This window comes from Geomonas terrae, from assembly GCF_004791675.1.
In the GTDB taxonomy this organism is placed as follows: domain Bacteria; phylum Desulfobacterota; class Desulfuromonadia; order Geobacterales; family Geobacteraceae; genus Geomonas; species Geomonas edaphica.
The window spans coordinates 514,099-629,441 of record NZ_SRSC01000003.1; the positions used below are offsets into that span (position 1 = coordinate 514,099).

Here is a 115,343-nt window from a genome sequence, read left to right on the forward strand (position 1 = left end):
ATCGTCCGCGGAGAACTCGAAACCGGATGATGTTCACATGCCGCTTAACCTAGAAGCAACTGTAGTCGGGAGCGACCGGTGATGGGAAACGCCGACCCAAGAGGAGGGCGTCGTCCGCGCTCCGTCCTTTTTCCTTTCGCCTTTCTGCTTTTCACCTTCGTACTCGTACGGCTGGACCTCATCCCCTTTTCCATACTTTATTGCTACAGCGCCGTGAGCCTCACGACCTTTCTCGTCTACGCCGTCGACAAGCATGCGGCGCGCGGCAACCGGCGCAGGATCAGCGAGCGCACCCTGCACCTCGCTTCGCTATTCGGTGGGTGGCCCGGCGCCGCGCTGGCGCAGCGGGTCTTGCACCACAAGTCGCAGAAGGCGCCCTTTTTGCGCCTGTACCGTCTCACCGTGCTGGTTAATTGCGCCTGCCTTGCGCTTTTAGGCGTCTTGTGGGGGACGTGGCGCCTTCCGTAGGCAAGGTGCCAGAGTTTTACGTGCCGTAATGAAGTTGCCCACGTGGAGGGAGCATGCCGTTTTCACACCTGGATAACACCGAATACGGGATGTTCTCCTACCCGGCGGGTGGGGAGCACCGTTCCATGTACCAGGAGCTGGTCAGCGTGAACCGCACGCTGCAGCAGAAGGTCGAGGAGCTAAAGCGTGCGCAGAACCGTCTCATCGAGTACCGGAAGGCGTTCGAGTGCACCGGCGACATGATCTACGTCTTCGACCGCGACTACCGCTACCTGATGGCCAACCGGGCCTATCTGGAAGCGCGCGGCAGCGTTTTCTCAGAGGTGGTGGGAAGGACCATCCCCGAGGTGATCGGCAGCGCCACCTTCGAGCGGATCAGGGCCCAGCTCGAGGTATGCCTGGCCGGAGGAGAGGTGAGCTACGAGGACACCTACCACTACCCGGACAAGGGGTTGCGCAGCATTCTGGTCACCATGTCACCGATCCGCGACGATGCCGGGCGCGTCGACCGGGCGGCCTGCCTGATCAAGGACGTCACCGAGAACAAGCTCCTCGAGGAGCAGTTGAGGCAATCCCAGAAGATGGAGGCGATCGGCACCCTGGCAGGCGGCATCGCCCACGACTTCAACAACATCCTCACCGTCATTGCCGGGTACGCTTCGCTCATCCAGTTAAACGGCGCGGGTAGCGAAGCCGCCTCCATGGCCGGGGAGATCATGATTTCGGCCGAGCGCGCCGCCGAGATGACCAGGAGCCTCCTTGCCTTCAGCCGCAAGCAGGAGGTGCATCTCGACGCCATGGACGTGAACCTCGTGGTCGGCGACCTGCACAAGAGCCTCTCCCGGCTGATCACCGAGGAGATCGAGCTGGTGGTGCGTCTTTGCGAGGCGCCGCTTTGCATCTGTGCCGACCGCAGGCAGGTGGAGCAGGTTCTCATCAACCTCGCGGTGAACGCCCGAGACGCCATGCCCGGCGGCGGGGTGCTGAGCATCACGACGGCGACGATGGAGCTTGGGGACGATGACCTGCCGCCCGGGAGCTACGCCGTGATCGTGGTCGCCGACAACGGGACCGGGATGGACAAGGAGGTGCAGGCGCGAGTCTTCGAACCCTTCTTCACCACCAAGGAAGTGGGGAAGGGGACCGGCCTCGGCCTCTCCTCGAGCTACGGCATCATCAGGAAACACAACGGATTGATCCGGGTCAAAAGCGAGCCGGGCGCCGGCACCAGCTTCAGCATCTACCTCCCCCTTTGCGGTGCGCAAACGGAGCAGGGGACGGCGTCCGCCGCTTTTGCCAGGAGCACTGGGAGCGAGACCATCCTCCTCGTCGAGGACGACCGGACCGTCCGGGGCATGACGCAGATGCTCCTCGAGCAGCACGGCTACCGCGTGCTTGTGGCGAGGGAGGGTGAGGAGGCGCTGCGCGTGTTCGAGAAGGAGTCGGGCACGGTAAGGCTTCTGCTTACCGACGTGATCATGCCGCGGTTAAACGGCAGGCTGCTCGGCGAGAAGGTAAGGCAGCTCGCACCGGGGCTGCCGGTCATCTTCATGAGCGGCTACCCCGCCGACGTCATGTCGCAGAGCGGGCTTACCGGCAGCGGGACCTATCTCCCGAAGCCGGTCAAACCGGCCGAACTGCTCGGGACCATCCGGGAGACCCTGAACGGCTCATCCTTTCCCGCCTCCGCCTGACCCCCTCGGAAGATATCCCCTGCATGCGGCGCGCTCGCTTTCCGGCCCGCCGCCGTCAGGAAATTCGAAAACCGGTCCCTTTTCATAACGCTCCGCGCGAGCTGTCATGCTGTCACAGCCGCCAAAAGTACTGAATCCCGCCGCCTTGCTCTGTCATTGGGCGAATCACCTTCAAGTTTTTCTCTCACTGTTGCAACCTCAATAACAGAAGGTAAACTCATAACGTCTCAAGTTGCCGCTGTGACTACCGATAAAACTTTTTGGGTTAACTCCTTATTCACATCCCACCCAAAACAGAGGAAGCACAATGAACTTGAGAATGAAGGTTTACCTTACGGTAGTCATCGTCTTTGCCATTGCAACAACCGCCCTCGTGGCGGCCGCTTTCGTCAGTTCCGGCAACATCATGTCGCGCATGCTCGAGGACAAGATGGTCGTCCTCGCCAAGGACAACGCGGCTAACCTCAATATCTGGATCCAGGACAAACTCGCCGTGGTGGACGCCGGTGCGAAGGACCTGGCGCTTCATCACGGAAATCCCGCGTACGCAGCCAACGCAATCAAGACCCACAACGCCGCCGGCGGCTTCTCGAAGACGCACCCGGGCTTCGAGGACGGCAGCGTGATCTACTCGGACGACTGGAAGCCCCCCGCGGACTACGACCCGCGCAAGCGCCCCTGGTACGCCCAGGGGAAAACCGAGCAAAAAACCGGGGTCACCGACCCGTACATCGCGGCCTCCACCGGGAAGGCGATCATCACCTTCGTGAGCCCCATCCTCGATCAGGGTACCCCGGTCGGCGTCTACGGCTCCGACGTGAACCTCGACTTCGTCACCAAGACGGTGCTGGGTCTCAAGTTCGGCTCCTCCGGGTACGCCTTTTTGAGCGACGGCAAGGGGAAGATCCTCGCCCATCCCGATGCAGGGTTCGCGATGAAGAAGAAACTGCAGGAGCTCTCCCCCGACTTCGCCGGGATCGAGGGGCGCTTCTCCGGCGGTGAGACCGGGCAGTTGACCTACCGCTACCAGGGAACGCAGAGGATGATGTCGTACGCCCGCGTCCCCTCGACCGGGTGGTACCTCTGCGTCACCGCGGACCGGGACGAGGTCGCGGCCCCGGTGCGCCGCCAGTTTATTGTCCTTGCCATGATCGGTGCTGCCTTCCTGGTGGCCGGCCTTCTCGTGGTGGTCCTCGTGCTGAAAAGACTGCTCGCCCCGCTGGGCCTTTTGTGCGAGCGCGTGGCCGAGCTGGCCGACGGGGAAGGTGACCTGACCCGCACCATCGAGGTGGGAAGCCGCAGCGACGAGATCGGCGAGCTGGCGGGCAGGCTGAACCGGTTCATCGCCAGCATGCGCACCATCATCCTCGAGATCGCCGCTTCAGCCCACCGGCTTTCGGGGGGTGTTGAGCGCCTGAACGCCACTGCTGGTTCCATCTCCGGCGCCGCCGAGGCGGCCGCGGCCCAGACCGTCGGGGTCGCCACGGCGGCCGAGGAGATGGCTGCAACCGCGAGCGACATCGCACGTAACTGCCACCTGGCCGCGCAAAGCTCCAAGGTGGCCACCGTGACCGCCCAGGAGGGATTCACGGTGCTCACCGCGACGCTTGCCGGGATCAGGGAGCGCGGCGAACTGACCCGGAACAACGCCGGGGCGATTTCGTCCCTCGGGCAGAGAAGCGAGCAAATCGGCGCCATCGTCGCCACCATCGAGGACATCGCGGACCAGACGAACCTCCTCGCCTTGAACGCTGCCATCGAGGCGGCCCGGGCGGGAGAGCAGGGACGCGGCTTCGCCGTCGTCGCCGACGAGGTGCGGGCGCTCGCCGAGCGGACCACGCGCGCCACCAAGGAGATCGGCGAGATGATCCGGACCATGCAGGCGGAGACCCGCGAGGCGATCTCGTCGATGGAGCAGGGTGTGCAGCAGACCGAGCGCGGGGTCGATGAGGCCGCACGGCTCGAAGAGGCGCTGCACCGTATCCTGGGGCAGGTGGATGAAGTCACCGCCCAGGTGAACCAGATCGCCACGGCGGCCGAGGAGCAGACCGCGACCACCGGCGAGATTTCCTCCAGCATTCACCTCGTGACCAACGTGGTGCAGCAGACCGCCCACGGGGCGCACGAGAGCGCCGGAACCGCAGGGGAGCTGACCGAGGTCGCCCATGGTCTGGAGCGCATAGTGGGAAGGTTCAAGCTGTAAGGAAAATCCGGCAAAAATTGACTTTGGTCAAATATTTTCCCGACCAATTCGTGCATGAATACCTGCGCTTTCGTCTGGAGGCGCTGCAATGAGGTGTCTAGAGGGATCACTCCCCATAAACCCTGAAAAAGGAGGAAACATGCTCAAGAAGAATCTGGCTGTGACGGCGGCAGTAGCCGGAGCCATCGCGCTTCTGTCCATCCCCGCCCTGACCGTGGCTGCGAAGGGCAAACCGGTGCAGGTCGCCAACGACGGCAGGGCCAAGTGCTACGACTGTCACGACGAGGTGAAGGCGCTCAAGGAGGGGAGCAAGCACGCGAAGCTCTCCTGCAAGGTCTGTCATGACAAGCTCGACGCCCACATGAGCGACCCGGAAAAGAACAAGCCGGTCACCCTCATCGACGCCGCGCTCTGCGGCAAGTGCCACAAGAGTCAGTACGACAGCTTCTTCGAGGTGAACTACGAGGCTCCGGCGCGTAAGGAGAAGGGCACCCCCACCGGCCGCTCCCCGATGCAGGACAAGCTTCTCGCCGGGCACGGTTTCACCTTCGAGCATGACGAGCCGCGCGGCCACGCCTTCATGGTCATCGACCAGTTCGCCGTGGACCGCTTCCAGGGGGGACGCTTCCAGTTCAAGGAGGGGTGGAAAGGGGTCACCTCGACCGGCAAGACCTGGGACGTGTTGACCGACACCGGGAAGAAGCTCCCGGAGACCGCCATGGCGGGTAACGCCACCTGCATCCAGTGCAAGACCTCGGATCACCTCCTCAAGTGGAAGTTCATGGGAGACAAGGACCCGCGCGCCAAGTGGGACCGCAGCTCCAACGTCGTCGACGTGGCCAAGGACACCAACAACCCGCTCGGCTGCGTGCACTGCCACGACCCGCACGGCACCCAGCCGCGTGTGGTGCGCGACGCCCTGATCCAGGCGGTCGAGAAGGACCCGAAGGGTAACATCTTCGCGAAAAACGGCGCTACCGACCTGAAGGTGATTGACTTCCGCGGCTTCAGGAAGATCGGCGTGATGCAGAAAACCGACTCCAGGATGATGTGTGCGCAGTGCCACGTCGAGTACAACTGCAACGCGGGCACCCAGTGGAGCGACGGCAAGCCGGTTAAGTACGACGACATCCGCACCAACCACTTCCCGCTGAAGAACTCGCTGCAGTTGTTGAAGCACTACCAGGAGCTGAACTTCTTCGACTTCAAGCACGCCATCACCGGAGCGCGCCTGATCAAGTTCCAGCACCCCGAGACGGAGACCTACGCGGGGAGCGTGCACGACAAGGCGGGTGTGCAGTGCCACCAGTGCCACATGCCCAAGCACAAGGGCAAGGACGGCAAGATGTTCTCCACCCACGGCGTCATCCGTCCGAAGAACCACGTGAAGGAGGCATGCCTTGGCTGCCACCCGAAGGACAGCGTGGCGAAAAAGGCTTACGAGATCGACGCGGTGCAGAACTACGTGAAGGGCAAGATGCGCAAGGCCGAGTACTGGCTCGGTCAGCTGATCGACACCTACGCCGCGGCGCAGAGGATGGGGGTCTCCCCGGCGGTGCTCGACGAGGCGCGCGCGAAGCATGAGGAAGCGCACGTCCTTTGGGAATACTGGACCGCGGAGAACTCCGACGGCTTCCACAACCCCGACCTCGCCCGTGAGTCGCTCACCGGTTCCATCGCCGCCTCCAAGGCGGGCGTGAAGATCCTGAACGACGCCATGACCGTGGCGAAGAAGGACGAGCCGAAGAAGTAACCGAAGCTCGGCAGCTCAGACATGAAAAAGCCCCGTCTCCCTTGTGGAGGCGGGGCTTTTTTAGTCACTGTGGCCACGAAGCGTCGCAGATGGCGTTACGCTCCCCCCTTTGCGAAGGTTCATCCGTGAATCCCGGGGAAGAGGCATTTCAAAGAACCCGTGTCTTCTTTTGCTGAGAACGGTGCCCACGCGCCCCCCCCTTTGCGAAGGGGGGACGGGGGGGATTTGCTTTTGTCGTTATTCTTCATCCGTTCATTTCGGAATTTAGCGCAGCTCCAGCCATGGCTGCGGCAGCAGGAGCTTGTACGGTCCGACCAAGGCAAATCCCCTCTGTCCCCCCTTCGCAAAGGGGGGGACCTGATGCCAAGCTCACTGCTTCGAGAGTAAAGCACAGATGCGTCCCGGAATTTCCTGAAGACCTTTGCAAAGGGGGGCGCAAGAGGCGCCGGCATCCATCGTCACGCGTCGAGCGCCTCGCGCACCCGGCGGGCGAGCTCGGTCGCCTTGAACGGCTTGCCGATGAAGCGGACGTCGTCATCCATCACGCCGTGATGCCCGATGACGTCCGCCGTGTAACCGGACATGTAAAGGCACTTGATGCCCGGGCGCCGGGTGGCGAGCTCGCGCGCCAGGTCGCGCCCGTTCATCTGCTTCATGATCACGTCGGTCAAAAGCAGGTGAATCTCGCCTCCCCATTGCGCCGCCGCGGTAAGTGCCTCGACAGGCGAGTGCGCCGCCAGCACCCGGTACCCCTTCTGCTCGAGCAGATCCCGCGCCATGCCGAGGATGCTCGGCTCGTCCTCAACGAGGAGGATGGTCTCCGCCCCTCCCGCGTCGTGCCTGGCTGCTGCGGCGTGGGAAGCCTTCGCCTCCTCGCGGCACTTTGGCAGGTAGATGGTGAAGCGCGTCCCCCGTCCGGCGCTGCTCTCGACCTCGATGAAGCCGCCGTTTTGCCTCGTGATGCCGTACACCGTCGAGAGCCCGAGCCCGGTTCCCTTTCCCAGCTCCTTCGTGGTGAAGAAGGGCTCGAAGATCTGCCTGAGCGTTTCCTGGTCCATGCCGCAGCCGTTGTCGCGCACGGCAAGGTACACGTAGTCGCCGGGGAGGATATCCCGGTCGCCTCTTCCCGCGCCGACGGTCTCGGTCCCCGTTTCGATCCTGATCTCGCCGTAGTCGGTGATGGCGTCGCGCGCGTTGATGCACAGGTTGGCTATGATCTGGTCCGCCTGCGTCGGGTCGATCTTCACGCGGCACGGCTCCTCGGACTCGCGCCAGGTGAGGTGGATGTGTTCCCCGATGAGCCTTCTGAGCATCTTCATCATGTCCCGCACCGTCTCGTTCAGGTCGAGTACCCTCGGGGTGACCGGCTGCTGGCGCGCGAAGGCGAGGAGCTGATGGGTGAGGCCGGCGGAGCGCTCGGCCGCCCGGGCGATCTGCTGCAGCATGGGGTAAAGCGGGTCCGACGCATCGAGCGCCTCGAGCCCCATGTCGGCATATGCCATGATGACGGTGAGCTGGTTGTTGAAGTCATGGGCCACACCGCCGGCGAGCCTCCCCACCGATTCCATCTTCTGCGCCTGCTGCAGCCGCGCTTCCAGTTCCGCCTTCGCCGCTTCGGCAAGCTTCAGCTCGGTCACGTCGGTGACGAGGACGAAGAAGCCGCGCGTCGCTCCGTCGACCACGTCCGGGATGTAGTGGGCCCAGGTGTGGCCGACGCTGCCGTCGGTTCTGGTGAGCGTCCTCTCGAAATGCTGCACCTCCCCGGCGAGGGCACGCAGCATGTAGGGCTCGTTCTTTTTGAAAAGCTCCTCCCCTAAGAGCTCGTGAATGGTCATGCCGATCATCTCTTCTGAGCTTCTTCCGAACCATTGCAGGTACGCCTGGTTGGCGAAACGGCAGCGCAACTCCCGGTCCCAGTAGCCGACCATCCCGGGGATGTTGTCGGTGATGGCGCGCAGGAAGCGCTCGCTCGCGGTAAGGGCATCCTCTTTTTGCTTCCGCTCGGTGACGTCGCGGGCGACATGCACGCACGAGGTGACGCGCCCGGCGTCGTCGCGTATGGGAGAGGCGGTCACGCTGAAGGTGCGTTGCAGCCATTTTTCTTCGAATTCCGCCTGCTGCACCGTACCCAATGACATGGCCAGCGCCCCGGGGCAGCCGGGGGGGAGCGTGTCGGAGCCGTGCATCACCTCGTAGCACTTCTTCCCCACCAGGTCGCGCGGGTGGACACCGAGGAGAGCGCCGGTGGCGCGGTTCACCCGCTTGATGCAGTGGTCCTCACCGATGATGGTGATGAGGTCGGGGACGGCGTCGAAAGTCTGTTCCCAGTCTCGTTTCGCCCTCTCTACCACGGCGCAAAGCCGTTGCAATTCCTCGTGGTGTCCTGAGTTTTCCATGGTCTTCCTGTCTTGATGTGTGGGCCGCACAGATACTGTTCGGCAGTAGTCTCTATTAATTTAAGCTGAAAAACGCATGGCAGAAGGTTCTTGTTGTATTAGTTTAAAATAATGTCTTTGTGGTCAATAGGCGTATACAGTTGTGGCGCCGCTGGACCGATAGGTGTTTGCATGGGAGTTACAGAAGCCGTAGTTACGTCTTGTAATATGGAGCACAAATGGCATTCACCTTCTTCATGCGAGACCAGCCGACCCTCGAGCACGCCGCCGACCACATGATTCCCTACGCCTCCGGGCGGAGCCGAATCAAGATCTGGGACGCGGGGTGTGCACTCGGCCAGGAGACCTACACCGTCGCCATGATCTTCGCCGAGAAGATGAACTCCTTCGGCTTCAAGAACCTGCGCATCGACGCCACCGACTACGACAGCGCCAACCACTTCGGCGACATCGTCACCGCCGCCACCTATCCCTACGAAGAACTGCAACGCACCCCGGTCAACCTGTTCAACAAGTACTTCGAACCTGCAGACGAGGCCGGCCGGTACCGGGTTGTGCCGCTGCTGCGCGACCGGGTGAACTTCCAGTACCATGATCTCCTCTCGCTGAAAGCGCCCGGAGGCGACTACTGCCTGGTCGTGTGCAAGAACGTGCTGCTCCATTTCCAGTACCGCGAGCGCATTGAGGTCTTCAGGATGTTTTACGAAGCCCTGGCACCCGGCGGGTATCTCGCCACGGAAAACACACAGAAGCTCCCCCCCGAGGTGTCCCACCTGTTCGAGCAGGTGGTCCCCGATGCCCAGCTGTTCAAGAAGATCGGAGGGGAGTCTTGAAGATCGTTCCCCTGAAGAAGAGTCCCGCGACCTACAGTTGCTGCTCCTATCTGATCCTGGGGGACTGGAACCGCATCGACGATGTCAATACGCTCGTCGATCCGGGGGCGGACGACTACATACTCGACGAGATACGGGCGATTTCGACGGGGTTCGGGAAACAGCCGGTCGAGCAGGTGATTCTCACCCACAACCACTTCGACCACACGTCCGGGTTGCCTGCCGTCAGGTCGGCCTTCGGCTGCCGGGTGCTCGCCTACCGGCAGGGACCAGGGGTCGACGAGGTGCTGCACGATCGGCAGTTCATACGGGCCGGTGACGATTTCCTGCAGGTGCTGCATACCCCCGGGCATTCCAGTGATTCCATCTGTCTGTACGCTCCCGCGGCGGAGGCCCTTTTCTCCGGCGATACGCCGGTGCGGGTGAGAGGCGAGGGGGGGAGCTACACGGAAGAATACCGCGCCGCCCTGCAGAGGCTGTGCGGGCTCAAGATAAGGAAGATATTTTCGGGGCATGACGAGCCGGTACTCGATGGTGGGCTCGAGGTGCTCTTGAGGACGCTTGAGGTGGTACAGAGATCGGAAACAGCCTGAGTTAATTGCAATTTCGAGCCGATACGGATTCGGTTAGCGGTGTCTTGTCGGATAACGCACAGTCAAGGAGGTAGTCATGAAGTGGTTCTACGATTTGAAGCTGGGCACGAAACTGATGACGGGATTCATCACCATCGCCGTCATCGCTGGGTTGGTCGGGTATTTCGGCATCAGGGAGATTCATGGCATCGAGGCTGCCGACGCAAAGCTCTACGAAAGAATCACCATCCCCATAGCCCAGCTGCAGGACGTCTCCACTTCCTTCCAGCGCATCAGGGTCAACCTGAGGGACCTCCTCACCGCCAAGACGCCGCTGGAAGAGCAGGCGAAGATCGAGAGAATCAAAACGCTGCGCGGCGAACTGGACAAGGCGGCCGTGGACTTCGAGAAGACCATACTCACCGACGAGGGGCGCAAGCTCTTCCAGGAGTTCAAGCAGGCCCGTGCCGGGTATGATCCCATCATCGATCAGATCGTGCGGCTGGCCCAGACCGGCAGGGACGGCGAGGCCAGGATACTGATGGAGGGGGACGGCGCCAAGTTCTCCCGGATGGAGCAGGATTCCATCGACAAGCTGGTGGACGCCAAGCTGAAACAGGCGAAGCTTACCGCCGACGGCAACGCAGAAATGGCGAACACCGCCACCAAGATCATGCTGATCCTCATCGTGGTCGGTGTAGCGCTCGCAGTCGGCTTCGGACTTTTCATCACGAGAATCGTGCAACGTCAGCTCGGGGCCGACCCCAAAGAGGTGGGCGACGTTGCCAACCGCGTGGCGGTGGGGGACATGAGCGTCACCATCGACTTGAAGGACAAGCACGGCGACAGCGTGATGGTCGCCATGCAGAAGATGGTCGAGTCGATCAAAGCCCTCGTGGCGGACACGAACATGCTTTCCGATGCGGCCATCGCAGGGAAGCTCGCCACCCGCGCCGACGCATCCAGGCACCAGGGTGACTTCCAGAAGGTGGTGGCCGGCGTGAACGACACCCTTGACGCGGTGATCGGTCCCCTGAACGTGGCGGCCGAATACGTGGACCGCATCTCCAAGGGGGACATCCCCCCGAGGATCACGGACAGCTACAACGGCGACTTCAACGAGATCAAGAACAACCTGAACGTCTGTATCGACGCGGTGCATGCGCTCGTGGCCGATGCCGATATGCTGAGCCAGGCGGCCGTGGCCGGCAAACTCGCCACCCGCGCTGATGCCTCGAAACACCAGGGAGACTTCAGAAGGATCGTCTCCGGCGTGAACGACACCTTGGACGCGGTGATCGGACCCCTGAACGTGGCGGCGGAGTACGTGGACCGCATCTCCAAGGGGGACATCCCCCCGAGGATCACGGACAGCTACAACGGCGATTTCAACGAAATCAAGAACAACCTGAACGTCTGCATAGACACCCTGGCCGCCCTGATCGCCGACATGAACAACATGTCGAAACAGCATGACCTGGGCGACATCGAAGTTCAGATTGCCGCGGGCAACTACCAGGGGGTCTACCGCGAGATGGCGACGGGCGTCAACAACATGGTGAACGGTCACATCGCGGTGAAGAAGAAGGCGATGGCCTGCATTGCCGAGTTCGGGCGCGGCAACTTCGAAGCGGAGCTCGAGAAGTTCCCCGGGAAGAAGGCCTTCATCAACGAGACCATCGAGCAGGTGCGGACGAACCTCAAGGCGCTCATCGCCGATGCGAACGTGCTTGTCGAGGCGGCGGTGGCCGGCAAACTGGCAACCCGCGCCGACGCCTCCAGGCATGAGGGTGATTTCCGAAAGATCGTGCAGGGGGTGAACGACACCCTTGACGCGGTGATCGGGCCTTTGAACGTGGCGGCGGAGTACGTGGACCGCATCTCCAAGGGGGACATCCCCCCGAGGATCACGGACAACTACAACGGGGACTTCAACGAGATCAAACTGAACCTCAACAACTGTATCGACATCATGAATAACCTCCTCACCGAGGCGGACAAGGTGACCCGGGCCGCGGCCGAAGGGAAACTGGACGAGCGCGCCAACGTTGAACTCTTCGTCGGAGGGTGGAAAGAACTGGTCGTCGGGGTGAACAACATCGTCACCAACATCGTAAACCCGCTTATGGTGACCGCGGACTACGTGGACAAGGTGGCCAAGGGGGTCATCCCGCCGCAGATCGTCACCGAGTACAAGGGGCAGTACAACATAATCAAGGACAACCTGAACGCCGTGGTGAAGATGATGAACGAGCTCCTGGAGCAGACCGACATCATCATCCAGGCGGCTGCGGACGGCGAGCTGGACAAGCGTGCCGACGCAACGATTTTTGTCGGCGGCTGGAACAAGCTCGTGGCTGGCGTGAACGACACGGTGACCAACATCGTGAACCCGCTCATGGTGACCGCAGGCTACGTGGACCGCATCGCCAAAGGGGATATGCCCCCCGCCATCACCGCGGAGTACAAGGGGCAGTACAACCTGATCAAGAACAACCTGAACATGCTGGTAGACGCCATCAACAAGATCACCGAGGCGGCCAAGGAGGTCTCAGTGGGTAACCTCATGGTGAGCCTCAGGGAGAGAAGCGACAACGACGAGTTGATCCGCGCCCTCTCCGCCATGGTGGGCAAGATCACCGAGGTGGTGACCGAGGTGAAGATGGCGGCGGACAACGTCGCCTCCGGCAGCGTGCAACTCTCGGCGAACGCGCAGTCCATGTCCGAGGGGGCTTCGCAGCAGGCGGCGGCGGCCGAGGAGGCGTCCTCCTCCATGGAGGAGATGAGCGCCAACATAAAGCAGAACGCGGACAACGCCCAGCAGACCGAGAAGATCGCGGTGAAATCGGCGGAGGACGCCAAGGAGGGTGGCAAGGCGGTCTCCGAAACGGTGCAGGCGATGAAGGACATCGCGGGGAGGATCTCCATCATCGAGGAGATCGCGCGCCAGACCAACATGCTTGCCTTAAACGCCGCCATCGAGGCGGCCCGCGCCGGGGAGCACGGCAAGGGCTTCGCCGTTGTGGCAAGCGAGGTGAGAAAGCTCGCCGAGAGGAGCCAGGTGGCGGCGGGCGAGATCTCGGAGCTCTCCGTCTCCAGCGTCGAGGTGGCCGAGCGGGCGGGCGAGATGCTCTCCGCCATCCTCCCCGACATCCAGAAGACCGCCGAGCTCGTGCAGGAGATCAACGCCTCCAGCAAGGAGCAGGACACCGGCGCGCAGCAGATCAACAAGGCGATCCAGCAGCTCGACCAGGTGATTCAGCAGAACGCCTCGGCGAGCGAGGAGATGGCCTCCACCGCCGAGGAACTCTCCTCGCAGTCTGCCCAGCTGCAGTCGACCATCGCCTTCTTCAGGGTGGACGGCGCGGCACGCCAGTTGCCGGCGGCACCAAAGCCGCTCACCAAGTCCGCCGGCAAGGCGGAGGTGAAGGGGATCAAGAAAAACGGACTGCAGACCAAAAAGGCGATGGGGCACGACCTCATCATGAGTGACATGGACGGTGACAGCGACTTCGAGAGGTTCTAGACGAAGGGGAAGGGGAGCGGCCCATGACGGCGCCGCTCCCCGGCAATCGCCGCCGGTCAAGGAGGATGCGAGCATGGGCGCTCAGCTCGTGAAAATCACCAAAAAGAAGGACCGCACCCTGGTAGCGGTGCAAGGTGCGATGACGGTGGCGAACGCGGCCGAACTGAAGGAGCGTTTCCTTGAGGCGTTCGCGCCCGGCCGCGATGTAGAGCTTTCCTTGGCCGGGGTGACCGAGATCGACGCCACCGGCTTGCAGCTTTTGTGCAGTTGCCACCGTACCTCCGTGGAACGCGGTACGGGCTTTAAGATGAAACAGGAGAGCGAGTCGCTGGTCGAGGTGGCGCGGACCGCGGGGATGTACCGGCTCAAGGGGTGCGTAGTGGATGCCGAGGGAACCTGCATCTGGCTAGAGCAGAACGAGAGGGTGACCCGATGAGCGACGATTTTGCCCAGGCGTTCAAGGACGAGGCGCGGGAGCTTCTTGCCGATCTCGAAGAGGCGCTGCTGGAGATGGAAGAGAACCCGGAGGACCTGGCCATCGTCGGCCGCGTCTTCAGGACCATGCACACCATCAAGGGTTCGGGTGCCATGTTCGGTTTTGACGACATCGCCTCGTTCACCCACAACGTGGAGACGGTCTACGACCTGGTCAGGAACGGGGCGCTGGCGGTGAGCAGGGAACTCGTCGACCTGAGCCTCGCCGCGCGTGACCGCATCCTCGCCATGCTAGAGGCGTCGGAAAGCGGCGTTGCGGCCGACCCGGCGCTCAACGAGGAGGTTATCGCGCGCTTTCGGGCCATGGTCCCAGCGCCGGTCGAGAGCCAGGACGCGGACCCGGTCGAGGAGGATGGGGCGGAAGACCCGCCGGAAGCGCTCGTCACCTACCGGATCCGTTTCAAGCCGGAGGCGGAGATCTTCTCAACCGGCGGCAACCCGCTTGCACTGCTGCGCGAGCTGCAGGAACTCGGGCCGTGCAACATCGTGGCTCATACCTGCAACATGGAGAGCCTGGACCGCCTGGAGCCGGAGCGTTGCTACCTCTTCTGGGACATCATCCTCACCACAGCGGCGGGGCGTAACGCCATCGAGGACGTCTTCATCTTCGTGGAGGACTCCTGCGAGCTGAACATAACGGTGATCGACGACGGCACCAGGCAGGAACAGGGGACGTACAAGAAACTGGGTGAGATCCTCATCGAGCGTGGCGACCTCACCCCCGGGCAGATGGACGAGCTGCTCGGGAGACAAAAGCGGATCGGGGAGCTGGCGCTCGAGGCGGGGCTCGTCGACGCGGCCGCGATCAACTCTGCCCTGATCGAGCAGCAGCACGTGAAAGAGGTGCGCCAGGAGCGCCAGTCCCAGGTCCAGTCCCAGGAGGCCACCTCGAGCATCCGGGTAAGCGCTGAAAAGCTCGACGTCCTGGTGAACCTGGTCGGCGAGCTGGTCACGGTGCAGGCCCGTCTCTCCATGGTGGCCCAGGAACTGAAGAAGCACGCGGAGCTCGTCTCGGTGGCCGAGGAGGTGGAGCGGCTCACCAACGACCTGAGGGACAACGCGCTGGACATCAGGATGCTCCCCATAGGCGCCACCTTCTCGAAGTTCAAACGTCTGGTGCGCGATCTCTCCGGCGAACTCGGCAAGACGATCGAGATGACCACCGAGGGGGCCGACACCGAGCTGGACAAGACGGTGATCGAGAAGCTGAACGATCCGCTCGTGCACATCATCCGCAACAGCATCGACCACGGCGTGGAGACCCCGGCCGAGCGGGAGGCGAAGGGGAAGCCGAGGACCGGCAACATCCACCTCTCCGCGCTCCATTCCGGCGACAGCGTGCTCATCACCATCCGCGACGACGGCGCCGGACTGAACGTCGACGCGATCAGGGCGAAGGCGGTGGAGCGCAAGATCATCCCGGCGAACGCCGAGATGTCGGACCGGGAGATCTGGCAGCTCATCTTCGCTCCCGGCTTCTCTACGGCGAGCAAGGTCACCAGCGTCTCCGGGCGCGGCGTCGGCATGGACGTGGTGAAGCAGGCGATCGAGGGGCTGCGCGGCAGCATCGACGTGAAGAGCGATCCCGGACGCGGCACCTCGATCACCCTGAAGATCCCGCTCACCCTGGCCATCATCGAGAGCCTCTTGGTGCAGATAGGCAAGGACCGCTTCGTCATGCCGCTCTCCATGGTGGACGAGTGCATCCTCCTTACCGAAAAGGAGATGGAACAGAATCCCGGCCGGGACATACTGCTCGTGCGCGAGAGAATCGTCCCTTACGTCCCGCTCAGGCAGATGTTCCGCATCGAGGGGAAGGCACCGTCGATCCAGCAGGTGGTGATCTGCCAACTGGAGGGAAAAAGGGTCGGCCTGGTCGTCGACTGGGTGATTGGCGAACACCAGACGGTGATCAAGTCACTGGGGCGCATGTACCAGCAGGTGGTGGGGATGTCCGGAGCGACCATCCTGGGCGACGGCTCCGTCGCGCTCATCCTCGACGTCCCCGCCATCATGAAGGCCGCGGAAGAGGCAGGGTGAAATCAAGACCCAGCCGGGAAAACGAGCAAATGATTCTTCAGAGTCTTGGGGAACGCAAAGCGCAGCTGCCTACAAAGCACTGCATGAGCCCTAACGTCCCCCCCTTTGCGAAGGGGGAGCCTGCCCCCCGTAGCGTTCCGCGAAGGGGGGGCAGGGGGGATTTGCCTTAGGTCAGACCATCCAAGCTCTGCTGCCGCACCCATCGCACGCTGCCTTGAATAAATGACAGATGCAGAATAACGCGATGAAACGAGAAACGGGCGCCTTCAGCAGAAGACGCCCGTTTCTTTTCGGACCCGGAGTGGTGTCCTATTTCTGGTTTATCGCGCCGAGGCGCCAGGGGTTGTTGCCGACCGGCCTCGTGAAGGTCCAGTACTCCTCGAACTTCACCGGCTCCGTCTTGCTGCCGGCGACCACTGTGCCGTTTTCGTCGGTCGTGTAGTCGAGGAGGTTCGCGTAGATGAGGGCGGTGATGTAATCCTGACCCGCCTCCTGCCACACCTCGGCCACTTCCACGCTGCGCACCGCGATGTTTTCCAGCCGGTTCACACGCCCTTCGCGCAACAGCCGCTCGATGTCCTCCTTGAAGCCCCCCTGCATCTCAGGCGTCAAAAGCGGGGAGAGCGTCTGCAGGTCCCGGTTCATCCAGCCCCCCTGGATCCTGAAGAAGTTGTCCATGACAAGGTCCTTGAAGCGGTTCTCGTCGAAGCCCGCGTCCATCTGGCGCAGATGGGAGAGACCGGTCTGCACGTCGTCACGTGCCGGCTCCTCGACATGGTACGAGGCCGGGATGGCCTGCCCCCCGTACCCTTGCTGGCGATCGTACCCGTAACCGCCCGGCACGCTGGCAAGCGGCGTTTCGCTGCGGCGCCTTTTCACCATGCGGTAGATGAGGTAGGCGATACCGGCCAAAAGCACGATTTCGAAGAGGCCGATCCCGCCGCCGCCGAAACCCATGCCGCCGGCCCCGGCCATGCCCCTGAAGAGCATGCCGCCTAAAAGGCCGCCGGCGATGCCGCCCGCCATGCTGCGCAGAAAGCCTCCGCCTGCCGAAGGCTGCTGCATCCCGCCGGGCATGGGGGAGGGGGAGTACTGCTGCTGGGAAGGGGCGGACTGCCGGTACGAGGAAGCGGGCGCGGAATAGCTGCGGGAACCGCGGCTTCCCGTGGAACGCCCACCGCCGGCGCGGGCATGGGCGCTGGTCTCCAGCACCGTCGCGCTCAGCATGAGGACTGCGGCGAATACTGCGAAGGCTTTGGCGAATTGTCGTTTCATCTGGTGTTGTCTCCTTGGTGGTTGTTTCAGAAAGTGCAGTTCTAGTTCCCGGCGAGCACCAGGGCCGGGCGCGATCCCTTGTTCGTCGTGCCGGAGCGCCCGCGTCCCTTGGCGAGCCAGAAACCTATCGCCTCGCGCACGAGGTCGGACACGTTAAGGGACGTGGCCCTGGTAAGTCGCTCCAACAGCCGTTTCTCCTGATCGCTCACCCTGAGCGATACCACGTTTTTCAGGACCGGTGTACCCTTTTTCTGGGTCTCCTTCTTCTTTCTCATCGTTTTTCTTTTTGCTACCGTCGCGTATTGTTGTTTTTGTTCGAGGTGCATTTTTTTCACTCCTTACGGGTATTTGCCCGTTTCAAGAGGCGCCGCTACAGCACCGCTGCGCCGGTTCATGGTAAAAAAAAAGACCTTTACCCATGGCGATTGACTCGCTACAGGTAAAGGTCTTGCTGTTTTCTTGAAAGATTATCCTCAGGTCCGGGTGTTGCCACCGTCTTGACGAACCAGAGGTCGGCCATTTCTCCGGCCGATAGCTACTCCCCTTTACAGGCTCTGATAATAATAACGCCCCGCTTCCGTGTCAACCCATTTCTTCAATTTTCGTAAACGCGGTAGTCGCATTTGCGTGTCTTAATCTTTCCTTCTTTTGCTATACAATTGTCCCGGGCGCGAGCCCGTGCATCCAGACCACACTGCCTCACAGGGAGCCGGACATGACCAGAGCCGCCACCAGCGTGATGCGCTACGCGCGATTCTTCACCCTCGCCGGGGTCAGGAAGGTCCTCGATTACGGCGCGGGGCTTCTGCGTAACTCCATTTACCTCGCGGAGCAGGGGTTCCAGGTTTATGCCGCGGACCTCCCGGAACAGATCAAGGCGCTTTCTCTGCATCCCGGGTCGTCCAGGCTCGCGGGGCTTCTGTCCGTCAGGGACCTGCCGCAGACGGAACTCGGCGTGGATCTGGTACTCTCGACCTACGTCTTCAACATCATCGCGACCCGGGAGAAGAGGGGACAGTACCTGGAAAACGTGGTGCTCAACCTGAAACCCGGCGGGTTTTTCCTCATCGAGGTGAACAGAAGTAGCGACGAGACGCCCTGCACGTCCGTGCTGCGCCATTATCCTGGATGCGACGGCCAGAGGAAAAGCTACTGCAGCGACGACCTTGACCGGTTGCTCGTTCCTCTTAATTTCCGCAGGATCTGTCATTACTACAGCAGTCATGCCCTTGCCGCAGTATATCGACACGGATGATCACATGAACTTGGAGCGTGCAACGGCTATTTAGCTGCGCGCCATGAGGATATTTTGTCATTGCAAAGTGGAAATTGCTGTAGAAACATGCTAAATGAATGTGGCAGTTGATCATCAAGCGGGGGTGTGCATGGCTTTAAAGGACGTCAGGATACTTATCGTGGACGACGAGCTTTTTTTCCGTCAGGTGCTGCGCGCCGTGCTGGAGCAGATCGGCTTCACCGTGGTCGGAGAAGCGGCGACCGGTGACGAGGCGCTGCAGCAGTACAAAGCCCTGCGGCCGCACATCGTGATCATGGACATCTACATGCCAGACAAAAACGGTATCGATGCCACCAAGGAGCTGGTCGCCATAGACCCCAACGCCCGTGTGCTCGTCGCCAGCGCCTCCGACTTCGACAGCGATATACAGGCCGCCCTGGACGCGGGAGCGAAGGGGAACCTGATGAAGCCCTTCGTCCCCAAGGAAATCTACGAAACGATCCGCAAGGTGCTCACCGGAAAGTAGGGAGTGTGCGGAAGGGCCATGGGAGCGGCACCGCGAAAACCACGAGCTTTCGTAGCTTTTCGCGCCGCTGCAAAAATATTCTCGCGTGACGGATTTTTTGGGTTGACTGGGTAGGCCTGTTTTGCTATAAAACGGTCTCTCGTTGAGCGGGAATAACTCAGTGGTAGAGTGCAACCTTGCCAAGGTTGAAGTCGCGGGTTCGAACCCCGTTTCCCGCTCCAAAAATTTCAAACCCCGGTGGCCACGACGGCTTCCGGGGTTTTTTCGTTTCGCACCAAATCTCACGCTTCAAAAGGATTCCGATGACAACCCTGCCCAAATGTCCATCCTGCAGTTCCGCATACACCTATGAAGACGGCGCGCTATACGTTTGCCCCGAGTGCGGCAACGAATGGCCCCAGGCCGAGTCCGAGAGCGCGGAAAGCGACAGCGTGGTCCGTGACGCCTTCGGTAATGTGCTCCAGGATGGCGACTCGGTCACCGTGATCAAGGACCTGAAGATCAAGGGCTCCTCCTCCGTGGTTAAGGTCGGCACCAAGGTGCGCAACATCCGTCTCGTCGACGGCGACCACGACATAGACTGCAAGATCGACGGCATCGGCGCCATGCAGTTGAAGTCCGAGTACGTGAAGAAGGCCTGACCGCCGGCACGACTACAACCAAACTTGGCGTCCCACCTAAAGCCCCTGCTTACATGAACCTCATGCCGCCGGGGCTTTGTTTGTCCCCTCCTTGCCGAGGCCACGCGCCGTAGCGAGATCTCTAGATCTCGGTGTCTCTTATTAAAAATGCAGCGTCTTTTCAAACCTCAATCCCATCCCCGTGCTCGTCAACCTAACCACCTTCGCATTTATGCCGATGGTGGGAGTGTCGTTGATGGTGAGCGCGACCACGTCGTTTACGTGCATCTTGGACGCCGCCGTCACAAAGGCACCATCAACGCTGACATTCTCCACTTCCCCCTCAATATCGTGATTATCCCAATGGATGTATGCCTTCGCGCGAAAGGCAAGTCTGGCAGAAGATCTTTTCTCTATGTCCACGGCCGCCTCCTTCATTTGAGATGTACCTAAGGCATTAGAGTCAACTGATACTATTTTACGTGGAAAGTGTACGGCGGGGAAGATACTTTACAAGGTTCCATAGTGGTAACCGTTTGTGCAGCCAGTCCAGTCGGGAGGTCGGCACCAAGGTGCGCAACATCCGTCTCGTCGACGGCGACCACGACATAGACTGCAAGATCGACGGCATCGGCGCCATGCAGTTGAAGTCCGAGTGCGTCAAGAAAGCCTGATGTCACGACGCTTCATCGCAAGCCCCGGTTTCACCTTCAGCGTCTTCGGGGGGATCTTCACAGGTATACCCGAAGTAAAGCATCCCGTACGCCTCCTGGACTTCCTCCGCGGTCCGTTTCTTTCCTCCCCCGAGAGGGAGGGGCTTCCATGCTAGCAGTGAGCGCAGCTCCCGCGTCACGTCTTTGAGTGTCAATTCCCGTCGCTCTTCGCTGTAATCGAAGCAGTACCACTTTCTTGCCGGCCTTGTGGATACGATTGCACTGAATGGGAAGGGGGCAGACAACTCGTTGGTGCCGAAATCATACAACGCCGCTTTCTGTTTGATAGCTATCATGACGGTGTTCGTGGTCGGAGATACCCCGAGGATTCTGTGGTTCATCTTGAAAAAGAAGCAACCGGGCGATTCGGGGAATTCGGTGTAGTCGTCGAACTTGAAGTCCACCCTCTTCAGCATGTGACTGTAGAAGTAGTAGATGTGCCTGTTCTCTTCGTCGACCTCCCATATATCAGGTGTCATCCCCATGATGAAGTCGTAGGTAAGGTTTCTTGTGCAGATTCTCGTTTCGTCTGTTGCGCCTATGATGAACCTGTCCGGTGCGCTGGAAAGGCGCTTACTGTAGATCACGGGCTCGTCTTTTATCTGCACGGTGTCCGCCATGCCGTTTCTGCTCCTCACGCGCATCCGCCCCATTTTCCCTGGTCTCGAGCCGTCCTCGTACTTTATGTTGAGGTAGTAGTCGGTCTCTCTATCGCTGCTTAAGTAGATGTCGACAACGGTGGCCCCTTCTTCGAGCAAAAAGGCTTCTGAGACGTCGAACAGCGCCGTGATCGCCCATTTTGAAGCGGTGAGCTCGGCACGGACGACATAGTTTGTCTCAGTAATGCCTCTGAATAGGAAAATGCCCTTCGCGGGAAGCGCATCGACTAGATGTCCCCCGGTCAGGTAGATCGAATCGAATCTCGTGGCGCTCATCTCGTGCAGGTCGACGAGGATGAAATACTTCAATCCAGTCAAAAAGATGTGGCGGTCCGTGGATCCTCTGTAGGCGAGTGCCGGTTCCGACGTCAGGTCGACCGGCATATCGTTGGAAAAATTCAGAGTCAAGCCGCTCCTCTCGATCTTAAACAGTTCCCCGACTTCATCCTCCACCTTTTTCAGCGAAGTCTCGTCGGCTATGTGTTCACGCAGTAAAGAGGCCCTCCGTACGTTTCCGAACAGTCTGCACACCGCATATGCATTTACCAGCTCATCCCCGTCGGGTTCCGTCTCTAACAGGGACTGGCGTTCCCGCATTGTTTGTAGGTGTCCGTTTCGCTCCTCCTCGGGGAGAACCGACATCCTCTTTCTGATCCGGTTGAAGATAGTGCCGATCCGCACCGCGTCCGCATCTTCACTTTGCGCCTGTTCCAGTAGCAGTGCGATTTCGCTTCTCGCCGCTTCCTGTTCGCGCCCAAGCAGCATGCGGTACGGCTCCGCGAATTCAGGACAGTGCCCGAAGTAGTCCCTGATCTCCTCCATGATCACGAAACATCCTGCCTGTTCCCCCGTCTCAAACGCCGACTTTGCCTCCACGAACCTGAGCCAGGCCTCCCGCGCGCTCTTTCCGGGAACCTTCTGAAGTCGCCTGTTCTGGTGTAAGACCGAGAAATAAGGCGAGACGCCGCAGGCTTCGCGGTACGCTTCGGGGTGATCGTCCTGACGGGAGAGCCACTCGATGATGTCGTAGCATTCCTGCCATTTCCGCGTCTCAGCTTCCTTGCGGAGCGTTTCCAGCTTGCTCTCAACCTGGTACCTCTTTATGGCCGCTTTTTCCGCCGCGATCAAACCCGCGATCCTTTCTTGGGCCTTCGTATCATGTTCCTGCAGCGTTTCCAACAGCTCCAGCCTCTTCGGGCCGGGCTCGCTCATCTCCAACCGCCGCCAGAGCGCGGCCAGTTTCTCCGCCTCCCTTTTTGCGGCGGCCATGGCGATGATCTCGCGGGGCCTTTGCAGCGAGGGACACCGGCCTAGTGCCTCACGGCTCTGCGCCTCGGCCTGCTCCATGTCGTTCAGGGTCAGCGCCTCCTCGGCCCTTTGCACCCAGGGCTGCGCTTCCCGGCGCATCGCCGTCTCGACGCTGCTCATCAAGGCGGCGTGGTCGACGACGAAGCCTTCCTTTTCGTCCGCCTCTTTCAGAAGATGCCATGCGTGAGCGAGGTTGCCGTCCTTGAAGGAGATGTCGGCGTAGGCGCAAAGGGCATTCTTGCCGAGGTCGACGGCGTGGAGGCCGTCGAAGAGGGCACGGGCCTCCTGGGTCATGCCGTTACGGTGGTAGGCGAGGGCGATGAGTTCCCTTACCGCCGTGTCCCTCAACACAGCCCTGGGCTGCGCCAGCAGTGTCCGGATGGCGGCTGTGTAGGCCCCCATATCCTGCAACAGCATCGTCGCCGCCCTGAGGAGGGCGGGGAGGTGCCGGTTGTTCTCTATCCGGATGTCGCAAAGGAGCCTTTCCGCCTGCGAGTAGTCGAATTCATCGAGGAGTCGTTGCGCCTGCCTGACTACATCCATTGGGGAGGCGGGCGTCTCTGCCGTCACTTTATCTTTCCGGGGGGGCTTCGTCTGCGGTTTCGCTTCGGGGACGGCGACCGTACGCAGGGCGTTCTCAGAAAAGACACCCATTACCGCATGACAGGCGTCGATAGAAGGAAGGGTGTTGTGCTTTATCAGCACGATGTCCGGTGCGCAGGGGTGAGGGGCCAGGTGGAAGGCTTCTCCGTAATTTTCCAACAACAGATTCTGGAGTGCGTTCTTAAGGCGGTACCCTCGTTTCCGGTCCTCGTCATGAAGCTGAAGGCGGGTAGGGTTCACCCTCTTGATCAGGCTGATCAGTTCCGTTGACGAAGGTAAACGCGAAGATGAAAGCAGATTCTCGGCCTCTGCGACGTGCAGCTCCCAGGTCATGGCCCCCCCTTACGGTGCAAGATTAAAACTATTTTATTTTATTGTAAAAGGGGACTGGCTGCAAGTGGGAAGCAGCGATCGGCGGGGGGGAGGAGGCAGTTCAACTGTGTCGGGTTGAAATGTGAAGCTGTTAATGTAGTATGGTGTCCCCAGGGGATGCCGCCACCAACCAACCTCGAAGGAGGGCAAATATGACAGCAGCCATGTTAGCAAGTCTCGTCCTCAATTACGAACACCTGTCCGACCCCAAGTATCTGCTGAAAGTTGGGGTGATCATCCAAGCCACCAAAGGGAACCCGGAATTCGGGGTTTTCCCCGAGCACGGGTCGCCAGAAAAACTTGAGGAGAAATACAATCAACTCAAGATCGCCTTTGAGGGCGCCCGGGACAAAAGCCGTAGTATGATCAAGCTGCGTAATGCCACCCGGAAAGAGACCGATGGGATCCTCTACACCATGGGGCACCATATCCAATCTCATTGCCAGGGGAACGAAGAATCGTTAAGGAAAAGTGGGTATGAGCTGAGAATACCGCGGGGTGCCGGCTCCGCCCGTACCTTGCACCCCCCCGCGCAGCCTTCAGGTTGGCTGGTGGAGCAGGGGGCGTCGACGCAGCTCAAGTTCAAAGTGCCACCTACCAGAGGAGCGGTGTTCTGCGAGATCTGGTGCACCGAGGGGGACCCCTCAATTGAAGAGAACTGGCAGTACAAAGGCGGTTTCACCGAGTTCGAAGGGGTCCTCAACAGCTTCAAGAAGGGAGCCAGGTACTCCCTCAGAGCGAGATTAGTAGGTAAGGCGGGAGCCGGCGACTGGACGAACACCATCAGCATCGTGGTCGAGTAGCGTCGGGATCAGAACATCTGGCGTATCCCCAAAGTTCCCCCTCCCTTACCGGGAGGGGGAGAAAAGGTCTTTGTCCACTAACCTGCGTCTTTGTCCACCAACCCGCATCTTTGTCCACTAACCTGCGTCTTTGTCCACTAACCTGCATCTTTGTCCACTAACCTGCATCTTTGTCCACTAACCTGCGTCTTTGTCCACTAACCTGCATCTTTGTCCACTAACCTGCGTCTTTGTCCACTAACCTGCGTCTTTGTCCACTAACCTGCATCTTTGTCCACTAACCTGCATCTTTGTCCACTAACCTGCGTCTTTGTCCGCTGACTTCCGTCTTTATCATTAAAACAACGCTGGGGGCGGCTATCCACGTTCCTCGTTGAGCAGGCTGAAAAAGAGACGTTTACCTCGCCGAAATGCATCAAACTCTTGCCAAAGAGTAAAGAATCCTTTACCTTTGCGGCGCAATTAGACTCACGCGCGGCTTGTCCTTCTCAAGCATGGGGAAAATCATGGGCATATTTAGCAGGATGTTCGGAAACCAAGATAATAAGACCGCGACGAAAGTCGTCGATGCCAACTTCATCACCACGCTGGCGATGCACGTGCGCGGCGAGGTGGAGCCCGCGCTGGCTTCGTACCAGGCCATGACGGAAAGGGACGCGAACGACTTCCTGGCCCTTTTCTTCACGGCCGCCGCCAAGGCCGACAGCGGCGCAGTCGAAGAGGCCGTGCAGGGGCTGCGTGCCCTTAGCGCCCGCATCGCCGAGACCGGCGAGAGCATCTCCCGCATCATCGCCATGGAACTCGCCAACCTGCTGCACGAAGACGTCGTCACGGTGCGGGTGGGCGATGTCACCGCGCTGCTGGTCTCTTTCGGCGATCTCCTGAAAAGGGAGGGGTTCGTAAAGGAAAGCGCCGTGTGCTTCGAGATCGCCGTGGGCCTTGCGCCGGACAACGCGCACATGCTGCACAAGCTCGGTGACACGCTGCACGACCTGCGCATCTACGACTACGCCGAGGCGGTACTTAAAGAGGCCATCAAACACGCGCCGCACCACTTCGGTGCTCTCTACACCTACGCGGTCCTCTTGCAGGACCTCGGGCGCAACGACGAGGCCCTGCCACTTTACGAACAGGCGGTGAGGCTGGTTCCTTCCCACGTGAACTGCCATTGCAACTATGGTGCGGCACTGCTCCGTGCGGACCGTATCGACGAGGCCATGGAGCATCTGAACACCGCCCTCAGGCTCGACCCGGAGGCGCCGCTCGTGAAGGTGAACCTGGGCTATGTCTACCTGTTGAAGGACGAGTTGGAGACGGCGCGGAAGATGTTCTCGGACGCCCTCGCGCTGAACGACAGGCTCGCACCGGCCTACTACGGCCTCGCCTCTACGGAGCGGGCGCTCGGCAGCGACGTTACCGTGGTACGCGCGCTCTATGAGAAGGCGATCGAGGCCAACCCCTCCATCGCCGAAGCACATCTTGCCCTGGCGAACCTACTGGCGAGCCTTGGCGACGAGCAGGCGGTACAGCACTACGCGACCGCTCTGCAGCTGAACTCGACCCTGCCGAACCTGCGCCGTGATTTCGGGCAGGCCTGTTTGCAGCTGGGGCGCAGGGAAGAGGCGCTTGAGCTGCTTAAAATGGCGGTGATGCTGGACCCTGATGATGCAGTGGCGCGTGAGTTGCTCGCCCAGGCGGAGGCAACCCCGGCCCAAAACTAGGTCGTTAGGTAGCGAAAGACCATCGCGATCAATTTTTAATGTAATGATATCGAGGAGGTGTGTGATGTATCGCTTGCTGTTCGCGCTTGTGGCAGTATCTCTTCTGGTGCGCCCCGCGCTCGCTTCCGAGCCTGCGGCGGCGGAAACTCCCGCGGTGAAAGTGGCGTCGGTGGATGGTGCGACGCTTGCGCAGGAGCCGGCCAAGGAGGTCAAAGACGCAAGCAGTGTCCCCGTGGACGCGACGAGGGGGCAATACAAAATGTGTCTTGAGTCCGAAGCGAAGATCAAGGCGCTGCGCAAGGGGCTTGAGGAAGACATCGCGCGGAACAAGGCCCAGCTCGCGGAAGTATCGAAGCGCTCCGCATCACTTCAGGAACAGAGAAAAAAGCTGCTCGAGGCAAAGGATTCCAAGGTCGGCCCCTTCAACCGTCTGAGCATGGAGCACAACAAGCTGGTGCAGGCGGCCCGCAAGGATGTGGAAAAGCTGAAGGCGCAATGGGCCACCTTCAACACCACCGTCACCGAGCACAACAAGAGCTGCTCGACTATCATCATTACGGCCGAGGACCGCGACGAGGTAATGAAGGCGCGTTCCACCGTGGCAGGCCGCTAGTTTACCGGGAGGGAAGATCCCTCCCGGCGCTTTCCCCTAATGAGGCCTGACTCCACAAGGGTCTCCATCTTTAACGTGCTTCTATTGACTTTGGTCAATGCATGTCCCTGCTTCCTGCCACAAGCTGTACCGTTGACACTTTTCCGCGGCCGATGCGGGTGGCCGGATAGGAGGGGGGATGGACCATGCTCGGAGGCAGGCTCACTTCACGACACCTCAGCTGTTGACCATCTACACATGGGGACTCGCGGCCGGCTGGACCCTGGTCATCGCGGCCCTCCTGGTATTTAACTACCACCATGAAAGGTCGCAGGCCGCCGAAACGGCGCGCACCCAGGCCAGAAGCAACTTTCAGCGCGACCTGGTCTACCGGCACTGGAACGCCGCCTCCGGTGCGGTGTACGTGCCGGTTTGCGACCGTATCCAGCCGAACCCCTACCTTTCCGGGATCCCGGAGAGGGACGTGGTCACCACCTCCGGTCGCCACCTCACCCTGGTAAACCCCTCGTACATGAGCCGCCTGGTGTTCGATCTCGCCTCCGATTCGTTCGGCGTAAAGGGACACATCACCAGTCTCACCCCGCTTCGTCCTGAAAACCGCGCCGATGACTGGGAGCGGGGCGCGCTGCTTGCCTTCGAGCGCGGCTCCGAGGAAGAGAGCAGTGTGGTTCACATGGCGGGGGGGAGCTACCTGAGGCTGATGAGGCCGCTCAAGACCGAAAGGGCCTGCCTTAGATGCCATCAGAAACAGGGGTGCCGGTTGGGCGGGGTACGCGGCGGGCTGAGCGTCGCGGTTCCCATGACCCCCTTGTGGGACATCGCCAAAAAGACCTACCAACTGAACGCCGCGAGTTACCTGCTGCTGTGGGGCCTTGGCATGGTCGGCATCCACTTCGGGGCGAGTAGACTGCGTCTGGCCATCGCCGAGCGCGACCTGGCGCAGCGGCGCCTGATCGAAATGAACCGCGACCTCTCCTTCCGAAGCGGCGAACTGGCCGCCGCGAACCGCGATCTCGATGCCTTTTGTTCCACCGTTTCGCACGACCTGCGCTCTCCGCTTACCGCCGTGTCCGGGTATTGCCAGTTGTTGAAGGAGAGTTTTGCCGAAAACGCCCAAGAAGGGCGGGCCTACACCGACGTGATCCTCGCCTCGACGGCGAAAATGGAGGGGCTCATCACGTCGCTGCTCAGGTTCGCGCGCATCGCGCGGAACGAACTCGTCCCCGCCGACGTCGATCTCACCGCCATTGCCGCAGACATGGCGGCGGAGCTCAGGGCACGCGAGCCGCGGCGGCAGGCGGTTTTCGTCATCGCCGACGGGCTGATGGCGCGCGGCGATGCCGGACTTTTGCGGGTCGTCTTGCAGAACCTGATGGAGAACGCCTGGAAGTACACCGGGTTGTGTCCGGAGGCGAGGATCGAGGTCGGGCTCGAGCGGCGCGACGACGGCTCCTTTTTCTTTGTCAGGGACAACGGCATCGGTTTCGACGAGGCCGAGGCCGCGCTGGCATTCGAGGCGTTCCGGCGTCTTGAAAACGCGCAGCAGTTTGAGGGGACCGGCATCGGGCTCGCGACCGTCAAGCGGATCATAGAGCGCCACGGCGGCACGATCGACTGCAAGGCGAAGCCGGGTTTCGGTGCCACCTTCTATTTTTCACTTCCCTAGTTTGCCCTAACAAAAACGGTCGGCCCCCTGCGGAGCAGAAATCCCCATGATTTGACCTCGGTCAAGGCGCCGCTGCGCCACGAAGCTATTATCGCTGTTACCAAAAGGTAACAGGAGGCAGCGTGGCAGATGCAGCAGGGGGCACGGAGGGGATTTTCAGGGCGATCCTGACCAGCATGGGCGAGGGGATCGTCTTCGCCGACCACACCAACACGATCGTCTGCGTCAACGCGGCAGCCGAGCAGATCCGCGGCATCGACGCCGCGAACTTCCTCGGGCGCGACCTTCTTTCCATACACCCGCCACCCGCCCGTACCCGCATCGGCGTCATCCTGGCGAGCCTGAGAGCCGGTACCCTCGCCTACCACACGCGTCCCCTGGAGATCAAGGGGCGCATCTTCGAGAACAGCTACTATCCGATCCGGGACGGGGAGGACCGCTTCGTCGGGACCCTCATGGTGAGCCGCGACATCACCGAGCGTGAGCACCTGAAGGAGGAGAACTCGGAGCTGCGCGACCAGCTTTTGAGCGAGGTCTCCTTCGGGGGGCTCATCGGCCGCAGCGCGGTCATGCAGCCGGTCTTCCAGATGATCCGCTCCACGGCGCACATTGATTCCACCATCCTGATCACCGGCGAGAGCGGTACGGGAAAGGAGCTCGTCGCCCGCGAGCTGCATGCGAAAAGCAGGCGCAGCGGGGCGCCCCTGATCAAGGTGAACTGCGCAGCACTCCCGGAGAGCCTGATCGAGTCGGAACTCTTCGGCTACGAGAAGGGGGCCTTCACCGGTGCGCTCAGGGAGCGCAAGGGGAAGTTCGAGCAGGCGCACCGCGGCACCCTTTTCCTGGACGAGATCGGCGAGCTGCCGCTTGCCGCCCAGGCGAAGCTTTTGCGCGTCCTGCAGGAGAGGACGGTGGAGAGGGTAGGGGGGAGCCGGGAGATCCAGGTGGACGTGCGCATCGTGGCCGCCACGAACCGCGACCTGCGCCAGGACGTGGCGGATGGCAAGTTCCGTGAGGACCTCTTCTACCGCCTGAACGTGATCCCGGTCGAGCTCCCTCCGCTGCGCGACCGGCTCGAGGACATCCTCCCCCTGGCGGGGCTTTTCCTGAAACGTTTCGGCCGGGAGATGGGGCGCCCGGCGCTCAGGCTCTCCCGGGAGGCGAAGGAAGTCCTGCTTGCGCACCGCTACCCGGGCAATGTGAGGGAGCTGAAGAACGCCATGGAACGGGCCACCGCCCTTTGCGGCGGCGATACCCTCGGCGTCGACGACCTTCCTCCCGAGTTGAGGGGGAGTGCGGCGGCGGGAACTCAGCATCCATCCCGGGCGGAAAAGGGATCGCTGCTCGCCGAGCGCATGGACGATCGGGAGGCCGAGCTGATTGAGCAGGCGCTTGCGGCGGCGGGTGACAGCCGCACCGAGGCTGCCCGGCTTTTGGGGATCTCCCGCAAGACCCTCTGGAAGAAGATGAAGCGTTACCGTTAGGTAACGCCGCGTTACCCCCCCGCCACGCCCCGACCGGGGCCCTCGCCGCGCATCCAACGCTACATCCGTATGTTACGCGAACGTGCCGTTTGGCACGTTCGCTGCTCTTATCACCGTATCCGTTACCCTCCTGCGGCGGCGCTGCCGGGGGAAAATCACAACGACAGGAGAACGTAATGAAGATGCTGCGAGGATGTGTCGTCACGGCAGTTGCGGGACTGGCACTGGCCGGATTCGGCTGTTCAGCGAAGAAGGTCGACGTCACCGATGCACGCCCGGCGATCGCCGACGGCGCCGTCGATCCGGCCGAGTGGGGCAAGCTCTACCCGAAACAGTACCAGCTCTGGAAACAGACCTCCGAGCCGACCCCGGCAGGGAAGAGCAGGTACAAGAAGGGGTGGGACGTGGGGGAGGAGAACCCGGACAAGCTTGACGAGTACCCGTTCCTCGCGCTCCTTTACAACGGCTGGGCCTTTGGTTCCGAGTACAAGGAGCCGCGCGGCCATTATTACATGGTACAGGACCAGCTCGAGGTCGACCCGGGCCGCTACAAGGCGGGCGGCTCCTGCCTCACCTGCAAGACCCCCTACGCCCCGGCGCTCGCAGGGCAGCTCGGCAGGGATTACTTTGCGAAACCCTACCAGGAAATTCGCGGCAAGATCCCCAAGGAGAACCAGACCCTCGGCGTTTCCTGCATCGACTGTCACGACAACCGCACCATGACCCTCAAGATCTCCCGCGGCTTCACCCTCGGCAAGGGGCTTGAGAAGCTCGGTGTGGACCAGTCCAAGCTCACCCAGCAGGATCTGCGTACCCTGGCTTGCGCCCAGTGCCACGTCACCTACAGCATCCCGAAGGATGAGCACATGAAGTCGACCGACGTCTTCTTCCCCTGGGACGGGAGCAAGTGGGGCGGCATCACCATCGAGAACATCATCAAGAAGTTGAGGAGCAATAAGCCCAGCGGCGAGTGGACCCAGAGCGTCACCGGCTTCAAGCTCGCCTTCATCCGCCACCCCGAGTTCGAGCTCTTCTCCAACAACAGCGTGCACTGGCAGGCGGGTGTGACCTGCGCCGACTGTCACATGCCCTCGAGCGAGGTGAACGGGCAGAAGGTCTCCGACCACCGCATCATGAGCCCCCTGAAGAACGACCTGAAGGCCTGCAAGCAGTGCCACGAGGAGTCGCCAGAAAAGATGCGTGAGAAGGTCTACGCCATCCAGGACAAGGTCATGTCGCAGTACATCCGGGCAGGCTACGCCACCGCGACCGTGGCGAAACTCTTCGAGATGGCGAACAAGGCGCAGTCCTTCGGCAAGACCCCGGACAAGAACCTTTACGCCGAGGCGAAGGACCACTACGAGGAGGCGCTCTACCGCGTGATCTTCATCGGCGCAGAGAACTCGATCGGCTTCCACAACCCGTCCGAGGCGCAGCGTGTGCTGGCGGACGCCTCGACGCACGCGGCCGCCGCCGATAAGTTGTTGAGGGAGATGCTCGCGAAGGCCGGTGTGGACGTGCCGGCCAAGGTCGACCTGGAACTTACCAAGTACGTCAACAACCGTGGCGTGAAGAAGCTCATGTTCAAGCCCGAGAACGAGATCAAGGACCCTTTCGCGGGTAAATAACCCGCACTGCCCGGGGGCAGGGGGAAACCCCTGCCCCTTTTTTTATTCCCTTCAGGAGGAAAACATTTCATGAAACGACGCCTCTCGGTGGTGATGCGCCGAAACGTTGCCATCCGCAAGAGACTGGCAAGGGTCCCAAGGAGATGTCGCGCGCCGATCCGGGGCATCCGGGCGCCGATGACGCTGCGCTACGCCTTCTGGAGTTTCGTCAGCTCCTCCGCAGGGCTCTTGGCCATCGCCGAGGTGACGAGACTCCTCGGCCACCCGCTCCTCATCGGTTCGCTCGGTGCCTCGGCCGTACTCCTCTTCGGGGCCACCGAATCGCCGCTCGCGCAGCCGCGCAACCTGGTGGGGGGACATCTCCTCTCCGCGCTGGTTGCGGTGGGCGTGGTCGCCCTCTTGGGCTCGACACCGCTTACCATGGCGCTCGCGGTGGGGATCTCCATTTTCCTCATGAACCTCACCCACACGACGCACCCCCCCGGAGGCGCCACCGCACTCATCGGCGTGCAGGGCGCGGCCGGTTTCGGTTTCGTCATTCTCCCGGTGCTCACCGGGGTGTTGATCCTGCTCGCGGTCGCCTGTCTCACCAACAACGTCGTTTACCACCGCTCCTACCCGCGTCACTGGCTGTAGTGCGGTGACCGTCGGGGAGCCGTGGCGGCCTGTTTCAAAACTTCTTCAAATTATTCGAATTTTATGGTAGTAGGATTACCGACCATGTTTTAATGTGAATTCCGACAGTTGCCGCAGAGGAAGGAGAATCCGAAGTGATAGCTAAGATCGTGGTTCGTTATGCCGACGGCAGGCTGGCCAAGGGGACTACCGAGGACCTGGCCGCCAACAAGGAGCTTTTTCACCTGACCGAATCGGGAAGCGGGAAACGGCACGAAATCAACGTGGGGGCGCTGAAGGCGATCTTCTTCGTCAAGAGCTTCGAAGGGAAGTCGGAGTACCAGGAGCGGCTGGACGTGGAACGGGTCGGCATGGGGAAGAAGATTCGGGTCTCCTTCAAGGACGGCGAGACGCTCATCGGCTACACCCAGGGTTTTTCGCCGGCGCGGGCGACCTTCATCGTCTTTCCCTGCGATCCGGACAGCAACAACGAGAAGGTGTTCGTGATCACCCAGGCTGCCAGCAACATCGAGTTCATCTAAAGATCGCTCCCTTTTTTCAATCACGACTATGCCCGAAAAAAACGCCTGTCCCTTCTGCAGCCTCGACCCCGACGAGATCCTTCTCGAGAACGACCATGCCGTCGCCTTCTACGACCGTTTCCCGGTGACTCCGGGGCACGCCCTCGTCGTACCCAGACGGCATGTCGGCTCGTTTTTCGAGGTGACGGGGGAAGAGCAGGCGGCCCTTTGGGAGCTGCTTGGGCGGGTTCGCGAGCACCTGATCGCCAATCGGAGCCCGGATGCCTTCAACGTCGGCATCAACGACGGCGTCGCGGCCGGGCAGACCGTGATGCATCTGCACATCCACCTTATCCCGAGGTACCTCGGGGACACCGAGGACCCAAGGGGCGGGGTGCGCTGGATCATGCCGGTCAAGGCGCCCTACTGGAAGAAGGGGTGACCTAGCCTTTGGCGAGTTGCCGGTAGAACTCTTCTGGGTCGTTCGTGGGACGGCGGCAGCTACGGTTCTCGCATAGATACGCCACCGCCTGATCCCCTTGCGCCTTCTTTCCCTCCAGAAGCGGCACGAGCTGCGCCGCCCGCTCGAACTCTTCCCCCTCGCATACGACGATAGCCACCCGGTTCGGGACAAAGGCGCGCCTGAGCGCAGCCAGCAATGGGGCTGCGGCCTCGGGCCTTTCCCGCGGTGCCACGATCACGATTTCCTTGGGCGCTTGCCGCAGATAGTCCACGGCGAGCAGCATCTCGGAAAGGGCGGTCGGCGCATTCTCGAGCTGCGTCGCGAAGGCCTCCAACGCGCGGCGCGCCCCTTGGAGCAAGGCGTCGTTGCCGGTCATGGTGTGCAACCGCAGGAGGTTCATCACCATGACCGAGTTTCCCGAGGGGACGACCCCGTCGTACGCCGGTTTCTCCCTTGAGATGAGGGCCTCGTGGCGCGGGCCGGTCATGTAGAAGCCCCCGCGCTCCCTGTCCTCGAAATCCTCCCGCACCGTTGCCGTGAGCTCGAGCGCCTGCTCGATCCAGCGCGGGCTCCCCCCCGCTTCGAAGAGGTCGATGAGCGCCGCGATGAAAAAGGCGTAGTCGTCGAGGAACCCTTCACCTTTCGCCTCTCCTTCCTGATAGCTGTGGCTCAGCCGGCCGTTGCCGGTCATCCGCTCGAGTACGAACCCTGCCCCCTTTTCGGCGCTCCGGACCAGTTCCGGGGTATCCAGGAGCAGGCCGCCGCGCGCGAAGGCGGAGATTGCGAGCCCGTTCCAGGAGGCGAGGATCTTCTCGTCCCGCAGGGGGAGCGGCCGCTTGTTGCGTGCGCGGTAAAGCGCCTCCCGGCAATCGGCAAGCGTCAACGCGAGCTCCTTCTCGGGAATCTTCAACTCCCTGGCGAGTTCCGGGAGCTCCTTGTCCCGATGCAGGATGCTGCGCCCTTCGAAGTTCCCCCCCGCGGTCACCCCGAAGCAGTATGCAGCGAGGAGGGCGCGCTCTTCGCCCAGGCTTTCCTCCAGCTCGTCCGGGGTCCAGGTGAAATACGCCCCTTCCTCCCGGTGCCCGTCGGCGTTCAGACTGTCCGCGTCGGTCGCGCTGTAAAAGGCGCCGCCGGGGGCGAGCATGTCGCGTTCCAGGTAGTGCAGGATGTCCCGCGCCACGGCGGCGAAGGCGGCATCTCCGGTCGCCTGGTATCCCTCGAGGTAGCTTAAGGTAAGGAGGGCGTTGTCGTAGAGCATCTTCTCGAAGTGCGGCACCTGCCACGCCGTGTCCGTGGCGTAGCGGTGAAAGCCGCCGCCGGCCTGATCGCAGATGCCGCCGGCGGCCATGCGCTTCAAGGTCAGCTCGACCATGGCGAGAAAGCTTTTGTCGCCGCTGTTTCGATAGTGGCGCAGCAAAAGCCGCAGCGGCAGCGAGCTAGGGAACTTGGGGGCGCCGGTCAGCCCGCCGCTTCGTTCGTCGAAACGGTCCCGGTAGAGCGTCACCGCCCGCTCGAGGGATAGTTCCTGCCGGGAGGGCTCCCCTTCCGGGGGGGCGAGCATGTTCCTGATCGCCTCGGTGAGCTGGATGCCGGCGCGGGCGACCCGGTCCGGCGCGGCGTCGAAACTCTCCCTGATCCGGCGCAAGAGGGTCATAAAGCCGAGCCCGCCGGGGTAGTCGTCGGGGGGGAAGTAGGTGCCGCCGTAGAAGGGGCGGCGGTCGGGGGCCGTGAAGACGTTGAGCGGCCATCCCCCTTGCAGACCCATGGCGTGCACAGCGGTCATGTAAACCGTGTCCACGTCGGGGCGCTCCTCGCGGTCCACCTTGATGGCGATGAAGTTGCGGTTCAGGTATGCCGCAATGGCCTCGTCCTCGAAAGAGAGCTCTTCCATGACGTGGCACCAGTGACAGGTCGCATAGCCGATACTGACCAGCACCGGCCGGTTCAGCCGCCGCGCCAGTTCGAAGGGCTCGTCTCCCCAGGGAAACCAGTTGACCGGGTTGTGGGCGTGCTGCAAGAGGTAGGGACTCGTCTCCAGGAAGAGACGGTTCGTGTACCTCGCCCAGCCGCCGGGAAGCAGGTGACGGGTGCGCGGGCGGTACGATGTGGCCCGGCGCAGGCGCAGCAGTTCGATGGCCTCGAGCGGTGGGGTAGGGAGTTCCTCGGTTCCGGGAAGCGGCTGGTAATGATCGGCCAGGGTCGACATGATCTCTTCTCCGTGCTGAATAGGGCAATGAGTCTATGGATATCGCTACCGGTTGCGGCGCACCCCTTGACAAGGCCGCAAAGGGTTTAACTGTACCATGTTTTCACCCGGTGGCGGGGGGGCGCCGCAAAGAAGAAGAGCTCTCACGGCCCCGCGAGGCGATAGCGGCTTTCGCCGGAAGAAGAGAGCTTGACTTCGCTTTCGCACCGATGATATATGCGTGTATATGCACGCATGCGGTAAGTGCGGCAAGGAGAGAGCCATGAAAGAGAATAGACGTGCGAGTGACAGGGCGAGCGTCTGCAGCTGCGTCAACCTGCGCCGCGCCTCGCGCGCCATCACGAGGATCTACGACGATGCCCTGCAGCCTGCCGGGCTCAAGGTGACCCAGTATTCGGTACTGGCCAACCTGTCGCGCTCGGGTGCGGTGAGCGTGAGCGCCCTGGCCAGGATGCTCACGCTCGACAGGACCACGCTGGTCCGCAACCTCAAGGCGCTGGAACAGGCGGGCTTCGTCGAGGGGGCTCCTTCGCCGGACCCGAGGGAGCGCGGGGTGAGCCTCAGTGAAACCGGGCGTGCCGCGGTGGCCAAGGCTCAGCCGTACTGGCTGCAGGCGCAGCAACTGATCGAGGAAAAGCTCGGCGTCGAGGGGGTGCGGCAACTGGGCGCACTGGCGCTTGCTCTGGAGGGAAGTGCCGGGGACGATGCGGCAGGCGATGAGCCCGGCGAGGCCGGGTAGGGGGGAGATATGGCCGAAACGCGAAAATTTCACTACGCCTGGCTCATCATGGGGGTGACCTTCCTGACCCTGCTCGTCACGGCGGGGATCAGGTCCACGCCGGGGATCCTCATCGTCCCTCTCGAGCACGAGTTCGGCTGGTCAAGGGCGACCATCTCGCTGGCCGTCTCCGTGAACCTGCTTCTGTACGGGCTGATGGGACCCTTCGCCGCCGCCTTCTTTGACAGGATCGGGGTGCGCCGGACCATGGCCGTTGCCCTCTTTCTCCTCGCCGTCGGGGTGAGCGCCACGACGCTGATGACGCGCCCGTGGCACATGGTGCTGATCTGGGGCGTGCTGGTCGGGTGCGGGGCCGGGATGACCGCCTACAGCCTGAGCGCCACCGTGGTGAACCGTTGGTTTCACAAGTCCCAGGGGACGGTGCTCGGGGTGCTGACAGCGAGTTCCGCGACCGGACAGCTCCTCTTTCTGCCGCTTTTAGCTCGGCTGTCGCACCACCACGGCTGGCGTTCCGCGGCCTTTGCCACCGCCGCCGCGGCCCTCGTGGTCTTCCCCCTGGTGCTTTTCATCATGCGCAACCACCCGCACGAGGTAGGGGTCTCACGCTACGGCGCGGAGGAGGAGGCGGCTCCCGCGCAACACGACCCGGGGGAAAACCCGTTCCGGATAGCCATGGGAGGCTTGCAGCGCGGCATCCGCAGCACCGACTTCTGGCTCCTCGCCGGGAGTTTCTTCGTGTGCGGCGCGAGCACCAACGGCCTCATCGGCACGCACCTCGTTCCCGCCTGCGTCGACCACGGCATCCCTGAGGTCGCCGCCGCTGGACTCTTGGCCTTCATGGGGATACTGGACCTGTTCGGCACCACCCTTTCCGGGTGGCTCTCCGACCGCTACAACAGCCGCTACCTCCTCTGCTGGTACTACGGGTTGCGCGGACTCTCGCTTCTGGGGCTTCCCTTCGCGCTATCCGGGCCGCAGTGGAGCCTCTCCGCCTTTGCCATCTTTTACGGGCTTGACTGGATCGCCACCGTGCCGCCCACGGTGCGCCTCACCGCCGAATCCTTCGGCAGGGAGAACGTCGGGGTGATGTTCGGATGGATCTTCGCGAGCCACCAGGTGGGAGCCGCCCTCGCCGCTACCTTCGCCGGCACGGTGCGCACCTATCTGGGCGACTACATGGTTGCCTTCCTGCTGTCGGGGGTGATCTGCCTGATGGCGGCGGGGCTCGTCCTGAGGATCAACGGGAGGAGGCTGCCCCGGCTCGCTCCCGAGGCAGCCTGACCGTCAACCTATGCGGGAGGGCCTGCCGCTGTCCTGCATGGCGAAGAATAGCTGTGAGTGACGGTTGGGGGCGCGGTTGGGGAGCTCACCGCGCTGGTGGCTGCGTCGTTGAGGACGGGATGTCGCTGCCGCGTCGCTACGACATCCCCCTTTCAGGTACTCGGCGGTGATCACCCTGAATTCCCTGCGGGCGCCCACCAGCGCCGTTTCGAAAAGCCTGCACAGGCTGGGTTCCTTGAAGCATCGGCAGAAGGTGGCGTAAAGGTCAATGCTGAAGCGCTTGTCGAGCATGGCCTGGTGCAGGTGGTTGCCCGGCGTCGTCCCCCTTTCCGATATGGCGGCAAGGCATGACAGGGACACCCCCGGCTCATGTACCGTCGCCTCCGCCTCGGGAAGCTGCCTCAAGAGGGCCTCTATGCGCCGCGACTGTTCCTCCGCGAGCCGCTGGAAAAAGCTCCTGTGGCGATCCTCCATCGCCATGGCGCCTCTTCGATAAAGCGTCTCGCTCTTTCTTTCAACACCCACCACCAGCCTGACCGCCTCCGCCAGTAGTTCTCTCATCACTTTATCTCCCGCTGCGGCGTCATTGCACCGCCGGTAAAACTGCTCCTTTCTGCTAGATTGGCCGTTTTTAACCAGGGCAATGCTAGCCTCGCTGGCAACTGCAGTCAATCGGGTTAATATTAATGCGGAAGCGTGGCGGCACACATGAGAAGGCGAACCTTATCTAAGCGGTTATGGCATTTTGAGCGGGACTTGTGCTATGTTGTCGCCTTGTGTCGCAATTTTTGATTTGCAAGGGAAGTGCAGATGACGATTAGATGGTACCCCGGCCACATGAGCAAGGCGCTCGAACAGATCTCGGAACTGGTCCGCAAGATAGACCTGATCATAGAGGTGCTCGATGCCCGCCTCCCTTATTCCAGCTCGAACCACCTGCTGGAGCAGGTGCGCCGGAACAAGCCCTGTATCAAGGTGCTGAACAAGAACGACCTCGCCGACCCCGCCGTCACCAAGGCGTGGGTGCAGCATTTCCAGAAGAGCGCGGGCGTGCGCGCACTGCCGCTTGTCGCGAAGAACATCCCGGAGACGAAAAGCCTCGTCAAGCTGTGCAAGCAGCTCGTGCCGCACCGCGGCAACCCGGGCTACCCGATCCGCACCATGGTGGTCGGCATCCCGAACGTCGGCAAGTCGACCCTCATCAACACCCTGGCGGGGAGGAGCATCGCCAAGGTGGGTGACCGTCCGGCGGTGACCATGCGCCCGCAGCAGATCCCTCTCAATAACGGCATCCTCATCTTCGATACCCCGGGGCTGCTCTGGCCTGCGATGAACGACCAGGGGGGCGCCTACCGGTTGGCCGCCAGCGGAGCCATCGGCGCCAACGCCCTCGACTACACCAACGTCGGCGTCTTCGCCGCCGCGTACATGATGCGTCGTTACCCCGAGCTCGTGAAGGAGCGCTACAAGCTTGCCGAGCTCCCGGAGTCCCCTCACGAGGTGATCGAGGCGGTGGGGCGCTGCCTTGGCTGTATCATGAGCGGTGGCGTGGTGGACGTGCACCGTGCAGCCGAGACCTTCCTGCGCGAGCTGCGCGCCGGCAAGGCGGGAAGGATCAGCTTCGAGGAACCGGGAACCCCTGAGGATGTCGAGGCTGAACTGCTTCGTTTTGCGGGCATCGATACCGGGGAAGAGCACCAACAGGCACCCACCGTGCCGGAATGAGACCATGGAAAGACGTCCGCTTCGGACCAGCCGCTTGCGCGTCACACTAGGGCGACTGCTCTCCCCGCCTTTGCAGGGTAGTGGCCGCCTCCTCGCCCTTTTCGTCCTTTGTTTTCTGGCCGTCCCCACCGCACTCCTCGCGGCCGGGGCGGCCTCCGCCGCTCACACCCGCACCGTGGTGGTCGGCGGGGACCGCGATTACCCACCTTACGAGTTCATCGACCGTTCCGGTCAGCCCGCAGGCTACAACGTAGATCTGACCCGCGCCATCGCCGAGGTGATGGGGATGAAGGTTGAGTTCCGTCTCGGGGGATGGGCGGAGATGCGCGATGCACTCCAGACCGGACGTGTCGACGTACTGGAGGGGATGTCCTATTCCGAGGAGCGCTCCCGGGAAGTTGACTTCTCCGTCCCCCATGCCGTGGTGAACCACGCCATCTTCGGTCGCAGGGACAACGCCTCGGTGAACACCCTGGAGGAACTGAAGGGGAAGACCGTGGCGGTGCACCGCGGCGGGATCATGCACGACTACCTGACCCGCAAGGGGGTCGGGGCCCGGCTCACCCTGACCGAGACCCCGGCGGACGCCATGCGCCTCGTCGCGTCCGGGAAGATCGACTACGCCGTGGTTGCCATCGTCCCGGGGATGTACATGATCCGGGAGTTGAAGCTCACCAACCTGATCCCGGTGGTGCGTAACGTCGCCACGCAGCGCTACTGCTACGCCGTGGACAAGGGGAATGCCGAGCTGCTGTCGCGCTTCAACGAGGGGCTCGCCATCCTAAAGAAGACCGGTCAGTACGACGCCATTCATAATAAGTGGCTTGGGGTGGTCGATACGGTCCCCATTGACTGGTGGACCATAACGAAGTACGCCGCCGTCGTCGTCATCCCGCTCGTGCTGCTTCTGGGGGGCTTCGCCCTCTGGTCCCGGACGCTGCACCGGCAGGTGGCGCTGCGCACCGCCGACCTCACCCGCGAGGTCGCCGAGAGGCGCCAGGTGGAGGAGGAGCTGCGCCTGAACCAGCAGCAGCTCGTGCAGGCGGACAAGATGGCGGCGCTCGGCATCCTTGTTTCCGGCGTGGCGCACGAAATCAACAACCCGACCGGCATCATCCTGTTGGAAGCCCCGATTTTGAAACGCTTCCACACCGACGCCACCAAGATCCTCGAGCGCTACTACGAGGAAAACGGCGATTTCACCTGCGGCGGCCTGCCGTACTCCCGCATGCGCCAGGAGGTGCCAAAGTCCCTGGCGAAGATCCAGGACGCCGGCAAGCGCATCAAGAGGATCGTGGACGACCTCAAGGATTTCGCGCGGCGGGATACGGCGGGGGGCAACGACGTCATCGACCTTAACCAGGCGGCGCAGGCGGCGGTCCGCCTCGTGGAACCGACCATACGCAAGGCCACCCGCAATTTCAGCGTCGGCTACAGGAAAGGGCTCCCCAAGGTGCGCGGCAACCGGCAGCGCATCGAGCAGGTGCTCGTCAACCTGATCCTGAACGCCTGTCAGGCGCTGCCCGATTCCGAGCGCGGCATCGAACTCGTCACCTGGCACGACGCATTCCGCAACTCGGTGGTCCTCAAGCTGCGCGATGAGGGAACCGGCATCGCGCCCGAGCATCTGTCGCGCCTGACCGACCCGTTTTTTACCACGAAACAGGATAAGGGGGGGACCGGGCTCGGGCTCTCCGTTTCCGCCGGCATCGTCAAGGAGCACGGCGGAACCCTCGAGTTCCAGTCGGACGGCAGCGGAACCACGGTCACCCTGACCCTTCCCGCCTATCACAAGGAGGAAAACGCTTGAGCGAGACTCTCTACCCCGATTTCGGAGTCCTTTTAGTCGACGACGAGCCCGACTGGCTCGGCTCCTTGACGCTCACCCTGGAGACCGCGGGGGGGATCAGCAACATCACCACCTGCAGCGACAGCCGCCAGGTGCTTTCCATACTTGGAGAGAAGCGCATCGGGCTGGTGATGCTCGACCTCACCATGCCGCACCTCTCCGGCGAGGAGGTGCTGGCCCAGATCGCGGAGCACTATCCCGACACCGCGGTGATCATCCTGAGTGGTCTGAACCAGCTGGAGACGGCGGTGCGCTGCATGAGGCTTGGGGCTTTCGATTACTGCGTGAAGACCGACGAGGAGGAGCGCATCGTAGGGAGCGTTTTGCGCGCGATCCGGATGGTGGAGATGAAGGCAGAGTTCCAGGAGGTATCGAACCGCCTCATCACGCGCGAGCTCTCACACCCGGAGGCTTTTTCCGCCATCGTGACCGGCGACCGCTCCATGCTGGACGTTTTTTCCTACATCGAGGCGGTGGCGAAGAGTCCGCAGCCGCTGCTCATCACGGGCGAGAGCGGGGTAGGGAAGGAACTGATCGCCCAAGCGGTGCACCGGCTGAGCGGCTGCCGCGGCAAGCTCGTTACCGTGAACGTGGCGGGGCTCGACGATACCGTTTTCGCCGACACCCTTTTCGGCCATGTGCGCGGTGCCTTCACCGGCGCGGACCAGGCAAGGCGCGGCATGGTGGAGGAGGCGGCCGACGGTACGCTCTTTCTAGACGAGATCGGAGACCTGAGCATTGTTTCCCAGGTGAAGCTCCTAAGACTTTTACAAGAGCGTGAGTACTTTCCGCTCGGGTGCGACCTACCGAAGCGCCTGAGGGCGCGCGTCGTCGTTGCGACGCACCAGAACCTGCAGGCGAAGGAGGGGGAGGGGAAATTCCGCCGCGACCTCTACTACAGGCTGCGCACCCACCGGGTGCAGATACCGGCGCTCCGTGAGCGGCGCGGCGACATCCCGCTGCTGCTCGATCACTTCCTCGCCGAGGCCGCCGAGGCGCTCGGTAAGAAGAAGCCGACCCCTCCCAAGGGGCTTGCCCAGTTTCTCTCCACCTACGGCTTTCCCGGGAACGTGAGGGAGTTGAGGGCGATGGTCTACGATGCGGTGAGCGTGCACCGCGACCGGATGCTCTCCATGGACAGCTTCGTGAAGGCGGTCGAGTCCGCACAGTCCGAGGCAGGTCCCTCGACAGCGGCACCTCCCAAACAAAATCCCTTCAGCGGCTTCGATGAGCTCCCCACCTTCAGCGATGCCGCGGCCTTCCTCGTACAGGAGGCGCTCGCCCGCGCCAACGGCAACCAGACGCTCGCCGCGCGCCTTCTCGGCATCTCGCAGCCGGCCCTCAGTAAGCGGCTCAAGATGATGCATTCCTGAAACCGACGTGAATCGACTGTTGTGCGGCTGGGGGCTCTAATGAACCGGCATAACCTGCGGTTATAATGATGAAAAACGTTATCGTTTAGTATGTAGTTGAATTTCCACACATCTTTTTGCTGTAGTTGAAAATGCCATAGCCCCAGGTTATGGCATTTTTTGTTGTCCCGTCTCTCTGGGTGGCGTTTTTACTCTGTGATTACAGCGGTATAGGTAAAAGTTGGATTTTGGCATCAAGCCTGCTCTACCAGGGTTAGATAATGAACGCGGCGCCGGCGACGGCTTCGCGCAACAGCTAACCAGGTGCAACAAAGGAGGTTGTCATGGCAGCGATGTTTTGGATCCAATTCGTGCTCGTCCTCGGTGCGGTGCTCATAGGCATCCGCAAAGGCGGCGTGGCGCTCGGGCTGATCGGCGGTCTGGGCGTGTCGGTACTGGTGCTCGGTTTCCGTAGTGCCCCATCCGAGCCACCGATCGCCGTTATGCTCATCATCCTGGCCGTCGTGACCGCGTCGGCTACGCTCCAGGTGGCGGGGGGGCTCGACTACCTGGTACAGCTCACCGAGAAGCTGCTGCGTGCCCATCCGAAGTACGTCACCATCCTCGCCCCGCTCTGTACCTTCTTCCTGACCGTCTGCTGCGGCACCGGCCACGCCGTCTATGCCCTGCTTCCGGTCATCTCCGACGTCGCGATCAAGACGAAGATCCGCCCGGAACGCCCGATGGCGATTTCCAGCGTGGCCTCCCAGATGGGGATCACCGCGAGCCCCGTGGCCGCCGCGGTCACCTTCTTCCTCGGCTTCGCCGCCAAGGCAGGGCATCCGGTCACGCTCATAGACATCATCTCGGTCACCATGCCTGCCGGTATCATAGGCGTACTGGCCGCCGCAGCCTGGAGCTTCAACCGCGGGTTGGAGCTCGACAAGGACCAGGAATTCCAGGCGCGCCTTCAGGACCCCGAGTTCCGCAAGGGGCTTGACGCGGATGTCACCACGCTGGACAAGAAGATCTCCACCGTCGCCAAGGTTTCCGTTGCTCTCTTTTTCGCCGGCGTCGGCACCATCATCCTGATGGCGAGCTGTCCGTGGCTGCTGCCGTTGGCTGCCGACAAGAAGCCGATCCCGATGACCACCGTCGTCCAGTTCATCATGCTTGCCTACGGCGCCTTCATCCTCTTTGCCGCCAAGGTAAAAGCGAAAGATATCGCCCACTCCAGCGTCTTCATCGCGGGTATGATTGCAGTAGTTTCCATCTTCGGCATCGCCTGGATGAGCGATACCTTCATCACCGCAAACAAGAAGTACCTGATCGACAACATCGGCATCATGGTTAAATTGGCCCCCTGGACCTTCGCCATCGCGACCTTCTGCATTTCCGCGTTCGTGAAGAGCCAGGCCGCCACCCTTGCCATCACGCTTCCCTTGGGGCTCGCCCTTGGCCTACCGATTCCGCTGCTCCTCGGGCTTATGCCGGCAAGTTACGCCTACTTCTTCTTCGCCTTCTACCCGAGCGACCTCGCCGCCATCAACATGGACCGTACCGGCACCACCAGGATCGGGAAGTACCTTCTGAACCACAGCTTCATGATCCCGGGCTTGATCGGCGTAGGTGTCTCCACCGTGGTCGCCTACACCATCTCGCAGTTCATTTTCTAAGGCGATTAACAGGGATGAAGGGGATAAAAGGGATAACGGCAGGATAAAAGAAGAAGGTTTCGTGCTGTTACAGAAAAAGGGTCCTGGCGGAAATGCCGGGACCCTATTTGTTTCCAACGTAGAACTTAGAACGTAGAACGTAGAACGGTTTTTAAGCCAGCTCGAAGTTGTTCTGGTAGGCGGCGAGTGTGTTGATCATGAGTGCGGCGACGGTCATGCGTCCCACGCCGCCGGGGACCGGGGTGATCCACTCGCACTTCGGGGCGACCGCGTCGAAGGCGACGTCGCCGACGAGCTTGCCGTTCTCGAGACGGTTGATGCCGACGTCGATCAGGGTGACCCCGTCCCGCACCATGTCCGGGGTGATGAACCCGGGGATACCGACCGCCACGATGACGATATCGGCGCGGCGCGTCTCCTCGATGAGCAGTTCGCGTGGCGTCTCGATGTGGGTGAGGGTGACCGTCGCATTGCCGATTTCGAAGTCGTTGGAGAGCATGATGGAGATCGGTTTGCCGACGATGTTGGAGCGCCCGATCACCACGCAGTGTCTGCCTGCCACCGGCACCTGGTAGAACTGCAAAAGCTTGCAGATGCCGTAGGCGGTCGCGGGACGAAACGCCTTCTGCCCCAGGGCCATCCTGCCGAAGTTCGTGGGGTGAAAGCCGTCGATGTCCTTTTCAGGGGAGATGGCGTTGATCACGCGCTGCGCGTTTATCTGTTTGGGTAGCGGGAGCTGCACGATGACGCCGTCGGTGGAGTTGTCCTCGTTGATCTCGGCGATGAGGGCGAGGAGCTCCTTCTCGGTTACCGTCTCGGGGAGACGGATCAAGTTGCTGTCGAAGCCGGAGAGCGCGCAGGTCGTGATCTTCGATTTGACGTAGGATTCGCTCGGGGCGTGGTGGCCTACCAGGATCACGGTCATGTGCGGTTTTCTGAGCCCGGCGTCGACGTGACGCGCGACCTGCTTTGCTATTCCTGCGATCAGGCTGTCAGCGCATTTCTTGCCATCTAAAAGGTTCATGCTGTTTCCTCTGTCTGGAGTGTGACCGGCACAGGAGGGAAGGGTGCCGAATTACGATTAGTAGCACAAAAAAAGTGACGGCTCAACAGCTAGTTAGCGGGAACCGGTATACGTTAAAGGCGGCTTCGGCTGGGTTGGCCACAGGATTGCGCCCGTAACGCTGCCGCGGCGGAAAGTCCTTCTCTGTATACACAATGAGCGGCCTTTCAATCCTGTAAACCTCAGTTAAATCAGCAAATTCGTGAATCCTGAAAATTAATGAACCTTAAATGTTAAACAGGAAGTATACCATTACTAAACTTTTTGTTGACAAAATATGGGTAAGGCAATACATTGCCAAAATACAAAAGGTTTACTGTTACTAAACCGGGGAGGCTGCTTGAAAATCGGTGAGAGGTTGAAGAGGCTCAGGATGGCCAATTCGCTGACTCAGGAAGAGCTGGCCAGCCGAGCAGATCTGACCAAGGGCTTCATATCTCAGTTGGAGAACGACGCCACGTCGCCGTCCATCGCGACTCTCAAAGACATCGTGGATGTGTTCGGCATAAGCATGCAGGAGTTCTTCAGCGAGGAGCCGGATCAGGACATAGTGTTCGGTAAGGATGCTCGTGTACAGGCAACGGACGATGGCGACAGCGTTAAAGTCGAGCTCCTGGTGCCAGGGGCGCAGAACCGCGAGATGGACCCCGTGCTGGTGACGCTTGATCCCGGCGGAGAGATGGACGAACAGCCCATCCACGAGGGAGAGGAATTCGGTTTCGTCATCTCCGGCAAGGTGCAGTTGAGGCTGGACGACAAGCTGTACACGGTGGACAAGGGAGAATGCTTCTACTTCTCCTCGGACCGCAAACATGCTGTGAAGAATGTGGGAAAGAGCGCGGCAAAGCTGCTCTGGGTTGTGACACCCCCAACGTTTTACTATTGAACAGAGGAGAGTAAGTCAAATGAGCAAAGTATTGATTATCGGCGCAGGCGGCGTAGGTGGCGTAGTTACCCACAAGTGCGCTCAGGCAACCGGCGTGATCACCGCCATTACCCTCGCTTCCCGTACCGAATCCAAGTGCCGCGCCATTGCGGACCAGATAGAGTTTCCGGTCGCCACCGCCCAGGTTGATGCCGACAACGTGCCTGAACTGATCGAGCTGATCAAGCGCGAACAGCCCAAGCTCGTCATCAACGTGGCGCTGCCGTACCAGGACCTGACCATCATGGACGCCTGCCTCGCCACCGGCGTGGACTACCTGGATACCGCCAACTACGAGCCGCTCGACACCGCTAAGTTCGAGTACAGCTGGCAGTGGGCCTACCAGGACCGCTTCAAGGAGAAGGGGCTCATGGCGCTTCTCGGCTCCGGCTTCGACCCGGGCGTCACCAACGTCTACACCGCCCTCGCCGCCAAGAAGTACCTGGACGAGGTGCACGAGATCGACATCATCGACGCCAACGCCGGGAACCACGGCCAGCCCTTCGCCACCAACTTCAATCCGGAGATCAACATCCGCGAGGTCACCGCGGCCTGCCGTCACTGGGAGAACGGCGACTGGGTCGAGACCGCGCCGCTTAACACCAAGCGCGTCTTCGACTTTCCGGACGGCATCGGCCCGATGAACATCTACCGCATGTATCATGAGGAGATGGAATCGCTGGTGAAGCACATCCCGACCATCAAGAAGGCGCAGTTCTGGATGACCTTCTCGGACAACTACCTGAAGCACCTCGAGGTGCTGCAAAACGTCGGCATGACCCGCATCGACGAGGTGGAGTTCAACGGCCAGAAGATAGTGCCGCTGCAGTTCCTCAAAGCGGTTCTGCCGGACCCGGGGAGCCTCGGGCCGCTCACCAAGGGGCGCACCTGCATCGGCGTCATCGCCCGCGGCATCAAGGACGGCAAGAGGAAGCAGGTCTACATCTACAACATCTGCGACCACGAGGCGTGCTACCGCGAGGTGAAGAGCCAGGCCATCAGCTACACCACCGGCGTCCCCGCCGTTGTTGGCGCCATCATGATGCTGACCGGCAAGTGGCGCGGCGAGGGCGTGTTCAATATGGAACAGTTCGATCCGGAAGCGTTCATCGAGACTCTGGGCCCCATGGGCCTTCCCACCGTCGTAGTCGACGGCGGCGATTGGGCGGAACTGTAAGTGACCAAGCTGCACGTAGAAGAGATGACGCGGCTCGCCCCGTCGCCGGCCTTCGTGGTCGACCTGGGGCGGCTGCGCCACAACCTGACCATACTCGACGAGGTGCAAAAGCGCAGCGGCGCCAAGATCCTTCTGGCGCTGAAAGCGTTCTCCATGTGGAGCGTCTTCCCGGTCATCGCGCAGACGCTGCACGGGATCTGCGCAAGCTCCCCCTGGGAGGCGCGCCTTGGTCGCGAGGAGTTCGGCCGTGAGGTGCACAGCTTCTCCGCCGCCTTCAAGGAGAGCGACGTCGCGGAGCTCCTCACCACCTCGAACCACCTGGTTTTCAACTCCTTCAACCAGCTGGAGCGTTTCCGTCCCATGTGGGAAGAGTACGCCGGTCGTGTCTCGGTCGGGCTCAGGGTCAACCCGGGGCATTCCGAGGGGCACACCCCGATCTACGACCCGGCGGCACCGAAATCGCGTCTGGGGATCCTGCACTCGGAGTTCGAGGGGAAATCCCTGACCGGAGTCGAAGGCCTGCACTTTCATACCCTGTGCGAGCAGCTCTTCGAGCCGTTGGAGCGGACCTCCAAGGTCTTCGAGGAGAAGTTCGGCGCGTTCCTGCCGCAGATGAAGTGGCTGAACCTGGGGGGAGGGCACCACATCACGCGCGAGGGGTACGACATCGATGCCCTCGTCGAATTGGTGCGTTACTACCGTGAGAAATACGACCTCGAGGTCTACCTCGAACCGGGGGAAGCGATCGCCATCGGCACCGGCATCCTGGTCTCGGAGGTGCTCGACGTGGTGCACAACGAGGTGGACATAGCGGTCCTGGACGTCTCGGCCACCTGTCATATGCCCGACATCCTGGAGATGCCCTACCGTCCCGAGATCCAGGAGGGGTACCTACCCGGTGAGAAGGAGCATGACTACCGTCTGGGCGGTCCTTCGTGCCTTGCCGGCGACGTCATCGGCGACTGGTCCTTTGACCATAAGCTCGTCCCGGGTGAGAAACTCGCCTTCCTGGACATGTCGCACTACACGATGGTGAAGACCACCACTTTTAACGGCATCCAGTTGCCGCATATCTGCACCTATGAGCCGGAAACCGGTGAACTGCGCGTCGTGCGCAGCTTCGGCTATGAAGACTTCAAGAACCGCTTGTCGTGATGACTGTCAACACTCCACTTTGCTGCACATGGTGAACTGAAAATGGCTAAATGGACCATCAACGATTCCTCCAAGACCTACAACATCGATAACTGGGGCGCCGAGCTCTTCTCGGTCAACAAGAAGGGTAACGTCTGCGTGCACCCGACCCCCAATTCGAAATACTCGATCGATCTCAAGGTACTGGTCGACGACCTGATCAAGAGGAAGATCAAGCCGCCGATCCTTCTGCGCTTCATGAACATCCTGGAAGGGCGTATCGCCTCGATCAGCCGCGTGTTCAAAAACGCCATTCACGACAACAACTACCCGGCCAGGTACCAGACCTTCTATCCGATCAAGGTGAACCAGCAGCGCCAGGTGGTCGAGGCGATCGCGAACTTCGGCAAGAAGTACAACATTGGCCTTGAGGTCGGTTCCAAACCGGAGCTCGTCGCCGCCATCTCCATGGTGACCGGCAGCAACCTCCCAATCATCTGCAACGGTTACAAGGACACCGAGTTCATCGAGACGGTCCTCTTCGCCACCCGGGTAGGCTACGACATCACCATCGTGGTGGAGAAGCTCTTCGAACTGGAGAAGATCGTCGAGGTGGCGAAGCGCACCGGGATCACCCCGAAGCTCGGCATCCGCGTCAAGCTCTCCTCCAAGGGGATCGGCAAGTGGTCCACCTCCGGCGGCGAGGACGCGAAGTTCGGCCTGCGCATCTCCGAGATCATCGCCGCGATCGACATGCTCCGTGAAAACGACATGCTGAACACGGTGAAGCTGCTGCACTTCCACGTCGGGAGCCAGATCACCAAGATCGACAAGATCAAGAACGCCCTCATCGAGGGGACCAGGATCTACGCCGAAATGAGGAAGCTCGGCGTCGATCTCGAGTTCCTCGATATCGGTGGCGGCCTCGGGGTAGATTACGACGGGTCCAAATCGAGCTACTTCTCCAGCGTGAACTACTCGCTCGAGGAGTACGCGAACGACGTCATCTACCAGGTGAAGAACATCTGTGAAGATGCCGGTGTACCCTGCCCGAACATCATCTCCGAGTCAGGGCGCGCGACGGTCGCGCACTACTCGGTGCTGATCACTGACGTTTTGAACAACAACACACAGACGCTCATGCCGGATTTCGAGTTCATTCTGACCGAGACGGAGAAACTCTCTCCTACGGTCAAGAAGCTGGTCGACATCTACAAGAGCATCGATAAGCACTCCCTGCGCGAGGACTACCACGACACAATCCAGCTGATTCAGGAGTCGGTGAGCCTTTTCAACCTCGGCTATCTCAACATGGCCGAGCGGGCCAACGCGGAGTGGATCTACTCGAAGATCATCAGGAAGATCAACTCCATCGTCGAAAAGATGAAGCCGATTCCGGACGAGCTGCAGAACTTCCAGCTGAGCCTGAGGCAGACCTACTTCGCCAACTTCTCGCTGTTCCAGTCCATCCCGGACTCCTGGGCCATCGATCAGCTCTTCCCGATCGTGCCGATCCAGCGCCTGGACGAGAAGCCGGACGTCCTCGCGTCCATCGCGGATATCACCTGCGATTCCGACGGCGAGATCACCAGCTTCGTGGGCGAAAACGGCAGGACCAAGGCGCTGCCGCTGCATAAGATCAAGGGGGACGAGCAGTACTACATCGGCTTCTTCCTGATCGGCGCCTACCAGGAGATCCTGGGCGACATGCACAACCTGTTCGGTGACACCAACGCGGTGCACATCACCTTCAACAAGAAGACCAACTACAAGATCGATACGGTCATCACCGGCGACGCGACCTGGGAGAGCCTGAAGTACGTGCAGTACGACGCGCAGGAGATCCTGAAGCGGGTGAGGAACAACCTGGAGAAGGATGTCTCGCTGCAGAAAGTCTCCATCGAGGAGAGTAGTCATTTCCTCGAGCTTCTCGACAAGACGCTGCAGTCCTACACCTATCTGGGAGAATAGAAGTCTTTTCCTTTAAAGGTTGTGAATGCAACTCCGATACAAAGCAGGGGAAGATCAATGGTCTTCCCCTGTTGTCGTTTCTGGCGGTGCGGTTGCCGGTACATATGCGTTAATCCTGATACGTTAAATTTGGACTTTTTGAGGAAACCGTGTTAAAAGTTCCCGTGGCATGGTCAGGATTTCTCGCAGCGCGCATCGCCGAACGACGACAGACTTTTCCTCACAATGGGAGGCCGTTATGCTCATTCAGGTGAGCTACAACGACGACAGGTACGACTACGTAAAAGACTTCATGCTGGAGCCCCTGATCAAGAGCGGCGCCATAACCCGATTCCGGCGTAGATCCGGATGGGTCCGCATCGGTGTCGACCCCGTACGCGCACAGCGCAACACGACGTACAGCGGCGAGGAAAGAAGGACAGGCACCGCCTGACCCTCGCTGAAGCCGCAACCAGACGCAGCTAAACCTGTCTCATCTACCCGCCAGATCGCTCCCCCGCCTTCTCTTCAGAGCCACACTCTCTCTTCTCTTTCATTTGGACAAATAGGATCGAAATGGTATTCTTTCCATGGTGTATCAACGTCATTTCGTTCAAGAGGAGGAACACGATGCATAGAACAGCTATGAAAAGAGTGGCGGGCTTCTTTACCGCAGCGTTTCTCATCATGGCACCGGTATTTGCCATCGCGTCTACGTGGAACATCGATCCGGAGCATACCAGCGTGGGGTTCAAAGTGCGGCACCTGATGGTATCGAACGTCAAGGGGGGCTTCGGCAAGGTTTCCGGCGTGGTCAACGTAGACGACAAGGACATCACGAAGTCTTCTACCACGGTGACCATAGATACGACCTCGATCGATACCGGGGTTGCCAAAAGGGACGCTCACCTCAAAAGCCCTGATTTTCTCGATGTGGCCAAATATCCGACCATGACCTTCGTGTCGACCGGTGTCATGAAGGGAGCCGGTGGCGCGTTCAAACTTGCGGGAAACCTGACCCTGCATGGCGTCACGAGGCCGGTTGTGCTGCAGGTGGAAGGCCTCAGTGGTGAGATCAAGGACCCGATGGGAAACGTCCGAAGAGGGGCATCGGCAACGACGACGATCAACAGGAAGGATTACGGGCTGATCTGGAACAAGATGCTTGAGGCCGGTGGCGTTGCGGTAGGCGAGGATGTCGTCATCAACATCGAGGTGGAAATGGTCAAGGCGAAATAGACGGAGATGGGGACGCGTCAGAGCGGACCCCCGTTTTTACTACACCATCAACCGCCCCGCATGCGGTGCATATACACCCTCCTGTCAGTCTGATTCACACGTCATCCCGGTCACTTACGCTGGATGACCGGTGTAAGGCATTCCGGGGCGGTGCGAGGTGTATGGAAAAAACATACAAGTTACTGTTCAATCGCTCTGTGGTCGGTCCGCGCTTCTTACTGTTAAGTGATCGTTTTGACTGGACTTTTACTCTTTGCATACTCTTTTTCAAGGCCTGGCACGTTTGATGCTCATGGTAAGTCAGCAGACAACGACAGGTCCAAAGAGGAGGATGTCATGAGAGCGAGAACATATATCAATACGATGATCGCAACAGCTGCAACTGCAACAACGGCATTTGCCGCAAACGGGGCCCAGGCGGATGAGCCTGGCCTCCTGGTCTGGGCCTTCATGGGGTTTGCCGCAGTAATCGTAGCCGGTCAACTGGTGCCGGCAGCCATGCTGGTAATAGGCGCGGTCAAAGCCATCTTCGCGAAACCTGAAGAAGCCAAGATCAAAGGGTGAACGTCTCGCACACCGCTGTAACGAAAAAAGCCGCTCTTTCGAGCGGCTTTTTCCATTTCCGGCTGCTTGAGGTTTTATTTGAGTCGCTCCGCGAGGAGCTCGGCGGTGTGCCGAACCCGAACCGCCTCGCCGTCCTGGTCGAATCCGCCCCGGATTTGCATCACACAGCCAGGGCAGTCCATGGCGACCAGCGGGGCGCCGGTCTCCTTGATGTTATGCAATTTGCGCTTCAGGATCGGGGCGGAAATCTCGGGGAGCTTCATCGAGTAGGAGCCACCCATGCCGCAGCACATGTCGCACTCGTACATCTCGGCCAGTTCGTAACCCGCCTTTTGCAGCAGTTCGCGTGGCTCTTGCGACACCTTCAGCGTCCTCTTCAGATGGCAGGAGTCGTGATAGGTGATCCTCCCCAGGTCTTCCCCTTCCTCAAAACTGAGTCGTCCCTCTTCCACCAGGCGTTTCACCAGCGTCGATAGGTCGACCGTCTTTTCGGCGAGCTCCTTTGCCTTGTCCAGCCACTCGCTGCGTCCCTGGTCCTGCAGGGTCTTCGCGAAATCATGCGCCAGTGCGACGGTGCAGGTGGGGCAGGCGGACACGACGTACTTGGCCTCCACCTCCAGGAGTGCCTTGATGTTGTCGACCGCGTTGTGGGCTGCGACCTCGTAGGCGCCGTTGTACAGGGCGGGTGCCCCGCAGCAGGTCTGTTCCTCGGGGAAGAGGGCCTCGATCCCCGCCTTGTTCAGGAGCTTGACGAGGGCGATGCCGGTCTCGGGGTAGGCGAAGTCGATCAGGCAGCCGGCGTAGAATACCGCCTTCTCCCCCCCCTTGGGCTGCTGGATTTCCGGGAAGATGTCCCGGAACGGTTTCTCCGCGATGGCGGGGAGGCTCCTGCCGTCGGTGAGGTCGGAAAGAAAGAGGGGCAGGTGGCGGATGAACTTCCCGGAGGTGAACGGTTTACCCGCCACCGAGGCGGCGCGCAGCATCCCGTGGAAGAGTTTCCTGTTGTTGACCACGCTGAAGATCGCCTTCTGTGCCAGGGACTGTCCCTTCTCCAGGACAAGCCGGCGCCTGATCTCCAGGATCATCTCGGGGATGTCGAGTTTTCCCGGGCAGACCTCGGTACAGTTGCCGCACTGGATGCAGAGCCCCTGGATCTCCTCGGATTTCTGCAGCTCATCGAACCAGGCGGTGAGGATGGTGCCGATGCCGCCGGTGTAGATCTTTCCGAATACGTGCCCCCCCACCAGGCGGAAGATGGGACAGACATTCAGGCAGGAGCCGCAGCGGATACACTGCAGGGCCTGCTTGAACTTGGGATCGCGCGCCATCTCGGTGCGCCGGTTGTCCATCAGGATGATGTGCAGATCCTTCAGCGAACCGTCGTCGTTCGGGGACGGGCCGGTGATGATGGAGACGTAGCTCGTGAGGAGCTGGGCGGTGGCGCTCCTGGGAAGCGCGTCGAGGATCGGTACCACCGTCTCGAACTTCTCCACCAGCTTTTCCACCCCGACGAGGGCCACGTGGATGCGGGGGAGGGTGGTGGTAAGCCGCGCGTTCCCCTCGTTGGTGACGAGAACGATGCTACCCGTTTCGGCGACGGCTATGTTCGCTCCAGAGATCCCCATGTCAGCGGCGAGGAACTTGGGGCGGAGCTCGTTTCTCGCCACCTTGACCAGGCGCGGGATGTCGCTGTCCAGGCGTTCCTCGACCTCTTTGCTGAAGATCTCCGCCACCTCCTCCTTGGTCAGGTGGATGGCAGGCATGACCATGTGCGACGGCGTCTGCCCGGCGAGCTGGATGATCCATTCGCCGAGGTCTGTCTCGGCCACCGAGATCCCCGCATTGAGGAGCGCCTTGTTCAGGTGGATCTCCTCGCTCGCCATCGACTTCGACTTGACTACGCTCTTTACGCCGTTGTCGCGCGCGACCTGCAGGATGTACTCCTTCACCTGTTCGGGGTCGCTGGTCCGGTAAACCTTGGCACCGAGCGCTTCGGCGTTTTGTTTAAATACTTCCGCCACCTCGTCTAGGTGGCAGGCCGCCGATGATTTCGCCTCGGCAATGCGGCCGCGCAGCGCCTCGAAGTCGATCCCATCGTATGCCTTCGCCCGGTTCACCCGGTAGGCCTCGGAAAACTTGCCCAGCGCCCCGGTGAGGTTGGCGTCGTTGAGCGCACGGTTGATGGATGCCTTGAATTCCTTCTTCATTACGCAGCACCTCCCAGTTCGTCGACAAAGAGTATGATGAGCCGCTCGGGGCCGTGCACGCCTATGGTGAGCACGCGCTCGATGTCGGCGGTGCGGCTCGGGCCGGTGATGAAGGCGATATACCTGCTTGTCTTCGGGGAGATGCGGGAGAAGAGGGCTGTCTTGTCGCTGACCATATTCGCGGAGGGGACAACCGCGACGTGGATGCCGGTCAGGGATGAAGCGAGGCGCTGGTCGACTGCGCTCTGATCCTGCACGAGCGAACCGGTATCGGCGACGGCGAAGCTCATCTCGCTGATGCCGATCTTCGCCTGTGCCGCGCGCTCCCTGGTTACCTCGAGGGAGAGCCCGGGGACCTGTTTTAGAAGCTCGCGGTCCACGCCGCGCAGAAACGGTCCATCGGCCCAGACGGCATAGCTGCCGGATAGATCGGACACCCCTTCCTTTTTCAGGAAACCAAGGATGAAGTCGACGGCGTCCCTGCAGGTGACGACACGGTGGACCTCGGCGCCGACCCCTGTCGCCCGGGTCTTGAATTGCTCAAACATGCTGACTTCCCTCCATCTAGATTATTCTCTGCCCGCCTCCGGGGGCGCCCGGTATGGCCGCCTCACAGGCGCCACGTCGCTAAAGCCGTTTTAAATTGCCACGACGCTGTTCTATTATTATGTCATACGTTCGTTCGGGAGCCCCCTTAAAAGGCATATGAAATAACTTATATTACCAAAAGGCCAATGCACTTTAGTCCAAAAAAAAGCGTAAGTAAAGCCATTTAGTCGCTGAATACGAAAAAACTTGACACTGTTATAAAAAGGTGGTTAATTGGCCTGACCAAAACGTATAACCTGGTTTGATTGGCCGGTTCTCCTGGCTTTTAGGCGCAGGGTCTCTAGTCCTTACCGACGCTGCCGCGCTGCTTTGATGATTTTTATGCACCCGTAATCGCAATCTTTTTGCCGCCCATACCAGCATCACGAATCAAAGGAGAACTACAGTCATGCCATGGATCCAGAGCTACACTCCCGTCGCGGGAAGTATCGCGATGTCGGCGTTGGTTGCCGCCATCCCTCTCGTCGTCATCTTTGTCTGTCTTGCCGTCTTCAAGATGAAGGCCCACAAGGCGGGGCCGCTGGCAGTCGCCTCGGCTGTCGCCATCGCCATCTTCGTCTGGCAGATGCCGGCTAAGCTGGCAGGGCTTGCCACCTTCCACGGCGCCGCCTTCGGTCTCTTCCCCGTGTTCTACATCGTGATTACGACGATCCTTCTCTACAACATAACGGTGAAAGGTGGGCAGTTCGAGGTCATCCGTGCCTCGCTGGCCGGGTTGACCGGTGACCGTCGCCTGCAGGCCCTCCTGATCGCCTTTTGCTTCGGCGCCTTCATAGAAGGGGCGGCGGGCTTCGGCACGCCGGTCGCCATCGCGGGCGCAACGCTTGTCGGTCTCGGGTTTCGGCCTTTCTATGCCGCGGGGGTCTGTCTCATCGCCAACACCGCACCGGTCGCCTTCGGCGCCATCGGGATTCCGGTCGTCGCGCTTGCCGGCGTCATGGGGTACGACGACGGCGGCTTGATGAAACTCTCCACCATGGTCGGGCGCCAGCTTCCCTTCGTCTCCGTGTTCATACCGTTCTACGTAATCATCATCATGTGCGGCCTCAAAAAGACCCTAGAGGTGCTCCCGGCGATCATCGTCTGCGGTGTCACCTTCGCCGGTGTCCAGTGGGGTACCGCGAGCTACCTTGGCCCCTACCTCCCCGACGTGACCGCATCGCTTGCCACCCTGGCCGCCCTCGTCATCCTACTCAAGTTCTGGCAGCCTGCCACGGTCTGGACCTTCGACCACGAGCCGGAGTTTTCCGGCAAGGAAAGCCACGACTACACCGGTGCACAGGTCTTCCGCGCCTGGGCTCCCTACCTGGCGCTGACCATCATGGTCCTTGTTTGGGGCATCCCGTCGCTCAAGACCTCCCTTGATAAGAGTAAGGTGGTGCTCCCGATCGCCGGACTCGATAACGCCATCGTTAAGAAGGTTTCCAAGCCCGAAGACGGGGTGAAGAAGGTTGCCGCGGTGAAGGAGGAAGCAGCCAAACAGGCAGCCTCTCTCTCTCCCGCCGACGCCAAGCAGGCAGCACTCGCCGCAGGTCTCACCGAACTGCAGAGCCTGGAGGACAAACTCCTCGTGATCGAGCAGAGCCTTCCTGCAGGGAAAGCGGTGCTGACCGCCGAGCGCCTCGCTGCCTTCGACGCGGTGGATAAGAAGCAGAAGGACCTGCAGAAACTCCAGAAGGATATCGTCGAATCCAAAGCGGTTGACAAGGCGCAGTTCAAGGCGCTAGACAAGGCACTTTCCGACCAGCTTCCCGCCAAGATCGCCGCCAAGTTCACCTTCAACTTCATGTCCGCGGCTGGTACCGCGATTCTCATCGCCGCCATCATCTCCGCCCTCATCTGCGGTGTGGGGATCGCCGACTTCTTCAAGGTACTGGGCAAGACCCTGTACGACATGCGCTGGCCCGCAGTCACCGTCGCCTCCGTTGTCGGCCTTGCCTTCGTGATGAACGCCTCCGGCATGACCACCAGCATGGGCATCTCCTTCACGAAAGCGGGCGCGCTCTTCCCGTTCCTGTCTCCGTTCCTCGGCATGCTCGGCGTCTTCCTGACCGGCTCCGACACCTCCAGCAACGTCCTCTTCGGCGGACTGCAGAAGGTGACCGCAGAGCAGCTCGGCATGAACCCGCTTTTGACCGGCGCGGCCAACACGAGCGGCGGCGTCATGGGTAAGATGATCTCCCCGCAGTCCATCGCCGTAGCCTGTGCCGCCACCGGCCTCGTAGGCGAAGAGGGGAACCTGTTCCGCTTCACCCTGAAGCACGCCCTGTTCCTCACCACCGTGATGGGATGCATCGTGGCGCTGCAGGCCTACGTATTCCCCTGGATGATCCCGTAAGTCGGCAGTCTTCCCCGGGAGGAATTCCTCCCGGGGATTTTCGGGCGACTACAGCAGATTTGCATTACCGTCCGTCCCTTCCCCGCGCCATTTTCCTTCGTGACGGCAGGGGGGGATGCCACACAAGAGGCAGCATCTCGATGGCAAGAACACTCCTGAACATAATCTGGCAGACCGCGCTGTTGTGGCTGGTTTTTCGCCTCGGCGTGTACCTGGTCGGGGTGCTGCATCTTGCCCTGCCGGGTAACGTGGCGGGGATGCTGATCATGTTCGCCTTGCTGACCTCAGGCCTCGTTACACCTCGCTACATCGAGACCGCGAGCGGGTTCCTCCTCAAGCATTTCGCCTTCTTCTTCATTCCCATCTCGGTGGGGCTCATGTCCTTCGGCTCGCTTGTGCGCCAAAGCGGCCTGGAGCTTCTCGTCATCCTCCTGGTAAGTGCGGCGCTCGGCGTGGCGGTCACCGGGATGTCCGTGCAACTGCTGCAAAAAAGGAGGGAGCCGTGAGCAACCTCCCTCTCTTCATCCTTTTCGTGGCGCTCACCATAGGGGCCTATCTGGCGACGCGCTGGCTTTTTCTCACTTATCGGCACCCGCTTTTGAACCCGGTTTTTCTCAGCACCGTCGCCCTCATCGCCTTCCTGCAGGCCACGGGTCTGACCCTGGAGGAGTATCGGCCGGCGAAGGATGTCATGACCTATCTCTTGGGACCCGCCACCGTCGCGCTTGCACTGCCGCTGTACCACAACCGCCGGGTCCTCAAAAGTCACGCCCTCCCGGTGCTGTCCGGCGTCGTCGCGGGGTCCCTGACGACCATGGCCGCCGCCCTCGTTGCCGGAAGGGGACTCGGACTCGACGAGCGTGTGCTCCTCTCCCTGGGACCCAAGTCGGTGACCGTTCCGATAGCGGTGGAGATCTCGCGGCTGACCGGCGGCGAGGCGAGTCTCACCGCAGCCTTCGTGGTCGCCACCGGGATGATCGGTTCCATCATGGGGCCATCGCTTCTGTCGCTTTGCCGTGTTAAAAGTCCGGTCGCTCGCGGCCTCGCCCTGGGCACCGTCTCGCACGGGCAGGGGACCGCCGTGGCCCTTCTCGAAAACGAAACAGCCGGAGCGATGGGGGGCGTCGCCATGGCCATCGCGGCCGTATTCACCGCGCTCGTCGCACCATACTATCTGCCTCTTTTCCTGCACTGACGGCAGGTTCTGGCGGTTCACCACAAAACGAGGACTGATGCCCTTGAGGCGGTCCCGGCAAGAAAGGAACGATTGCCATGGAAAACAGTTTCATAAAGGCGCTCGCTGAGATAGTCGGAGCGGAATATACCCTTTCGGACCCCGAATCGCTTGCCTGCTACGGCTACGACTCTACGCCGGAGCTGCAGAGCAGGCCGGGCGTCGTGGTGCTTCCTAAAAGCACGGAAGAGATCGCCCGGGTCATGGCGCTTTGCGACGGTTCCGGCATCAGGGTCACCCCGCGCGGTTCCGGCACCAACCTCTCCGGCGGCTCTATTTCCTTCGACGCCGGGGTCGTGCTGCAGACCAGCCGGATGAACCGCATCCTCGAGATCGACGAGGAGAACCTGACCGCAACCGTCGAGACCGGCGTGATCACCTCGGCCCTGCACCGCGAGGTGGAGGCGAAGGGGCTCTTCTACCCGCCCGACCCGGGGAGCATGAACATCTCCACCATGGGCGGCAACGTTGCAGAGAACTCCGGGGGGCTCAGGGGGCTCAAGTACGGCGTCACCGACGATTACGTGATGGGACTGAAGACCGTACTTGCCAACGGCGACATCCTGAAGACCGGCGGCAAGGTGGTGAAGGACGTGGCGGGGTACAACCTGAACCAGCTCCTCGTCTCCTCCGAGGGGACTCTGGGCATCTTCTCTGAGGTCACCGTGAAACTGATCCCCAAGCCGCAGACCAAGAAGACCATGCTGGTGCACTTCCCGCAGCTCGAGCAGGCCGCGCTCACAGTTTCGCACATCATCGCGGCACGCATCATCCCGGCGACGCTGGAGTTTCTCGACCGCACCACCATCAAGTGCGTCGAGGACTACGCGAAGGTAGGCCTTCCACTTGACGTGGACGCCGTGCTCCTTATCGAGGTGGATGGACACCCGGCACAGGTCGAGGAGGACGCGGCTGGGATCAGGGACATCTGCGAACGGCACCACTGCTCCTTCTTCCAGACCGCGGCGAGTCCCGAGGAGGCGCTGAAGCTCGCTACCGCGCGCCGCGTGGCGCTCTCCGCACTGGCCCGCGTACGTCCCACCACCATCCTTGAGGACGCTACCGTGCCGAGGAGCTGCATTGCCCCGATGGTGAAGCTGATCCAGGACACCGCGAAGAAATACGACCTGCTCATCGGCACCTTCGGGCACGCCGGCGACGGCAACCTGCACCCGACCTGCCTCACCGACGAGCGGAACCCGGACGAGATCAAGAGGGCGCACCAAGCGTTCGGCGAGATCTTCGAGGCGACCATCGCCATGGGGGGGACCATTACCGGCGAGCACGGGGTAGGGGTTGCCAAGAAGAAATACCTGCCGAAGCTCGTGGGCGAGTCCGGGCTGCGCGTCATGCGCGGCATCAAGGGCGCGTTCGACCCTAAAGGGATACTGAACCCCGGGAAGATCTTCTAGGCAGGCGCCGGCGGCGAGCAGCCGGACCAGTCGGACCGCCGGCACGCACCATTAAGAAAGAGGCCATCATGGATTACGTAAAACTTATCAACTGCATGCGCTGCGGCATGTGCCTGCCACACTGCCCGACCTATAAGGAGACCTTCCTGGAGACCGCCTCGCCGCGCGGTCGCGTTGCGCTGGTGCGCAAGTTCCAAGAAGGGGAACTCGTGGAGAGCGAGAAGTTCCTCGAGTACGTCTCGCTCTGCCTCGATTGCCAGGCGTGCGCTTCGGCATGCCCCTGCGGCGTCAACGCAGGTGAACTCGTCGCCGAGTTCCGCTGCGAGCGGAAAAACGAGAAGGGGCTCTCCCTCATGGAGGACATGGTCCTCAGAAAGCTCGTGCCGCACCCGGACCGCCTCGAGGCCGCCACGGCGCCGCTCAGGCTGTACCAGAAAACCGGCCTGCAGAAGGTGGTCCGCTCCCTTGGGCTTTTGAAGATGTTCCCCGAGGCGTTGGGCCGCATGGAGGGACTCCTCCCGAAACTCCCCGATGCGCCGCTGCGCCAGACCATAAGCGAGGTGACCCCAGCGGTGGGGAAGGAGAAGGGGACGGCCGGCTTTTTCCTCGGCTGCGTCATGAGTCTCATCTTCAGCGAGGCTAGTCTCGCCACGGTCAACCTCCTCTCCGCCCTCGGGTACAAGGTGGTGACGCCAAAGGACCAGAAATGCTGCGGCGCACCTAATATGCTGGGGCATGACATAGAGGGGCTGAAGGACGCGGCCCGTTTCAACACGGACCTCTTCGAATTGCACAATCTCGACTTCGTGGTGACGGACTGCGGCGGCTGCGGCGCCGAGCTCAAAAAATACGGCCATCACCTGGACGGGGAGGAGGGGGCGACCACCTTCAGCGCCAAGGTGCGCGACATCTCCGAGGTTCTGGCCGGCGAGGCGGGCGCCCTTAAGGAGCTCTTGAAACCACTCCCTGTAAAGGTGACCTACCACGACCCGTGTCACATCGCGCACTGCCAGGGGATTCGCAGCCAGCCGCGCATCCTCATAAACCTCATACCGGGGATCGACTTCCGCGAGCTCCCCGAGGCGGACGCCTGCTGCGGGTCGGCGGGTACCTACAACATCGAGAAGCCGGAGATGTCGGACCGGGTGCTCTCGCGCAAGGTTTTAAACGTACAAAAGACCGGCGCCGACTACCTCGTAACCAGCAACCCCGGTTGTCTGTTGCAGCTCAAAAAGGCACTCTCAGAGGCGACCCCGCCGGTCAAGGTGATCCACCTGACCGAGCTTCTGCAGATGAGTATGGACGCCTGAAAGAGGGGTGGAAGCCGGCTCCAAAAGCCGCTGTCAGGTGCGTCAATTTGACGCCATCGGCGCGCCTAGAGCCCAAAAATTATGTTGCCTTAGCTTATCTAATGTAGTATCGGTGCCTTCATGAAATTTACGCCGATTAAACCCAAAAAGGTATCGACGCAGATCGCCGAGCAGATCCGCAGCTCCATTTTGGCGGGTGAATTCAACCCGGGAGAGAAGCTTCCTCCCGAGCGCGAACTGGCCGAGATGTTCGGGGTATCCCGCCCCTCGGTGCGCGAGGCGCTGAACATCCTCACCTCCTCAGGTCTCGTCGAGACCTACCAGGGGGGCGGAACGCTGGTGCGCTCCCTGGTGGAGAACACGGCGGCCATGCCGCTCACCGAACTGATCCGCATCGACGGGGATCGCGCGCTGGACGTTATCGAGGTGCGCAAGGGGATGGAATCCTGGACCGCCTGGTATGCGGCCACCCGTGCGCTCCCCGAGGACATCAGGCGTATCGAGGCGGTGATCGACGGGATGAGGAAGAACCTCGAGGAGCTACAGCACTCCGAGGACTTCGACGCCCACTTCCACATGCTGGTGGCCCGCGCTACACATAACGTGGTCTGGTCGCACATGATGCAGAGCATCTTCGAGGCGATGCAGGAATTCCAGCGCGATGTCTGGCGCGCCGTCTACTTAACCGAGGAGGATCAGCGCCTGCTCTTCAACCATCATCTGAAGATCTACGAGATGATCCGGGACCGGGACGCCGACGGTGCCCGCGGCGCCATGCTCGAGCACCTGGATTTCGCCCAGAAGCGCTGCTCCGCCTACGTATCGATGCGCGGCTCCGAATAGACCTTTACCCGAACCACCCTCAAGGGCCCGACAGAGATCTCTGCCGGGCCTTTTCTGCCTCTGCTTCCGGCTCCGCTGACGCGCGTGAGGCGCGCTGTGCCTGTTAAAAGGGCTTGCCGCGGGCTCCTTTTTGGTTGAAGCAAATTTTCTTTTTAGTTATAGTTACCCGATTTATTTCCCTGCAGATAAAACCAAGGAGGGTTTACATGATAGATTTTCTGGGCGATTGGAAGAGAACCAGTTATTGCGGCGAGTTGAGGGCCGAGCACATCGGTCAGGATGTTGTCCTGATGGGGTGGGTCTCCAAGCGGCGCGACCACGGCGGTCTCATCTTCGTCGACCTGCGCGACAGGGACGGTATCGCCCAGGTGGTTTTCGACCCGGAAAGAAACGGCGACGCACACGGAAAGGCTGAGGGCGCCAGGAACGAGTACGTCCTCGCCATCAAGGGGACCGTGGCGGCCCGCCCGGAAGGGACCGTGAACCCGAAGATGAAAACCGGCGCGGTCGAGGTGCTGGTCAAGGAGTGCAAGCTCCTGAACCCCTCCAAGACGCTCCCCTTCACGCTTGACGGTTTTGTCGACGTGAACGAGAACATCCGCCTCAAGTACCGCTACCTTGACCTGAGGACCGGCCAGCTGCAGCAGAACATGATCCTGCGCTCCAAGGTCGCCCAGTTGACCCGCCAGTACCTGACCGACAACGGTTTCCTCGAACTCGAGACCCCGTTTCTCACCAAGTCCACCCCCGAAGGCGCCCGCGACTTCCTGGTCCCCTCGCGCATCAACAAGGGTGACTTCTACGCCTTGCCGCAGTCCCCGCAGCTCTTCAAGCAGATCCTCATGGTTTCCGGATTCGACCGCTACTTCCAGATCGTGCGCTGCTTCCGCGACGAGGACCTGCGCGCCGACCGCCAGCCCGAGTTCACCCAGATCGACTGCGAGATGTCCTTCATCGACCGTGAAGACATCATCACCGTGATGGAGGGGCTCATGGCCCGCATCTTCACCGAGGCGCGCGGCGTGAAGGTCGAGCTCCCGATCCAGAGGATGACCTACCAGGAGGCGATCCGTCGCTTCGGCGTGGACAACCCGGACCTGCGCTTCGGTCTCGAACTCGTCGAGCTCTCCGACATCGTCAAGAACTCCGGGTTCAAGGTCTTCGCTGACGTGGTGAACGGCGGCGGCATCGTGAAGGGGATGAACGTGAAGGGCGCGGGCTCCATGAGCCGCAAGGAGATCGACGACCTCACCGAATTCGCCAAGATCTACGGCGCCAAGGGTCTCGCCTACGTGAAGATGACCGCGGAAGGGTGGCAGTCCCCGATCGCCAAGTTCTTCACCCCGGAAGAGATCGCCACCATGGACCAGGCTTTCGGCGCCGAGGAAGGAGACCTGCTCCTCTTCGTCGCGGACAAACCGAAGGTTGTCAACGACTCCCTCGGCAAGCTCAGGAACCACCTGGCCGCCAAGATGGGGCTCACCGACCCGAACGAGTACCGTTTCGTCTGGATCACCGACTTCCCGCTGCTTGAGTGGGACGACGAGGAGAAGCGCTGGGCGGCGGTGCATCATCCCTTCACCGCGCCGATGGACGAGGACCTGCAGTACGTCGAGAGCGATCCCGGTCGCTGCCGCGCCAAGGCCTACGACCTCGTGCTGAACGGCAACGAGATCGGCGGCGGTTCCATCAGGATCCATCAGGAGGAGGTGCAGTCCCTGATGTTCAAGATGCTCGGCCTCTCCGAGGAGAACGCCCGCGGCAAGTTCGGCTTCCTTCTGGACGCCCTCGAGTACGGCACCCCGCCGCACGGCGGCATCGCCTTCGGCCTCGATCGTCTCATGATGCTCATCACCGGCTCCGAATCGATCCGCGACGTCATCGCCTTCCCGAAGACGCAGAAGGGCGCCTGCCTCATGTCCGAAGCCCCCTCCGGCGTCGATACGCTGCAGTTGCGCGACCTGGGTATCCGTCTCGCCGTCAAACAATAAAGGGGCGTCCGCCATTGAGGCTTTTGGCCCGACTGATAACCCTGCTGCTTCTTATTTCCGCGGCGGCCTGCGCAACGCAGCCGCCGCGGTTTCGTGAGGAAGCCGCGGCCAAGCTTGACCAGCTCAAGTTCGAGGGTGGAGAGCGTCTGTACCCCGCCGAGTACGCCAGCGTGCTTCAGGCGTTCCTGAAGGGGGACGCCTACATGATGGAGAATGAGTCCAAGGAGGCGGATCGTTACTTCCAGCTCACCCTGCTCAAAGGGGACCTCCTGGCTCGGGAGGTGGCTGTGGAGAAGGCGCGCCTTCTGGCTGAGGAAAAGGCCCGGCTTGCAGAAGAGCAGCGGCAAGCAGAGTTGGAGCGGCTCGCCAAGATGGAGGAGGAGCGCCTCGCCAAGGCGCGGGCGCTCGAAAAGGCCCAGAAGGAGGCCGCCGAGGCTGAGCGGAAGAAAGCAAAGCCACCGGTCAAGGAGCCGGTTCTCGTTCCATCCTGGTCGGTGCGTCGGGGGGAATCGCTCCCTCTTATCGCATCACGCTCCGAGGTCTACGGCGACAGGAATCTCTGGCCCCTGATCTATCGCGCCAACCGCGACCAGATCCGCGACCCGCGGCACATCTGGCCTGGCCAGATCCTCAGGGTCCCCAGGAACCTGGGGCGCGACGATTACGCCGAGGCGAGGCACTACGCCCAGGAGCACCCGCTGCACTGATGCAACCCCATGTAGGACGATATTTTTAAACGGTATTTCGTCGGTATCAAAAAAAGACGATTCCGGACGGCCGCTTAGTGCCAGGAAGGTGAGAGGACCTCCGCACACTCTTTATGGACGCCTCTGTTGTCCGCTCGTCCGGGTTCTCGCACAAACACCTGCAATGACAGGCCTTTTACCCTGTGTTCGCTGCGGCTTCCGTACTTTACTCCCCTCCCGTTTTCACGCTGACCTCCATTTATTTCTTCACGAGATTCCTTCCAGATTTTCCCTTGACAGTGAAAAACGTTTTGTATACTGTATACAAAATTTGAAATCCAAAGTTATCCTGCTAACATCCCATAATCCTTCATATATTTTGCGAGACGCCGCGAAGGGGAGGCAGATGCCCCGGATGGCAGGCGGTTGACGGGCTCCCGCAGACAGATAAAACACCATGTCGGGCGATGCAGCGTGGCTTTGCCCACCATTTTGTATTTGTGCATTGCATAAAAACCAAGGAGAGATCATGACAACTAATGCAAAGATCGTTTGGACCAAGATCGACGAGGCCCCCGCACTGGCAACCTACTCCCTGCTCCCCATCGTCAACGCCTTCACCAAGGCGGCTGGCGTCGAGGTAGAGACCAGGGACATCTCGCTGGCCGGCAGGATCATCGCGAACTTCCCGGAGAACCTGACCCCGGAGCAGAAGATCGCTGACGAACTGGCCTACCTCGGTGAGCTGACCCAGAAGCCGGAAGCCAACATCATCAAGCTCCCCAACGTCTCCGCCTCCATCCCGCAGCTCAAAGCCGCCATCGCCGAGCTCCAGAGCCAGGGGTACAACATCCCCAACTACCCGGAAGAGCCCAAAACCGACGAAGAGAAGGCGCTCGCAGCACGTTTCGCCAAGGTGCTCGGCTCCGCGGTAAACCCGGTTCTGCGTGAGGGTAACTCCGACCGTCGCGTTGCCAAGGCGGTCAAGGAATACGCCAAGAAGCACCCGCACAAGATGGGCGCCTGGTCCTCCGACTCCAAGAGCCACGTTTCCAACATGAGCGCCGGTGATTTCTACCACTCCGAGAAATCGGTGACCCTGAAAGAGGCCACCACCGCCAGGATCGAGTTCGTCGACACCCTGGGCAAGGTGACCGTGATGAAGGAGAAGCTCCCGCTGCAGGCTGGCGAGGTGCTGGACGGCTCCTTCATGAACGTACGGGCGCTGCGTAAGTTCATCCAGGAGCAGATCGACGACGCCAAGGCAAAGGGGATCCTCTTCTCCGTGCACCTTAAGGCGACCATGATGAAGATCTCCGACCCGGTCATCTTCGGTCACTTCGTCTCCGTCTACTTCAAGGACGTCTTCGCGAAGCACGAGGCGACCTTCAAGGAGATCGGCGTCAACCCCGACCTGGGCCTTGGCGACCTCTACAAGAAACTCGACAAGCTCCCGGCAGGCAAGAAGGCCGAGATCGAGGCCGACATCCAGGCCACCTACGCCAAGCAGCCGCCGCTGGCCATGGTCGATTCCGACAAAGGGATCACCAACCTGCACGCCTCCAACGACATCATCATCGACGCCTCCATGCCGGTCGTCATCCGCGACTCCGGCAAGATGTGGGCCCCGGACGGCAAACTCGCTGACACCAAGTGCGTGATTCCCGATACCTGCTACTCCGAGTGGTACCAGGAGTGCATCGACTTCTGCAAGAAAAACGGCCAGTTCGACCCGACCACCATGGGCGCCACCTCCAACGTCGGCCTCATGGCGCAGAAGGCCGAGGAATACGGCTCCCACGACAAGACTTTCGTCGCACCGCTCAACGGCACCATGCGCGTCGTCGATGCCTCCGGCGAAGTGCTGATCCAGCACCAGGTAGAGCAGGGCGACATCTGGCGCGGCTGCCAGGCGAAGGATCTCCCGATCCGCGACTGGGTCAAGCTTGCCGTCAGCCGTGCCCGCGCAACCGGCGCTCCGGCCGTCTTCTGGCTCGACAAGAACCGCGCACACGACGCCCAGATGATCGAGAAGGTGAACACCTACCTGAAGGATCACGACACCACCGGTCTCGAGCTTCACATCATGTCCCCGGTCGAGGCGATGAGGTTCACCCTCCCGAGGGCGAAGGCCGGCAAGGACACCATCACCGTCACCGGCAACGCGCTCAGGGATTACCTGACCGACCTGTTCCCGATCCTCGAACTCGGCACTTCCGCGAAGATGCTCTCCATCGTTCCGCTGCTCGCGGGCGGCGGCCTCTTCGAGACCGGTGCGGGCGGCTCCGCTCCGAAGCACGTGCAGCAGTTCCAGCAGGAAGGCTACCTGCGCTGGGATTCCCTGGGTGAGTTCCTTGCCCTCGCGGTCTCCCTCGAGCACCTGGCCGCTACCTTCAAGAACGAGAAGGCCGCGCTCCTCGCCGAGACCCTCGACGTGGCCAACACCAAGTTCCTGGATCAGAACAAGAACCCGGCGCGTAAAGTCGGCCAGATCGACAACCGCGGCAGCCACTTCTACCTGGCCATGTACTGGGCCGAGGCTATCGCCGCCCAGACCAAGGACGCCGGCCTCGCCGCCAAGTTCGCCAAGGTGGCGAAGGCGCTCCAGGAGAACGAAGAGAAGATCAACGCCGAGCTCATCGGCGCCCAGGGCAAGCCGGTCGACATGGGGGGCTACTACCACCCGAGTGATGCCAAGACCGAGGCCGCGATGCGTCCGAGTGCAACCCTGAACGCGATCGTTGACTCGATCAACTAACAGGCGTAAACGTAGGATTCGCTTCACCGGAAGATAATCACATTCTATTAACGGAGGAAGAAAACATGGCACGTAAGAAAATCGCACTTATCGGTGGTGGTCAGATCGGCGGCGTACTTGCACAGCTCGCAGCTCTGCGCGAACTGGGTGACGTGGTGATGTTCGACATCGTGGAAGGCCTTCCGCAGGGCAAGATGCTCGATATCGCCGAAGTTGGCTCTGTCGACAGCTTTGACTGCTGCCTCAAGGGCACCAACAGCTACGAGGACATCCAGGGCGCCGACGTCGTCATCGTCACCGCAGGTCTTCCCCGCAAACCGGGCATGAGCCGCGACGACCTGATCGAGGTCAACTCCAAGATCATGACCTCCGTCGCGGAAGGGATCAAAGCACACGCACCGAACTCCTTCGTCATCGTCATCTCCAACCCGCTCGACGCGATGGTGACCCTGTGCCAGAAGATCACCGGCTTCCCCTACAACCGCGTCATCGGTCAGGCCGGCGTCCTCGACTCCGCACGCTTCAAGACCTTCATCGCTTGGGAACTCGGCGTTTCCGTCAAGGACGTGAACGCGATGACCCTCGGCGGCCACGGCGACGACATGGTGCCGCTGGTCCGTTACGCCTCCGTGAACGGCATCCCGGTCATGGAACTCCTCGAGAAGAAATACAAGGACAAGGCTAAGGCCAAGGAAGTCATGGAAGCCATGGTCAAGAGGACCCGCGGTGCAGGCGGCGAGGTTGTCGCCCTGCTGAAAACCGGTTCCGCCTTCTACTCCCCGGCTTCCTCCGCGATCTGCATGGCGGAGTCCATCCTGAAGGACCAGAAGCGCGTACTGCCGACCTGCGCACACCTGAACGGCGAGTTCGGCGTGAAAGGCTTCTACGTCGGCGTTCCCTGCGTACTGGGCGAGAACGGCGTCGAGCAGATCCTCGAATTCGAACTCGACGCAGAAGAGCAGGCGATGATGGACAAGTCCGTCGCCGCGGTTAAGGAACTCGTTGGTTCCATGAAGTAGAAAGAACTGCAGCAGGTACTACCAGGGGGTAGGGAGGTTTCCCCTCTCTACCCCCTTTTTACAAAAGGTGAGGGTTCGGGCGTAAATTCGAGCACTTGCATTTTGTATACACTATGTGTTATATACCCACAATTTGCACAGCCTGCGAGGGCAATTTGTCAAAGGAGCTACGTTGATGGAGAAAACACCGGCTAACATCGAGATCATCGAGAAGTACTGCAAGGGGTGCCACATCTGTGTGGAATTCTGCCCCACCAAGGTCTTGGAAATGAAGGGTTTTGTGGCAAGCGTCAAGAACCTTGAGGCATGCATCAAGTGCATGCAGTGCGAGCTTAGATGCCCTGATTTTGCAATCAAAGTATCGTAAACAATCTTAGGAGGTAAGAAAGTGGCTAAAAAAGTTGCATTCCTTCAGGGGAACGAAGCTGCCGCACAGGGGGCACTCTACGCCGGGTGCACGTTCTTCGGCGGTTATCCGATTACACCTTCCACCGAGGTGGCAGAGGTTATGTCTGTCGAGCTTCCGAAGATCGGCGGTAAATTCATCCAGATGGAAGATGAGATCGGCGCGATGGCTTCCGTCATCGGCGCTTCCCTTACCGGCGCTAAAGTACTGACCGCGACCTCGGGCCCGGGCCTTTCGCTCAAGCAGGAGCTGATCGGCTACGCCTGCATTGCTGAAACCCCTTGCGTCATCGTCAACGTCATGAGGGGTGGCCCCTCCACCGGCATGCCGACCGGCCCTTCCCAGTCCGACGTGATGTGCGCCAAGTGGGGCACCCACGGTGACCACCCGGCTATCTGCCTCACCCCGGCTTCCGTGCAGGAACTCTTCGAAGAGACCGTGCGCGCCTTCAACCTGGCCGAAAAATACCGCACCCCGGTAATGGTTATGCCGGACGAAATCGTGGCCCACATGCGCGAGCGCATCGTGTTCCCGGAGCCGGGCGAACTGGAAGTCATCAACAGGACCGCTCCGAGCGTCACCCCGGCGGAGTACAAGCCGTACGACACCAGCTTCGGCGACGTTCCGCCGCTGGCTGCTTTCGGCACCGACTACCGTTTCCACGTGACCGGCCTCAACAAGGGGCAGGATGGCTTCCCGACCACCAAGGCAGCCTGGGTTCAGGCCGAGGAAGAGCGCCAGGTGCGCAAGGTTGAAGCCAACGTCGACGACATCGTCCAGTTCGAAGAGTATGAACTTGCCGACGCTGAAGTCGCCATCATCGCCTATGGTTCCACCTCCCGCTCCGCCCGTTTCGCAGTCAACGAGGCGAGGAAGCAGGGCATCAAGGCCGGCCTGTTCAGGATCAAGACCTTCTGGCCGTTCCCGGATAAGCAGATCGCGGCTCTTGCCGGCAAGGTGAAGGCTTTCATCACCCCGGAGATGAACCTCGGCATGTGCACCGGCGAAGTGAAGCGCTGCGCTGAAGGCAAAGCAGCGGTCCACGGCATCTTCCGCGTAGACGGCGAGCCGATCAACCCGGGGCAGATCCTCGAAAAGATCAAGGAGGTTAAGTAACATGTCTTTTGATTACGATAAGTACATCCGTCCCGGCAAGCTGCCGCACATCTGGTGCCCGGGCTGCGGTCACGGCATTGTCATGAAAGGCCTGATTCGCGCGATCGACACCCTTGGTCTTCAGAAGAACAACACCGCCATCGTTTCCGGCATCGGCTGCGCATCGCGTCTCCCCGGCTACATGGACTTCTGCACCCTGCACACCGCGCATGGCCGCGCAGCCGCTTTCGCAACCGGCGTCAAGATGGCCAAGCCGGAGATGAACGTCATCCTCGTGGGCGGCGACGGCGATGGTACCGCGATCGGCGGCAACCACTTCATCCACGCCTGCCGTCGTAACATCGACATGACCTACATCATCATGAACAACAACATCTACGGCATGACCGGCGGCCAGTTCTCTCCCTGCACCCCGACCGGCGCCAAGGCGTCCACCACCGTGTACGGCAACCCCGACCCGGCGTTCGACGTCGCCAAGCTGGCGATCGGCGCAGGCGCCACCTTCGTCGCCCGCGGCACCGCGTACCACGCGACCCAGATCGACAAGCTGATCGCGGAAGCCATCCAGCACAAAGGCTTCTCCGTCGTCGAGATCCTGGACGACTGCCCGACCACCTACGGTCGCCGCAACAAGTTCAAGTCGGTCATCGAGATGATGAACCGCCTGAAGGACATCGCCGTTCCCGTCAAGGCCGCCGAGAAGATGACTGCCGAGCAGCTTGAAGGCAAGATCCTGACCGGTGTTCTGTACAAGGAAGAGCGTCCGAACTACACCGACGAATACGCGAAAGTCATCGAGCGCGCCAAGAAATAAAAAAGGAGGAGAACCTCAGATGTCTCAGAGATATGAAATCAGATTTTCCGGGGCTGGCGGGCAGGGTCTCATCCTCGCCGGCGTCATCATGGCGGAAGCCGCTTCCATCTACGACGGCAAGCAGGCCGTTCAGTCGCAGAGCTACGGTCCCGAGGCAAGGGGCGGTGCATCCAAGTCGGAGGTCATCGTTTCCGACACCATGATCGACTACCCGAAGGCGACCGTCGTCGACGCGCTGCTCGCGCTGACCCAGGAAGCCTGCGACAAGTACTCCCACGACCTGAAGGAAGGCGGGGTGCTGCTGGTCGATTCCGACCTGGTGACCAAGCTTCCCAAGGGGAACTTCAAGACCGTTGCCTTCCCGATCATCAACACCGCCAAGAACGAAGTCGGTCGTGAGATCGTTGCCAACATCGTGGCGCTGGGCGCCATGGTGGCACTGACCGGCGTGGTCAGCAAGGAAGGGGCCGAGAAGGCAGTTCTCGCCCGTGTTCCGGAAGCCTTCATGGAGCTGAACAAGAAGGCGTTCCAGCTTGGTTTCGAGAAGGCGACTGCGGCCAAGGCCTAATCGCATCACCTCTGTAGCACGGAAAGGCCCGGCGTAACCGCCGGGCCTTTTTTTATGCGTTAGGCGCGCAGTCGCCCGCGGGCTTGTCAGTTCGCCAGCCTGTTAGCAGGCTAGCGCGCACGCAGCCAGTCCGTCATACCTGTCCGACAAGTCCGATGGCTGCAGACGGCGAATCTTGCACTATGCCACCCGTAAGCTAGAATCCACTCTTACAAAGCAAAGCAGCAAAGCCTGAGAGGATCGCCGCATGCCCCTTGAACTGTGTCAACTAGCGCTGAGACAGACCCTCGATCTCATCACCCTCACCGATGACACCTTGCGCGATCTCACCCGCCGCAAGTTCAGCAGCGACGAATTATACAACGAAGTGCTGGGTAAGTTACTTGGAGGCAACGGCCGCCGCGGCCCTTCTGGCATCCTCATCGCCAACGAAGGGCCCGACGCCACCTGCTGCAACGGCCAGGTTTTTCATCTGCGCGACGAGCGACTGCTGGAGCGCTCAGAGGCAATAAGCATCGAACCCGGCTCGAGCTACGCAGGGAGCCTTCTCCTTGTGGAAGGTGGAGCCGAAGTGGTGGCGCTTAACTGGAACGACGTCTGCGCGAACATCGGCGAATTCCAGTCATTCTTTCATCCCAAGGTGGTCGAAGCGATGGGGGAGCCGATCCTCAACTTCGTAAGTTGCCGGATCAGCGGCGACGTGAAAGGGGTGATAGAGGCCTTCAATTACCAGGGGCGGGTCACCGAGTACGACGCGGATGTTCTGCGCAGTGCCGCCGTCATGATCGGTTCACTGTTGACCGTTTCCAACGGGATGCGCGAAACGGAGCACGCTTTCACCTACACCATACAGGCGCTCGCGCGTGCTTGCGAGGCTGCCGAGCCCGACACCGGCCGCCACATCGTGCGCGTGAACCGCTACGCCGGCGCGCTTGCCGCCAACATGGGGTTCAATAACGAATTCGTGAATGACATGTCCATTTCGGCGCAGATGCACGATGTGGGCAAGATCCGCATCCCCACCGAGATCCTGCTCAAAGAAGGAAGGCTGACGCCGCGGGAAATGAAACTGATACGCCAGCATCCCGCGTACGGTTCCGAGATCATCGGCGATTCCCCGCGACTTCGGATCGCCAGAGAGATCGCACTCTCGCATCACGAGAACTGGGACGGCACCGGGTACCCCAAACGGCTCAGGGGGGAACGGATTCCCATCTCGGGGCGCATCGTGAAGGTCGCAGACGTGTACGACGCACTCCGATCACGCCGCAGTTACAAGGGGGCCATGACCCATGAGGAGGCGCTCCATGTGTTTCGAAACGGAGACGACCGGATCAACCCGGCAGCTCATTTCGACCCCGCCGTTCTCGCCGCCTTTTTCAGAATCGAGCACATGTTCGAGATGATCTTCGACAGCTCGATTTTGAAACTAGGCTATGACCGAGCGGTGACCCCGGCCGATTCGAAATAGATAAGGTAGAAGGAGGGGAGAAAGCTGTCCTCTGCGGAAATGAAGCGAGGCGCGTCCCCTCGCCCGACGGGAGAGGGACAGGGTGAGGGAAGGATTCATCCCCCCAGGCGTGCCCTGAACTGGCTCACCCTTTGCTGCATGATGATCTGCTGCAACTTCTCCGGCGGCACTTCCTCACCGTCCAGTAGTGCCGGATCGATGCCCAACTGCGCCGCGTTCAACTTAGCCACCTCGAGCGCCACCTCCCACCCCGGCATGGAAGCATGAAAGTCCGCCGCCACCTGCAAAGGTAGGAACTCCTGAATCCCCCCCTTGATGGCATCCAGCGCTAGCCGTATCTTCGTCGAATCCCGCAGTTCTTCCCAACGATTGGCGTTGTTGTGCAGCCGGTTCGTTGCCTGCAGCGCACGTTGCAGTGCGACCGGTAGCCTCAGTCTCCTGCAGAAGGCCGGTACCTGCTCGGCCCCCAGCGTGTCGTGCCCGTGGTGTTTGGGATGCAGTTCCGCCGGCGTGTAGAGTTTGCCGAGATCGTGGAAGAGGGCACAGAAGCGGGCGACGGGCTCCGGTGTCAGTCCAGCCATCCGTTCCAGCACCTGCAGGGAATGCATGAAGAGGTCACCCTCGGGGTGGTGCTGCGGAGGACCTGCAGGAATCTCAGCCATCCTGAAGATCTCGGGGAGGAAGTTGACGCCGATGTTGAACTCCAGCATGCGGCGGAAGAACCGGGAGGGGGCTTCCTTGGTGAGGGCCTTGAGCATCTCCTGGGAAAACCGTTCCACCGGGATGCGCTGCAGGGATGCCGTCCAGTCGTGTCCCTTCAGGATCCGCTCCGCTTCAGCATCAAGCCGCCAACCCTCGCATTCGAACCGGAAGGCGCGCAGGATGCGCAGCGGGTCATTGGTAAGGCTTTCGGGGGAGCAGCAGCGCAGCACGCGACCTTCCAGGTCGGCTTTGCCGCCGAGGGGATCGACGAGCCGCCCCTCCAGTGACATAGCCATGGCGTTCACGGTGAAGTCGCGCCGGGAAAGGTCTTCGGGGAGCGCGTCGAGCGACGGGAGCCAGGTTATTTCGATCTTCCCGAAGGGCTCCTTGAAGCGGAAATAGATATTAGGGGTGCTTTTCGACTCGACGAGGCGAAACCCCAGCGCGGTGAGCTCCGAGACGGGAGCCGCAGCCACGAGGTCCACATCCTGGCAATCCACGCCAAGAAGGACGTCCCGCACCATCCCGCCGACCATAAAGATGGAAGGGTGCAGGTGCTCCGGGAAAAACCTTTTCAACCCTGCAATCAGCCGGTCCATAGACACCTTCGTCTGAAGAAACAACCGCAAAAGAAAGGCTTCGAGAAATTCCCAAAGCCAGTCTTTTAACTCTTTTCGTCTTGGCGGTTTTGCGCCTTTGCGTTAAGCCTTTAAGTCTTGCACCTTTTCCAAGAGCGCCACGTCCTCGACGTGTACCGTCTGCGGGAACATGTCCACCGGCTGCACCTCGAGGGTCCGGTACCCAAGACCCGACAGGATGTCCAGGTCGCGCGCCAGGGTCTCCGGTGAGCAGGAGACGTAGATGATACGGGCAGGATTTATGGCCGCTACGCTCTTCAAAACCTTCTCTTCGCACCCTTTCCTGGGCGGGTTCAGCACGATCAGGTCGGCGCCACCCTCCTCGCCGATCTCGTCGATGAGATGCACGGCGTCGCCCGCCTCGAAGCTGCAGTTGTCGGCGCGGTTCATCGCCGCGTTGGCGGTGGCGTCGGCGACGGCCGCCTCTACCACCTCGATCCCCACCACTTCGCGGGCCCGGTCCGCCAGGAAAAGCGAGATGCCGCCGATGCCGCAGTAAAGGTCGATCACCCGCTCCTTGCCGGAGAGATGCGCGAACTCCCGCACCTTCTCGTAGATGATGCGGGCGGCGCCGCTGTTCACCTGGAAGAAGGAGTGCGGCGAGAGGTTGAAGCTCTTGTCGCCGATGAAGGCCTTCAGGCTCTGCGCCTTCGTTATGGAGCGGTCCTTGTGGCCGAAGATCACGTTCCCCGTAGAATTGTTGATGTTCTGTGCCACGACGGCGACCTCGGGGACTGCCTGCTGGATGAACTTGGCCAGGTGGTGCATCTCGTTGTAGCCCTGATCCGTGGTCACGAAGACCACCATGACCTGGTTGCCGGGCTCGGCTACGCGCACCACCAGGTAGCGTAAGAGCCCCATCTCGCTCTTCGGGTTGTAAATCTGCACCTTCCCCTTCTTGATCCCGGCCTTCGCGGCCTTAACCACCTTGTTGATCAGCGGATGGTGCAGCGCGCAGTCCTCGATCTCCAGCACGTCGTGCGTGTTGCGACGGTAGATCCCGATCACCGGGTCGGAGTGCTTGCCGGCGACGACGAGTTTCGCCGTGTTGCGGTAGCCTAGCTCGCTCGGTGAGGCGATCACGTCATGTATGGCGGCACCGGAAAGGGAAGGGTATCTGCGGATCTGGCGGCTCACCATTTCTTTTTTCCAGGCGAGCTGGGCCGGGTAGCGCATCTGCATGAGACCGCAGCCGTCGCAGGCCTTCCCCATGGTGCAGGCCGCTGAGGGGGCGCGGTCGGGCGACCGCTTCAAAAGCTTTATGATATTGGCGAAGGACTCCCTGCGCCCGACATAGGTGATCTTCCCGACGACGGTCTCACCGGCGAGTCCGCCAGCTATGAGAACGCGGGTCCCTTCGTGGATAGCGACGCCGAACCCCTCTTCGTTGTTTGAAATAATCTGGAGTTCCAGCACCTGGCCGCTGCGCAGCGCAGGCTGGCGCTCATCCCTAGCACCGGCCGGGCGCGCCGGTTTCCCCTTCGCCTGCTTGGTGGGCGCTTTGCCATCGGCCTTCTTGAAGGTCTTTCCTGCGGGTTGCTCGCGCTGGTCGCGTGGCGTTCCTGCTGCAGGACGGGCAGGTTTCTCTGCACGGGAAGGGGCCGCCGCTGCCCGTTCCGGCTTGGCTGCCGGCTTCTTCGTCTTCGGAGCGGGAGTGTTTTCCTTGCGGGAAGGTTTTGAGTTCTCGGTGAAATGCTTTGGTTTGCTGGTATTTTTCATCCTTCTTTCATAGATTGAAAAGCCAACCGTGTCAACCGCCGAATTGCTGCCACTCTGCCTTGCATAGGTGACCCCGAGGGATACACTAACGCTGGCGCAACTCTCATTGTGTCGGAGAGAGACGAGTCGAGAAAGATTTAAGCCTGGGAGGAGATCATGGCCAGCCTGAGAAAGCAGCTGCTGTTCCTTGTGGTGGGGATGTTGTGCGCCGCATTGCCGCTGCAGGCAAAGGAGGCAAAGATGTCGCAGATGAAACTGATCAGTTCGGCGTTCAGTCACTCGGCCCGCATTCCCGCCGCCTTTACCTGTGACGGCTCCGACACGAGCCCGCCCTTTGCCATCTCCGGAGTCCCCGGCGAAGCCAGATCCCTTGCCCTCATCATGGACGACCCCGACGCACCAGCGGGCACCTGGGTGCACTGGGTGCTCTGGAATATCGATCCCGCCACCAGGGAAATCGCGCAGGGTGGCGTTCCCCACGGGGCCGAGCAGGGGATGAACAGCTGGCGACGCAAAGGCTACGGCGGCCCATGCCCGCCGTCCGGGCAGCACCGTTACTACTTCCGCCTCTACGCACTCTCCGAACGTCTGAACCTTCCCTCCAACAGCACGAGAAAAGAGCTCGACCTTGCCATGAGGGGGAAAATCCTGGCACAGACCGAGCTCCTAGGTCTCTACGCGCACAGGTGACGCTTTAATACACGAAGCAGTCGCATCCAGGGGGTGGGAAGTGCCATCCCCTCTGCAACGAGGCGTGGGCGTGCCCCCTATGCAGGGGCTGCACCTCGGCTTGCCCATCCACTTTGTGATACCCCCCGTACCGACCCACCGGCGACCAGTCCGGGCTCACCGGTAGGGGCGGGACCAGGTTGCCGAACTCCTCTCCGCCGTACACCACCTTCCCGCCGACGACGGTAAGCACGGACTCGATCCCTTTGATCTCCTCCTCGGGAACCGTGAAGTAATCGGACGAGAGCACGGCGAGGTCGGCTAGCGCGCCCGGAGCGAGGGAACCTTTTTTCCCCTCCTCCTGGGAAAACCAGCTGCTCCCGCGTGTGTACAGGGTGAGGGCCTCCATGCGGGTCAGCCGGTTCTGTTCGGGGTAAAGGATGCTTCCGCCAATGGTTCGCCCGCTCACCATCCAGTAAAGCGAGAGCCAAGGATTGTAGCTCGACACCCGCGTCGCGTCGGTACCAGCTCCCACCGGAATCCCCATCTCCAGCATGGACCTTATGGGGGGAGCGTGTGACGTGAGCCGCTCGCCGTAGCGTTCCAGGAAATATTCGCCTTGGAAGGCCATGCGGTTCTGGGTCGCGATACCGCCGCCGAGTGCGGCGACCCGCTCCAGATTCCTGGCCGAGATAGTCTCCGCGTGATCGAAGAACCAACGGAGCCCTGCGAAAGGAACCACGCGGTGCACCGCCTCGAAAACGTCGAGGAAGCGCGTGATCGACTCGTCGTAGGTGGCGTGGAGTCTGAAGGGCCAGCGCTTCTCGACCAGAAGTCGTACCACCTGCACGAGCTCTCCCTCCATATCCGACGGGAGGTCCGGGCGAGGTTCCAGGAAGTCCTCGAAATCCGCCGCCGAGAACACCAGCATCTCGCCCGCCCCGTTCATGCGCAGGAAATCGTCCCCCTGTCCGGGTCCCGTCATGGTTACCCACTCCGAAAAATCGGCGAGTTCCCCTTTGGGGTGCTGGGTGAAGAGGTTGTACGCGATGCGCAGCGGCAGTTCCTCCCGGCCGGCAAGCTCGTTGATCACCCGGTAGTCGTCCGGGTAGTTCTGGAAGCCGCCTCCGGCATCGATGGCGCTCGTGAGCCCGAGCCGGTTCAACTCCCTGAGAAAATGGCGCGTCGAGTTCATCTGGTCCTCGAAGGAGAGCTTCGGCCCCTTGGCGAGGCTCGCGTATAGCAGCATGGCGTTCGGTTTCGCAATCAAAAGTCCGGTCGGGTTGCCGTTTCTGTCCCGCTCGATCACCCCACCCGGCGGGTCAGGCGTATCCTTGCCGTAACCCAGAACATGCAGCGCCGCCCGGTTCACCAGGGCGCGGTCGTATAGGTGCAGCACGAATACCGGGGTGTCGGGCGCCGCCAGGTTCAGCTCCTCCAGGGTGGGCATGCGTCGCTCCTTGAACTGGAACTCGGTCCAGCCGCCGATCACCCGCACCCATTGCGGCGGCGGGGTCCGTTTCGCCTGCTCTTTCAGCATCTCAAGGGCGAGCGCCAGCGACGGCACCCCATCCCAGCGCAGCTCCATGTTGAAGTTGAGCCCGCCCCGGATGACGTGAATATGTGAGTCGTTCAGCCCCGGGATTATCCGCCGTCCCGCTGCATCGATCCTTTGCGTATGTTCGTCGGCATCAGCGATCAGTTCCTCCCCGCCTAGACCCTCCACCTTGCCGTCGCTGATCGCGACGGCGGTGACTTCGGGACGTTGTGCGTCCAGCGTGCTGATCCTGCCGTTATATATAATCAGGTCAGGTCCCTTCATCAGCGTTACCTCCCGAAAAAAAGCAGGCAAGGGGTAGATCCCTTGCCTGCCGGTTTGCTATTTCGAGGAAACGGTGCGGCTTGCCGGCGCCCCGTGCACCATGGTGTAGGCGTACTCGACCCCCTGGCCGTACGCGCCGCCATGCTCCTTCACCGCCGCAATCACTTCGTCGTAGGTCTCCTTGCGCGCCCACGTTCTCTGGTACTCGAGCATCACCTGCAGTGCAGTCATCGGCACGGCTCCCGCCTGCTCGATGCGACGCATCGCCGCGTTATGGGCGACCACGCTGGTTCCCCCGGAGGCGTCCTCCACGGCGTACACTTCGTACCCCGCCTTCATGGCATCGAGCGTCGGGTAGGCGAGGCAGACCTCGGTCCAGAGTGCGGCCATGATCAGCTTGTTGCGCCCCGCGGCCTGCACCGCTTCTACGAATTTCGGATCATCCCAGGAATTCATGGAACTCCGCTCGATGATGTCGTTGTCCGGGAATATGTCCAGGAGCTGGGGCCACATGTTGCCTGAGAAGCTCTTGGTCTCGACGGTGGTGAGGATGGTGGGGACGCGGAAGATCCTGGCGGCCTTTGCCAACAGGATCACGTTGTTCATAAGGGTCTGCCTGTCTATGCTTGCTACTCCGAAAGTCATCTGAGGCTGGAAGTCGATGAAGATGACTGTGCTGTTTGTTGGATTGAGCAGATCGAGTTTACTCATGACAGCTACCTCCTGTGTCTTTTACCTCCAATAGGCACAGTATAGTCCCCCCGCTGATAAGTGGCGTGGGAATTTGCGGACTGTCGCAGCCTGTTTACTGCAACAGCGGAGGGGTTATCCTCCTTGCTTTTCCCCATAGATTTAGCTACTATGTCCCGCTATGAAAAAACTCACCCGGCAGATCATGATAGGAAACGTGCCGATCGGTGGCGGCGCTCCTTGCTCGGTTCAGTCCATGTGTTCCACCGACACAAGGAACGTTGCCGCGACACTGGAACAGATAGGTCGCCTCGCCGAGGCAGGGTGCGAGATAGTGCGCTGCGCGGTGCCCGACATGGATGCCGCAAAGGCCCTCGCCGCAATCAAGGCGGGGAGCCCCATGCCGCTCATCGCCGACATCCACTTCGACTACAAGCTCGCCCTGCAGGCGCTCGAATCCGGCGTGGACGGCCTGCGCCTCAACCCAGGCAACATCGGCGAGCGCTGGAAGGTCGCCGAGGTGGTCAAGGCGGCCGCCGAAAGACAAATCCCGATCCGTATCGGCGTGAACGGCGGTTCGCTGGAGAAGGAACTCCTGGTCAAGTACGGGCACCCGACCCCGGAAGCGATGGTTGAGTCCGCACTCGGGCACGTCCGCATCCTCGAAGAGCTCAACTACCGGGAGATCAAGATCTCCATCAAGGTGTCCGACGTACTGAGGACGCTGGAGGCCTACCGGCTCCTCTCCGACGCGGTCGACTACCCGCTGCACATCGGCGTCACCGAGGCGGGCACCGTCTTCTCCGGGACTATCAAGTCCTCAGTGGGCCTGGGTATCCTGTTGCACCAGGGAATCGGCGACACCATGCGCGTGTCGCTCACCGGCGATCCGGTACACGAGGTGCGCGTCGCATATGACATCCTGAAGTCGCTCGGCATCAGACAGCGCGGCATCAACTTCGTCTCCTGTCCGACCTGCGGCAGGTGCCAGGTAGATCTCATCCCGGTCGCCGAGGAAGTGGAGCGGCGCCTGGCCTACGTGGAGAGCAATATCACCGTTGCCGTCATGGGGTGCTCGGTCAACGGTCCCGGCGAGGCGCGTGAAGCTGATTTCGGCATAGCGGGCGGCAGGGGCGAGGGGCTTCTCTTCAAGCACGGCGAGATCCTGCGCAAGGTCCCCCAGGACCAACTGGCTGACGCACTCATTGAAGAAGTCCTGAAGGCAACGTCGAAAGCTTAAAGTGTTTTTTAAATTCATAAAGAGGTCGAACTATGCGTTACTCCCAGTACTTTATCCCCACCGTTAAGGAAACCCCTTCCGATGCGGAGGTCATCTCCCACAAGCTGATGCTGCGCGCCGGCATGATCAGGAAACTTGCCGCCGGCATCTACAACTACCTGCCGCTGGGGCTACGCTCCATCCGCAAGGTGGAGCAGATCGTCCGCGAGGAGATGAACCGGGCAGGGGCCATCGAGCTCCTCATGCCCGCCGTGCAGCCGGCCGAGCTCTGGAAGGAATCGGGCCGCTGGGACTTCTACGGCAAAGAACTGCTGCGCTTCAAGGACAGGAAGGACGCCGAGTTCTGCATGGGACCGACCCACGAGGAGGTCATCACCGACCTGATCCGCAAGGAGATCAGGAGCTACCGGCAGATGCCCATCAACCTGTACCAGATCCAGGGTAAGTTCCGCGACGAGATCCGCCCGCGCTTCGGCCTCATGCGCGGCCGCGAGTTCATCATGAAGGACGCGTACTCCTTCGACGTGAACGAGGCGGGTGCCGACGTTTCCTACGAGAAAATGTACAAGGCCTACCGCCGCATCTTCGAACGTTGCGGGCTTAAGTTCCGTGCCGTCGAGGCCGACACCGGCACCATCGGCGGCAACTACTCCCACGAGTTCATGGTGCTTGCCGACTCCGGTGAAGACGCCATCGTCTCCTGTTCCTGCTGTGAGTACGCGGCAAACATGGAGAAGGCCGAGACCAGGAAGAGCGCGGCAGCGGAACACGCCGATCCCCGTCCCATGGAGCGCATCGCCACTCCGGGGCAGAAGAGCATCGAGGAAGTCTCCGCGTTCCTCGGCGTCAACGCGACCCAGGTGGTGAAGACCCTCGTGCTCGTCGCCGACGGCGAGCCGGTGGTTGCCCTGCTGCGCGGCGACTACGACCTGAACGAGATCAAGCTGAAGAACCACCTGGGCGCCGCTGAGATCGAAATGGCCGAGGACGACGTCGTCCTCAAGGTGACCGGTGCTCCCACCGGCTACGCTGGTCCCGTCGGCCTCGCCGGCAAGGTGAAGGTGGTAGCCGACCTCTCGCTGGAGGGGATGCACAATTTCGTCACCGGCGCGAACGCCGCCGACATGCACCTGAAGAACGTCAACATCGGGCGCGATTTCAGCGTGGAAGGGTACGTCGACATCAGGAACGTCGTGATCGGCGACCCCTGCCCGCGCTGCGACAGCGGCAAGCTCGAGATCTGGCGCGGCATCGAAGTCGGCCACGTCTTCAAGCTCGGGACCAAGTACTCCAAGGCCCTGAACGCGAGCTTCCTCGACGCCAACGGCAAGGAGCAGATCATCTTCATGGGGTGCTACGGCATCGGCATCGGCCGTACCGTCGCCGCCTGCATCGAACAAAACCATGACGAGAACGGCATCATTTTCCCGATTCCCATCGCACCTTTCCACTGCATCGTCTCCGCGCTGTCCGCGAAGGATGACGAAGTGAAGGCCGCCTCCGAGCAGATCTACAACGAACTCCTGGAAGCTGGCGTGGAAGTGCTGCTCGACGACCGCGACGAGCGCCCGGGCTTCAAGTTCAAGGACGCCGACCTGATCGGCATTCCGCTCAGGATTGTGGTCGGCGCCAAGACGCTGGCAGAAGGCAAGGTTGAGCTGAAAGAGAGAAGAAGCGGCGAAGTGGAGATCCTGCCCATAGCCGAAGCCGTAGCCAAGGTGAAGGCAGCCGTTAAAGAGGCGTTGCGGGTCTGACACTCAAACAGATAACATCCCCTCGCCCTTCGGGCCTTCGCCCACCGTAGGGCTTCGGCCCGCAGGCGGGAGAGGGGAAGGGGTGAGGGCGTGGCTAGCTCTGCCCAAATCGTCTAAGGGATAAAATCGATGACCAGAGAAGAAGCAATCAAGAAGATCATTTTTGCCATGGACGTCAAGGAATTCAGCCACGTCCAGTACTGGGCCGAGCTCCTTTCCCAGCACGTCGGCATGTTCAAGGTCGGCAAGCAGCTTTACACCGCCTGCGGCCCCGCAGCGGTCCGCATGATCCAGAAGTGCGGCGGCGAGGTCTTCCTCGACCTGAAATACCACGACATCCCGAACACCGTGGCCATGGCCGCCCTCGAAGCAGGCCACTTGGGCGTCCAGCTCTGCGACGTGCACGCGATGGGCGGTTACGAGATGATGAACAAGACCATGGAGACCCTCGACAAGAACTTCTCCGGTTGCACGCCGCGTCCGAAGGTTCTCGCCATCACCGTGCTCACCTCCTCCAACGAGGAAACCCTGCGCGGCATCGGCATCGATCTCCCGGTTCCCGAGATGGTGGTGAAACTGGCCAAACTTGCCAAGAGCGCAGGCGTCGACGGTGTCGTCGCCTCCCCGCAGGAAGTTGGGCTCATCCGCGAAGCCTGCGGCAAGGACTTCCTCGTCGTCACCCCCGGAGTCCGTCCGAGCTTTGCCTCCGCCGACGACCAAAAGCGCATCATGACCCCGGCCGAAGCGGTCAAGGCAGGCTCCGACTACCTCGTCATCGGCCGTCCCATCGCCGCTGCCGAAAATCCTGCCGAAGCCGCCCAGAAGATCGTCGACGAGATCGTAGCTGGCTAGCAGTCGTACTCGATTTACCTACAATCAACACTAACCGCGTCCGGATAGGACGCGAAGTAGAAATGAAGGAGCTTCCCCATTATGTGAGGAAGCTCCGCCTATTTTGAGGGAACCATGTCAAAAGAAGAAATCATCTACGGCCTGAACCCGGTCATGGAAGCCGTCAGGGGCTCGCGCAAGATCTTCGAACTTTTCGTTGCCGGCACCAGCGCCGACAAGCGCCTGGAGAAACTCCTGAAGCTTGCCGCCGAAAAGAAGATCCCGGTGCGCCAGCGCGAGAAAGGCGATCTCAGCCGCCTGTGCGGCACCGAACACCACCAGGGCGTCGCCCTGAAGGTGGAACCGTTCCCTTATGCCGATCTCGACGATGTGCTTGAAGGACTTGAAGGCAATCCGAACGGGCTCATCCTGGTGCTCGACAGCGTGCAGGACCCGCATAACCTAGGGGCCCTGATCCGTAGCGCTGCCTGTGCCGGCGCGCATGCCGTCGTGATCCCGAAAGATCGCGCCGCAGGCGTCACCGCCGTAGTCGAGAAGTCCTCCGCGGGCGCCACCGAGACCGTTCCCGTAGCACAGGTGACCAACATCTCCCAAGCCCTTGAGAGTCTGAAAAAAGCAGGCTTCTGGATCTATGGAGCCGACGGTTCCGCCAGGAGCACTTTATACCAGCAGGACTTCACCGGCCGCGTAGCCCTTGTCATCGGTGGAGAAGGGGAGGGGATCCGTCCTCTGGTCCGAAAAGGGTGTGACGAAGTGGTGAGCATTCCGCTTCAGGGAGGCGTGAACTCGCTGAACGCATCAGTTGCCGGTGGGATCTTCCTGTTCGAGGTTGTTCGTCAAAGGCTTACAGTGAAGAAGTAATTAAGCAAAGGTCCCGGAGCGAATAATCATTCGCCCCAGCTGCGGGCTGCTGACTTCAAGCAGTCTTCCTGAGAAAAAGAAGTCAGGGTAATGTTTACATTGACTTGAGCTGGCGGGTACTGTATAAAGGTCGAGTTGTTCATGACGCGGGGTGGAGCAGTCTGGTAGCTCGTCGGGCTCATAACCCGAAGGTCACAGGTTCAAATCCTGTCCCCGCAACCAAAACACTACAAGGCACTTGGCTGAATCAGCCAAGTGCCTTTTTTGCGTATTATCCTTTCAACCTTTTCCCACCTTCTCACCTATTGCAGTTGGTTAAAAAACCCTTTGACATAAATAGCGGTGTGGCCTAGTCTAGGACCCCTCTTTCGCGTAACGTTAATAAGTTACACAAGTTACCAACGTCCCTCCTGCCTCCCATTTCGAGGCCCCCCCGTCTAAACGAGTGGACAAGGAAATGGGACGCTTCCTGTCGTGGTGGGATGAGAGTAAGGGACAGGTTGAAGGGATAATCCGGGCCGCCGTCGCCCATTTCTGGTTTGTCACCATTCACCCCTTCGAGGACGGTAACGGGCGAATTGCCCGTGCCCTCACCGATCTTGGCCTTGCCCAGGACGATATGCAGCGGGTTCGTTACTATAGCCTCTCCACTCAGATCATGGCAGAGCGGGAAGGTTATTATGACATCCTGGAGAGGTCGCAGAAGGGCACCTGCGACATCACCGACTGGCTGGCTTGGTTTCTCGGCAGCTTTGCAAGAGCCATTGGGCGTTCCGAGGACATTCTTAATGGTGTTTTCTCCAAGTCGGAATTTTGGCGGACTCATGCCCACGAAAAACTGAAGGATCGCCAGAAGAAAGTCATCAACCGTCTTCTTGATGAAGGCCTTGGAGGGTTCGAGGGAGGGATGACGACCTTGAAGTATGCTTCTATGACCCACTGCAGCCGCGCCACGGCTTTCCGCGAACTGGATCAGCTGACTGAAATTGGGATAATGCGAAGAGAAGGGCAGGGGCGAGCGGTAAAGTATGAACTAATCCTTTAATAGGGTTTCTTTATGGACAAAAAAGAACTCAGCGAACGCGACATCTGCAGTAAGTTCATTACGCCTGCGATTCTGAAATCGGGCTGGACCCAGGGCCAATTTCGAGAAGAGGTGAAGCTGACGGACGGGCGTGTCGCAGTACGTGGAAAGATGGCGGCCCGCATCAAGAATCCTGAGGCTAAGGGCGGTCCAAGGCGAGCTGATTATGTTCTCTATGCTGTCGTTCTCCCAGATGGGTTTCTGTTTGGCGACGGCATCAAGGGTACGTTGAAAAAACTGCTCCTGCGTGACTGTAAGCTTCACACCGTTGTACGACTGCCCAAAGGCGTTTTTGCGCCCTATACCACCATCAAAACCAACCTGCTCTTCTTCACCAAAGGCGCAGTGATAGTCGACGGCACCGAGAATTTCCATACCGACACCATCTGGTTTTACGAGCATCCTTACCCGTCGGGGTACAAGAGCTACTCCAAGACGAAGCCGATCCGTTTCGAGGAGTTCAAGCCCGAGCAGGAGTGGTGGGGGAGCGAAGAAAACGACTTTGCCGACCGCGAGCCAAACGAGTTTGCCTGGAAGGTAGACTTCAAAACCAAACGCGAACAGGCAGAGGCGGCGGCTGCGCCGCACTGGCAACGGGCCGAGCAGTTGAATAATGAGGCTGCTGCACTGGAAAATGAAGCGCGTGACATGAAGAGCAGCCTGGTTGGTTGCACCGATGCTACATATCGGGAAAAAGTGGAAGCCCAGATTGTTGCCCTGCGCGAGCAAGCCGAGTCGTTGAGGCTTCAAGCCCGCGATGCCCAGGCCGCCGGTGACCGTCTCTACTGGCCCATCTACAACCTCGACCTAAAGAATCCCAACGCCCCGGAAGAAGAGAGCCACGATCCCGACGTGTTGCTGGAAAAATTCAAAACCCTTCTGGGGCAGATTGAGGAGACCGAGAATCAGTTGAAAAGCGAATTGGCTGCTGCTTTGGCGCATCATTTCGTTGGTGAGGAAGCCTGATGGATGCACAGCGGTTCTTGGCCGAGTTTGGGTATATTGCCAATGCGCCGGGAGGCGTGGCGCGGTTGCGGGAGATGGTTCTCTCTTTCGCTGTGCAGGGCAAGCTAGTGAAGCAGCAGACCACGGACGAGCCTATTTTAGAATGGCTTTCTCGAAACGATGCTCAGAAGATCGAATTAGTGAAGCAAAAAAAAATTTCTAAGCAAACAGCCTTTGCCCAGATACCGAAAGATGATCAGCCCTACCAGTTACCCTCTGGTTGGACGTTTGTACGGCTAGGTAGAATAACGACTAAAATAGGATCAGGCTCTACACCTCGAGGCGGTCGAGAAGTATACGTTAAAGAAGGAATATCCTTTCTTCGCTCTCAAAATATTTGGAATGATGGAATTAGGTTTGATGATGTCGCATTCATTACCCCAGGGGAACACCTCCGCATGTCAGGCACTGCGGTTCAGAGCACAGATATCCTTTTAAATATAACAGGTGCATCATTGGGACGCTGTGCATTGGTTCCCACCGATATTGGAGAAGCTAATGTGAGCCAACATGTCTCGATTATTCGTCCAACTGATCCGGACATTCGAGATTATTTGCACCTATGTTTACTCTCTCCGTTCGTCCAAGCAATGATCTGGGGGCGTCAAGTAGGAATGGCGCGTGAAGGCCTCAGCAAGAAAGTGCTTGAACAATTCGAAATCCCTCTGCCCCCAGTCAAAGAACAATCTCGCATCGTCGCCAAAGTCGATGAGCTGATGGCCTTGTGCGATAAGTTGGAAGGGCAGCAACAGGATCGCCGCACGCTGCAGAACAGCCTGCGTCAGTCCACACTGAAAGCCGTCGCTGCCGCTACCAGTCCGCACGAACTGCAAACCACCTATTCGCTTCTTACCGAAAATTTTGGAAGGTTGTTTCAGACTCAGGAGGATGTTTCCGACCTCAAGGATCTGATTCTTGATTTAGCAGCCAATTGTCTATTGTCTGAGCCACGCAGTGATGATGGTAATCCTGTGGAAATTCTTGAAGCAATAAGCGCTCAGCAACGTGCAGAGCTAAATGCCAGAGAATTGCGAGAGATCGGCGCGTTACCAAAACCAATACACGAAAATAAACGTGCTCGTCTTGCACTTGGCCATATTGTGAAGCTAGTTTCAGGGCAGCACTTGTCACCAGATGAATACAACACGCTTCATGATGGAATTCCTTACATAACCGGTCCTGCCGAATTTAAGGATAGCCGCCCATGTCCTTGCAAATGGACAAATGAGCGGCGCTCTATAGCAAGAACCGGGGACATCCTCATCACGGTAAAAGGTTCAGGGGTCGGAAAAACTGCGCGATGTGATCTGGAAGAGCTTGCTATAAGCAGGCAATTGATGGCGATTCGGCCTCTTGGCCATGTTAACAGCGTTTATTTGTCCATTTGCATCGATTCCGCAAAGAGAAAATTTCAAGCGCAGAAATTTGGAATTGCTATTCCCGGGATCGGCAGAGAAGAGGTGCTTGGTCTTCAAATCCTGTTGCCGAGCATTGAAGAACAGAACCGCATCGTTGAGCGGTTTAAGTCGCTGATTAAATTATGTGCCTCGCTGGAAGCGCAGTTGCACTATTCATCGGAATTATCCAGTCACTTCGCTAATGCAGCTGTTTCCGGCATCACCGGTGTTACGACCGAACAAGAAGAGGACAAATCCGTGAAAGTTCCCCAAACTGAACTAATTGCCCCGCTACGACTTGGCAAAGCACCCGACATCAAAGCCCAGGCCCCGTTGGCCACGATTCTCGCTCGCAACAATGGCGAAATGGGCGCCAATGACCTGTGGCAACGTTTCGGCGGCGAGATCGATGCCTTTTACGCCCAGCTTAAGATTGAAGTTGCCTACGGCTGGATTCTGGAACCCTCTGTGGCAGAGATGCGCGAGAAGTCCACCACTGCGGCGGGGGCCTAAAATGCAACTGCAACGCCTACGCATTCCAATCTTCCGTAACCTGCGGGATATGGAGATTGTGTTCAACACCCACCTGGAGGCTGCAGCCGATTCCTCAGCAGATACCCCTCCACTGTCAATCCGCAGCCACGCCCTGATTGGTCAAAACGGCACCGGCAAGTCCAACCTGATCGAAGCCCTCATTACCATCTTTCGCGATATCGATCTCGACCGTGAGGCCCCCTTCGATTACACCCTGGAGTACAGCATTCGTGGCCATTCCGTACGCATAGAGGCAGACATCTCAAAGCAGAAACGGCCATTTGTCTGGGTGGACGGAGAGCAGAAATCACAGGACTATCTCATCAAGAACGATCCGCCTGACAAAGTGCCTCGTGACGAACGGCGTGGTCCTCGGTTGCTGCCGACCCACATCTTCGCCTATTACTCCGGCCGCAACGAGCGTATTGAAACGCTCTTCAAGGAACACCAACAACGCTTTATCCGCCGCATGGAAAAGCCGACGGATGAAGTATTGCCTGCGCAACTCCTCAGCAATTTCTCGGCTTCAGCCTCAGATATTCAGGCTATCGAAGCCACCCAAAAACGCCAGCAGAGCAGCCTGAGGAAATTGGGAGATGACCGGCTACGTCGCCTGTTTTACTGTCGTGGCGGACACAGCCAGCTGGTGCTGTTGGCATGCCTGCTTTCGGATGATCCGGTTTTCAAGAAAGTGATGAGTAACCTGCATATCGAATCATTGGAATCGGCTCTATTCGTGCTGAAGGAACCTTATTACCTGCGCGAAAAGCGACGCAGCGGCAGGTTCGATGAGAATGAACTCAATGAAGGTGATCCTCGCTTTTGGTATGCACGCGGCAACGTAGTTAGCGAATTTCTCGACAAGCTCTGGCAGGTGGCCTGGGCGCCTATTGAGCAGGAGGCGACCAAACCAATCGATTTCCGGGGCCGCACCGAGAGACAAAAACAGCTCTACCTCTATGTGTCTAGCCAGGAGAAGCTCAAACAACTGGGGGAACTGGTCGGCAGTACTGACAGCTTCTTCCGTTACGCAGAGGGAGCCTACATCGGCGACCTCATCGACGAAGTGCGCATTACCGTGAAGAAGCGCGACGAGCACGGTGGTAAGGTGAGTTTTACCCAGCTGTCGGAAGGTGAGCTGCAAATGCTTACTGTGCTGGGGCTGATGCGCATCACCCGCGAAGACCACTGCCTTTTCCTGCTTGATGAGCCCGATACTCACCTCAACCCGATCTGGAAGCTACGCTACTTTGACGACATCGAGGGAGTATTAACTGCAGCCGATGGAGCGCTGGTGCAAGGTGAGTCGCAAATACTCATCACCACGCACGACCCCATGATGGTGGGGAGTCTCAAACGCGAACAGGTGCACATCCTGCGAAGTGAGGGGAACCGTACGGTGGTAGATCAGCCCGACACTCACCCCCAAGGGATGGGGGTGACAGGCTTGCTCAAGAGTGAACTCTTTGGTTTAGCGTCCACACTGGATACCGAAACCGAACGGCGCCTGTTCCGCCGTAACGAGCTGTTTGTGAAAACACCACGCACGGCGGAGGAGGATGCTGAGCTTAGCCGCTTGAGTGCCGAATTGGCCGACCTTGGCTTTTCAACTGCCGACTTCCGCGATCCGGATTACGCGCTTTTTGTCCGCAAGATGTCACAGCATCGCAAGTTCAGAAAACCTGTACTCACCCCGGAAGAGCAGGCGGAACAAGACGCCATTGCCGATTCGATCATTGACGAAATCCTGCGTGAGGAGGTTGCTCAGTGATCTGGATTGATCTCAAGCATAAACTGCCGACCGATGCAGACTTGCCGGCTGACGTGCGTTGGTCGCAAGCGGATTGGGATGCCTGGCTGGCCGAGTCACAACAGTTCGTTGCCGTACTGGCTTGGCTTGACGATGCCGGACAAACCAAGATACGCAACCAGTATATCGATGACCATAGCGCACACTGGGGTAAGCTAAAGCCCTGGCTGAAGGCCTTATCAGGTGGGAAATGCTGGTTCTCTGAGGTAAAGGAATTGTATTCACACTATGATGTTGAGCACTTTCGCCCGAAGAAAGAGGCAAAAGAGCTTGATGAAACAATACGAGATGGCTATTGGTGGCTAGCATTTGATTATATGAATTTTCGTCTTTGCGGGAATGTTGGTAATAGGAAAAAGGGTGGCTGGTTTCCATTAAAAAATGGATCACTATGCTCAACGTATGTAAACCGATGTGAAGAATCCGAGACCGCATACTTCATAGATCCAATAGATGATAATGACGTCTCGCTTATCGCATTTGATGAAGAAGGTAAGATGGTCCCTGTTCCAGGTAGTTTGCAGTGGGAGCAGGATCGCGTGACGGAGACAGCCAAACGACTCAAACTAAATGAGCATGTAGAACTGGCAGAGGCTCGTCGTAAAGTGTGGAAGAAGATGGACATTCTGATCAACGATTTTCTCAACGCGAAATCTCGCTGTGGTGCTGGTAATAATCCTGCGGTTAAGGGCGAATTGACACAGATTCGAGCTCGCATTCGGGAGATGCTAAGACCTGAAGAAGAGCTTACGGCTGTTGCCAAATGGTGCATTCTTCTTCGGAATAACCCTCAATTATCCACACTGGTAGGTTTATAATGAGAATCGTTGCTGGAGGCCTTAATGGCCTCTACCTCGAAGAAATTCACACCAACTCGATTAAAGATGCGATCTGGGTCAAAGCGGCAATAGCTTATGCGAATGGCCATCCGAAAATTTTCGACGACTGCTGGAAGAATGGCGTTCCTCTCACCTTCTATGGCCGTTACGACAGCAGCGCGCCTGTCTCAACGAATATACTTAAAACCTTTCTCGACCGAAAATCCCCAAGTTTCATCTGCAAGCTAGTCCCTGACATTTTTCACCCGAAGGTTATCTGGTGGGGAGGCTATGGGGCCTACATCGGCTCAGCAAACCTTACAGATAACGGGTGGGTGGGCAATATAGAAATGGGAGTATTCTTCTCACAGGAAGATCTAATTGCAAATAATCTGGAGACCGAGCTTGATGATTTTTTTGAACAGGTCGATGCAAGGGCGCATTCCCTGACAAAAGAGATTTACGATGAAATTTGCGATCTTGAATCGAAAGAATTCAACGCCAAGAAGTCACGTGGCAATGAGAAGGCTACATTTGACAAGAAAAGGATAATTCCCAGGCTTCCACCACTCCAACAAGTTCCACCCAAAAATAGTAACGAGCGCAGACGTAATGCTTTTCTGAAGGAGTGGCGCGATACCCTGCAGATATTGCGTGACATTGCCGACCGTGTGTCTAGCCCGTCTAATCAGCCTGCTTGGCTTCCTCAGGATACTCCAAAAGGTGTACAAGCCGATCAATTTTTGCATGCCTTCTATTACAACCATGTGCTGCAGGGCCAACGAGCCACGCATCATGAACTTCACGAGAAAAATGCCAAGAATCCAGAGGTTGCCCTGAAAAATGCAATTTCTTGGTGGAAAGGGACACCCACAGCACCTTCTTGGGAGGATGCCAACATTAGGAACTCGCGGGTTGTAAAAGACAAGTTAAACATAAGAAAGATACAAAATCTCACGGAAGATGAATTTCTTGAAGTTTGCAAGGAAGTCCACGCGCTCACTGACCACTGCCTTCGAGTTAGAAACAGCACTTTCGGTCTTCCTGCCAATCAATACACAGAAAAGGCAGAACGTATAAGGATTCTCGGCCATTATCTATGGGTACAAAGAACCAATAATAATCGCAACGTTGTTGATGTGTTGAAGCACGTTCTCTACGGGGGAAAGATTGAAGATGTTCCTGATAGAATCTGGGAGTGCATTTCGTTGGATGAGTTCAAAATACCGCATTTAGGCATCAGCAGTTTAGGCGAAATTGTCGGCTGGGCATTGCCTGACACCTACCCTCCGAGGAATGGACGCACAAGCAAAGCTTTGAGGGCATTGGGGTACAAGGTAAAAATACACTCAGAATAAATCGTCGTTTATGGGGCATGAATATGAAATATGTCATGGTCACTAACTGGGAAAACCATTGGGACAATCTTAGGAACAACCGGACTCAGTATAGTCTGGGGATGCTTAAGTCTGGGGTTGATCCGTCAAGTCTACCTGAAAGCGCTGAGACTGTTTTTATCAAATTGAAGCCTGTTACGAAAGTAGTTGAAAAGGCATGGATTGGGAGGAGCTATAATTTTCACATAAATCGCAATAAAATTGAATTCTCAGTAGAAATAGCACACCCGATAACCTGCCCCGATCAGTATGCGCGCTTCTCCGAGGGGTGGTTTCAGGTCAGCGACGAAGTGAACACGAAGAGTGAGTTACTTCCGGGCTTTATGCTGAATCTAGGAAGCACAAAAGACTGGCGGACGTTTGAGAACGATCTATACATGCTGCTCAAATGCATAGGTATAAATGACGCCTACAAATACGAACAGACCGATCAACGTGGGAAAGCGGATGGTTACTTCTCTTTTGGCAATTTGTCAGTTTTGTATGATTGCACCCTGGAGTCAAAATTCGAAAAACTGAAGAATGTTCAGATCAGCAACTTCTGTGACCAGCTAAAAAAAGACAAAATCGAAGTTAAAAGCAGAAAAATCACCATTGGACAACATAAAAAGGCCGTTTGGATCATTACCAAATGTCGATCCTCCCACCAACTTGACCAGATTGATGATGTCAAAATCAAAGAAGTATCAGTTTACGATCTCGTCGATCTGTATATCAGAAGGATCACTTCTGAACTTGATTCGGAAGGGCTCGAGGAAGCTCTTACTAAAATTGGCCAAGGGTGATTTGCATGGCGAAGATTTTTAAAGTTCATACCGATGAACTGGGACGATTAATCGCCTGCCTGCAGAAGTCGATGTACGGGGTAAGCCGAACAGCCTTCACGCAGGAGCTGCCATCTGAATTGCGCTCAGCTGCTGACGGGGACATTGTCTTTATTAGCGAAAGGAAAATAAGCGGGAATGCCTTGTTTGGGCCACTCTATATTGTCGCCAACAGACAGGGGGTTGTACCGGCAAGGAAGTTCGGAAGCTGGGTTGAAATCGATGTCAGAAGGAGTGACCCTAAAGAGCTTGCATATTGGGTTGATCTTGAAAAGAGGAATTATTGTTTGCTCTTTGATAAAGTGCTCAGTGACAGGATATCAATTGTCTGGCCAAATGATTGGGTGCGGATTGGTCTTCAGCTTCCCTCTTGGGGAATAGTAACTGACGATAACGCACATAAGTTGATCGATTTCGCAATTTCTAATGAACAAGAAGCACAATCATTCTTCCAAAAACATAACTTTTGGTAGATTTAGGATTTATAGCTCCAGCGGTGACGGAGGCGGCAGCGCTGGTGGATAGTTTGTTGACTAGGAGAAGCAGCTTGATTATAGCGAATTGTCTTGTAGATATCGACCGACTTGGCGAGATTATCCAAGAGGCAAAGAAGCTTGCATGGGAATATAAAATGCTCACCGGCAAACCCCTTGGGATAACCGGAGAAGTTGCAGAGTACGAAGCCGCTCGACAACTAAACCTGCAGCTCTGCGATGCCAGGCAAGCAGGCCACGACGCTACCCAGAAAGGTCTTGCTGGGGAAAAGAAGATTCAGATCAAGGGGCGCTGCGTTACGTCAAAGAAATCAGGGCAGCGTGTACCAAGTATCAAGCTCACGCACGATTGGGACTCCGTGATGCTCGTGCTGCTCGATGACAACTTTGAGCCTATCAAAATACTTGAGGCTGAACGATCAGCTGTTGAGCAGGTGTTGACGAAGCCCGGCTCAAAATCGAGAAATGAACGCGGCTCTATGTCCATCAGCCAATTTAATTTTATTGCTCGACAAGTCTGGCCAAAGGAGGGGTAATATGGCAAATCTACCTGGCCCGCAACCTGATATCAGGTTCTGCCCAATCTGCAAAGGTGACGTGGAAAATGTGCCAAGAAGCAAGATGCGATCTAAGGGCTACACCAGGAAAGATGGCACCGTATCTGAGCATACGCACACCTATGAATGCAAATCATGTGGCACAAGATTTGAGATTAATCAAGATCGGTAGGTGGTCGATAAAGCTGGATTAGGAGTGGACACAAATCACGATGATCTTTGGTTTCATTCGACATATTCCCCTCAGCCTTCAGCCTGTCAAAATAGTTTCAGTTGACGACTATCAATTTCAGTTAAAACTGTACACCAAACTGTACACCAAAATCCGAAAAACATGGTAAAAATGGTTGACATGGGCAGGCAGGGCGTGATACCTAACTTCTTAATATAGCTGTAAGTTTGTGAATTCACAGGTGAAACGGGAAAGGGTTGGAGGGACCTCATAACCCGAAGGTCACAGGTTCAAATCCTATCCCCGCAACCAAATAAACAATAGGCGCCCGGTTATGAACCGGGCGCCTATTTATTTTCTGTGGTCTGGCACCTCAGGTGCATGTGTTGTGCGTACCAGAGCCTTTACCAGGCTTTTCCCTCCTGATCGGATCACCTAGTGGCGGAGCTCCAAAAGCGCGCTGTAGTCCACGACGGCACCGTCCTCGGTAAGCCAGGGAACGCCACCCACGACGAACCGCGCGCGTACCGTACCCCACCGCGGCGCAAGAAGGTTGTGGAACCCTTTCTCGTTGAAGGTCGCGGACCATGTCCTTTTTCCAAAATCTATCTCCAGGATGACTCCTTCCTTCGCATACTTGAAAACCCCGCCGGTTTCGAAGGCTTCCTGGAAACCATCCATGGTGATCAGCCGAACGACGAACGGATGGTCGTTCACGTTGATTTCAACGTCGCCGAAGTCCGGCAGTACGGAGGGCAAGGTGCCGGCAAGCGACATTTTGCCCGATTGGTTGGTGCTGTCGTAACGCCCATCAAAGGATGTCACATGCGCCCGGAGGTCGTCCGGGGCCGGTTTGTTCCACCGCCAACTGAGATTGATGTCGTGGTTTAAGACGGTGTAGAACGTGTACAGTTGATTCACTCCGAGCACCAGCCTGGCTTGCGTGACGCCCGCCAGCAGGCGACCGTTGAAATCGGCCTTGTCGATGGCGAGGTCATAGGTGGCCGAGCCGAAATCAAGGCTAAGACTCACGCTGGGTTTCGCGCCGGGGTTGCTTTGGAACTTCCAGACTTTCCCGCTGCGGTGCCACGACCCATTCCCGGATGAGGACCACGAGCCGCCGGCGACCTCGATGGTGACGCCTTTGGCGGGATCGAATAGTTCCGCAGTCATAGGAATGCGCCGCTCCCTTCCATCCTCGTCTACCCAAGCCAGGCGACCGGCCTGGACAACATAGTGGCTGTAGGGTGCGCCACCATCGCTGCCACCGGTGCCGTTGACGATGCGGCCAAACGCACGGGCAGGAGGCAGGGCCGTGCCGCTGATCCCGCCGCCGGACGAATTGGGAGCGGAGAGCGCCATGCTGATGGCGTCGTCATCGCAGTATTCGCCGACACGGCAGGCCATGTTGATTCTCCAGGTGAGGCACCACGGCAACTGGCTGCTGTAGGCGGTAGGAACCCATGGGACCTTGCCTTCCGCGGCAGCGCTTGCTACCGGGTGCAGCCAGTAGGTCCGGATCCTCATGCGGTCAAAGCACTTCCTGTCCGAGCAGGCGGGGGTCGTGGCGTACGCCGCCAATGTCGTTCCGATCCCAGTGGTGGTCTTGGTGTTCCAGCTGAACCTCCCGTCGTAGCCGACCGAGATGTTGTTCTCAGCCCCTATCGAGAAGCCCTTGAGTCCGACTTGCCCCCCCATGCTCATGCCGGCATTCACCTGGATCTCGTTGGTGTGCCCCGAACCGGTCATGCTCTCCGTGGCCAGGGTGTAGCCGATCGTCCTTTTGCTGGAACTGGTGGCCAGTACGTCGGTGGTGCAAGTGGAAGTCGTGGATTTACACGGATACCACGTCGTGCCTCCGTCCCCCGCCCTCGTTTCCCAACGGGCATCGTTCTGCCAGTTCAGGATTTCGCCGTTGGCGAGATTTTTCGGCGCCATCCAGTAATCGAGGTTCGCGGCGTTGTCGTACACGTCGCCGTAGTTGAACGATCCCATCCCCTTGAACCACGGTTTGGTGTCCTCCGGGTACTCCGCGGTTTTGGAGACCGGATCCCGCAGATCAAAGTCCTCCAGCACGTAGTCCGGGCGCCCCTTGGTGGAAATGGTCTGCAGGTCCATCTGGTAGCCCGTGCCCTGGTCGATCAGCGCCGTACCCCCGATCGAGGCGTCGGTCCGGTAATCGTAGGCATACAACGTCGAGTTCTGCACGTACACGTGGGGTGCGCTGAAGAGCGCCCAGCCGCGCGTGCCGATCACGTTGTAATTCTGCTTTCCGGTTCCAAGTTCGTCTGAAATTGCGACCGTCACGCTCGACTTGGTTCCAGACTCCTTCTCCCAGGTGTGCTTGTAGGTTGCATCGAAGCTCCTGCTGAAATGCAACATATCGAGAAGCCCCACCGTTATCTTCCTGCCGACCGATACCGATGCCGTATTCTCCATTACCGTCGTGGTTTCAGTGGTGTTCGTCGTGCTCCTGTTGAAGTCCACCCCGGAGAGCTCGCCGATGAGGTTGCTCCCTTCCGGGAGCCCCTGGCGGCTGAAGGGGGGCGAGCCCAGAATCACCCCGACGAGGGTCCAGTACTTCTTGCTGATGCTTTCCGTGACGTTTTCGATCCCGGCGGGAGGAGGCGTGGGCTTCGTTTTGCCGTCGGTATCGACGAAGGTACAGGCCGGAACGGCGTCGATGTGCTGTGGGACCAGGAAATCGGAACCAAACGCGAAGGGAGTCTCGGTGATCCACCAGTTATAACCTCCAAGGAGGGCGATATATTGTCTTACCGCCTGCCTGTCGGGATAGCTGGAATTGCACTTGAACTCGGACCAGGGATAGACCATGAGGCTGGGATTTACGTGGTCAAAGTACTTGACCCGCGTGCTGTCCCAGGTCCAGGTCCCCCAGCCGCCGTCGATGGAGGTATAAACGTACTCCGCATGACGTGCCGGGTTGTGGTTGGAAGAGGTGAACTGCTCCCCTGATTGTCCGAAGAGCTGTACCGCGGGGGCGAGTGCACCGGCTGCCAGATCCTCGTTGTCCCCTGCGTTCCCTTTCGCCTTGGTTCCAACCGACAGCGATACCCGTCCTCTCCAGTGCCCGCTGGGGTCGTACAGGCCGCTGTCATTGGAGCCGTTGTGAATCTTGGACTGGGATTGCGAGCCGAACTTCCCGTTCCAATCCACCGCGTCCAGGTGATCGTAATAGTAGTGCTGGCCGGATATGTAACCGTAGGCCACAAGGATTCTCTGGCCGTCAGGCGTGTTGAGCGTCACTGCGTCCAGCGGCTCGTGCTGGGTGTTGGTGGTGAACGGGACGGCGTGATAGGTTCAGGATGTGCCGTCGCCGCTGGTATAGACCCCGCTATTGGTGAAGAGATAAAGCTGGTTGTCGCACACGGTGATCGCCGCCCCCGAGCCCCACCCCTTGGCCGGGGTGTCGACGCGGGCCGAGCCGATGGCCACCTTGTTGTACTGTACTACCTCCGTGTTGCCACCACCCTTGCCGCCGGGAAACAGGAGCCAGTGACCGTCCGGGGCGTCGGTGGTCGGCGTCAGATCAAAGGCGGCAACGTAGGCGTCCATCCCCGCACTGTGATTCGAGCCGTCGGCGTCGGCCGTAAAGGCGACGAAGATCTTGTTATCGAAGACGGCCAGTCCCTCGGCGGCAAACGTCTCAACGGCATCCGCATTGGTTCCGTACTTGGGGATCCAGGTGCGGCTCGGCCAGGGCGTGGTGAACGCCGGCAGGGTTATGCTCTCGGAGTCGAACTTCCAGTCCCCGTCGGCGTGCCCCCTGGCGTATCTCAGTTCATTGTTGGAGTAAGCGTTCCTCAATATCCGATGGAGTTTTCCGTTTACCAGGACCATCCGCCCCGGAGACCCCCATGCCTGCACGACCGCCAGCAGGAGCATGGAAACACAAAGAAGCATGGTCAGCAGGTTGCGCAACATGGGCTTTGCCGCCATGGGAGCGAAGCCATGCTCTACCGATGTCACGTTTCCTGTGCCAATAGGCTTTCTTCCTTCCGTCCGATTCGGCAGTCTCATCGTATCCCCCTTTCTTGGCACTACTCTTTCCCGTTTCCCTTTCCCCTCCGGTGACGTCACCATAACCCGTTTCTAGCGGGATGCACCTTCACCTCCTTCCGTCCGCTTATCGGAGCTAAACGGGGCGCATGCTGCCTGTGCGTATCCAAACCGGGCAAGGGAATACGGTACGCGTTGGCTTGGAAATCCCAGGTCCAGAGCGCGGAGCTGGACATAATCCCTCCATCGTTGCCGGTGCAGCTCCCGTTGGTTCCCAGAAACGGTACGTTCTCCACGGTCCGGGACTGACAGCTCAAGGGCTTGTCCGGACGCACGTAGAGACTTGCGCCGGGGCTTCGGCGGCCACCGTGTAGTGACAGTTGCAAGATTTACGAGCAGTCGGGAGGCCGGGAGGCTAGTGTTGGATAAATGCAAGATGGGGCAGTTGAAAGAGGTGAAAAGCTCCGCCCGTCAATCACCGGCACGATGGTCGACAGGCTTCGCATATGGGCGTCGCCACCACTTCAGGGGCGTTGACGGTGAGGATCGGTGTCGGCCGTCGGGACTTTTCCATTTCTGCGCCGATGAGTTGTTGGCTTGCCGACAGTGTTGTCCTCGGCTTAGCGAGCTCCTCTCTAAAATGCTGCGCTTCGTGCGGGCAGAAAAAAGGCCGAGTTGCCGGCAGATAATTCGGTGGCAGCCCGACCATCTTCCTGAAGGAAGACCCTGTACTATCCGCCCCAGTCCTCACGGCGGGGTTGGTTTTGTTAAACTGATACTACCAGTTTTATGGTTGTCAACTTCACTCTGTCTTAGTTGGCTCGCGTCCTTTGTCATCTATCAGTACGATGGTGTACGCCGATCAAGAGCCAACGAATCATTACAGACACAGCTCCTCTCTCTCAAGTCATTTTAGTATTTGCGGCTTCTTTTTTCGAAGTCAATAGAGGGGGACTTCACTACACTGCAGATTCCTAATATTTTGTCTCAGTCTCGGAACCGAAGCTGCGGAATACGCTTGTCAAAATATCACATTGGGAAAGCGCCGGACGGCCAGTTAGCTGAAACAGCTGACTGGCCTTTTTGTTATCCAGACGCAGATAGTGAGCAGGTGTCAGATCATCTTGCCGCGAGCTTTGCGGTGTTTTTCATGGTTCTACGCCCCAGTACCAACTCCTCGACCTGCAACGGCTGGGGCCTTTTCGTGTGGGCATTCTCGCGACGGGCCTCGGCTTCGATGTTGTCCAGGGTGGCGATGAGCCGGTCGCTGCTGGTCACCCGATAGAATTTGCCGAGCCGCTCTCCTATCCCGGAGAGGTCAGCCCCGCCGGGGAAGACGATGACTCCATAAACGGGCAGCCGCCAACTGCCACGGGTATTGACCACGTTCATCAGGGTCATCACGTACTCACGTACCTGGTGGTACGGATTCACCCCCCAGCTCGCCTTGATCGCCACCGCTGCGCGGTTCCCCGGCCGGCAGTGCCACCCGGTATTCTCCACGTCCCCATCTGCGAAGATGCTGCCGGAATAGTTCTTCGCTTCGATCACCGCGATGCAGTCCTTGCTGATCACCACGCTGTCAATGAAACGGCTTACCTCTTTTCCCATCGCGACGTCAACCTGGTGCAGCACCCTCCACGCGTCCGATTTCGCCTTCGTCGCGGAGGCGAGTGTTTCCCTGAGCTCGCGTTCCAGCGCGTTCTCGAAGGGGGTGGAGATCGCGTTGGTGAGGGTTCGTGACGCCTCCTCTTTTTCCTTTCCCGATGCGCTTCGGTATCGTGTCACTTCGCTCAGCAAGGCGGCCTTTTCCCGGCCCGTCTGTTCCAGCTGTTCCCTGAATTGCACCACCTGCGCTTGCCATTCCTGTTCGATGGAATGGATTATCGCTTCGGCAGCGAGCTGCTGTTCCCTGTCATGGTGCAGGGTGGCCTCTAGCTCCTTGATCCGGCCGATAAGGACCTCGAACTGGGCATAAGAGGCCTTTTCCTGCTCGGCGATCTGGGCCTCTTTGTCTTCCATCCGGCGCAGATATTTGTCTGCGTTGGCAATGAGGATGCGCTCCCTTTCCAGAGCGGCCCTTCCCTGGATCAACTTTATCTTGATGAAGAGTTCCAGAATCACCCACACCAGCAGGGCGGCTACCAGGCTGTTCACCGTGGTGGTGAGGTAGGTCTTCCACAGGCTGTAGTCGCCGAAGGGATCCTTCAGCCACTCATGGTAATCGTCCGCGAAGCTCGCCGGCATGGTGCTGATCGTGTAGAGCCTTCCGATGATGGGGCGAGGCGCCTGTGAGCGGGACGCGACGGCGGGAACGGGCAGGCGCAGCAGGATAAAGGGATAGTTGACCAGGTTCTCACGAGCGGGAAGTTTCCTGACTAGGAGGTTGGGGGAGGTCGTCATCAACACCTTCTGGTCCGGGCAATAAAGGGCGTCGGTGCGGCAGTCCGTGACCACCAGGGCGAAGATGCTGTAATTTCGGTCCAGAAGCTCCTGGAGCGGTCCTCTCTGCTTTTGGATCAGCATCGACTCGACGGCTTCAGGAAGGACGCTTGTGAGCTTGGATGTTTTGAGATTGGTATGGATACTGAGCAGGGTCTTGTTGAGGACGTAGTCGTAGTTCTTGTGGTTGATAATGAACGCGAGCCAGAGCGAAACGCAGATCAGCAAAACCAGTCGCAACACAACGTACATCGTCCGTCTCATGGGAGGGAAGGTGGCCATGGCGCTCATTATAGCATGGCGGGCCGGCAATGCCGCCATTAACTGCGGCCTGACCCGGCCCGGGTCAGTCCCTGGCGTGGCACTTGTTGCACAGGCTGCGCTGGAAACGGCCGAAATGCGACGGGGCGCGATCGTACATGGCGACGCGGTACTCCGCCCTGGTCTTGCCGCCGGCGGCGCCAGGGTCGCTCCCCTGGTTGACAGCATCGGTGCCGGGGTAGCCGCCATTCACCGTGAGGACCGTCTCCTTCGTGTTCCACCTGGTTATGGCGTCGAAGGCAGAGGCGTGCGCCCGGTGGCAGGTGAGGCACATGACCTTGTCGTCAGGCTTGGGACCGGCATGGGAGGTGGTGATCGAGGCCAGTTGCTGCACGTCGGTCAGGTCGCCGCTTTGGAAGGGGACCAAAGAGGTGAATGCGCCGCTCTCGTTGCCGCTCAGGTCGCCGCTTTTCACGTAATGGTTGTAGGTCTTCGCTATCGCCTCACCAAGGGCGACCCCCGAGGGGTGGAGATGGGCGCTCCCTTGCCAGTTGGACAGCCCGCTGTGGCAGTTCAGGCACCACTCGCTGCTCCCCTTGCCATAGGCGACCCGGGTATCACCGCTATCTTCGCCGCGGTTGTATTCCCGTGGGGCGACCGCGATGGGCGGGTCGTAGACGAACTCGTGGCTCGTGCCCCTGGTACCGTATCCCCTGCCGGCAAGCAGACGATAGCTCCCGACGGCATCTGTGGCGCTTGGGGAGGCGCCATATGAGCCGGAGTCGGTGACCGGATTACCCGACGCCGTTACAGTGCCTGCGCTGTCGGTTACCCGGTAGTTGCCGTGCGGGTCGTGGCAACTGATGCAGGAAAGGGCATCCGAGGGGTAGGTCCCGCCGGGGGATGAGGTGAGTGTTGCATCGGGAAAGTACCCGTAAGCCGGCGCGGCGATGTTGTGGCCGTGCCGCTCTCCCGGGCTCACCGCGCGCGCTCCGTTGGCTTCGGACCAGTAGTACTGCTTGGTCAGGTAGGCAAAGTCTCCGCCGGGGGTGAGCGAGGCGGGGGGGACCCCGTGGGGAGGGGCCGGACTTGTAGCGACCTGGTAGTCTTCAGGTCGTGCCGCCGCATGGCAGCGCAGGCATATCTCACTCGTTGTGGCGCCTGGCTGCAAAGCGGAAAAACTGGCACCCGCCAACGAACCGTGGCAGCCGTCGCAGGCCCCGGTCCAGCCGTTATGGAAGCCAGCATTCCCATCGGCGATATCGACAGTCAGCACCAGCAAAAAAGCGATGGCAGCCTTCATTCCTCGCATAGCCTGTCCCCTTTCCCGCGGCAACAAGAGGAAGGTGCTCTCTCGGCCCGATGATGGACTCATCGGGGAGAACGGCTATAACTTGAGGCGTTAGCGAAGAGAAGGTATGGCTGTGCGCTTGAGACAGAAAAACGCCCCGATCAAGGGGCGCTTTGTTTTAGGAGCACGGAACGGACGGGTGGCAGGTAGAAAGTTCGCCGGGAAATTTACTGTTTGTAAGAGTCGTTCTCATGGCATTTGTTGCACAGTGACCACTGGTTGGTCGCGTACTGGCTCGCCGGTCTCCCATACATCCCTTGCTGGTATTCAGCCATGGTCTTGCCGGTGGACGCGGGCCCCGACTGCCCCTGCAGGGTGGGGGCATCGATTCCGGGCCAGGAGCCTGCCACGGTGAGGTAGGCCCCCTTGGCGCAGTTCCAGCGGGTTGCGCTGTCCCAGGCGGAGGCGTGCGCCCGGTGGCAGGTAAGACAGGTCACGTTGTCATCGACGGAGGGGCCGGCGGTCGAGGTGGTGGCAATGGCGAGTTGCGTCGCGTCGGAGGTCCCTTCCTCGAAGGGGACCATGGAGGTGTAGGCGTTGGCGACGGTCCCCCCGAGGTTTCCCGTGGCGATGTAGGCGTTGTAGGTGGCGACGACGTCGGCCGGGAGCTTGGCGCTGTTGCCGGAGGGGTGGTTGCCTACCGTGTCGCCGGGGTAGGAGGAGTGTGTCAGACCGGCGTGGCAGTTGCCGCACCATTCCGACATGCCCCGGCCATAGGCGACCCTGGTGTCCGAGGTGCTCTCCGACCTGTTGTAGGTTGCGGGAGACACGGCGGAGGGCGGATCGTTGACGAAGGGGGCCAGGGGGTACGAGGCGGGCGCATACCCGGCTCCCGCCAGCATCCGGTAACTCCCGACCGCCTCGCTTGCCGTGGGGAGGGCGCCGTAGGAGCCGGAACCGGCAATCGGCTTGCCCCCCTTGGCCACCGTGCCGCTACTGTCGAGGATGCGGTACCCGCCGTGCGGATCATGGCAGCTGATGCAGCTGAGGCTCGCAGAAGGGTACGTGCCGCCGGGAGCCAGCGCGTTGCGGGCGTCCTGGAAATACAGGAAATCGTTGGCGATGATGTTGTGCCCGTGGGCATCACCGCTGCTGGAAACCGCGAGGCCGGTGGCGGGGTCGACCCAGCTGTAGTTCTTCTGCAACCAGGCAAAATCGCCCCCGGGAGTCAGCTGGACCGGCGGCAGCCCCAGGGGAGGCGGTGGGTTCGTTGCCACCCGGTAGCTGTCGGTCGGGGTGGAGCCGGAGTGGCAGATGAGGCAGGTCGAGCTCGGGTCCGAGCCCTGCAGCAGGTACCGATTCGCCGACCCCTTGGTACTCGCCGCCATCCCGCCGGAGGAGTTGTGTACGGTGTGACAACCGTCGCAGGCGGCGACCCCGCCGCTGTGAAAGGCGAGGGCGTTGCCTGCTCCGGCCGCAACCAGCAGAAATGCGGTCAAAAATTTCGTGGGCACCTTCATGCCTTTTAACCTTTTTGGTCATCCTGCCGGCGATAGACCGCCTTCTGCCCGTTCCCCGCGATGACGAAGGCACCGTTGTCGAGCTTGCCGTAAAGCGATTTCACCGTTCCCTGGATCGATATGTCCAGCCTCACCATCCCGTTTTTGTCGTCCTGCCAGGTGAACTGCAGCGAGGGGTAGCCCTTCACGACGAACACCCCGGTATGGTCGGCCTTGAAATGGACCGTCTCCGGTACCTGCGGGTTGGCCCAGGTGCCGACGACCCCGTAGGCCTTGTTACATCCTGAGGCGACCACCAGCATCATCAGTACGGCTGCGGCCAGGCAAAAATGTTTCATCTCGTTCCTCCTTGGGGTGATCGTCCCGTTGCAGCGGTCAATACTTCTCGCCCATGACGTTGAGCAGCTTGCGCGCATTGACGTGTCCCTTCCTCGCTGCCAGGCGCAGCCACTTGACCGCTTCGCCGTGATCCTTTGGGACACCTTCTCCGTTTGTGTACATGAGCCCCAGGTTGAACTGGGACTGTACATGCCCCTTTTCCGCCCCCATGCGGTACCACTTGGCCGCCTCTTTCAGGTCCTGCGGGACTCCGTCCCCCTTGTCGTAGATCATGCCGAGGTTGTACTGGGCCCGGAGGTGGTTCTTTTCCGCGGCCTCGGTGAGCCAGCGGATCGCTTCCTTCTTGTCAGCGGGGACTCCTTCTCCCCTGAAGTACATGATGCCGAGAAGGTAGCACGAGTCTCCGCCGTGGTCGGCCTTGAAAAGCCGCAGTGCGGTGGGGTAGTCGTGCTGCTGGTAGGCCCGAAAGGCCACGCTGAAGCCGGGTTGGGGGGCTGCCCATGAGGTGGCGGCCCAGGCCAGCATGAGGATGGCGAGCCATCCATTGCAAAGCATGCGTCTCTTCATAATTCAATCCTTTGCGTTTTCCGCAGTACGAGGGGGCGATTCCCCCCCTCATGTCCTACTTGATGAGTTCGAAGAACTGGGCGCGGGAGTTGTTCCGGTCCGCTATGCCAAGAAGGCCGCCGTCGCTCACGCAGATCTGCGCGGGGTAGTAGAGCTGCCCCTCCTTCCATCCCAGGGCGAGCAGTCGCCCGGTATAGGTGCCGTCCGGTCCGAGGGTCACCAAGGAACTGCCGTTTTGATCCATAACGAAGATGGTGCCCCGGCTGTCGGTGGTCAGGTAGGTGGCGAAGCTCACGTACTCCTTGAGGTCCTTGGACAGCGGCTTGAATTCGGCCCCACCCTTGGATGCCGCGTAGACCACGGAGGTGAGGCTGTCCAGCAGCAGGAGGTCGCCCCCGCGGGTCAGGGCGAGGTCGGAGCAGAAGCCGGCTTCGGCAGGGAAGGGGAGCTGGCGCTGGAAGTTGCCGCTTGGGTCGAGCTCCAGGACCCTTCGGCCGAGGATGTCGAGGAGGTAGACCTGGTCGTTTGCCCCTACCCTGAAGCTGCGTATCTGAGGGTCGGGGGCAGGGACGCCGTGCAGGTCAAGGTATCCGACGAAGCTTCCATCCCCCTTCAGGTGGGCGATGCGGCGCAGTTTGCCGTCCAGGGCGTAGATGTCCCCTTTGGAGTCGAGTTGCAGCCGGGTCGGTACGGTCAGCTGCGGCACTTTCACCTCGCTTCCCCCGGAGATGCCGGCATCCTTGAAGCTGTATTTCAGCAGGCGGCCGTTCCCCGTGTCGGCGACTACAATCCCCCCCTTGGTATCGCAGGCGATCCCCTCGGGGGCGGCGAGTGCCCCCCCCTTGTCGTCCAGGTAGACCGCGGTCACCTGCTTGAGCCGCTCCGCCGCCGACGCGCCGGTGGCGGCGAGGAGCACGAAGCCGAGCACGGCGTATTTCATGAAGATTCGAGACATGGCTTTTTACCTCTTGTACTGGTCATGGCACTGGGTGCACAGATCGCTCGTGGTCGGGAACGGGATGAAGTGCTTGTATTCGGTTCCGTGCGCGCGGTGGCAGCTCAGGCACTGCATGGTCAGGTTCTTGTTGCGCTTGTCCTTGATCTTGTCCCCGATGGGGTGGGTGGAGTGCTTCTGCCAGTCGTGGCACTTGCCGCAGACGTCTATGATGGACGGCTTGTTGGTCAGGAACTGGCTGTTCGATGCGTGGGGGTCGTGGCAGGCCATGCAGTTCCCCTTCTGGATCGGGTCGTGCTTGGTGAGCGACTTTTCCTGCCTCTGGATGGTGTCCTTGTGGCAGCTGCCACAGACGGTTATCAGATCCGCCTTGAGCAGCCCCTTCTCTTTGGCCGCGTGGGGGTTGTGGCAGGTGAGGCAACCCTGCTTGCCCAGCAGGGGCCAGTGCACCTTGTTCTTCGCGAAGGTGGAGTTCACCATGTCGCTGTGGCACTCCTTGCAGAGCTCGGAGCCGCTGCGCTTGGTCTGCAACGGCGAGCTTGAGGTGGCATCGTTGTGGCACTGGCTGCACATCTTGCTGGCTACCGGCTTGTGCACGTTGTTGTAGAGGAGGCTCGGCATGTCGGAGCCGTGCGGGTCGTGGCAGGCGGTGCAGCGCGCCTTGGCCACCGGGTAGTTCATGTGCTGCTTTATGAAGATCGGCTTGTCCACCTTGTGGCAGCCGGTGCACAGTGCCGGCACCTCGTCCTTGAGCAGGAAGCCCGCCTTGCTGGAGGCATGGGGGAGGTGGCAGGTGAGGCAGCCGGTGGTTACGGGGCTGTGCTTGTGCTTCACCTTGGCGAGGGTGTCGCCCATGGCCTTGTGGCAGTCGAGACAGAGCGCGTTGCCTGCGCGCAGCATGTTGAACCTGTTTTCCGAGGCGTGCGGGCTGTGGCACTTCATGCAGTTTCCTTCGGCAACCGGCTTGTGGCTGCTGCGTGCGTCAGCCGGGATGACCGTGGCGTGGCATTGCGCGCAGATCTGCTTCGAATCGGCGGCGAGAAGCTTACCGTGGGACGAGGTATGCGGGTTGTGGCACCCGGTGCAGTCGCCGGACTTGACCGGGGTGTGCACGAACGGCTTTTTCACCGTCTCCTGGATGTTGACGTGGCAGTCCATGCAGACCTTACCTGTCGCACCGGGTTTTAGCTTGAACATCAAAAGGGCGTTATCCTGCGCCGCGGCCGAGGCAACGTAGAGCAGGGCGAGCAGGATCATGATGAGTATCTCGGTGTGTTGCTTCATTGCTGACTCCTCTCAGCGCTTCTCGACGATATGGCAGTCGTCGCAGGTTCGTGCCGCAAAGGGGGGATGGAGCGTGTCCTTGAAGAACTTGGAGTCCTTGGACGCGTGCGGGTTGTGGCAGCTCACGCAGTTGATCCCGTCCGGGTTGATGTTCAGGTGGTCCTTGCCAAACTGTTCCGACTTCAGGTCGTGGCACTCGCTGCAGGTGGTCCTGACCGGCTCGGCCAAAAGGGACCCCTCAGCGGAGAAGTGCGGCCGGTGGCAGGTGGTGCAGTCTTTCTGTGCAGGCTGGTGCGGCGTTTCCTTCCCCATCTTCTCCTTGATCTGCTTGTGGCAGGTGAGGCAGAGGTCCGGGCTCGGCGCGAGCAGCAGGCGGTTCAGCTTGGACTTGTGCGGGTTGTGGCACTTGGTGCACTCCCCTCCGTTCATAAGGGGGGCGTGCTTGCTCCCCTTGCCCTTGAGCCCCTTCTCGATGTCCAGATGGCAGGAAAGGCAGAGCGTCTCCTGTTTCTTGGCCAGCATCCCGGGGGTGTTGGACGCGTGCGAGTCGTGGCACCCAAGGCAGTTCTTGCGTTTGAAGGGTGCGTGGTTGGAGCCTCCGGTTTCCTGCTCCATGAGCTTTGCGTGGCACTTCGCGCAGAGGTCGTCCGCGGGAGCCTTGAGCAGCGCACCCTGGGCGGAGGCATGGGGGGCGTGGCAGGCCACGCAGTTGCCGTTCAAGACCGGGGCGTGCGTGTGGTTCTTCTTGAAGGCGCTCTCCTTGTCGCTGTGGCAGCCGTAGCACACCGTGTCCATGCGCGCCTTGACCATACCGTGGATGTTGGAGCCGTGCGGGTTGTGACACGATGTGCAGTCACCCTCGGCGAACGGGAAGTGCACGTCGCTCATGGACTGACTCTCCTTCACCTTGGCGTGGCACCCGTAGCAGAGATCCGCCCCCTGGGCGACCAGGAGTTTCTTCCCTGCCGCGTGCGGCTTGTGGCAGGAGAGGCATCCCTTCCCCGTGGTGACGGCGGCATGCGGGGCGGTCATCCCGGCCCCCTTTTCCTTGTGGCAGCCGATGCAGAGCGCGTTGCCGTCGCGGACGGTGAGCTTGGAGAACTCCGAGGTGTGCGGGTTGTGGCAGGAGAGGCAGTCCCCTCCGCTGAACGGGGCGTGCTCGACGCTTCCCCCCATCTTGAGTTTCGTAGCATCGTGGCACTGGTAGCAGAGCTCGCTTCCTTTCTGGGTGACGCCGAAGGGGTTGTCCGCGGCGGGGGCGTTGTGGCAGCCGTCACACGACGCGCTCTGCACCGGGTCGTGGACGCTTCCCTTCAGGAGCTTGGGCTTTTCGGAGGAGTGCGGATTGTGGCATACGGTGCAGCGTGCCTTTTCCACCGGATAGCCGCCGTGGGCTTTTTTGAAGCCGGCGCCCTTGCTGTCGTGGCACGACAGGCAGAGCTTCGGCTCCGCCTGGGCCAGAAGGTTCTTCTGGTCCGAGCTGTGGGCGACGTGGCAGGCCTTGCAGCCGTCGCGGGAAAGCGCCTGGTGCACAACCTTCTTCTCGAAGAGTTCCTTCTTGTGGCACTGGTAGCAGACCTGGTTCCCGTCACCTTTCAAGAGCCGGGCGGACTGGGATGCATGGGGGGAATGGCACAGGGTACAGCTACCGTTTTTCAAGGCGCTGTGCACGTTCGCCTTGTTCATCCCGATCTTATCCTTGGGGTGGCACTTAAGGCAGAGCGCGTTTCCCGACTCCTTCAAAAGGAGCTTGGGCACGATGCCGTGGCGCAGGTGGCACTCCTCGCACTTCTGTTCCTTGACGACCGGGTGCACGTCCTTCATCCCGAGGTACTGCGTCGCGAACTTCTTGTGGCAGTCAAGGCACCCCTTCTTGGCGAAACTCATTGCGGCGTGGCTCGGGCTTGTGCACAGCACGATGGCTGCATAGAGCAGGGCTGCGACGACGCCGACCGGAATCCCGTATTTACTCTTCTTTCCCGACATGGTCTCTCCTTGCTCGCTCTACTGCGCCGGTTCCGCCAGGTAGAGCTTCACCTGGTATGCCTTGCGGAGCTTTTCTCCCCACTCCTCGATGGATTTGTTCACTTTCTCCCCGTAGAGCTTCTTGGCGATCTCCTTGCGAGCGCTCTCCAGCGGGGCGGGCTTGGCCGGGATCACGTCCTGTACCGCCAGCACGTAGCTGTACCCCTCTGGGCTCGTGTAGAGCCTGAAATCGCCACCTTTCGCACCGGCCAGGGCGAGCTGCACCGCCGGGGCCAGCTTCTTGGTGATCCAGGGGGTGTCGCCGAACTCGAGTCGACCCTCGCTTCCCGCCGGCACCTGCCCTGCGGCGTTCGCTGAAAGCCACTGGAATTCAGCCCCTTTTCTCAACTTCTCGGCCGCGCTTTCGGCGTCCTCGCCCTTGGCGAACACGAGCTCCTTCAGCTTGATCATCTCCGGGGAGGAGTAGTCGGCCACGTGTGCCTTGTAGTAGTCCTCCACCTCGCCGTTGGTCACCTTGATTTCCGGCACCACTACCTTGTCGATGAACATGCCGAAGACGATGGAATCGCGGTACTTCTTGTTGGCGTTTTTGTACTCATCGCTCCGGTCGATCCCCTGTTTGAGCGCTTCCATCTTGAAAACCCTTGCCAGGAGCATGTCTTCCAGTGCGGGGACCTTCCCTTCGTTCACCTTCTTGATCTTGATCGCCTCGCCGATGCCGTGGAAGAATTTCCCCCTGATGGCGGCGGCTAGGTCGCCGACCGTGATCGGCTTTTCACCGCGGATATCCGCCACGACCCGACGGTCCTTCAAAAGCTTGTCGAAGCCGGGGCGGGGCGCCTCGAAGTCGAGCTTGTCCAGCACCTTCTTGTGCAGGGTGACGTACTTTTTCTCCAGGTCCTTCCAGTACTGGTCCAGGACCTGGTTACCCTTGAGTTCGAGGGCGCGCTGGGTCGCCTCCTCGAGCGCCTGGTCGTTCCCCTTCGGGAAGCGGACCTCCTGGAGTTCCACCAGGGTGAACGCCGGCCCGACCGGGAGCACCGCGGTCACCTCGCCGTCCTTCATGCGGGACAGGGCCTGGGCGATCTGGGGCAGAAGCCCCTTGGGCTGCACCCATTCCCCCTCCTTGCCCCCCTGGACCTTGCCGGCGTCGATCAGCTTGTCGGCGAGTGCATCGAACTTCCCGCCTCCCTTGAGCTGCTCCGCGAGTTTGTCGGCGTCATCCTTCTTGTCGAACTTGACCGACCTGATCTTCCACTCCTTGACCAGGTCCTGGTAGATCCGGTCCACGACCTTCTGGTCCGGTTTGACCCCATCGAGCTGGTGCCTCTTCAGGATTTCGCCGAGGCTACTTGCCGAGAAGTCGCTGATCCCTTTTTTCGCCTCGGGCAACTCGTCGAGCCCCATGTTGAACCCCTCGGCCATGATGAGCCGCGCGCTCACCAGACGATCGAGCACCGACTGGTAGTTTTTCTTACCCGCCTTGGCATCGGCGCCGGAACCCGTCCCCTCGTGAATGCTTCCGAGGGCATCGGTGAACTCCTGCATGAGGATGGGGTCATCGTTCACCAGCGCGATCGGGGTCTGAGCGAAGCGCGGTGAGAAGGTCGGGGCCTGGAGCAGGACCGTCACCCCCTCCTTCTGGGGGGCCGGCTTCCCTTTCTCACTGCTTCCCTTTTCCTGCACGGTTTCCCGGGGCTTGGCGCTCGGCGCGGCCGGCGCCTTTGGGGCGGTGGCGGCTGCTTCGCCGGCCCAGGCCGGGGTTCCAGCGCAAAGTGCCGTGATCAAAAGTAACTTCATCGCATTCATGTTCATGGTCCCTTCCTTCATGTGTGTAGTGCGGTGCACTGCTGTCCGTCGTGCTCTCTGCCCATCCTTACGCCGCGGCGCGCTTGCCCGCTAGCGGCCGAGGCTTTCTTCAACCGCCTGGTGCACCATCCCGGCGGCCAGGGCGCTTGCCGTGGCTATCCTGCCGATATCGAAAAAGCGGACCCGGTCCATCCCGGTCCGGTGGTCGCCCATGGACCAGACCGCCCGGCGGCTGCTCCGCTCCAGGAGCAGCGCGGAAAAGTCGACCTTGGGCGCAGCCTGGGCCCCCTGCAGGTCCTCGAAGTCGTTGACCTCGCCGGTGAGGATGAGGTCCGTGCTGAGCATCCCGAAGAGGAGCTCCGCGTCTGCCAGCGACACCCCGTCCTCCATGATGATCCGGTAGCGCAAAAGGTCTTCGCGTACCGTCCCCGGCTCGATCACCTGGAACCTCCCCTGCCTGACCAGCTCGCCGATGAAGTGCAGCGCCAGGATCTCGCCGGCGTAGCCGTGGCTTCCCTTGTCGAAGAAGGGGAGCACGGCCACCCGGTAACTCCGTCCCGGTTCAAGCGGGCGGGCGAGGTACACGGAGTCCGATCCCAAAGACACCCTCGGAATTGGCTGCGGTTTTCCTCCGGTCAGCGCCTCAGCCAGCAGTTGGATCGCCCGGTCGGTCACCTCCTGCGGCCTCCTGACCAGCCCCACACCGAGAAGGCCAGGGGCGTCGTTTCCCGAGAGCGCAACGCTCTCCATGTGCACGATTCTCGGGGTCTCCTCCGTAGTCACCAGGCGTGAGGTGAGGGCGACCCGGGGAGGGAAGGGGGTGCGGTAGAGCTCCACCTCGGTAATGAGCACCCCTCGCGCCCCGGTCTCGCGGCGTAGCGCCTGCGCCGTGGCCGCGTCGACCCCCCCCACATAGCGCAGACGGTGCCGCGCCATGAACTGCTCCAACTGCGCTTCCGGTAGGATCTTCATGCCCCGCATGGCAAGGCGCCTGGCGAGCTCCTGCCGCAGTTCGGTGACCGGTGCTGTCCCGCCGCTCAGGTTTTGCAAGGGGAGGATGGCCACGCCCCCCTCTGCGTTGCCCGCCTCGTCCCCGGTCCATGCGGCACGGCGCAGCGGAGCACAGCCGGCGACGAGCAGCACGAGTAGAAGGGCGACGAGGCTACTGAAAGAGTTTCTTGATGGCATCGTTAACCGCCCGCTCGGTGATGTCGTTCATCGGTTCGCCACCGCCGCCGAAGAGCCGGTCCGTGATGCCGATTCCCCCCATGGTGGTCGAGGCGGACCAGACCACCTTGCCGGTCTGGGTCTCCAAAAGCTGGAAGCTGAGGGAGATGCTGTTGGCAGCCGAGCTTCCGGAACGGACCTCCCCGTACTCTTTTACGGTGCCGGTGATGACCGCGTCCGCCTTGATCACCCCCGCCACTTTGGTGAGCTCCTCGGTGCTGGGGGCCACCGGGTTGCTGATGCCGACCCTGCTGATACCGCGGGCGACTTCGCCCGGGGGGATGACGTACAGTGCGCCGGTTGCCAGGAGCTTGGTGGTGAAGACGTCTCGGACCCGCTCCGCAGCAGACGTCTCGCGGGTCAGGTTGGCCAGCGGCATGATGGCGACGGTGTGCAGGGCCCCGAAGTCCATGTTGGCGTCGCGATACACCTCTGCTGGACCGGCACAGCCGGCCAGGGCAAGAAGAACGAGGGTCATGATTGGCGGTATCCATCGCTTGGGCATAGCTTGCTCCAGTGTGCGTTCCTTTCCTAGAACGAGCTCCTGAGCACCGCGCTTATGGTCTGCGAGCTCTCGGTGCCGGAGGAGGAAGAGGTGTTGAGTCTCTGATAGGACGCATCCAGGGTGGTGCGCGGTGTTATCTTCCAGGTGAGCCCCGGGGTCAGCATCTTGCTCTTTTGCTGGTTCAGCGAGGCCAGGTTCTCCGAGTAGGCGAAGTTGAACTGCAGCGTGCCGTCGGGGAACGGGGACCAGTTGATCCCGTAATTCTGAAAGGTGGTGCCAGCCTGACCGCTTTGCTGCAAAAGCGAAAAGGAGCTGGTCAGGTAGAGCGTGGTAAAGGGGCGATAGGTGAGGCCGATGTCCTCGCGTTGTGTGCTTATGGACGTGTCGCTGATACCTGCACCGGTGGCTAAGGAGCTGTTCCAGCTGTAGTTCGCGTTGAGACTCAGGTCGCCGCGGGGCTTAAGGTTCACCCCGAAGAGAGCGTTGTAGGCCCTGATACGTGCTCCGCTGTCGGTGCTGGACAGGCTCAGGCCGCCGCTGGCATTGAGGTTCACCCCCTGGTAGAGCTCCGCGGTGTTGCTGATGAACACGGAGTCAGCGCCGCTTGTCTTTCCTTGAAAGGACTCCCGGCGACCGGAGTAGGTGATGGTGTCGCTCAGGGTCGGCAGGGGAGTCATGCGCAACAAAGCGCTGTAGACGAAGGCGCCCCGGTGCCCCTTCGGTTCCTCGCTGTCCTCCCGGGCTCCCCTCGCGCTCCCCGAGAGCCAGTCGTTGAAGCGGTGCTCCGCCATGAGGGCGTTACTCACCGTCCATTTGGTGAAGCCGTTGGGCAAAGAGCTGGTCAGGAAGAAGGAGCCGTCGTAGTAGAGCGCCGGTGAGTCGGTCAGCCGGATCTTCACGTCCGTGTTCAGCATCTGAGAAAGGATGGTGCTGTTCTTCTGCACCGCGAAGGCCTGGATTTCGGTGACGAAGAGGTTGAAGGATGAGGGGAAGCCGATGATCCCGGGGGGGACCTGCGCCGGGTCGAGCGGCGCGGCGACCACCTTCAGGTAGCGGGTGGCGACCGGGGTGAACTTGATCTCGAAGCGGTTCTGGAACGGGTCCAGGGTGAGCCCGGTGACGGTGCTGACCTGGGTCCAGGTAAGGTTGTCCTGGCTTTGGTAGACGGTCCAGGTGTACTGCTTGGCGATGGCGTCGGGGAGCCGTTTGCCGTTGGCAGTGGCGACCCAGACCAGCACCCGGTTCACCGTGGTCTGCGGGTTCTGGAAGTCGAAGCCGAAGTTTCGCTTCACCTGCGGTCCCGGCTGCGGGCCGAGGTCGATCCCGGCGCTGTTATCCACGTTGCCGTCCATGAGCAGCGGGGAGCTCTCCAGTGTGGCGAGTTCGGGGACCACGTACTGCTGCCCCGGGCCGGTAAGGGCGGCGAGCCCCGAAAACGGCAAGAGCTGCCGGTCCACCATGCCCCGGCCGTTGGACGAGGTGGCGGTTCCCTGCTCGCTCACGTTATAGGTGGAATAGAGCGATACGCGCTCGCCGAAGAACTGCCCGCTGTAGCTTGCCGTGCCGGTGTTGGACAGCTGGGATACGTCGAGCCCCAGGAGCCTGTCCTTTTGGTCGTTGTAGTTGAAGAGGTATTTTAGGTCGAGGTTCTTCACGTTGTAGGTGATTCCCAGCGTGGCCCGGTCGTTTATGCTGTCCTCCACCTGGCGCTGGCCGTCAAAGGTGTTGATCCTGGTCAGGAGGAGGCTCATTGCCGGAAGCCCCTCCGGCCGCCACCCAAGGGAAGCGTGGTACTCCTCGTTGTAGCGGTCGGGAAGGGAGGTCCCCGCGGTGGAGTCGCTCTCCTTTCTCTTGCTGTAGCCAAGGCTTGCGTTCAGCATCGGGCTTCCCATGAGCAGGTCCACGCTCGGTAGCGACGTGGTGATAGAGGAGCGGGCCTCTGACCCGTTGGCGGTGAGCCAGTTGCGGTCGCTTTCCCACAGGTAGCCGGCGCGCAGGGACAATAGCGGGAGAAAGCTCTTGTTCAACATCAGGCTGTACTTCTGGGTCAAACCGTCCCCCTTCTGGGCGCCGCTGGTGCCGGCCGCGTCCCGGGTCTGTGACTGGAGGTGGCTGTAGTCCCACTCCAGGTAGCCGTTGAGAAGGTCCGCCGAGGCACGTTGCGGCTGCAGCAGGCTCCCGAAGAGGCAGACAAGGCAGGCGTTGGCTAGTCGCAGTGCTGCCCCTTTGAACGTCGTGCCGTGCACCGGATGGTCACCTTTCGCCCATCAGCGCGAGCCGGTGCGGGGGCGCGGGGAGCTCCAGCTCGTTTTCCAGGCGGTAGCTTACCAGGTTAACGAGCTGCACCCGCCTGCGCGCGGGGTTTACGGCGTAAAGCCTGTTCTCGTCCGCGTCGATGGTGAGGTACGCCGGGCTTCCCCCCAGCGGCACGGTGGCGATGGTGTTGAAGGTGAAGGGCTCGAGAGCCTGCACCCACGCATCGGACTTGCGCCCGGTGTAGACGATGCCGGAGCGCTGGTCGACTTTCAGGGCGCACACCCCCATCCCCACGTAGTACCTCCGCTGCTGTGCCAGGGTGAAGGGGTCGAGGACGTCCAGGTACGAGTTGAGCGCGTGCACCACGTAGAGCTGGTCGCCGCTGCGGCTGAACGCGCCGTGTCCATCTCCGGGCGCGCTCCCCACCGTGGCGCTTACCGTCCTGCGTGCGAGGTCGAGGACGGTCATGGTGCTTGCGAAGCTGTTGAATACGTACCCTCTCTGCCCGGTGGGGTCGATGAGCACCGAGGAGGGGGCATCCCCCACCGCCAGGCGCCCCGTCTCGAAATACCCCTGCGGGTCCACGAAGCTCACCGTGTTGGAACCCTTGTTGACCGACAGCAGCGTCTTGCCGTCTGGGGAGAGGGCTAGTTCTTCCGGGGAGTCGCCGGGTGTGAGCCTGATCCTGCGCACCTCTTCGCCTGTGACCATGTCGATCACCTGCAGAGCGTCATCCCCGGAGAGGGCGACGTAGGCGCGCCTGCGCTGCTGGTCGAATATGAGGCCGCGGGGGGCCTTGCCGGTGGCGATGAAACCGGCGACCTCTGCAGACTGCTTGTCGAAGACGGCGATGGCGTTGGCCTCGGGGATGGTCACGTAGCCGGCCAGCCCGACGACAGGCCTGCGCGGCTCACGGACGGTAAACACCGGGGTGAATCTGAAACCGGCCCCGATGGAGTTGTCGTAATCAAAGGAAAGCGAGAGAAGGAGCGCTTTCTGTTTTTGGACCGTGAAGGGGGCGTTGATCGTCACCCGTTCCGGTGCCTGCAGGGCCGCGCTCCCCTCCTCGCGGCGCAAAAGCGGGTGCGAGATGCGCAGGGCTAGGCCCGTGTAGCTTCCCGGGGGGAGGGTGGATGAGCCAAGGAAACGCTGCCGGGTGAGCTCCGCAGGCCTCACCTCCTTAAGCGCCAGGGAGACGGGAAACTCGGCACCGTCCTCGCGCACCGCGCTGATCCCTTCCAGGGTGAAGCTCAGGCGCTCCGCCGCCGGAGGAAAGGGGCGGGTGTAGAGATAAAGCTCCCCCTCTTCGACGAGGGGCTGCCGTAGTGACACGAGTTGCGTCTGGCATCCGGCCAAAAAGGCAGCTAGGACGA

The 115,343-nt window shown here is 60.3% G+C and carries 91 protein-coding genes, 2 tRNA genes and 2 pseudogenes (1 of these 95 running past the window's edge); 66 read left to right on the plus strand and 29 right to left on the minus strand.

From position 1 onward, the window contains the following. The first annotated feature begins 81 nt into the window (after window positions 1-81). From E4633_RS14130 to E4633_RS14145, 4 genes are all read left to right on the plus strand, one after another. Window positions 82-468 (plus strand): DUF1294 domain-containing protein, encoded by a 387-nt coding sequence (locus E4633_RS14130; protein WP_135871072.1) that lies wholly within the window; start codon window positions 82-84, stop codon window positions 466-468. Between the two features lie 53 nt (window positions 469-521). Beyond that, window positions 522-2,162 (plus strand): ATP-binding protein, encoded by a 1,641-nt coding sequence (locus tag E4633_RS14135; protein ID WP_135871074.1) that lies wholly within the window; start codon window positions 522-524, stop codon window positions 2,160-2,162. Window positions 2,163-2,469: 307 nt separating this feature from the next. Then, window positions 2,470-4,365, plus strand: a complete 1,896-nt coding sequence (locus tag E4633_RS14140) for a methyl-accepting chemotaxis protein (RefSeq protein WP_135871077.1) — start codon at window positions 2,470-2,472, stop codon at window positions 4,363-4,365. A gap of 139 nt (window positions 4,366-4,504) precedes the next feature. Further along, window positions 4,505-6,118, plus strand: coding sequence for an ammonia-forming cytochrome c nitrite reductase subunit c552 (locus E4633_RS14145; RefSeq protein ID WP_135871079.1), 1,614 nt, complete (start codon window positions 4,505-4,507; stop codon window positions 6,116-6,118). Between the two features lie 458 nt (window positions 6,119-6,576). Here E4633_RS14145 and E4633_RS14150 read toward each other — a convergent pair whose 3' ends face one another. Further along, on the minus strand, window positions 6,577-8,514 hold the full coding sequence (locus tag E4633_RS14150; RefSeq protein ID WP_135871081.1) for a hybrid sensor histidine kinase/response regulator: 1,938 nt from the start codon (window positions 8,512-8,514) through the stop codon (window positions 6,577-6,579). Between the two features lie 218 nt (window positions 8,515-8,732). Between E4633_RS14150 and E4633_RS14155 the strand changes: the two genes are divergently transcribed. The 5 genes from E4633_RS14155 (at window position 8,733) to E4633_RS14175 (ending at window position 15,980) form a co-directional block, all read left to right on the plus strand. Continuing rightward, a complete protein-coding gene (locus tag E4633_RS14155) occupies window positions 8,733-9,347 on the plus strand; it encodes a CheR family methyltransferase (protein WP_135871083.1) in 615 nt (204 codons plus the stop codon). Beyond that, complete coding sequence (locus E4633_RS14160) at window positions 9,344-9,940, plus strand: MBL fold metallo-hydrolase (RefSeq protein ID WP_135871085.1); 597 nt, start codon at window positions 9,344-9,346, stop codon at window positions 9,938-9,940. The genes E4633_RS14155 and E4633_RS14160 overlap by 4 nt, the downstream gene beginning before the upstream one ends. A gap of 76 nt (window positions 9,941-10,016) precedes the next feature. Further along, window positions 10,017-13,445, plus strand: a complete 3,429-nt coding sequence (locus tag E4633_RS14165; RefSeq protein ID WP_135871087.1) for an MCP four helix bundle domain-containing protein — start codon at window positions 10,017-10,019, stop codon at window positions 13,443-13,445. A gap of 73 nt (window positions 13,446-13,518) precedes the next feature. Continuing rightward, window positions 13,519-13,881: an STAS domain-containing protein gene (locus E4633_RS14170; protein ID WP_135871089.1), complete on the plus strand. Its 363-nt coding sequence runs from the start codon at window positions 13,519-13,521 to the stop codon at window positions 13,879-13,881. Beyond that, window positions 13,878-15,980, plus strand: a complete 2,103-nt coding sequence (locus tag E4633_RS14175) for a chemotaxis protein CheA (RefSeq protein WP_135871091.1) — start codon at window positions 13,878-13,880, stop codon at window positions 15,978-15,980. The genes E4633_RS14170 and E4633_RS14175 overlap by 4 nt, the downstream gene beginning before the upstream one ends. 309 nt (window positions 15,981-16,289) lie before the next feature. On the opposite strand, the gene E4633_RS14180 is transcribed toward E4633_RS14175, so the two are convergent. Together E4633_RS14180 and E4633_RS14185 are read right to left on the minus strand one after the other, a co-directional pair. After that, window positions 16,290-17,255 carry a Tim44 domain-containing protein gene (locus tag E4633_RS14180; RefSeq protein WP_135871093.1) on the minus strand — a complete coding sequence of 322 codons (966 nt, stop codon included), beginning with the start codon at window positions 17,253-17,255 and terminating at the stop codon, window positions 16,290-16,292. Between the two features lie 41 nt (window positions 17,256-17,296). Further along, a complete protein-coding gene (locus E4633_RS14185; RefSeq protein ID WP_246038141.1) occupies window positions 17,297-17,530 on the minus strand; it encodes a ribbon-helix-helix protein, CopG family in 234 nt (77 codons plus the stop codon). Window positions 17,531-17,970: 440 nt separating this feature from the next. On the opposite strand from E4633_RS14185, the gene E4633_RS14190 reads away from it, so the two are divergent. The 4 genes from E4633_RS14190 to E4633_RS14205 all read left to right on the plus strand — a co-directional run bounded on the left by E4633_RS14190 (window position 17,971) and on the right by E4633_RS14205 (window position 19,659). After that, window positions 17,971-18,510, plus strand: coding sequence for a class I SAM-dependent methyltransferase (locus tag E4633_RS14190; RefSeq protein ID WP_135871097.1), 540 nt, complete (start codon window positions 17,971-17,973; stop codon window positions 18,508-18,510). A gap of 130 nt (window positions 18,511-18,640) precedes the next feature. Then, window positions 18,641-19,018, plus strand: coding sequence for a response regulator (locus E4633_RS14195; protein WP_135871098.1), 378 nt, complete (start codon window positions 18,641-18,643; stop codon window positions 19,016-19,018). 146 nt (window positions 19,019-19,164) lie between these two features. Continuing rightward, window positions 19,165-19,239 (plus strand) — tRNA-Gly (locus E4633_RS14200). Window positions 19,240-19,320: 81 nt separating this feature from the next. Continuing rightward, window positions 19,321-19,659 (plus strand): zinc ribbon domain-containing protein YjdM, encoded by a 339-nt coding sequence (locus tag E4633_RS14205; protein WP_135871100.1) that lies wholly within the window; start codon window positions 19,321-19,323, stop codon window positions 19,657-19,659. Window positions 19,660-19,800: 141 nt separating this feature from the next. Here the strand turns inward: E4633_RS14205 and E4633_RS14210 are convergent, their stop codons facing one another. Then, window positions 19,801-20,061, minus strand: a complete 261-nt coding sequence (locus tag E4633_RS14210) for a PilZ domain-containing protein (RefSeq protein ID WP_135871102.1) — start codon at window positions 20,059-20,061, stop codon at window positions 19,801-19,803. 119 nt (window positions 20,062-20,180) lie between these two features. Between E4633_RS14210 and E4633_RS14215 the strand changes: the two are divergent. Next, window positions 20,181-20,312: pseudogene (locus tag E4633_RS14215) on the plus strand (PhnA domain-containing protein); the annotation flags it as partial. 2 nt (window positions 20,313-20,314) lie between these two features. Here E4633_RS14215 and E4633_RS14220 read toward each other — a convergent pair. Continuing rightward, window positions 20,315-23,254: a tetratricopeptide repeat protein gene (locus E4633_RS14220; protein WP_135871104.1), complete on the minus strand. Its 2,940-nt coding sequence runs from the start codon at window positions 23,252-23,254 to the stop codon at window positions 20,315-20,317. 191 nt (window positions 23,255-23,445) lie between these two features. Here E4633_RS14220 and E4633_RS14225 point away from each other — a divergent pair, with 191 nt between their 5' ends. The 9 genes from E4633_RS14225 (at window position 23,446) to E4633_RS14265 (ending at window position 32,786) form a co-directional block, all read left to right on the plus strand. Then, entirely contained in the window at window positions 23,446-24,096 is a 651-nt protein-coding gene (locus E4633_RS14225) for a hypothetical protein (RefSeq protein ID WP_135871106.1), read from the plus strand. A gap of 506 nt (window positions 24,097-24,602) precedes the next feature. After that, window positions 24,603-25,817 carry a tetratricopeptide repeat protein gene (locus tag E4633_RS14230; RefSeq protein WP_135871108.1) on the plus strand — a complete coding sequence of 405 codons (1,215 nt, stop codon included), beginning with the start codon at window positions 24,603-24,605 and terminating at the stop codon, window positions 25,815-25,817. Window positions 25,818-25,881: 64 nt separating this feature from the next. After that, window positions 25,882-26,430, plus strand: a complete 549-nt coding sequence (locus E4633_RS14235) for a hypothetical protein (protein ID WP_135871110.1) — start codon at window positions 25,882-25,884, stop codon at window positions 26,428-26,430. 178 nt (window positions 26,431-26,608) lie between these two features. Next, window positions 26,609-28,096 (plus strand): ATP-binding protein, encoded by a 1,488-nt coding sequence (locus tag E4633_RS14240; protein WP_135871112.1) that lies wholly within the window; start codon window positions 26,609-26,611, stop codon window positions 28,094-28,096. 176 nt (window positions 28,097-28,272) lie between these two features. After that, window positions 28,273-29,580 carry a sigma-54 interaction domain-containing protein gene (locus E4633_RS14245; protein ID WP_135871623.1) on the plus strand — a complete coding sequence of 436 codons (1,308 nt, stop codon included), beginning with the start codon at window positions 28,273-28,275 and terminating at the stop codon, window positions 29,578-29,580. Window positions 29,581-29,756: 176 nt separating this feature from the next. Then, window positions 29,757-31,208 (plus strand): ammonia-forming cytochrome c nitrite reductase subunit c552, encoded by a 1,452-nt coding sequence (locus E4633_RS14250; protein WP_135871114.1) that lies wholly within the window; start codon window positions 29,757-29,759, stop codon window positions 31,206-31,208. A 69-nt stretch (window positions 31,209-31,277) separates the two neighbouring features. Next, the gene (locus E4633_RS14255; protein ID WP_135871116.1) at window positions 31,278-31,844 is read left to right on the plus strand and encodes an HPP family protein; all 567 of its coding nucleotides are present in this window, start codon (window positions 31,278-31,280) and stop codon (window positions 31,842-31,844) included. A gap of 134 nt (window positions 31,845-31,978) precedes the next feature. Continuing rightward, window positions 31,979-32,365, plus strand: a complete 387-nt coding sequence (locus E4633_RS14260) for a DUF6982 domain-containing protein (protein ID WP_135871118.1) — start codon at window positions 31,979-31,981, stop codon at window positions 32,363-32,365. 28 nt (window positions 32,366-32,393) lie between these two features. Continuing rightward, a complete protein-coding gene (locus tag E4633_RS14265; RefSeq protein WP_135871120.1) occupies window positions 32,394-32,786 on the plus strand; it encodes an HIT family protein in 393 nt (130 codons plus the stop codon). A 1-nt stretch (window position 32,787) separates the two neighbouring features. On the opposite strand, the gene E4633_RS14270 is transcribed toward E4633_RS14265, so the two are convergent. Beyond that, entirely contained in the window at window positions 32,788-35,013 is a 2,226-nt protein-coding gene (locus tag E4633_RS14270; protein ID WP_135871122.1) for a thioredoxin domain-containing protein, read from the minus strand. A 262-nt stretch (window positions 35,014-35,275) separates the two neighbouring features. Here E4633_RS14270 and E4633_RS14275 point away from each other — a divergent pair, with 262 nt between their 5' ends. After that, complete coding sequence (locus tag E4633_RS14275; protein ID WP_135871124.1) at window positions 35,276-35,752, plus strand: MarR family winged helix-turn-helix transcriptional regulator; 477 nt, start codon at window positions 35,276-35,278, stop codon at window positions 35,750-35,752. A 9-nt stretch (window positions 35,753-35,761) separates the two neighbouring features. Beyond that, window positions 35,762-37,033, plus strand: a complete 1,272-nt coding sequence (locus tag E4633_RS14280; protein ID WP_135871126.1) for an MFS transporter — start codon at window positions 35,762-35,764, stop codon at window positions 37,031-37,033. A gap of 3 nt (window positions 37,034-37,036) precedes the next feature. Here the strand turns inward: E4633_RS14280 and E4633_RS14285 are convergent, their stop codons facing one another. After that, entirely contained in the window at window positions 37,037-37,594 is a 558-nt protein-coding gene (locus tag E4633_RS14285) for a hypothetical protein (protein ID WP_135871127.1), read from the minus strand. A gap of 249 nt (window positions 37,595-37,843) precedes the next feature. Here E4633_RS14285 and ylqF point away from each other — a divergent pair, with 249 nt between their 5' ends. From ylqF to E4633_RS14305, 4 genes are all read left to right on the plus strand, one after another. Then, the gene (gene ylqF / locus E4633_RS14290; RefSeq protein WP_135871129.1) at window positions 37,844-38,758 is read left to right on the plus strand and encodes a ribosome biogenesis GTPase YlqF; all 915 of its coding nucleotides are present in this window, start codon (window positions 37,844-37,846) and stop codon (window positions 38,756-38,758) included. Between the two features lie 4 nt (window positions 38,759-38,762). Beyond that, window positions 38,763-40,568 (plus strand): transporter substrate-binding domain-containing protein, encoded by a 1,806-nt coding sequence (locus E4633_RS14295; protein ID WP_135871131.1) that lies wholly within the window; start codon window positions 38,763-38,765, stop codon window positions 40,566-40,568. Then, window positions 40,565-41,980, plus strand: coding sequence for a sigma-54-dependent transcriptional regulator (locus E4633_RS14300; protein ID WP_135871133.1), 1,416 nt, complete (start codon window positions 40,565-40,567; stop codon window positions 41,978-41,980). Before E4633_RS14295 ends, E4633_RS14300 begins: the two co-directional genes overlap by 4 nt. Window positions 41,981-42,303: 323 nt before the next feature. After that, window positions 42,304-43,635, plus strand: a complete 1,332-nt coding sequence (locus E4633_RS14305) for an anaerobic C4-dicarboxylate transporter (protein WP_135871136.1) — start codon at window positions 42,304-42,306, stop codon at window positions 43,633-43,635. Window positions 43,636-43,786: 151 nt separating this feature from the next. Here the strand turns inward: E4633_RS14305 and E4633_RS14310 are convergent, their stop codons facing one another. After that, complete coding sequence (locus E4633_RS14310; RefSeq protein WP_135871138.1) at window positions 43,787-44,659, minus strand: bifunctional 5,10-methylenetetrahydrofolate dehydrogenase/5,10-methenyltetrahydrofolate cyclohydrolase; 873 nt, start codon at window positions 44,657-44,659, stop codon at window positions 43,787-43,789. 379 nt (window positions 44,660-45,038) lie between these two features. Here E4633_RS14310 and E4633_RS14315 point away from each other — a divergent pair, with 379 nt between their 5' ends. From E4633_RS14315 to E4633_RS14345, 7 genes are all read left to right on the plus strand, one after another. Next, window positions 45,039-45,584 carry a helix-turn-helix domain-containing protein gene (locus E4633_RS14315; protein WP_135871140.1) on the plus strand — a complete coding sequence of 182 codons (546 nt, stop codon included), beginning with the start codon at window positions 45,039-45,041 and terminating at the stop codon, window positions 45,582-45,584. A 19-nt stretch (window positions 45,585-45,603) separates the two neighbouring features. After that, the gene (locus E4633_RS14320) at window positions 45,604-46,800 is read left to right on the plus strand and encodes a saccharopine dehydrogenase family protein (RefSeq protein ID WP_135871142.1); all 1,197 of its coding nucleotides are present in this window, start codon (window positions 45,604-45,606) and stop codon (window positions 46,798-46,800) included. Between the two features lie 24 nt (window positions 46,801-46,824). After that, window positions 46,825-47,955 (plus strand): carboxynorspermidine decarboxylase, encoded by a 1,131-nt coding sequence (gene nspC / locus E4633_RS14325; protein WP_407925461.1) that lies wholly within the window; start codon window positions 46,825-46,827, stop codon window positions 47,953-47,955. A 42-nt stretch (window positions 47,956-47,997) separates the two neighbouring features. Then, window positions 47,998-49,905 (plus strand): biosynthetic arginine decarboxylase, encoded by a 1,908-nt coding sequence (gene speA, locus E4633_RS14330; RefSeq protein ID WP_129126519.1) that lies wholly within the window; start codon window positions 47,998-48,000, stop codon window positions 49,903-49,905. 238 nt (window positions 49,906-50,143) lie between these two features. Further along, window positions 50,144-50,338 (plus strand): GSU3473 family protein, encoded by a 195-nt coding sequence (locus E4633_RS14335; protein ID WP_135871146.1) that lies wholly within the window; start codon window positions 50,144-50,146, stop codon window positions 50,336-50,338. A 176-nt stretch (window positions 50,339-50,514) separates the two neighbouring features. After that, window positions 50,515-51,123, plus strand: coding sequence for a YceI family protein (locus tag E4633_RS14340; RefSeq protein ID WP_135871148.1), 609 nt, complete (start codon window positions 50,515-50,517; stop codon window positions 51,121-51,123). A gap of 336 nt (window positions 51,124-51,459) precedes the next feature. Then, window positions 51,460-51,687 (plus strand): hypothetical protein, encoded by a 228-nt coding sequence (locus E4633_RS14345; RefSeq protein ID WP_135871150.1) that lies wholly within the window; start codon window positions 51,460-51,462, stop codon window positions 51,685-51,687. Window positions 51,688-51,761: 74 nt separating this feature from the next. On the opposite strand, the gene ldhH is transcribed toward E4633_RS14345, so the two are convergent. Beyond that, window positions 51,762-53,894, minus strand: coding sequence for an L-lactate dehydrogenase (quinone) large subunit LdhH (gene ldhH, locus E4633_RS14350; RefSeq protein WP_135871152.1), 2,133 nt, complete (start codon window positions 53,892-53,894; stop codon window positions 51,762-51,764). Beyond that, complete coding sequence (locus E4633_RS14355) at window positions 53,894-54,442, minus strand: lactate utilization protein (protein WP_135871154.1); 549 nt, start codon at window positions 54,440-54,442, stop codon at window positions 53,894-53,896. The genes ldhH and E4633_RS14355 overlap by 1 nt, the downstream gene beginning before the upstream one ends. A 449-nt stretch (window positions 54,443-54,891) precedes the next feature. On the opposite strand from E4633_RS14355, the gene E4633_RS14360 reads away from it, so the two are divergent. The 15 genes from E4633_RS14360 to E4633_RS14430 all read left to right on the plus strand — a co-directional run bounded on the left by E4633_RS14360 (window position 54,892) and on the right by E4633_RS14430 (window position 72,469). Continuing rightward, a complete protein-coding gene (locus E4633_RS14360; protein WP_135871156.1) occupies window positions 54,892-56,841 on the plus strand; it encodes an L-lactate permease in 1,950 nt (649 codons plus the stop codon). Between the two features lie 140 nt (window positions 56,842-56,981). Then, window positions 56,982-57,347, plus strand: a complete 366-nt coding sequence (locus E4633_RS14365) for a CidA/LrgA family protein (RefSeq protein WP_135871158.1) — start codon at window positions 56,982-56,984, stop codon at window positions 57,345-57,347. Next, window positions 57,344-58,036 (plus strand): LrgB family protein, encoded by a 693-nt coding sequence (locus tag E4633_RS14370; RefSeq protein WP_135871160.1) that lies wholly within the window; start codon window positions 57,344-57,346, stop codon window positions 58,034-58,036. The genes E4633_RS14365 and E4633_RS14370 overlap by 4 nt, the downstream gene beginning before the upstream one ends. A gap of 77 nt (window positions 58,037-58,113) precedes the next feature. Continuing rightward, window positions 58,114-59,487 carry an FAD-binding oxidoreductase gene (locus tag E4633_RS14375; protein WP_135871162.1) on the plus strand — a complete coding sequence of 458 codons (1,374 nt, stop codon included), beginning with the start codon at window positions 58,114-58,116 and terminating at the stop codon, window positions 59,485-59,487. A gap of 68 nt (window positions 59,488-59,555) precedes the next feature. Then, window positions 59,556-60,797, plus strand: a complete 1,242-nt coding sequence (locus tag E4633_RS14380) for a (Fe-S)-binding protein (RefSeq protein ID WP_135871163.1) — start codon at window positions 59,556-59,558, stop codon at window positions 60,795-60,797. Between the two features lie 120 nt (window positions 60,798-60,917). Then, window positions 60,918-61,640 carry a FadR/GntR family transcriptional regulator gene (locus E4633_RS14385; RefSeq protein WP_135871165.1) on the plus strand — a complete coding sequence of 241 codons (723 nt, stop codon included), beginning with the start codon at window positions 60,918-60,920 and terminating at the stop codon, window positions 61,638-61,640. A 206-nt stretch (window positions 61,641-61,846) separates the two neighbouring features. Further along, window positions 61,847-63,631: an aspartate--tRNA ligase gene (aspS, locus tag E4633_RS14390; protein WP_135871168.1), complete on the plus strand. Its 1,785-nt coding sequence runs from the start codon at window positions 61,847-61,849 to the stop codon at window positions 63,629-63,631. Between the two features lie 23 nt (window positions 63,632-63,654). Continuing rightward, window positions 63,655-64,338: a LysM peptidoglycan-binding domain-containing protein gene (locus E4633_RS14395; RefSeq protein WP_246038142.1), complete on the plus strand. Its 684-nt coding sequence runs from the start codon at window positions 63,655-63,657 to the stop codon at window positions 64,336-64,338. Window positions 64,339-64,846: 508 nt separating this feature from the next. Then, window positions 64,847-67,075: an NADP-dependent isocitrate dehydrogenase gene (locus E4633_RS14400; RefSeq protein WP_198419448.1), complete on the plus strand. Its 2,229-nt coding sequence runs from the start codon at window positions 64,847-64,849 to the stop codon at window positions 67,073-67,075. Window positions 67,076-67,140: 65 nt separating this feature from the next. Next, window positions 67,141-68,094: a malate dehydrogenase gene (mdh, locus tag E4633_RS14405; protein WP_135871171.1), complete on the plus strand. Its 954-nt coding sequence runs from the start codon at window positions 67,141-67,143 to the stop codon at window positions 68,092-68,094. Window positions 68,095-68,269: 175 nt separating this feature from the next. Then, window positions 68,270-68,461: a 4Fe-4S binding protein gene (locus E4633_RS14410; protein WP_129126504.1), complete on the plus strand. Its 192-nt coding sequence runs from the start codon at window positions 68,270-68,272 to the stop codon at window positions 68,459-68,461. 21 nt (window positions 68,462-68,482) lie between these two features. Beyond that, entirely contained in the window at window positions 68,483-69,616 is a 1,134-nt protein-coding gene (locus tag E4633_RS14415) for a 2-oxoacid:acceptor oxidoreductase subunit alpha (protein ID WP_135871173.1), read from the plus strand. 1 nt (window position 69,617) lies between these two features. Further along, on the plus strand, window positions 69,618-70,430 hold the full coding sequence (locus tag E4633_RS14420) for a 2-oxoacid:ferredoxin oxidoreductase subunit beta (protein ID WP_129126502.1): 813 nt from the start codon (window positions 69,618-69,620) through the stop codon (window positions 70,428-70,430). 19 nt (window positions 70,431-70,449) lie between these two features. After that, a complete protein-coding gene (locus tag E4633_RS14425) occupies window positions 70,450-70,998 on the plus strand; it encodes a 2-oxoacid:acceptor oxidoreductase family protein (RefSeq protein WP_135871174.1) in 549 nt (182 codons plus the stop codon). A 247-nt stretch (window positions 70,999-71,245) separates the two neighbouring features. After that, window positions 71,246-72,469 carry an HD-GYP domain-containing protein gene (locus E4633_RS14430; RefSeq protein ID WP_135871176.1) on the plus strand — a complete coding sequence of 408 codons (1,224 nt, stop codon included), beginning with the start codon at window positions 71,246-71,248 and terminating at the stop codon, window positions 72,467-72,469. Between the two features lie 95 nt (window positions 72,470-72,564). On the opposite strand, the gene E4633_RS14435 is transcribed toward E4633_RS14430, so the two are convergent. Both E4633_RS14435 and rlmD read right to left on the minus strand, forming a co-directional pair. After that, window positions 72,565-73,770, minus strand: coding sequence for an HD domain-containing protein (locus E4633_RS14435; protein WP_135871178.1), 1,206 nt, complete (start codon window positions 73,768-73,770; stop codon window positions 72,565-72,567). A gap of 102 nt (window positions 73,771-73,872) precedes the next feature. Further along, complete coding sequence (gene rlmD, locus E4633_RS14440) at window positions 73,873-75,528, minus strand: 23S rRNA (uracil(1939)-C(5))-methyltransferase RlmD (RefSeq protein ID WP_246038143.1); 1,656 nt, start codon at window positions 75,526-75,528, stop codon at window positions 73,873-73,875. Window positions 75,529-75,684: 156 nt separating this feature from the next. On the opposite strand from rlmD, the gene E4633_RS14445 reads away from it, so the two are divergent. Then, window positions 75,685-76,218, plus strand: coding sequence for a YbhB/YbcL family Raf kinase inhibitor-like protein (locus E4633_RS14445; protein WP_198419449.1), 534 nt, complete (start codon window positions 75,685-75,687; stop codon window positions 76,216-76,218). A gap of 4 nt (window positions 76,219-76,222) precedes the next feature. On the opposite strand, the gene E4633_RS14450 is transcribed toward E4633_RS14445, so the two are convergent. Beyond that, on the minus strand, window positions 76,223-78,019 hold the full coding sequence (locus tag E4633_RS14450) for an amidohydrolase (protein ID WP_135871180.1): 1,797 nt from the start codon (window positions 78,017-78,019) through the stop codon (window positions 76,223-76,225). 57 nt (window positions 78,020-78,076) lie between these two features. Next, entirely contained in the window at window positions 78,077-78,730 is a 654-nt protein-coding gene (locus E4633_RS14455; protein ID WP_135871183.1) for a hydrolase, read from the minus strand. A gap of 160 nt (window positions 78,731-78,890) precedes the next feature. On the opposite strand from E4633_RS14455, the gene ispG reads away from it, so the two are divergent. From ispG to E4633_RS14525, 14 genes and pseudogenes are all read left to right on the plus strand, one after another. Then, window positions 78,891-79,949 (plus strand): flavodoxin-dependent (E)-4-hydroxy-3-methylbut-2-enyl-diphosphate synthase, encoded by a 1,059-nt coding sequence (ispG, locus tag E4633_RS14460; RefSeq protein WP_135871185.1) that lies wholly within the window; start codon window positions 78,891-78,893, stop codon window positions 79,947-79,949. Between the two features lie 32 nt (window positions 79,950-79,981). Then, on the plus strand, window positions 79,982-81,703 hold the full coding sequence (locus E4633_RS14465) for a proline--tRNA ligase (protein ID WP_135871187.1): 1,722 nt from the start codon (window positions 79,982-79,984) through the stop codon (window positions 81,701-81,703). Between the two features lie 129 nt (window positions 81,704-81,832). Beyond that, entirely contained in the window at window positions 81,833-82,555 is a 723-nt protein-coding gene (gene pyrF, locus E4633_RS14470) for an orotidine-5'-phosphate decarboxylase (protein WP_129126492.1), read from the plus strand. 114 nt (window positions 82,556-82,669) lie between these two features. Next, on the plus strand, window positions 82,670-83,416 hold the full coding sequence (gene rlmB / locus E4633_RS14475) for a 23S rRNA (guanosine(2251)-2'-O)-methyltransferase RlmB (RefSeq protein ID WP_135871189.1): 747 nt from the start codon (window positions 82,670-82,672) through the stop codon (window positions 83,414-83,416). 145 nt (window positions 83,417-83,561) lie between these two features. Beyond that, a tRNA-Met gene (locus E4633_RS14480) sits at window positions 83,562-83,638 on the plus strand. 205 nt (window positions 83,639-83,843) lie between these two features. Continuing rightward, a pseudogene (locus tag E4633_RS14485) lies at window positions 83,844-84,461 on the plus strand (Fic family protein); the annotation flags it as partial. A 12-nt stretch (window positions 84,462-84,473) separates the two neighbouring features. Then, entirely contained in the window at window positions 84,474-85,466 is a 993-nt protein-coding gene (locus E4633_RS14490) for an N-6 DNA methylase (RefSeq protein ID WP_198419450.1), read from the plus strand. Then, window positions 85,466-87,415, plus strand: coding sequence for a restriction endonuclease subunit S (locus E4633_RS14495; protein ID WP_135871190.1), 1,950 nt, complete (start codon window positions 85,466-85,468; stop codon window positions 87,413-87,415). Before E4633_RS14490 ends, E4633_RS14495 begins: the two co-directional genes overlap by 1 nt. Before the next feature lies 1 nt (window position 87,416). Then, complete coding sequence (locus E4633_RS14500) at window positions 87,417-89,207, plus strand: AAA family ATPase (protein ID WP_135871192.1); 1,791 nt, start codon at window positions 87,417-87,419, stop codon at window positions 89,205-89,207. Further along, the gene (locus tag E4633_RS14505) at window positions 89,204-90,064 is read left to right on the plus strand and encodes an HNH endonuclease family protein (protein ID WP_135871194.1); all 861 of its coding nucleotides are present in this window, start codon (window positions 89,204-89,206) and stop codon (window positions 90,062-90,064) included. The genes E4633_RS14500 and E4633_RS14505 overlap by 4 nt, the downstream gene beginning before the upstream one ends. Continuing rightward, window positions 90,064-91,422, plus strand: coding sequence for a phospholipase D-like domain-containing protein (locus tag E4633_RS14510; protein WP_135871195.1), 1,359 nt, complete (start codon window positions 90,064-90,066; stop codon window positions 91,420-91,422). The genes E4633_RS14505 and E4633_RS14510 overlap by 1 nt, the downstream gene beginning before the upstream one ends. A 23-nt stretch (window positions 91,423-91,445) precedes the next feature. Beyond that, window positions 91,446-92,246, plus strand: coding sequence for a hypothetical protein (locus E4633_RS14515; protein ID WP_135871197.1), 801 nt, complete (start codon window positions 91,446-91,448; stop codon window positions 92,244-92,246). A gap of 5 nt (window positions 92,247-92,251) precedes the next feature. Continuing rightward, window positions 92,252-92,758 (plus strand): hypothetical protein, encoded by a 507-nt coding sequence (locus E4633_RS14520; RefSeq protein WP_135871199.1) that lies wholly within the window; start codon window positions 92,252-92,254, stop codon window positions 92,756-92,758. A 74-nt stretch (window positions 92,759-92,832) separates the two neighbouring features. After that, window positions 92,833-93,315: a hypothetical protein gene (locus tag E4633_RS14525; RefSeq protein ID WP_198419451.1), complete on the plus strand. Its 483-nt coding sequence runs from the start codon at window positions 92,833-92,835 to the stop codon at window positions 93,313-93,315. Window positions 93,316-93,943: 628 nt separating this feature from the next. Here the strand turns inward: E4633_RS14525 and E4633_RS14530 are convergent. The 15 genes from E4633_RS14530 to E4633_RS14600 all read right to left on the minus strand — a co-directional run. Beyond that, window positions 93,944-96,739, minus strand: coding sequence for a hypothetical protein (locus E4633_RS14530; protein ID WP_135871201.1), 2,796 nt, complete (start codon window positions 96,737-96,739; stop codon window positions 93,944-93,946). Between the two features lie 90 nt (window positions 96,740-96,829). Continuing rightward, a complete protein-coding gene (locus E4633_RS14535; RefSeq protein ID WP_135871203.1) occupies window positions 96,830-97,549 on the minus strand; it encodes a hypothetical protein in 720 nt (239 codons plus the stop codon). Between the two features lie 1,098 nt (window positions 97,550-98,647). Next, complete coding sequence (locus E4633_RS14540) at window positions 98,648-100,222, minus strand: nuclease-related domain-containing protein (RefSeq protein WP_162604998.1); 1,575 nt, start codon at window positions 100,220-100,222, stop codon at window positions 98,648-98,650. Between the two features lie 94 nt (window positions 100,223-100,316). After that, entirely contained in the window at window positions 100,317-101,543 is a 1,227-nt protein-coding gene (locus tag E4633_RS14545; protein WP_135871207.1) for a hypothetical protein, read from the minus strand. A gap of 206 nt (window positions 101,544-101,749) precedes the next feature. Continuing rightward, window positions 101,750-103,021 (minus strand): cytochrome C, encoded by a 1,272-nt coding sequence (locus E4633_RS14550; RefSeq protein ID WP_246038145.1) that lies wholly within the window; start codon window positions 103,019-103,021, stop codon window positions 101,750-101,752. Between the two features lie 26 nt (window positions 103,022-103,047). Continuing rightward, window positions 103,048-103,380: a hypothetical protein gene (locus tag E4633_RS14555; RefSeq protein WP_135871211.1), complete on the minus strand. Its 333-nt coding sequence runs from the start codon at window positions 103,378-103,380 to the stop codon at window positions 103,048-103,050. A gap of 37 nt (window positions 103,381-103,417) precedes the next feature. Continuing rightward, a complete protein-coding gene (locus E4633_RS14560) occupies window positions 103,418-103,948 on the minus strand; it encodes a tetratricopeptide repeat protein (RefSeq protein ID WP_246038147.1) in 531 nt (176 codons plus the stop codon). A 55-nt stretch (window positions 103,949-104,003) separates the two neighbouring features. Next, complete coding sequence (locus E4633_RS14565; RefSeq protein ID WP_135871213.1) at window positions 104,004-104,903, minus strand: NHL repeat-containing protein; 900 nt, start codon at window positions 104,901-104,903, stop codon at window positions 104,004-104,006. A 6-nt stretch (window positions 104,904-104,909) separates the two neighbouring features. Beyond that, on the minus strand, window positions 104,910-106,187 hold the full coding sequence (locus E4633_RS14570; protein ID WP_135871215.1) for a cytochrome c3 family protein: 1,278 nt from the start codon (window positions 106,185-106,187) through the stop codon (window positions 104,910-104,912). 12 nt (window positions 106,188-106,199) lie between these two features. Then, window positions 106,200-108,173, minus strand: coding sequence for a cytochrome c3 family protein (locus tag E4633_RS14575; protein WP_135871217.1), 1,974 nt, complete (start codon window positions 108,171-108,173; stop codon window positions 106,200-106,202). A gap of 18 nt (window positions 108,174-108,191) precedes the next feature. Beyond that, the gene (locus E4633_RS14580) at window positions 108,192-109,988 is read right to left on the minus strand and encodes a peptidylprolyl isomerase (RefSeq protein ID WP_162604999.1); all 1,797 of its coding nucleotides are present in this window, start codon (window positions 109,986-109,988) and stop codon (window positions 108,192-108,194) included. A gap of 84 nt (window positions 109,989-110,072) precedes the next feature. Further along, complete coding sequence (locus E4633_RS14585; RefSeq protein ID WP_135871221.1) at window positions 110,073-111,170, minus strand: hypothetical protein; 1,098 nt, start codon at window positions 111,168-111,170, stop codon at window positions 110,073-110,075. Beyond that, window positions 111,145-111,714 carry a GNA1162 family protein gene (locus tag E4633_RS14590; protein WP_135871223.1) on the minus strand — a complete coding sequence of 190 codons (570 nt, stop codon included), beginning with the start codon at window positions 111,712-111,714 and terminating at the stop codon, window positions 111,145-111,147. Before E4633_RS14590 ends, E4633_RS14585 begins: the two co-directional genes overlap by 26 nt. Window positions 111,715-111,740: 26 nt before the next feature. After that, window positions 111,741-113,960 carry a hypothetical protein gene (locus E4633_RS14595; protein ID WP_135871225.1) on the minus strand — a complete coding sequence of 740 codons (2,220 nt, stop codon included), beginning with the start codon at window positions 113,958-113,960 and terminating at the stop codon, window positions 111,741-111,743. A gap of 7 nt (window positions 113,961-113,967) precedes the next feature. After that, a protein-coding gene (locus E4633_RS14600; RefSeq protein ID WP_135871226.1) for a YncE family protein crosses the window boundary here: on the minus strand, window positions 113,968-115,343 show its 3' portion. It continues 22 nt past the right edge of the window; the window shows 1,376 of its 1,398 coding nt (coding positions 23-1,398); the start codon falls outside the window, past its right edge; its stop codon occupies window positions 113,968-113,970.

What these genes read in the sequence shown, in the direction of transcription:
- E4633_RS14130 (WP_135871072.1), top strand. Translation starts at nt 82, where the DNA reads ATGGGAAACGCCGACCCAAGAGGAGGGCGTCGTCCGCGCTCCGTCCTT.
- E4633_RS14135 (WP_135871074.1), top strand. Translation starts at nt 522, where the DNA reads ATGCCGTTTTCACACCTGGATAACACCGAATACGGGATGTTCTCCTAC.
- E4633_RS14140 (WP_135871077.1), top strand. Translation starts at nt 2,470, where the DNA reads ATGAACTTGAGAATGAAGGTTTACCTTACGGTAGTCATCGTCTTTGCC.
- E4633_RS14145 (WP_135871079.1), top strand. Translation starts at nt 4,505, where the DNA reads ATGCTCAAGAAGAATCTGGCTGTGACGGCGGCAGTAGCCGGAGCCATC.
- E4633_RS14150 (WP_135871081.1), bottom strand. Translation starts at nt 8,514, where the DNA reads ATGGAAAACTCAGGACACCACGAGGAATTGCAACGGCTTTGCGCCGTG.
- E4633_RS14155 (WP_135871083.1), top strand. Translation starts at nt 8,733, where the DNA reads ATGGCATTCACCTTCTTCATGCGAGACCAGCCGACCCTCGAGCACGCC.
- E4633_RS14165 (WP_135871087.1), top strand. Translation starts at nt 10,017, where the DNA reads ATGAAGTGGTTCTACGATTTGAAGCTGGGCACGAAACTGATGACGGGA.
- E4633_RS14170 (WP_135871089.1), top strand. Translation starts at nt 13,519, where the DNA reads ATGGGCGCTCAGCTCGTGAAAATCACCAAAAAGAAGGACCGCACCCTG.
- E4633_RS14175 (WP_135871091.1), top strand. Translation starts at nt 13,878, where the DNA reads ATGAGCGACGATTTTGCCCAGGCGTTCAAGGACGAGGCGCGGGAGCTT.
- E4633_RS14180 (WP_135871093.1), bottom strand. Translation starts at nt 17,255, where the DNA reads ATGAAACGACAATTCGCCAAAGCCTTCGCAGTATTCGCCGCAGTCCTC.
- E4633_RS14185 (WP_246038141.1), bottom strand. Translation starts at nt 17,530, where the DNA reads ATGAGAAAGAAGAAGGAGACCCAGAAAAAGGGTACACCGGTCCTGAAA.
- E4633_RS14190 (WP_135871097.1), top strand. Translation starts at nt 17,971, where the DNA reads ATGACCAGAGCCGCCACCAGCGTGATGCGCTACGCGCGATTCTTCACC.
- E4633_RS14195 (WP_135871098.1), top strand. Translation starts at nt 18,641, where the DNA reads ATGGCTTTAAAGGACGTCAGGATACTTATCGTGGACGACGAGCTTTTT.
- E4633_RS14205 (WP_135871100.1), top strand. Translation starts at nt 19,321, where the DNA reads ATGACAACCCTGCCCAAATGTCCATCCTGCAGTTCCGCATACACCTAT.
- E4633_RS14220 (WP_135871104.1), bottom strand. Translation starts at nt 23,254, where the DNA reads ATGACCTGGGAGCTGCACGTCGCAGAGGCCGAGAATCTGCTTTCATCT.
- E4633_RS14225 (WP_135871106.1), top strand. Translation starts at nt 23,446, where the DNA reads ATGACAGCAGCCATGTTAGCAAGTCTCGTCCTCAATTACGAACACCTG.
- E4633_RS14230 (WP_135871108.1), top strand. Translation starts at nt 24,603, where the DNA reads ATGGGCATATTTAGCAGGATGTTCGGAAACCAAGATAATAAGACCGCG.
- E4633_RS14235 (WP_135871110.1), top strand. Translation starts at nt 25,882, where the DNA reads ATGTATCGCTTGCTGTTCGCGCTTGTGGCAGTATCTCTTCTGGTGCGC.
- E4633_RS14240 (WP_135871112.1), top strand. Translation starts at nt 26,609, where the DNA reads ATGGACCATGCTCGGAGGCAGGCTCACTTCACGACACCTCAGCTGTTG.
- E4633_RS14245 (WP_135871623.1), top strand. Translation starts at nt 28,273, where the DNA reads ATGGGCGAGGGGATCGTCTTCGCCGACCACACCAACACGATCGTCTGC.
- E4633_RS14250 (WP_135871114.1), top strand. Translation starts at nt 29,757, where the DNA reads ATGAAGATGCTGCGAGGATGTGTCGTCACGGCAGTTGCGGGACTGGCA.
- E4633_RS14255 (WP_135871116.1), top strand. Translation starts at nt 31,278, where the DNA reads ATGAAACGACGCCTCTCGGTGGTGATGCGCCGAAACGTTGCCATCCGC.
- E4633_RS14265 (WP_135871120.1), top strand. Translation starts at nt 32,394, where the DNA reads ATGCCCGAAAAAAACGCCTGTCCCTTCTGCAGCCTCGACCCCGACGAG.
- E4633_RS14270 (WP_135871122.1), bottom strand. Translation starts at nt 35,013, where the DNA reads ATGTCGACCCTGGCCGATCATTACCAGCCGCTTCCCGGAACCGAGGAA.
- E4633_RS14275 (WP_135871124.1), top strand. Translation starts at nt 35,276, where the DNA reads ATGAAAGAGAATAGACGTGCGAGTGACAGGGCGAGCGTCTGCAGCTGC.
- E4633_RS14280 (WP_135871126.1), top strand. Translation starts at nt 35,762, where the DNA reads ATGGCCGAAACGCGAAAATTTCACTACGCCTGGCTCATCATGGGGGTG.
- E4633_RS14285 (WP_135871127.1), bottom strand. Translation starts at nt 37,594, where the DNA reads ATGAGAGAACTACTGGCGGAGGCGGTCAGGCTGGTGGTGGGTGTTGAA.
- ylqF (WP_135871129.1), top strand. Translation starts at nt 37,844, where the DNA reads ATGACGATTAGATGGTACCCCGGCCACATGAGCAAGGCGCTCGAACAG.
- E4633_RS14295 (WP_135871131.1), top strand. Translation starts at nt 38,763, where the DNA reads ATGGAAAGACGTCCGCTTCGGACCAGCCGCTTGCGCGTCACACTAGGG.
- E4633_RS14305 (WP_135871136.1), top strand. Translation starts at nt 42,304, where the DNA reads ATGGCAGCGATGTTTTGGATCCAATTCGTGCTCGTCCTCGGTGCGGTG.
- E4633_RS14310 (WP_135871138.1), bottom strand. Translation starts at nt 44,659, where the DNA reads ATGAACCTTTTAGATGGCAAGAAATGCGCTGACAGCCTGATCGCAGGA.
- E4633_RS14320 (WP_135871142.1), top strand. Translation starts at nt 45,604, where the DNA reads ATGAGCAAAGTATTGATTATCGGCGCAGGCGGCGTAGGTGGCGTAGTT.
- nspC (WP_407925461.1), top strand. Translation starts at nt 46,825, where the DNA reads ATGACGCGGCTCGCCCCGTCGCCGGCCTTCGTGGTCGACCTGGGGCGG.
- speA (WP_129126519.1), top strand. Translation starts at nt 47,998, where the DNA reads ATGGCTAAATGGACCATCAACGATTCCTCCAAGACCTACAACATCGAT.
- E4633_RS14335 (WP_135871146.1), top strand. Translation starts at nt 50,144, where the DNA reads ATGCTCATTCAGGTGAGCTACAACGACGACAGGTACGACTACGTAAAA.
- E4633_RS14340 (WP_135871148.1), top strand. Translation starts at nt 50,515, where the DNA reads ATGCATAGAACAGCTATGAAAAGAGTGGCGGGCTTCTTTACCGCAGCG.
- E4633_RS14345 (WP_135871150.1), top strand. Translation starts at nt 51,460, where the DNA reads ATGAGAGCGAGAACATATATCAATACGATGATCGCAACAGCTGCAACT.
- ldhH (WP_135871152.1), bottom strand. Translation starts at nt 53,894, where the DNA reads ATGAAGAAGGAATTCAAGGCATCCATCAACCGTGCGCTCAACGACGCC.
- E4633_RS14355 (WP_135871154.1), bottom strand. Translation starts at nt 54,442, where the DNA reads ATGTTTGAGCAATTCAAGACCCGGGCGACAGGGGTCGGCGCCGAGGTC.
- E4633_RS14360 (WP_135871156.1), top strand. Translation starts at nt 54,892, where the DNA reads ATGCCATGGATCCAGAGCTACACTCCCGTCGCGGGAAGTATCGCGATG.
- E4633_RS14365 (WP_135871158.1), top strand. Translation starts at nt 56,982, where the DNA reads ATGGCAAGAACACTCCTGAACATAATCTGGCAGACCGCGCTGTTGTGG.
- E4633_RS14375 (WP_135871162.1), top strand. Translation starts at nt 58,114, where the DNA reads ATGGAAAACAGTTTCATAAAGGCGCTCGCTGAGATAGTCGGAGCGGAA.
- E4633_RS14380 (WP_135871163.1), top strand. Translation starts at nt 59,556, where the DNA reads ATGGATTACGTAAAACTTATCAACTGCATGCGCTGCGGCATGTGCCTG.
- E4633_RS14385 (WP_135871165.1), top strand. Translation starts at nt 60,918, where the DNA reads ATGAAATTTACGCCGATTAAACCCAAAAAGGTATCGACGCAGATCGCC.
- aspS (WP_135871168.1), top strand. Translation starts at nt 61,847, where the DNA reads ATGATAGATTTTCTGGGCGATTGGAAGAGAACCAGTTATTGCGGCGAG.
- E4633_RS14400 (WP_198419448.1), top strand. Translation starts at nt 64,847, where the DNA reads ATGACAACTAATGCAAAGATCGTTTGGACCAAGATCGACGAGGCCCCC.
- mdh (WP_135871171.1), top strand. Translation starts at nt 67,141, where the DNA reads ATGGCACGTAAGAAAATCGCACTTATCGGTGGTGGTCAGATCGGCGGC.
- E4633_RS14410 (WP_129126504.1), top strand. Translation starts at nt 68,270, where the DNA reads ATGGAGAAAACACCGGCTAACATCGAGATCATCGAGAAGTACTGCAAG.
- E4633_RS14420 (WP_129126502.1), top strand. Translation starts at nt 69,618, where the DNA reads ATGTCTTTTGATTACGATAAGTACATCCGTCCCGGCAAGCTGCCGCAC.
- E4633_RS14425 (WP_135871174.1), top strand. Translation starts at nt 70,450, where the DNA reads ATGTCTCAGAGATATGAAATCAGATTTTCCGGGGCTGGCGGGCAGGGT.
- E4633_RS14430 (WP_135871176.1), top strand. Translation starts at nt 71,246, where the DNA reads ATGCCCCTTGAACTGTGTCAACTAGCGCTGAGACAGACCCTCGATCTC.
- E4633_RS14435 (WP_135871178.1), bottom strand. Translation starts at nt 73,770, where the DNA reads ATGGACCGGCTGATTGCAGGGTTGAAAAGGTTTTTCCCGGAGCACCTG.
- rlmD (WP_246038143.1), bottom strand. Translation starts at nt 75,528, where the DNA reads ATGAAAAATACCAGCAAACCAAAGCATTTCACCGAGAACTCAAAACCT.
- E4633_RS14445 (WP_198419449.1), top strand. Translation starts at nt 75,685, where the DNA reads ATGGCCAGCCTGAGAAAGCAGCTGCTGTTCCTTGTGGTGGGGATGTTG.
- E4633_RS14450 (WP_135871180.1), bottom strand. Translation starts at nt 78,019, where the DNA reads ATGAAGGGACCTGACCTGATTATATATAACGGCAGGATCAGCACGCTG.
- E4633_RS14455 (WP_135871183.1), bottom strand. Translation starts at nt 78,730, where the DNA reads ATGAGTAAACTCGATCTGCTCAATCCAACAAACAGCACAGTCATCTTC.
- ispG (WP_135871185.1), top strand. Translation starts at nt 78,891, where the DNA reads ATGAAAAAACTCACCCGGCAGATCATGATAGGAAACGTGCCGATCGGT.
- E4633_RS14465 (WP_135871187.1), top strand. Translation starts at nt 79,982, where the DNA reads ATGCGTTACTCCCAGTACTTTATCCCCACCGTTAAGGAAACCCCTTCC.
- pyrF (WP_129126492.1), top strand. Translation starts at nt 81,833, where the DNA reads ATGACCAGAGAAGAAGCAATCAAGAAGATCATTTTTGCCATGGACGTC.
- rlmB (WP_135871189.1), top strand. Translation starts at nt 82,670, where the DNA reads ATGTCAAAAGAAGAAATCATCTACGGCCTGAACCCGGTCATGGAAGCC.
- E4633_RS14490 (WP_198419450.1), top strand. Translation starts at nt 84,474, where the DNA reads ATGGACAAAAAAGAACTCAGCGAACGCGACATCTGCAGTAAGTTCATT.
- E4633_RS14495 (WP_135871190.1), top strand. Translation starts at nt 85,466, where the DNA reads ATGGATGCACAGCGGTTCTTGGCCGAGTTTGGGTATATTGCCAATGCG.
- E4633_RS14500 (WP_135871192.1), top strand. Translation starts at nt 87,417, where the DNA reads ATGCAACTGCAACGCCTACGCATTCCAATCTTCCGTAACCTGCGGGAT.
- E4633_RS14510 (WP_135871195.1), top strand. Translation starts at nt 90,064, where the DNA reads ATGAGAATCGTTGCTGGAGGCCTTAATGGCCTCTACCTCGAAGAAATT.
- E4633_RS14515 (WP_135871197.1), top strand. Translation starts at nt 91,446, where the DNA reads ATGAAATATGTCATGGTCACTAACTGGGAAAACCATTGGGACAATCTT.
- E4633_RS14520 (WP_135871199.1), top strand. Translation starts at nt 92,252, where the DNA reads ATGGCGAAGATTTTTAAAGTTCATACCGATGAACTGGGACGATTAATC.
- E4633_RS14535 (WP_135871203.1), bottom strand. Translation starts at nt 97,549, where the DNA reads ATGAGACTGCCGAATCGGACGGAAGGAAGAAAGCCTATTGGCACAGGA.
- E4633_RS14540 (WP_162604998.1), bottom strand. Translation starts at nt 100,222, where the DNA reads ATGTACGTTGTGTTGCGACTGGTTTTGCTGATCTGCGTTTCGCTCTGG.
- E4633_RS14545 (WP_135871207.1), bottom strand. Translation starts at nt 101,543, where the DNA reads ATGCGAGGAATGAAGGCTGCCATCGCTTTTTTGCTGGTGCTGACTGTC.
- E4633_RS14555 (WP_135871211.1), bottom strand. Translation starts at nt 103,380, where the DNA reads ATGAAACATTTTTGCCTGGCCGCAGCCGTACTGATGATGCTGGTGGTC.
- E4633_RS14560 (WP_246038147.1), bottom strand. Translation starts at nt 103,948, where the DNA reads ATGAAGAGACGCATGCTTTGCAATGGATGGCTCGCCATCCTCATGCTG.
- E4633_RS14565 (WP_135871213.1), bottom strand. Translation starts at nt 104,903, where the DNA reads ATGTCTCGAATCTTCATGAAATACGCCGTGCTCGGCTTCGTGCTCCTC.
- E4633_RS14570 (WP_135871215.1), bottom strand. Translation starts at nt 106,187, where the DNA reads ATGAAGCAACACACCGAGATACTCATCATGATCCTGCTCGCCCTGCTC.
- E4633_RS14575 (WP_135871217.1), bottom strand. Translation starts at nt 108,173, where the DNA reads ATGTCGGGAAAGAAGAGTAAATACGGGATTCCGGTCGGCGTCGTCGCA.
- E4633_RS14580 (WP_162604999.1), bottom strand. Translation starts at nt 109,988, where the DNA reads ATGAACATGAATGCGATGAAGTTACTTTTGATCACGGCACTTTGCGCT.
- E4633_RS14585 (WP_135871221.1), bottom strand. Translation starts at nt 111,170, where the DNA reads ATGCCATCAAGAAACTCTTTCAGTAGCCTCGTCGCCCTTCTACTCGTG.
- E4633_RS14590 (WP_135871223.1), bottom strand. Translation starts at nt 111,714, where the DNA reads ATGCCCAAGCGATGGATACCGCCAATCATGACCCTCGTTCTTCTTGCC.